The following is a 110,908-nucleotide window of genomic DNA, read 5'->3' on the forward strand; positions in this document are numbered from 1 at the left end:
GCGCGCCGCGGCCAGCCGCCGCGGCTTGTCGAGCGCCGTCGCCACCAGCTCGGCGCCGTCGAAGGCGCTGTGCATGGCGAGATACACGCCCGAGGAGAACATCGGGTCGATGAAGGTGAAGGCATCGCCCAGCATCAGGTAGCGCTCGCCCGTGGCGTGTGTGCTGGAGTACGAGAAATTGCTCGTGGCATGCACCGCGTCGTCGACCAGCGTGGCGTTCTTCAGGCGGTCCACCAGCACCGGGCAGGTGGCGATGGTGTCGTAGAAGAATTCCTTCAGCGGCTTGTCTCGCGTCTTCAGGTAGTACGGCCAGCAGACCGCGCCCACGCTGGTGGTGCCGTCGGCCAGCGGAATGAACCAGAACCAGCCGTGCGGGAACCAGCAGATGCTGATGTTGCCTTCCTTCTTGCCCTCCAGCCGCTCGGCGTTGGTGAAGTGGCCGAAAAGCGCGGTGCTGTTGTGGTCGGGGTTCTTTTCCTTGCAGCGGAATTTGTTGGCCAGCAGCGTGTCGCGGCCGGTGGCGTCGACCACGAAGCGGGCACGCCAGCTTCGGCCTGCGCCATCGTCCATCTCGGCCTTGACCGTGGCGCCTTCCGCGTCGAAGGCCACGTCGCGCACCTTGCAGCCCTCGATGGCCTGCGCGCCGCAGGTGGCGGCGTTGCGGAACAGAAGCTCGTCGAGCTCCGAACGGCGCACCTGCCAGGCCGAGTCGAGCGACTTGTCCAGCCCCTCGCCGAATTCCACATAGCTGCGGTGCTCGTGCTCGGGCGAGACGAACTCGATGCCGAACTTCGGCATGCCGATCTTCTCGACCTGCTCACGCACGCCGAGCTTGTCGAACAGCTCCACGTTCGCTGGCAGCAGCGATTCGCCGATGTGAAAACGCGGATGGTGCGCCTTCTCCAGCAGCACTACCTTGCGGCCCTGCCGTGCCAGCAGCGTGGCGATGGTCGACCCGGCGGGCCCGCCGCCGACCACCAGCACGTCGCAGGACTCGTCGGCCGCCTGGGGCATGGAAGAAGAAGCTTGGGACAAGGACATGCGAAGGCAACCATCATTGTTAACAATCGCAAGCATATCGCGACGGCCCGCGAGGACCGCAAAGTCGGCTAAGCAGCCTGCGCCGGGGCGCCGCACACTGCGGCATGCGCCTCCTTCATCTTCTCCGCCTCCCCCGTCTCCTGTGCCTCGCTGCCGCAAGCCTCTGCGCGGCACTCGCCCAGGCCGCCGGCTTCGGCACCATCGACATCCCCGCCGACCGGGAAGGCCCGGCGATGCACGGCGGCGTTTGGACGCCCTGCGCCGCACCCGCAGGTGAAATCAAGCTGGGGCGTACCACGATCCAGGGCGTACGGGACTGTCCGCTACCGCCGGGCAATGCCCCGCTGCCGCTCATCGTGATCTCCCACGGCTACGGCGGCTCTTTCCTCGGCCATCACGACACGGCACAGGCCCTGGCCGACGCGGGCTATATCGTCGCGGCCATCAGCCATTCGGAGGACAACTTCCAGATACGCGGCGGCCCCAACGACAAGATCTCGGCGCTGGCGACACGCACCACCGACATCAAGCGGCTGATCGACCACATGCTGCAGCAATGGCCCGCGCATGGCAGGGTCGCGGCCGACCGGATCGGCTTCTATGGCTTCTCGCGCGGCGGCTACACGGGCCTGGTGCTCGCAGGCGCGAAGCCGGACTTCGGGCAGTTGCCGCCCTTGCCTTCGTCTCCCTGCACGACGGCGCCGGAAGGCGTGGCATGCGCATGGATGAAGCGAACATTCCAGGAGCTGCTCGCCACGCCGCTGACGCACGACACCCGCATCAAGGCGGCCGTGATCGCCGATCCGCTCAGCATGCTGTTCGACGCACAGAGTCTGAAGAACGTGACGATCCCGATCGAGCTGTGGGCTTCCACCTACGGCGGCGACGGCGTCACGCCCGAGAGCGTGGCCACCGTCCGCGGCAACCTGCCGAAGGCGCCCGAATGGCATGTTGCGGAGAAGGCCGGGCACTTCGGCTTTCTGGCGCCGTGCTCGCAGGGGCAGCTCGACGTCAAGGTCGAAATCTGCCGCGACGCGCCCGGCTTCGACCGCACTGCCTTTCACGAGGCATTCAATGCGGAGGTGGCAGCCTTCTTCGAACGCCGCCTGGCGCCGCGGTACTGATGCGAGCTCGATCCCTGGCCGTCCCTCAACAGGCTATGGTCGCGAGGTCGATCCTTCGCGCGAGGCGCGATCGATCCAGCTGCTCGCAGTGCATGAGCAGGCCGACCATGCTGATGCCCAGCGCCGTGGCCAGCTTCTGCGCGGTGACGATCGACGGAATGACGCGGCCGCGCTCGATCTCTCCCACGTAGGAGCGGTTCAGATCGGATCGCTCGGCCAGTTCCTCCTGCGACCAGCCCTTGTCCTCGCGCAGCTGGCGAATGGTCACGCCGAAGTCTTCGACGAACGCCTTCATACGCCACCTGCCTTCGGTGCGTTCTGCAGACTGGCCTGCGTGACGCTCACGCCCGGCGGCACGTCGTCGGTGATCCACACGTTGCCGCCGATGACGGCGCCCTTGCCGAGCGTCACGCGCCCGAGGATGGTCGCGCCGGCGTAGATGACCACGTCGTCCTCCACCACGGGATGGCGCGGCAGGCCCTTCCGCAGGTTGCCTTCGGTATCGGTGGGGAAGCGCTTGGCGCCGAGCGTGACGGCCTGGTACAGCCGCACGCGTTTGCCGATGACGGCCGTCTCGCCGATCACGACGCCCGTGCCGTGATCGATGAAGAAGCCTGCGTCGATCTTCGCGCCCGGGTGGATGTCGATGCCCGTCTGCGCATGCGCCAGCTCGGCCACGATGCGCGCCAGAAGCGGCAGCCCGAGCCCGTAGAGCTCGTGCGCGAGGCGGTGGTGGATCATCGCGAGCACGCCCGGATAGCACAGCAGCACCTCGTCCACGCTGCGTGCGGCCGGGTCGCCCTGGTAGGCGGCGAGCACGTCGCTGTCGAGCAGTCGGCGCAGGCCCGGCAGCGCATTCGCGAAGCGGCGCACGGCATCGGTGGCGGTGTCGTCGATCTCGCTCGCGGAACGCGGCTCGTGGCGCGCGTTGAAATTCAGCTCCAGCCGTGCCTGCACCAGCAGCGCCTGCAATGCGGCATCGAGCGTATGGCCGACGTAGAAGTCCTCGCTCTCGTGGCGCAGGTCCGGCGGGCCGAGCCGCATCGGAAAGAGCGCGCCCTTGAGCGACTCCACGATCTGCGCGAGCGCATCTCGCGACGGAAATTCGCGAGCGCCGGGCTCGCGCGAGCGCCGCTGCGAATCGCGCCACTCGTCGCGCACGCCATGCAGTGCGCGCACGATGTCGCTCACCTCGAAATGGGCCATCTGTGGTTCCTCCCGGAGAAATGTCGTGTAGGGTGCGCGCTCAGTCCTGCACCCAGGGCAGCTTGCGGAAGCGCCAGCCGTCGGAACCGCCGCGATGCCGCTGCGCATCGATCTCGCCTTCGAAGCCTTCGAGCACGTTGAAGACGTTCGTGAAGCCGGCTTTTACCGCTGCGGCATAGCAGCAGCACGACGGCTTCCTTGCCGCCGTCCTTCGCCAGCTTGGCCTCGATTTCGCGCGCGAAGCGCGGATTGCGCGTGAGCGCCGTGCCCGTGGCCCAGGCCACGTGATGGCTGCCGGGAACGTGGCCGACGAACTTGCGCGCCTCGCCGGAGCGTACGTCGACCAACACGGCCTGGCCGCCCTGGACCAGCTCCCAGGCCTCCTGTGGCGCGACGCCACCCGCATCGGGCAGATTGCCCTCGGCGGCCCTGGCGCGCGCCTGTTCGAGTGCTTCGGGCAAGGCGATGACTTCTTCTTCAACTTCCACTGACATGCTGTGAGGCTCCTGTTGTGCGTTGGATACGCCTTGGTTGCGACAACCACCACTGTAGGAGCAGGGCGCCGAAGCTCAAACAACCCAAAAGTCGATTTCCAACAACCGGCCGTTGCAAAGGATCGATTCGGGCGCGATCAGGCGACAGATCGTGCAAGCTCGGCCGCACGCACGGCCGAGGCCGTGAGGTCCACGCTCTTCGTGCCGTCGACGCCGTACGGCACGTCGCCCGCGATGGCCACCCGGCGCACCACGCGATGCTGGTCGCCGTAGTCGTTGATCGCGTAGTGCTGCGTCGCCCGGTTGTCCCAGATGGCGACATCGCCCTGCGTCCAACGCCAGCGCACCGTGTTCTCCAGCCGGTGCACATGGCTTTGGAGCACGCTCAGCAGATGGCCGGAATCGTGCGTCGAATGACCGGCCAGCCGCTTCACGAAGTGGCCGAGCACGAGGCTGCGCTCCCCGGTCTCGGGGTGCACGCGCACCACAGGATGCTCGGCCTCGAGCAGGCGGCGGGTGAAGACATCGCGGTAGCGCTTCGTGCCCTCCTCGTCCAGATCGGCCGGCGAGCGTGCGGCGGCGTAGTCGTAGTCGTTGCCGTGGATGGCGCGCAGCCGGTCGGCCAGCACCTTGAGATCGTCAGGCAGGCTCTGGTAGGCCGCCACTGTGTTGGCCCAGACCGTGTCGCCGCCATAGGCCGGGATCACCACCGCCCGCAGGATCGAAACCTGCGGATAGGCAACCTCGAAGGTCACGTCGGTATCCGGAAGATTCTGCGAGGCGCCTGGTGGGGGTGGAAGGAAGGTGTTTACAGTTTCTAATGCATGGGGCAACTAAGAGGGTCGTCGGTGGAGAGTTGGCAAAAGAAAACCCGCCGTGCTGCGGGTTTTTGGAACAGACCGATACCTCAGGGCCTGTCTCGCGAGTCTCGTGCCCTCTTCAGCCGGAGCTCCGCTTCGCCGGCGGAGAGTTGCCCTTCTGCGACCAGCCTCTTGAACCTTCGCTTATCTGCGCGGTACAGCGCGTCTTTCAGCAGGGTCATCTTGCGGTCTCGGCAAGGGCTGCACTCGTAGAAGCTCGTCGGACTTCCTGCGACCTTCATTTTTGCGTCGTACTCAAGAGCAAGAATCCGTCCATTGGGTTCGATGCCCATGGCGAGGTTTTTCCAATTTTTGAACGTGACGGTGGCACTTCCTTCGCACCCTGTGCTGTCGGTCTTTTCGGGGTCATAGGCACTACGCGAAACCCGGCGCATGTGCCGCAGGGCAAAAAGAACATCCTCCTGCGTCAAGACGACGTCGTCGCAATCCAGAAAGTCCTTGTTCTCCCATGCCGTTCTGCCCGAAGGCTCTGTGATTTCCACCTTCCGTATATAGCTGACGGGGTACCGGCTGTCCGACGCTTGTACCGGAAGCACCCCAGCTGCAACCAGCAATCCTGCTGGAATCAAGAGAGCGATGCTTCTTTTCATGGCATTGGCGCCTGCATTTTCCAGTTCGCCTCCTGGGCCTCTGTCGGGTTCTTGCGGCTGACCAGAGGATGGCGAAAAACTTCCTCATTCCCTATACGGATCGACTCCTGAAGCACACGGACAAGCCACGAGAGCGACTGATTCTGCGCCGCAGTTGGCTCGTCATAGATTCCACGCCTGCCGCGCAACTCATCGAGAGTCAGCTCTGCTTCTTTCCCGACAGCTTTGAAGCCCACAGGCAATCGGGCCCTCCCGACAATCTCGATCCCGATTGCTTCCATATTGCCCGGATAACGTTCACCCGGCGGTTTTCGCATCTCGATCTGGTGCATTCCCTCTACTCCCACCTTCGCAAAATCGCCTGGTTCGCATTTTCCCGTTGCCAAGCATCGCGCTTTCAACGGCCCCACATGATTCGTCCTCTGATAAATCGCCGCCGTCTGATAGATCGTCCCATCCTTGTCGATGAGAAAGTGCGCCCCGTTCGCCTTCGGCCGCTTGTAGCTGTTCAACGAAGACGCCGAAGTATCAGCGTCCGTCCGGTGCACCACGATGCCGGTAATTGCCCCAACCCTCTTCCCTCGTTCGATCTGCGGACTGCGGGCATGCCTCACTCGTGCGTGGCTGATCATTCCATGTTCGTCAATTTCAACGATCATGCGGTTCCTCCCTGAAGTGTCTGTTTGAATGCAATGACGAAGTCGTGATCGCTGCATCGATGTGCGGATCACGACTTCGCGGCGCATGCTATGGCGACGACTTCAAGGAAGATTCAGGTCTTTGAAAGATTCGAACGATTTCCGGAATTCGGCACGGTCGATGAACTCGCAGCCTGTAAACCGCTGAAAACTCACACCCTACAAACGAAAAAACCCGGCGCAATCACAGCGCCGGGTCGTCGCAGATGCCCGAGGGTCCGTCAGAGCTTCGCGATCGAAACCTCGGTGGACTTAACGAGGGCAACCACGTCGGAGCCCACCTTCAGCTGCAGCTCGTCGACCGAGCGCGTGGTGATGACCGAGGTGACGATGCCCCAGGCGGTTTCGACGTCGACTTCGGAGACGACGTCGCCGCGGATGATTTCGCGGACCTTGCCCTTGAACTGGTTGCGGACGTTGATGGCTTGGATGGACATGATGGGCTCTCTTTCAGGTTGAGGAAGTTCGTTGAGGAAAAGCACGAAGCGGTGGAATGAAAAGAGCAGCGCTCAGGAAGCTGCGGCCAGCGCCGCGTCCAGGTCCGCCAGCAGGTCGTCGATGTGCTCGATGCCGACCGACAGGCGCACCGTGTCCTCGGTCACGCCGGCCCTGGCCAGCTCCTCGGGTGAGAGCTGGCGGTGCGTGGTGGATGCGGGATGCGTGGCCAGCGAGCGCACGTCACCGATGTTGACCAGGCGCGTGAAGAGTTTCAGCGCGTCGAGGAACCTCGCGCCACCTTCGCGTCCCGAGCCGATGCCGAAGGTCAGCACGCCGCTGGCCTTGCCGCCGAGGTACTTCTTCGCGAGCGCATGGTCGGGGTGGTCTTCGAGCGCCGCGTAGTTGACCCATTTCACCGCCTTGTGCGTCTTCAGGTGCTGCGCCACACGCAACGCGTTGTCGCTGATGCGATCCACGCGCAGCGCCAGCGTCTCGATGCCCTGCAGGATCAGGAAGGCGTTGAACGGCGAGATGGCCGCGCCCGTGTTGCGCAGCGGCACCACGCGCGCGCGGCCGATGTAGGCGGCCGGGCCGAGCGCGTCGGTGTAGACCACGCCGTGGTAGCTCACATCGGGCTCGTTCAGGCGCTTGAAGCGCTGCTTGTGCTCCGCCCACGGGAACTTGCCCGAATCGACGATGGCGCCGCCGATGCTGGTGCCGTGGCCGCCCAGGTACTTGGTGAGCGAGTGCACCACGATGTCGGCGCCGTGCTCGATGGGCCGGCTCAGGTAGGGCGACGGCACCGTGTTGTCGACGATCAGCGGCACGCCGTTGCGGTGCGCGATCTCGGCGATGGCCGCGATGTCCGTCACATTGCCCGCCGGGTTGCCGAGCGATTCGACGAACACGGCCTTGGTCCGCTCGTCGAAGAGCTTCTCGAAGCTCGACGGATCGCGGTGGTCCGCGAAGCGCGTGGTGATGCCGAACTGCGGCAGCGTGTGGGCGAACAGGTTGTAGGTGCCGCCGTAGAGCGCGGTGCTGCTGACGATGTTGTCGCCGGCCTCGGCGATGGTCTGGATCGCGTAGGTCACGGCCGCCTGCCCCGAGGCCAGCGCGAGCGCGGCGATGCCGCCTTCGAGCGCCGCCACGCGCTGCTCCAGCACGTCCTGCGTCGGGTTGTTGATGCGGGTGTAGATGTTGCCCGGCACCTTCAGGTCGAACAGGTCGGCGCCGTGCTGGGCGCTGTCGAAGGCGTAGGCCACCGTCTGGTAGATGGGCGGCGCCACGGCGCGGGTGGTCGGATCGGGCGAATAGCCGGCGTGGACCGACAGGGTTTCGAATTTCCAGTTCTGCGACATGCGACTGCCTTTCAGTTTGGCGGTTGGATGAGAAGGCTCGTCAGATCGCCCAGCGCAATGCATGCGCCGGGGTTGCGAGCCAGCTGGCGTCGGTGCTCTCGGTTTCCGTCTCTTCGGACTTCTGCAGCACCCTGTCGAGGATTCGTTTTTCAATTGCCGCGAAGGCCGGGTCACCCTGCGAGCGCGGGCGGGCCAGCGCGATGTTCTCGTCGAGCGCGATGCGGCCGTCCTCGATGAGGATCACGCGGTCGGCCAGCGCCACGGCTTCCTGCACGTCGTGCGTCACCAGCAGCGCGGTGAAGCGGTGGCGCTGCCACAGGTTCTCGATGAGGCGGTGCATCTCGATGCGCGTCAGCGCATCCAGCGCGCCCAGCGGCTCGTCGAGCAGCAGCAGCCGCGGGTGGTGCACCAGCGCGCGCGCCAGGGCCACGCGCTGGCGCTGGCCGCCCGAAAGGCGCGCCGGCCATTCGTTCTCGCGGTCGGCCAGGCCAACCTGCGCCAGAACCTCCTTGCCGCGCGTCTTGGCATCGTTCGGCAGGCCCAGCGTCACGTTGTCGAGCACGCGGCGCCATGGCAGCAGGCGCGCCTCCTGGAACATGATGCGGGTGTCGTCGTGCAGGCCGTTCACCGCCTTGCCGTCGGTGTAGAGCCCGCCGGAACTCGGCTCCTCCAGGCCCGCGATCAGCCGCAGCAGCGTGCTCTTGCCGCAGCCGCTGCGCCCGACGATGGCGATGAACTGGCCCGGCTCGATGGTCAGGCGCGTATTGCGCAGCACTTCGCGCGCGCCATAGCGCTTGTGCAGGCCGCGCGCTTCCAGGCGCACGCCGCCGGCGATGCCTTCGTGCGAACGAGCCAGGGGTTGGATGTCTTTCAGTACGGCACTCATGGTTTCTTCAGGCTCCGGGCTTGAACAGCGCCACGTTCGGCGCATCGATCGTTCGGGGAAGCAGTCTTTCGGCGAGGACGGCGGCACGGCGAGTGATGGAGGCTGATGAATGCGTCATTCCCCGGCCCTCACTTCGCCTTCTTCTGGTAGCCGGGATGCCAGCGCAGCCACCATTGCTCCAGTCCGCGCGCGAACAGGTCGGCCAGCTTGCCGAGCAGCGCGTACAGCAGGATGCCCACCAGCACGATGTCGGTCTGCAGGAACTCGCGGGCGTTCATCGTGAGGTAGCCGATGCCGGCCTGCGCCGAGATGGTCTCGGCCACGATCAGGATCACCCACATCAGGCCCAGCGAGAAGCGCAGCCCCACGAGGATCGACGACAGCGCGCCCGGCAGGATCACCTCGCGGTACAGCTGCCAGCGCGAGAGGCCGTAGGTGCGCCCCATCTCGATGAGCTGCGGATCGACATTGCGGATGCCGTGGAAGGTGTTCAGGTAGATCGGGAAGAACACCGACACCGAGATGAGAAACAGCTTGGCCGACTCGTCGATACCGAACCACAGGATCACCAGCGGAATCAGCGCCAGCGCCGGGATGTTGCGCACCATCTGGATGGTGGAGTCGAGCAGCGTCTCGGCGAACTTCACCGAGCCCGTGAGAAGCCCAAGCGCCAGCCCCGCGCCGCCGCCGACGGCCAGCCCCGCGAGCGCCCGGCCCGCGCTGACCTTCACGTGCGTCCACAGCTCGCCCGACACCGTGAGGTTCCACGCGGCCTTCACCACGTCGACCGGCGCCGGCAGCACGCGGGTGCTGAGCCAGCCCAGCGACGACGCGATCTGCCAGAAGACGATGAGTCCCACCGGCACCAGCCACGGCACCAGCCGCTTCGCGACGTTGACGGCGAAGGCCTTGAATGCGTTGTTGCCCGCGCTCTCGGCGGGCGCCACCGCCGGCAGTTCCTGAACCTGTTCGGTCATGACAGTCCTTCAGCTTTGAGAAACGAGGCGGGAAGGCGCGTCGAGGTTGGCGACGACCTCGCCGAACGGGCCGCTCAACGAGCCGCCCGCAAGCTGCGTCTTCGCCTTGCGCGACAGCAGCGGGAACACCAGTTCGGCGAATCGGTAGGCCTCCTCAAGATGCGGGTAGCCCGACAGGATGAACTTGTCCAGGCCCAGTGCCGCGTATTCCTCGATGCGCGCCGCGACCGTCTTCGGATCGCCCACGAGCGCCGTACCGGCACCGCCGCGCACCAGGCCCACGCCGGCCCACAGGTTGGGCGCGATCTCCAGTTCGGCGCGCGAGCGCTTCGCGCCGCCCGCGTGCAGCGCGGCCATGCGGCGCTGCCCTTCCGAATCCATGCGCGCAAAGGCGGCCTGCGCGCGGATCACCGTCTCGTCGTCCACGCGGCTGATGAGTTCCTCGGCAGCCTTCCAGGCAGCGTCTTCCGTCTCGCGCACGATCACGTGCAGGCGGATGCCGAACTCGACCTTGCGGCCCTTGCGCTCGGCGCGCGCCCGTACGTCGGCGATCTTCTTCGCGACTTCGGCGGGCGGCTCGCCCCAGGTGAGGTAGGCGTCGACCTGCTCCGCCGCCAGCTCATGCGCGGGCGCGGAGGAGCCGCCGAACCACACGGGCGGATAAGGCTTCTGCACCGGCGGGTAGAGCAGCTTCGCGCCCTTCACGCTCAGGTGCCTGCCCTCGTAGTCGAAGGCCTGCCCGCCGTGGCTGCGCGCGATGATCTCGCGCCAGATGCGGATGAACTCCGCCGACTGCTCGTAGCGCGAGGCATGGTCGAGATACACGCCGTCGCCTTCGAGCTCGGCCTGGTCGCCGCCCGTCACGAGGTTGACGAGCAGGCGCCCGCCCGAAAGCCGGTCGAAGGTCGCGGCCATGCGCGCAGCCAGGCTGGGCTGGTGCAGCCCGGGGCGCACCGCCACCAGGAACTTGAGCTTCTTCGTCGCGCCGATCAGGCTGGAGGCGATGACCCACGGGTCTTCGCAGGAGCGGCCCGTCGGAATCAGTACGCCCTCGTAGCCGAGGTTGTCGGCCGCGCCGGCGATCTGCTGCAGGTAGGCCAGGTCGATGGGGCGCGCGCCCTCGCTGGTGCCGAGGTAGCGGGCGTCGCCGTGCGTGGGGAGGAACCAGAAGATATGCATCACGCGACTCCCGCGCCGGCAGCTTCGAGCACGTTGATCCTTTTCGGGATCAGCTTCAGCTCGAAGAAGGTGTCGGCAATCTTCTGCTGCTCGGCCAGGATGGCCTTGGTGATCGGTGCCGTGCCGTAGGCCGAGCGGTTCACCGACAGTTCCGCCACCGGCTTCGGCAGGCCCCAGAGCGCGGCCAGTTCGCCGGCCAGCGCGCCCTTGTTGGCGGCGCCCCATGCGTCGACCTTGTTGAGCTCCTCGATCGCGATGGACAGCACGTCGGCGTTCTTCGCCGCGTAGTCCAGCGACGAGAAGTAGTAGGCGCGGTTGCCGACCACGCCCGTGGCATCGGCCAGCACGCGTGCCTCCAGCGACTTCTCGGCGGCGGCCAGGAATGGGTCCCAGATCACCCAGACGTCGACCGAACCTTTCTCGAAGGCGGCGCGCGCATCGGCCGGCGGCAGGTAGACCAGGTTCAGGTCGGCGAAGGCCAGGCCGTGCTTCTCGAACAGCTTGACGATGAAGTAGTGGACGTTCGAGCCCTTGTTGAGCGCGATCTTCTTGCCCTTGAGCTGCGCGACCGTCTTGATGGCCGAGCCCCTGGGCACCAGCACCGCCTCCGACTGCGGACGCGGCACGGTCGCGCCCACGTAGGCCAGCGGCGCGCCGGCGGCCTGCGCGAAGATGGGCGGTGCCTCGCCCACGTCGCCGAAGTCGATCGAGCCGACGTTCAGCGCCTCGAGCTGCACGGGACCGGCGGTGAACTCGGTCCACTTCACGCTCACGCCCAGCGGCGCCAGGCGCTTCTCGAGCGTGCCGCGGCCCTTGAGCAGCGTGAGGTAGCCCTTCTGGTGGCCGATGCGGAACTGGCGCTCGGGCGCTTGCGCCAGTGCACCAAACGAAGGCAGCGCGATGGCGGCGGCAACGCCCTGGATCAGGCGGCGGCGGGGTGCGGAAATCAGTGTCATGGGATGGGTCTCGATGGGTTGGCCGCGCGCTCAGGCAGCGGCGGTGAAGCTGACGATCAACGCGATGGCGCTGACCACGATGGCGCTCACGGCCAGATCGCCCAGCGCATGCCACAGCGAGCGCGGCGTCGTGTCGAGCACGGAGTCTTCGGTGGCAACGGGGTTCATGCGTGGATTCCTTGGTGTTGCAAAACGTCGGGCAAAAGCTGTCCCGTGCCGCGCACAGGCGGTTTTCAAAAAGCGGGATCAGGGATGAGGTCGAAAGAGCCGGGCTCGCGCGGAGCCCCGTTCTAGACGCTACATCGCACGCGGGAAAACGGCACCGGCTCGAAGCCGTGCGTGGCAGGCAGCTTGAGGCCTTCGGTGGCAAGCAGCTCGACGGCCTCGTTGAGTCGTTCGGCCAGGTCGTTATGCACCTGGTAGGCGTTCTCGGGCGTCAGCGCGATCTGCGATTCGCTGGCGTACACGCCCGGAAGAATGTGGCGCGCCGACAGCGACTGCAGCACGGGCCGAAGCGCGTAGTCGAGCGCAAGCATGTGGTGCGGGCTGCCGCCGGTGGCCAGCGGCAGCACCGTCTTGCCCTTGAGCGCGTTCTGCGAGAGCAGATCGAGAAAGACCTTGAGCAGTCCGCTGTAGGCCGCCTTGTAGACCGGCGTGGCCACCACGATCACGCGCGCCGCCGCCACCTGGGCGATGGCCCGCTCGATGGCCGGATGGTTCCACTCGGCCAGCAGCAGCGCCTGCGCCGGCAGTTCGCGAACGGCGAGCCGCTCGATCCGCGCGTGGCGCTGGGCCAGCCGCTCGCCCACCGCGTCGAGCAAGGCGGTGGAGCGGGACGGGGCCGTGGGACTGCCGGCAATCAGGAGAACGGACACAAGAAACCTTCGTTCGAGAGAAAAGGAGCGCGAATTCGTGGGGGCCGCCGCGCACGGCCGCCCGAAGCGGCCGGCCCGCCCCCGGCAGGGGGGTGGGCGAAGCGACACGAAGTGCGCGCAGCCTGGGGGGTTACCTTTGTTTTGCGGTGTAGATCTGGTCGAAGGAGCCGCCGTCGGCGAAGTGCTCCTTGTCTGCCTTCGCCCAGCCGCCGAAGGCCTGGTCGATGGTCACCAGCGTGAGCTTGGGAAACTGCCTGTCGTACTTGGCCTTGGCCTTCTCGGAGGTCGGGCGGTAGAAGTTGCGGCCCGCGATGTCCTGGCCTTCGTCCGAGTACAGGTACTTCAGATACTCCTCGGCCACGGCGCGCGTGCCTTTCTTGTCGACGACCTTGTCGACCACCGACACGCTGGGCTCGGCCAGGATGGAGATCGACGGCACCACGATCTCGAACTTCTCGGGGCCGAATTCCTTCAGCGCCAGGAAGGCTTCGTTCTCCCAGGCCAGCAGCACATCGCCGACGCCGCGCTGCACGAAGGTGATGGTCGAGCCGCGCGCGCCGGTGTCGAGCACGGGCACGTTCTTGAACAGGTTGCCGATGTATTCCTTGGCCTTTGCATCGCCGCCGTACTTGCGCTTGGCGAATTCCCATGCGGCCAGGTAGTTCCAGCGGGCGCCGCCCGAGGTCTTGGGGTTGGGTGTGATCACCTGCACGCCGGGCTTGACCAGGTCGTCCCAGTCCTTCAGGCCCTTGGGGTTGCCCTTCTTCACCAGGAACACGATGGTCGAGGTGTAGGGCGCGGAGTTGTGCGGCAGACGCTTCTGCCAGTCGGCCTTGACCAGGCCGCCGTGCGTGACGAGCGCGTCGATGTCGCCCCCGAGCGCCAGCGTGGCCACGTCGGCGTCGATGCCGTCGATGATCGAGCGGGCCTGCTTGCCCGAGCCGCCGTGCGACTGCTTGACCGTCACGTCCTGTCCGGTCTTGGCCTTCCAGTACCTGGCAAAGGCCTGGTTGTAGTCCACGTAGAGCTCGCGGGTCGGGTCGTAGGACACGTTCAGCAGCGTCACGGGGCCCTTGGCCGCCGCCGCGCCCTGCGCGAACGCCGGCAACGCCGACAGGGCCATGGCACCGGCCACGCCGGCACCCAGGGAAAGCTTGATAAAGTCGCGGCGAAGGCTCATGGTGTCTTGCTCTGAAAAGGCATATCGATGAAGCTGCGTATTCTCAATACGACATATAGAAACTGGAACGAACGAGTTTTCAGTTCCAAATAGCCAAATCAACTAAGAAGCCAATCAGCGGGTCGCCCGCTTTTTTTCCGTCTCCCCACTTTTCCCGTTCAGAAGGCAATAGAAATGGCACGCATGGTTCAGTGCATCAAGCTCGGCAAAGAGGCCGAAGGTCTCGACTTCCCGCCCTACCCAGGCGAACTGGGCAAGCGGCTGTGGGAAAACGTCAGCAAGGAAGCCTGGGCCGCCTGGCTCAAGCAGCAGACCATGCTGGTCAACGAAAACCGGCTGAACCTGGCCGATCTGCGCGCCCGCCAGTACCTGGCGCGGCAGATGGAAAAGCACTTCTTCGGCGAAGGCGCAGACGTGGCCCAGGGCTACGTTCCTCCCTCGGCCCCCTGACGGTCGCCACCGCGATTGCCGCCCACCTCTTCTTCAGGAAACACCGCGGAACCGGCTTTGCCGGGCTGCAGGTGTCGCCCCCTCGAAGGGGGTGAGCGAAGCGACACGAAGTGCGCACAGCCTGGGGGTGAGCCTGTTGCCTGGCGCGCCGACGGCGTTCCGCGAAGCGAGCGCTTCGACGACATCTATCACACCGAAACCGGCGCACTGGCCCAGTCGCGCCACGTTTTTCTGGGCGGGTGCGGCCTGCCCGAGGCCTGGGGCGGACAGCCCCAATGGCGGATTCTCGAAACCGGCTTCGGCCTGGGCCTCAATTTCCTGACAACCTGGCAGGCGTGGCGCGCCGATCCGGCGCGGCCGCGGCTGCTGCACTTCGTCTCGGTCGAGGCCCATCCGGTCTCGGCCGGCGATCTGGTGCGCGCGGCCGGGACGTATCCCGAACTCGCTCCGCTGGCCGGTGAGCTGGCCGCGCAATGGAACGGCCTGCTGCCCGGCTTCCACCGGCTGGCCTTCGACGAGGGCCGCGTGCTGCTCACGCTGTGCATCGGCGACGTGCAGCCGATGCTGCGCGCCCAGCGCTTCGAGGCCGACGGCATCTTCCTGGACGGCTTCAGCCCGCAGCAGAACCCGGAAATGTGGTCTGCAGACACGCTCAAGGCGGTGTCGCGCTTCGCCCGCCAGGGCACGCGCATCGCCACCTGGACCATCGCGCGGGCGATCCGCGACGCGCTCGCGCAGCAGGGCTTCGTCGTGGAGAAGCGCCCCGGCCTGCCGCCCAAGCGCGACTGCCTGCGCGGCACCTTCGCGCCTGCCTGGACCGTGCGCCGCCGCGAACCCGCGCCGGAGCGCGTCGAGGCGCCGGGCCGCTGTGCCGTCATCGGGGCCGGCCTCGCGGGCGCGGCCGTGGCGGCCAGCCTTGCGCGGCGCGGCTGGCAGGTGACGGTGCTCGACGCGGCCGACTGGCCCGCCTCCGGCGCATCGGGGCTGCCGGTGGGCATGCTGGCGCCGCATGTGTCGCCCGACGATGCACTGCTCTCCCGGCTCACGCGCGCCGGCATCCGGGCGACCTGGACCGAGCTGGCACGGTTGCTCGAGGAAGGCCGGGACTGGCGCGCAAGCGGCGTGCTGGAGCGCCGGCCTGATGGCGATGTCCGCGTGCCCGCCGGCTGGAACAACCTGGGGCCGAACGAATCGTGGCCCGCCAGTGCCGATCAGCTGGCAGCGGCCGGCTTGCCCGCCGATGTTCCCGCGATCTGGCATGCCCGCGCGGCCTGGGTAAAGCCGCAGCAGTTAGTCGCGGCGTGGCTGCGCCAGCCGGGCGTCGAGTTCCGTGGCGGTTGCCGGGTGGCGCGGCTGGAGCGCCATGAAGGCGGCTGGGAGCTGTTCGATCCGTCTGGCGAACTGCTGACAGAAGCAGATCGCGTCGTCATCTGCGCCGGCTTCGAATCGGGTCGCTTCGCTCCCGCACTCCCCCTACAGCCAGTACGCGGACAGGTCGCCTGGGGCCCGGTGCCCGACGACAGCACCCTGCTGCCCGCCACGCCAGTCAACGGCGACGGCCATCTGATCGCCCACGTCCCCGGCGAGCACGGCGAGGCCCCGATTTGGCTCGCTGGCGCCACCTTCGATCGCGACAGCACCAGCCTCGAGCCGACCGAGGCGGACAGCGCCGCGAACCGCGAGCGCCTCGCGCGCCTGCACCCGGCCGCCGCCGGGGCGCTGACCGATGGCGAGAGCCACACATGGGTCGGCGTTCGATGCGCTTCGGGCGACCGGCGTCCCCTTGTGGGCCCTGTCGATGCCGGCGACGCCGGCCTATGGGCCTGCACCGCGCTGGGTTCGCGCGGCCTGAGCTTCGCGGCCCTGTGCGCCGAACTGCTGGCCGCGCAATGGCACGCCGAGCCACTGCCCCTGCCGGTCGCACTGGCCAAGGCGCTCGGTACGCAGAGACTCTGAACAACCTGGCCGAGTGCCCTGGCGATCAGAACTGGCGTGTGGCTCACGCCACGCTTTGCCGCGCGAAGGCACGAGAATGAGTCCATGGCCACCCAATACGACATCAGGCACACCACCGTCTACCGCTACAACCAGCCGGTCAGCTTCGGCCTGCACCGGGTGATGTTCCGCCCGCGCGACAGCCACGACCTGCGCGTGCTGGCCACCGACCTGCAGGTGAGCCCGGAGGCGAACACGCGGCTCATCCAGGACCCGTACTCCAACTCCGTCGCGCTGGTGCAGCCGCTGGGCGAAGCCACCGAGCTGCGCATCGTGTGCTCCTTCACCATCGAGCATGTGCCGCCCTCGCAGCGCGACCTGTTCACGCTCGACCCGTCCGCCGAGTTCCTGCCCTTTGCCTACTCGGTGCAGGAGCGCCTCGACCTGGAGCACTATCTTCGCCCCCACCACAACGACGACGGACAGGGCACGCTGATCCGCTGGGCCCGCCAGTTCCTGCGGACCGACAAGCCCAACAGCACGCGCGACGTGCTCACGCGCATGAACGCGCACATCGGCCAGAGCTTCGAATACAAGGCGCGCGACGAGGAAGGCACGCAGACGCCGCTGGAAACGCTGGCGCTGGGCAGCGGCAGCTGCCGCGACTACGCGCTGCTGATGATGGAAGCCACGCGCCGCCTGGGCATCGCGACGCGCTTCGTTTCGGGCTATCTCTACGACGCGGCGCTCGACGCTGCGGCGCAGACACAAGGAGAACTGGGCTCGATGACCGGCGCCGGCACCACGCACGCCTGGCTGCAGGCCTACCTGCCGGGCGTGGGCTGGCTGGCCTTCGATCCCACCAACAACCTCATGGCCAGCGGCCAGCTGATCCGCGTCGGCGTGGCGCGCGACCCCGCGCTGGCGGCACCGATCTCGGGCAGCTGGTTCGGCGACCCCGAGGCCTACGAGGGCCTCGAGGCCACGGTGATCGTCACGCGCCGCGAAAGCTGACGGCGACGCCGCCAGCCGCGTTATTTCGCGCGCGCCGCGCGGTACGCATTGACCGCCGGCACCGCCGTCGCGGGGCTGTCGGCGAAGAGACCATCGATGCCCGCGTCGAGGAACGCCTTGATCTCACCGGCCGTGTCGCCGTATGCGATCGGATCGGCCTTCGGCTCCTTCTTGAGGCTGTCGGGCAAGAAGTTGTTCTCGGGTCTGACGGTCCAGATGTGGACCTGCAGCTTCTTGTCATGCGCGTCCTTCACGAGCGTGGTCGGCGCGCCGAGCTTGCCGTCGACCACCGGGATCACGCGTGCCTTTGCCGTACCGATGCCCTGCGCATACGTCGCGATCCCGGCCAGGCCCTCGGGCGTCACCAGATCGGCATAGGTGCGCCTGTCGCGCAGCGCCGCGAGGTCATAGGGTGCGCCCTGCCCGTCGATGAGCTGGACGATCTTCACCGGGCTCTTCAGGCGGATGTCCTTGAGGTTGCCGGTCTCGAAGGACTGCACGAACACCGGAGCTTCGGCCTTGTTCAGGTCGTGCTTCTGCAGCGTGTCGATCAGCCTCTGCTCCAGGGGCAGGCCGATGGAGCGGAAGTAGGTCGGGTGCTTGGTCTCGGGGTAGATGCCGATCACGCGGCCCTTGGTTATGGTCTGCGACTTGGCCAGCTGGATAACCTCGTCGAGCGTGGGCACCTGGAACTGGTCGTTGTACGAGACGTTGGCCGGGCGCAGCTTCGGAATGCGCTCGCGGGCCTTCAGCTCCTTGAGTTCGGCCAGCGTGAAATCTTCGGTGAACCAGCCGGTGATCGAGACGCCGTCGACCACCTTGGTGGTCATGCGGCTGGCGTACTTCGGCACGTCGGCCACGTTGGTCGTCGCCTCGACCAGGTTGCCGTCCTTGACGATGGCGATGGCGTTCTCGTGGCGGGCGACGAGTTCGCCGTCCTTGGTGGCCACCAGGTCGGGCTCGATGAAGTCGGCCCCGTCGTCGATGGCCTGCTGGTAGGCCGCCAGCGTGTGCTCGGGACGCGAAGCCGAGGCGCCGCGATGGCCGATGACGAGGATCGGCCCCGCCTGGACAGGCGCCGGAGCAGGCGCGGGAGCCGCTGTCGGAGCGGAAGCCGGCGCCGGAGCCGGTGCGGGCATCGACGCGATCGGCAGCTGCGGCGTGCCACCGCTGCTGCCGCCGCAGGCGGAAATGAACGCGCAGGCGCAAGCCGCCAGCGTCGTCCGGGAAAAGATGAACGATTGCATTGAGATTCCTCCCTGATTTCTGTAGATCGATGCGAATGCACCCGCCCGCCGCTTCTTGGAGTTTTGGTCGGCTGGACGATGGGCGCGCCGGATCATCGAAGGAGGACATGTCGGTCGCATGACATGCGGCCGACATGAAAGCGGCGACTGCGTTCAGCCGCGCGCGGCCAGCTTCGCCTCCAGCTCGGCGATGCGCGCCCTCGCCTCGTCGCCTTCCGGAATCGGCCGGCCGCTGTCGCGCCACTGCACCGCGCTCTTGAAGCCCTCGGCTTCCGCCTGGCGCCTGAACCACATGCCCTCGGGGTTGTGGCGCGTGATGCCGTCGAACACGGTGGCGAAGATCTGGCTCTGCTCCAGCCCCATCGAGTGCCAGACCTGGTTGACGACCAGCTTGTGCATCATGAGGTGCGAACCCGGTACGCCCGCGATGCGCTGCGCGAGCTGCATCGTCGCCTCCTCCAGCCGCTCGGCCGGCACCGAGAAATTGGCCAGACCCCATTCGGCCGCTTGCGTGCCGGCGATGGTGTCGCCGGTGAACATGAGCTGCTTGGCGCGCATGGCGCCGAGGCGGTAGGTCCACATCGCGGTGGTCGGGCAGCCCCACACGCGCGTGGGCATGTAGCCGATGCGTGCATCGTCGGCCATGGTGAGCAGGTCGCAGCACAGCGCGATGTCGCTGCCGCCAGCCACCGCGTAGCCGTGCACCTTGGCGATGGTGGGCTTGCGGCTGCGCCACAGGGCCATGAAGTCGTCGGTGTTGCGCTTCATGGCGGCGTAGTCGAGCATCGGGTCCCAGGGCGTCTTCTCCTGCCGGCAGGGATGGTCGCCCTGTCCGCCGTCGCCGTTGCGGACATGGCCTTCGGCGTAGTCGCCGAGGTCATAGCCGGCGCAGAAGGCGCGGCCCGCGCCTTCGACCACGATCACATGCACCTCGTCGTCGGCCTCTGCCCATTCGACCGCGCGGCGTATCTCGGCGGGCGTGGTCTCGGCGATGGCGTTGAGCTTGTCGGGCCGGTTGAGCACGAGGCGCGCGATGCGCGGGTGCTGCGGGTCCTTGTCGATCAGGACGGTTTCGAAGGCTGGCATGGCGGGCTGTCTCCTTGTGTTGGGGGTCGATCGCGCCGCTTTTTTAGCATCGACCGCCACGCACGCCCAGCCCCGGGAAAAGCCTTCAGCCCGCTGTCGCCCCGCCCAGCTGGAAGCGGAACACCGCGCCCTTGTCGGCCTGCTGCACCAGCCGTATGTCGCTGCCGTGCAGCTGCAGGATGCGCTTGACGATCACCAGCCCCAGCCCGCCGCTGCTCGCCGTACCGTCGGCACGCGAGCCGCTCATGAACACCGGGCGCGTGAAGATCGCCTTCTGCAGCTCGCCCGGAATGCCCGGCCCCGTGTCGCTCACCTGCACCGTCACGCCTGCGTTTTCGGCGCGCAGCTGCACCACGATCTCCCCGCCCTCGGGCGTGTGGCGGATGGCGTTGTCCAGCAGGTTGGTCAGCACGCGCTCGATCATGCCGAGATCGGCCGACACCACCGGCAGGCCCGGCGCGATGTCGGGCTTCAGGCGCTGATGCCTGGCCTCCGCCGCCAGCTCGAACTTCTGGAACACGTCCTGCACCAGGTCGGCCAGCGCGAAGCTTTCCTTCTCGGGCTTGACCACGCCGTATTCGAGCCGCGCCAGTTCGAAGGCCTCCTGCGCCAGCCGGCCGACCTTGCGGCTCTGGCCCAGCGCGATTTCGAGGTAGCGCCGCCGCTCCGCCTCATCGAGCGTGCCGGCCTTGAGCAGCAGCGTTTCGAGGTAGCCGTGCAGCGATGTGAGCGGCGTGCGCAGGTCGTGCGAGATGTTGGCGAAGAGTTCGCGGCGCTGCTGGTCCTGCAGGGTCAGCTCGCGCCATTGCTCGGCGATGCGCCGCGTCATCTGCGCGAAGGCCTGGCCCAGCTGCGCGATCTCGTCGCTGCCGCGCGAAAGCCGCTCCAGCGTGGGCGCCTCGCCTTCGAGCGATGCGATGCCTTCGGTCTCGAAGCGCTTCACCGCCGCCGTGAGTTCGCGCAGCGGCCGCGTGATGAGGCGGAATGCCGCCAGCCCCGCCAGCAGCCCGAGCAGCGCCACCAGCCCCATCGTCCACAGCGTGGTGCGCAGCACGTTGTCGGCCGCCACGTTGGCGACCAGCGCATCGTGATCCTCGCCCTGCAGCACCACGTAGACGTAGCCGGCATCGCGCCCACCCATCTGCAGCGGTGCGGCGCTGAACACCTTGGCGCCGTTCGGGCTGCGCGGGTCGTCCCCCGCTATCGGCAGCGGGGCGCCCGACAGCAGCCTGCGAATGGGCGCCAGGTCGACCCTGTCGCGCTTCAGGTGTCCCGGCGGCGCCGCCTGCGCCTCGATGCGGCCGTCCAGGCCCAGCAGGTAGACCTCCACACTGGGGTTGACGGCCATCAGCTTGTCGAACAGGTCCTTCACCGCCGCCTGGTCGAGTCCACCGGGCTTCATGAGCTCCGAGTTTCCGGCGATGTGCGCCGCCAGCCCTAGCGACAGGCGCTGGACGACCTCCTGTTCGTGCATGCCGTTGGAGCGCACCTGCAGCCACACCGATGCGCCGCAGCACACCAGCAGCAGCACCGCGAACACGGCCGAAAGCCGCCGCGAGAGCGTGGCCCAGGCCATCGTCATGCGGCCTCCTCCGCGCTGCCGGTGGCGGAGAGCTTGTAGCCGCGCCCCCACACGGTGAGGATGCGCCGGGGCTGCGTGGGGTCGGCCTCCACCTTGGTGCGCAGCCGGTTGATGTGGGTGTTGACGGTGTGCTCGTAGCCGTCGTGCTGGTAGCCCCAGACCTGGTTGAGCAGGTCGAGCCGCGAGAACACCTTGCCGGGGTTGCGCGCGAAGAAGTACAGCAGGTCGAACTCGCGCGGCGTGAGCTCCACCGGCTTGCCGTCCACCCGCACCTCGCGCGCCAGCGGCTCGATGTCGAGGTTGCCCAGCGTGAGGCTGCCCGACTCCATGCGGGCGTTGCGCGCCATCGCGTCGGTGCGCCGCAGCAGCGCTTTCACGCGCGCCACCAGCTCCAGCACCGAGAAGGGCTTGGCCAGGTAGTCGTCGGCCCCCAGCTCCAGGCCGAGGATGCGGTGCACCTCGCTGGAACGGGCGCTGATGATGATGATCGGCGTGTAGCGCGCCATCGCGCGGGCGCGGCGGCAGATCTCGAGGCCGTCGACGCCGGGCAGCATCAGGTCGAGCACCAGCGCGTCCCAGTTGCCGCGCTCCAGCTCGCGCAGGCCGGCATGGCCGTCGGCGGCGTGCTCGACGGCATAGCCCTCGTCGCGCAGGTGCATGCGCAGCAGCTCGGCAATGTGGGCGTCGTCCTCGACGATCAGTACGCGCTTGGCAGAGTCCATGGTGGCGCCATTGTCCCGCGATACGGATTCCGGAGTTATCACGATTAATTGAACTTTGCGTGATGAATCGGCCATGGGGTGCGCCCAACAATCCGCCCCATGAACAGCACGACAGCCATCGCCACTCCCGCCGCACCGGCCAAGGCCGGCCCGGTACACCCGCTGTGGATGCGCATCTCGCACTGGCTCAACGCGCTGGCCGTGGTGATCCTGGTGACCAGCGGCTGGCGCATCTACGACGCCTCGCCCTTCTTCCCCTTCACCATTCCCACCGTGGTCACGCTGGGCGGCTGGCTCGGCGGTGCCCTGCAGTGGCACTTCGCCGCGATGTGGCTGCTGGTGGCCAATGGCCTGTTCTACCTGTTCATGAACATCGCCACCGGGCGGCTTGCCGCCAAGTTCTTCCCGCTGACCCCGGCCGGCGTCTTGCACGACGCGCTGGCGGCGCTCAAGGGCCAGCTCTCTCACGCCGACCCGCGCCGCTACAACAGCGTGCAGAAGCTGGCCTACCTGTTCGTGATGCTCGACCTGATCGTGATCGTGCTCTCGGGCCTGGTTCTGTGGAAATCGGTGCAGTTCCCCGTGCTGCGCGAGCTGATGGGCGGCTACGAGTCGGCCCGCCGCGTGCACTTCTTCTGCATGGCCGCGATCGTCGCCTTCGTGGTCGTGCACCTCGTGATGGTGGCCCTGGTGCCCCGCACCCTCCTCACCATGATCAGCGGCGGCAAGCCCGAAGCCCGATGAAAATCTTCAAAGCCCCCACCCTGAGCGGCATCGACGGCGACGCCGTGCTGCGCGAAGCCCGCACGCTGATCTCGAAGAAGCTCGACGAGCCCTCGCGCCGTGTCTTCCTGCGGCGCTCGCTCACGCTCGGCGGCCTGTCGCTGCTCACCGGCTGCAGCATCAGCGACAACGCGCAGGTGGAAGCCGCGCTCACGAAGATCTCGCGCCTCAACGACAAGGTGCAGGGCCTGATCTTCAGCCCCACGCAGCTCGCGCCGACCTACACCGAGGCCGAGATCACGCGCCCCTTCCCCTTCAACGCCTACTACGGCGAGGACGAGGTGCGCGAGGTGGAAGAAGCCAGCTATCGGCTCGAAGTGACCGGCATGGTCGCCGACAGGCACGCCTGGACGCTGGCTGAACTGCGCGCCATGCCGCAGCAGGAGCAGATCACGCGGCATATCTGCGTGGAAGGCTGGAGCGCCATCGGCCGGTGGGGCGGCGTGCGCTTCGCCGACTTCCTGCGCCACATCGGCGCCGACCTGACGGCCAAGTACGTGGGCTTCAAGTGCGCAGACGACTACTACACCAGCATCGACATGCCCACCGCCCTGCATCCGCAGACGCTGCTGGCGCTGAGCTACGACGGACAGCCCTTGCCACCCAAGTACGGCTTCCCGATGAAGCTGCGCATGCCCACCAAGCTTGGCTACAAGAACCCGAAGCACATCAAGGCGATGTTCGTCACCAACACATATTCCGGTGGCTACTGGGAAGACCAGGGCTACAACTGGTTCGGAGGGAGCTGAGGGGCCACACAAGCCGCTCGACTGCCGAAGAAAGCGCGAGGCCACGTCCCACGGGAGCAGGCCGATTTTCAGAAAACTCGATCAACCAACCTCAACTCAGGAAGACACGTCAAATGAACAAGCTCACCGCAACCCTGCTCGCCACCTGCATGGCCTTCGCCGGCGCCTCGGCCTTTGCCGCCGACGAAATGGCGAAGGACGGCATGAAGAAGGACTCGATGGCCAAGGATTCCATGTCCAAGGACGGCATGAAGAAAGACTCGATGGCCAAGGATTCCATGTCCAAGGACAGCATGAAGAAGGACTCGATGGCCAAGGACGGCATGAAGAAGGACGCCATGGGCAAGGACGAGATGAAGAAGTAAGCGCCCTTCGATCCTCCGGCAACTCGCCGCCGACGCCATTGACGCCGCAGCGATTCGGCGTCAATGTCCCGGCGGCGGTTTCGCTGCCGTCGAAACCTTCCCCCAAAGGAACCCGCACCATGAAGAAATCCTTCGCCCTTACCGCCGGCTCGCTTGCTGCCGCAGTCCTCGTCTGGCACGCAGCGCCCTCGTTCGCCGAAACTGCCCGCCGCGTGCCCGCGCCCACCGCGGACCTTGTGGCGCCACCGGCCGCGAAGACCGAAACCGCCGTGTTCGCCGGAGGCTGCTTCTGGGGCGTGCAGGGCGTGTTCCAGCGTGTCAAGGGCGTGAGCAATGCCGTCTCGGGCTATGCCGGCGGCGAGGCGAAGACTGCCCGCTACGACGAAGTCGGCTCGGGCCGCACGGGCCATGCCGAGTCGGTTCGCATCACCTACGACCCGCAGCAGATCAGCTACGGCAAGCTGCTGCAGATCTACTTCTCGGTGGCGCACGACCCCACCGAGCTCAACCGCCAGGGTCCGGACACCGGCACCCAGTACCGCTCCACCGTGTTCGCCGAGAACACCGAGCAGGCCCGCATCGCCAACGCCTACATCGCGCAACTCAACCAGGCAAAGACCTTCGGCAAGCCGCTGGCCACCACCGTCGAGACGGCCAAGCCCTTCTACGCGGCCGAGGACTACCACCAGGACTACCTGACGCTGCACCCGAACCAGCCCTACATCGCGATCAACGACCTGCCGAAGATCGACGACCTGAAGAAGCTCTTCCCCGAGAGCTACAAGGCCACGCCCTCGCTGGTGAAGGCGGCCAGGGCGGGCTGATCTACAGCAGCTTCAGCAGCCTGGCCTGCTGCGTCAGCTGCGCCCTGAAGTCCGGGTGCGCGATGCCGATCAGCTCGCGCGCCCTTTGTTTTGCCGACTTGCCGCGCAGCTGCGCCACGCCGTATTCGGTGACCACGTAGTCGATGTCGTTCTTGCTCGTGCTCACGTGCGTGCCGGGCGAAAGCGAAGGCACGATGCGCGAGATGGTGTCGCCCTTGGCCGTCGAGGGCAGCACGATGAAGGCCTTGCCGCCGCGCGAGCGGTTGGCGGCTCGCACGAAGTCCGACTGCCCGCCCGTGCCCGAGTACGGCGCATGGCCCAGGCTTTCGGAGCCGCACTGGCCCAGCAGGTCGATCTGCATGGTCGCGTTGATGGCGATCAGGTTGTCGTTCAGCCCCGCCAGCGCCGGGTCGTTGGTGAAGTTCACCGGGTGCATCTCGAGCGCCGGGTTGCGGTCCATGAAGCGGTAGAGCTTGCTCGAACCCAGCGCGAAAGTCGCGATCGATTTGCCCGGCAGGTAGTTCTTGCGGCGGTTGGTGACCGCCCCGCACTCCACCAGCTTGAGGATGCCGTCGCCGATCATCTCGGTGTGGATGCCCAGGTCGTGCTTGTGCGTGAGCTGCATCACCACCGCGTCGGGAATGCCGCCGTAGCCGATCTGCAAGGTCGAGCCGTCGTCGATGAGCTCAGCCACCTGCCGGCCGATGGCCTCCTGCACCGGGCCGATCTTCGGCAGGCCGACCTCCATCACCGGCGCGTCGCTCTCCACCAGCGCCGCCACCTGCGAGACGTGCACGTGGCAGGCGCCGTAAGCGAAGGGCACGTTCGGATTCACCTCCAGCACCACCGCGCGCGCCTTGGCGACCGCCGCCATGGTGTAGTCCGCGCCCAGGCTCAGGGCGAAGTAGCCGTGCGCGTCCATCGGCGAGGCCATGCTGAAGACCACCTCGGCCGGAATCTGCCCGCGCCCGATCTGCGCCGGGATCTCCGAGAAATAGTTCGGAATGAAGTCGATCCAGCCCTCCTGCCCGCCCGCGCGGGTGGCCCCGCCGAAGAACAGCGCGACGTGCCGCACATGCTCGACGGTCTCGGGGTCGATGTAGGCGTACTTGCGCATCGCGAGGATCTGCGCAACTTTCACGTCGCGGAAATCGCGCCGCAGCTCCGACAGCGCCGTGAGCAGGGAGGGCGGCTCGCCCACGCCAGTCGGCACGATGATCATGTCGCCGTCGCGCACATGGCGCACCGCATCGGCGGGGGACGCCAGCTTCTGGCGGTACAGGTCCTGTGGATTCGTCATGCCCGGTTCTATGCCTCTTCCTTGTATTCGCCGCGGCGTGCGGCCCGGTTGGCACTGGTGCGCTGCACCAGCGCCTTCTGCGCCACGGCCACGTTGGCCGCGTCGCCCTTCCATGCATCGAGCGCGGGCTGCTGCACCGCGCGCGAGAACGAGAAGGTCAGCGCCCATGGCAGGCGCGACCTGTAGCGAGTGTTCATTTCATTGAGCCGGGCCGAAGCCAGCCGCGCCGGCTGGCCGCCCGAGAGAAAGGCCACGCCGGGCACCACGGCCGGCACGGTGCGCATCAGGCACTGAACCGTCGCTTCGGCCACCGCCTCGACGGAATCCTGCACCGCCGCCTTCAGCCCCGGCAGCACCATGTTCGGCTTCAGCAGCATGCCTTCGAGCAGCACGCCCTGCGCGCGCAGTTCGGCGAAGGTGCGGTGCAGAACCTCCTCGGTGACCTCGGCGCAGCGTGCGAGCGAATGGCCGCCGTCCATCAGCACCTCGGGCTCGACGATGGGCACCAGCCCGGCTTCCTGGCACAGCGCCGCATAGCGCGCCAGTGCGTGTGCGTTGACGCGGATGCAGGCACGGCTCGGCAGGCCGTCGCCGATGGCGATCACGCCGCGCCACTTGGCGAAGCGCGCGCCCATCGTCGCGTATTCGGCCAGGCGCTCGCGCAGGCCGTCGAGTCCTTCGGTGACAGTCTCGCCGGGATGGCCGGCCAGCGGCTTGGCGCCCGTGTCGACCTTGATGCCGGGAATGATGCCGGCGTCGGCCAGTGCCTTCGCGAATGGCTGGCCCGCGTTGGTCTTCTGCCGGATCGTCTCGTCGAACAGGATCGCGCCCGAGATGCTGTCGGCCAGGCTCGGCGCGGTGACGATCAGCTCGCGCCAATCGCGCCGCGCCGCCTCCGTCTGCGGTATGCCGAGCGCGGCGAAGCGCTTGTTGCAGGTGGCGTTGCTCTCGTCCATCGCGAGCAGGCCTTTGTCGCCGGCGACGAGCGCGCGGGCGGTGTCGATCAGTGTTCGTTCAGTCATGGCTGGCACCTCTCTGGCGGGCATCGTACGCCCGTGCCCCCGCCCCGGCTAGATCACGTTCTTCTCGAGCAACGGCCTGTTCTCGAGGATTCGCTCGAAGGACACCGGCGAGAGATCAAGGCTGCGGTACTCGCCGAAGCGGATCAGCTCCGCCACGCCGCGTCCCGCCGCCGGGCACTGCTGCAGGCCATGGCCCGAGAAACCGTTGGCGAAGTAGAGGTTGTCGCAGTCGGGGTGCAGGCCGAGGATGGCGTTGTGGTCGAACACGTTCATCTCGTAGTAGCCGGCCCAGGCACCGGTCATGCGGATGGCCTCGAAGGCGGGCACGCGCTCGGCCAGCGCGGGCCAGATGAAGCTGTCGAAGGCTTCGTATTCGACTTCGAGCGGCGCGTCGTCCAGGTCCTGGTCTTCCGGCGGCGCGAAACCGCAGATGAACTGGCGACCCTCGGGGCGCAGCCAGATGCCGGAGGKGTCGATCACCAGTGGGCAGCCGGGAAGCGTCTCGGGGCAGGAGAAACTGAACACGCTGCGGCGGCGGCCGCGCACCGGCAGGTCGATGCCGGCCCATTGCGCGACCTTGGCGGCCCACGCGCCAGCGGCGTTGACGACGATGTCGGCTTGCAGCGTCTCGCCGCTGTCGAGCTGCACGCCGGTCACGGTGCGGCCGTTGCGGCGCAGCCCCGTCGCATGGGCCTGCACGTAGCTCACGCCCAGCGACACCGCTTTCTTGCGAAAGGCCTGCAGCAGGCTGTAGCCGTCGTACCAGCCCTCGCCCGACAGGCCGAGCGAGGCGAGTTCGACGCCTTCCGTCGACATCCACGGAAAGCGCGCCCTCAGTTCGTCGGGCGTGAGAAGCGCCACGTCCACCGCGTGCGCCTTCTGCATCGCGTGATTCTCGCGCAGCACGTCTACGCCGGCCTGCGAGGCCAGGTACAGGTAGCCGGGCTCGACGAGGCCGATGTCGGGCACGTCGTCGCCCACGCGCAGCGTCTCGCCGAGGTTGCGGAAGAAGTCGATGCCGTAGAGCGACATCCGGATGTTGATGGCGGTGGAGAACTGCTGGCGGATGGAACTGGCCGACAGCGCGGACGATGCCTGCCTGTACGAGAAGTCGCGCTCGACCACCGTGACCTCGAAGCGCTCTCCATCGGGGTCGCGGGTCAGGAAGTAGGCGATGGCGGAGCCGATGGCCCCGCCGCCGATGATCACCACACGGCGCATGACTTGCCTTTCTTTGTTGCCCGGCGCACGCACGCAGAATAGCGCCGATGAGAAAAGACATTCCCAACCTCGGCGCGCTGCAGGCCTTCGAGGCCTCGGCGCGGCTGGGCAGCTTCACCCGCGCGGCGAGCGAACTCGCGCTCACGCAAAGCGCCGTCGGCCGGCAGGTGGCCATGCTGGAGCAGCGCCTGGGCGTGCCGCTGTTCTCGCGCGTGCGGCGCCGCCTCACGCTCACCGACACGGGACGCGAATACGCGGCGCGCATCCGCCGCCACCTCGACCAGATCCGCCGCGATACGCTGGAGATCAGCGCCGGCCACGAGATGGGCTTCGTGCTGGAGCTCGCGGTGGTGCCCACCTTCGCCACGCAGTGGCTCATACCGCGGCTGCCGGAGTTCAGCCGGCTGCATCCGAACATCACGGTGAACCTGTCGGCGCGCTCGCAGCCCTTCTCCTTCCAGGAGAACGCCTACGACGCGGCCATCTACTTCGGCGACCAGTTCTGGCCGAACACGCGCGGCGGGCTGATCTTTTCCGAGGGCGAGATGGTGCCCATCTGCAGCCCCGCCTTCCGCGACGCGCACGGGCCGTGGGACGAAGCCGGCTTCGAGCGCTGCCGCCACGTGCACCTGAGCACCCGTGCCCATGCATGGCGCGACTGGTATGCACAGCAGGGCTGGGAATACACGGTGCATGCCTCGCGCGGGCCGCGCTACGAGCTCTTCACCATGGTGGTGGCGGCAACCGCCGCCGGCATGGGCGTGGGCCTGGCGCCGCGCATCCTGATCGAGCACGAACTGCGCACGGGCGAACTCTTGATTCCGGTGGACCGGCACCTCGACGTGCCCCAGGGCTACTACTTCGCGTATCCCGAAGGCCGGCCGGCCTCCGGGGCGCTGGAAGACTTCAAGCGCTGGGTGCTGGGGCTGACACCCGGCCAGAAAAGACGCTAGACCGGATTCGGGTTGCGCTCCAGGAAGCCCTGCTGGTGCCAGTAGGGATAGGCCCGCGTCGTCGCGCTGGCCGCGTCGAGCTCTGCGACCTGCCCGGGCGTGAGGTTCCAGCCCACCGCGCCGAGGTTCTGCCTCAGTTGCGCCTCGTCGCGAGCGCCGACCACCACACTGGACACCGTCGGTCGCTGCAGCAGCCAGTTGAGCGCCACCTGCGGCACCGTCTTGCCGACTTCGGCGCCGATCTTTTCCAGCGCATCGACCACGCGGTACAGCAACTCGTCGGGCACGGGAGGGCCCATGTCGGCCGTCACGTGCAGCCGGCTGTTGGCGGGCAGCGGCTGGCCGCGGCGGATCTTGCCCGTGAGCCGGCCCCAGCCCAGCGGGCTCCACACCACGGCGCCGATACCCTGGTCGATGCCCAGTGGCATCAGCTCCCACTCGTAGTCGCGGCCGACCAGCGAGTAGTAGGCCTGGTTCGCGACGTAGCGCGCGAGGCCGTGGCGCTCCGACACGGCCAGCGACTTCATCAGGTGCCAGCCCGAGAAGTTCGACACGCCGATATAGCGCAGCTTGCCCGCGCGCACCAGGTCGTCGAGCGTGGAGAGCGTTTCTTCCACCGGCGTGCTCGCATCGAAGCCGTGGAGCTGGAACAGGTCGATGTAGTCGGTGCCCAGGCGCTTGAGCGAACCATCGACGGCCTGCACGAGATGGTGGCGTGACGAGCCAACATCGTTCGGGCCCTCGCCACTGCGGAAAGTGGCCTTGGTGGAAATCAAGAGACTGTCGCGCGGCCGCCCCTTGATCGCCTCGCCGAGCACAGACTCGGCCGCGCCGGACGAATAGATGTCGGCGCTGTCGAACATGTTCACGCCGGCTTCGAGACAGATGTCGATGAGCTTGCGCGCTTCGGCCACGTCGGTGCTGCCCCACGCGCTGAAGAACTCGCCCTTGCCCCCGAAGGTGCCGGTGCCAAAACTCAACACGGGAACCTTGAGGCCGGATTTGCCCAGATGACGGTATTCCAAAGTGATGCTCCTTGGTGCTTGAGGAATTCGGGATGAAGAAGGTCCGGCAGGCCAGTCGGCCTGCCGCGCGGCCATTGTTGGATGTCGCGCTCAACCTTGCGCCCGGATGGGGTTTGCGCAACGAGCCACAAATGGTTGACGAAGACATCACCCAGTTCACTTTTTAAGCCTTTAGCATGCGCCGCGAGGCCGTGGCCCCGCGCTCATCCGACGCGCGAGAACCGGCTTCAGCAGAACCGATAAACAACGAATCTTCAGGGAGGAAAACCCATGCTTGTCGAAATCGACAAACACGGAATGGTCAGTCACGCGCGCGTGAGGCATGCGCGCAGTCCGCAGATCGAACGAGGGAAACGCACCGCCGCCATCACCGGCATCGTCGTGCACCAGACCGACGCCGATACGCTGGAGTCATCGCTGAACAGCTACAGGAACCCCAAGGCCAATGGAGCGCACTTTCTCATCGACAAGGATGGGACGATCTATCAGACGGCGGCGATTTATCAGAGGACGAATCATGTGGGGCCGTTGAGGGCGAGGTGCTTGGTGATGAAGACGTGCAAGCCGGACGATTTCCCGAAGAAGGGAGGAGCAGCGGCGATGCATCGGATCGAGATGCAGAAAGCGCCCGGTGATCGTTATCCGGGCAACATGGAGGCCATTGGGATCGAGATGGTTGGCAGGGCCAGGCTGCCGGAAGGGTTCAAACCTACCCTCCAACAAAAGAAAAGGAACCTGACTCCCGAGGAGATACGGGGGGAATCCGCAATTTTCCCAACACCGACTGCCGCCCAGAATCAGTCTCTATCATGGCTTGTCGGCGTGCTCCGGGATTCAATACAGGTTGAATCAAGCGAGGTCTTTCATCATCCTGAGGTCAGCAGGAAGAACCCAACCGAGGCACAAGGCGCGAATTGGAATCTGGCGGTGCCAACACCATGATCAGAATCAGCACCCTCTTCATGGCACTGGTCGCAGTAGTCACCACAGTCCCGGTTCAAGCCGCCGACAAACGATATCCAGTCAGTTCCGTAACCAGGATCGAGATCGTCGAACCCTCCAGCGCAACCGCCTGGGAAAACAAGGACTTCCTGGATTGCTCGGACGTCATCCTGACCGAGGAGGACGTGCGCTACGCGCTGCAGCACATCCGCAGAGTCTCCCGGAAGTCCTACTTCAGCGAGTACACAGAAAGAACCGGCTGCTCGGGCGGTGCATCGGTCACCTTCAAGAATGGAAAGATCATCGTCATCGGCATCGAACCGACGGGACGAATCAACCTCTTCGAGGTGGACGAGAAGCTTGAGCCCACCAAAGCGCCGGAACGCTTCTACGAATGCCAGCCATGCAAGGACCGCAAGATGGCGCTTCTGAAAGACGCGCTGGACCGAGCAGACGAGCGACGGCTCAGGAAGCTGGAAGCACAGGGAAAGATCCCTCCTGGCGAAGCCGAGCGCCGGCTGAAAAACCTGCGCGCCAGCCGCTGACCGCCCTCGTCCAACCCGCTGCGGCGGGTTTTCTCTCGACCCGCCCATCGATCCACTGCCCTATCGGCTGGATAACATCCGCCGATGCGAATCTCCCTCGAAAGCCCCGCCCAGCCCGACGTCATCCAGCTCATCGACGACCTCGACGCCTACCAGAAGCCGCTCTACCCGCCCGAGTGCCACTACGGCATCGACATCGCGGCCCTGTCGGCGCCGAACGTGCTGTTCGCGGTCGCCCGCGATGGCGAGGGCACGGCCGTCGGCTGCGGAGCCATCGTGATGGAACCCGACTTCGGTGAGCTCAAGCGCATGTACGTGCGGCCGGAGAACCGGGGGCAAGGCGTCGCGGCGAAGGTGCTCGGTTTTCTCGAAGGCGAAGCGGCGGCACGCGGCTGCGTGGTCTTCAGGCTGGAGACGGGCGTGAGCCAGCCGGAGGCGCTATCGTTCTATGCGCGTTCGGGGTACAAGCGGCGGGGGCCGTTCGGGGACTATCCGGACGATCCGTTGAGCGTGTTCATGCAGAAGGATGCGGCCCGGCTCAAAAATGCCTAGTTGGCTCGCCAAGCCCGACAGCGGCAAGCAGGAGGTTGACGATGAGCCGGGCGGCGTAGGCCGTTAGTTGGCGGCTGCCATAAACGCGGCACGCACTGCATGTGCTGCCTTGTCGATGACTTCGACGCGGCGCTCCATTTCCTCATTCACCAAGCGAAGGAGCGCGCTCAGTTCGGTCCGCGTCGGGTCAATCTGCTCCGTATCGCTCGCTTCGAGCGGCGCGAGGAGCTTTTCAAGGCACACATAGGCGCACAGCACCTCACGAAGACTGTCCGCATCGTCGCAAGCCTGGAGTGTCAAGGACTCGACGATGCTGGACTTCAATTCGCTCGGCTCGCCGTCGGCGACGGGATCAGGTTTGGAGTGAACGGGATGTCGCGCGGACGCGTGGGTAGACACAGCCATGAATGGCCTCCAAGAGGTGCGATTTGCAAAAACCGCCGCACCCAACGCCAATTGGAGGCGGCGACTCGAACGGGTTGGCGTACCGGGCACCTCTTGCGAGAACCGGCGAGCCTCGCGGCTCCCCGCCCGAGCCGCCAAAAAGGAGGCACGAACGACAAAGCCGCAGAGTCTCTGCGGAAATCTGCGGCTTAGATCGCAGAGGTGCTTTTGGGACGCCAATCCCAAGCACGTCTTTTTTTGACGTGCGGCGGGCAGTGTATCGCTTGAGCCGAGACCCCACCGCGGCGTGGCGGCTTGGAAAATGAAGCTATCGAGTCGGTGCAACAAGCTTGAGCAACGCGTTCGCAGATGCGCAGTGTTCCCAATCTCGGCATGTGGCATCGCCCGACAACAGTCGCCTGGCAACAGCCGTCCGAAGATGCTCAAAAGGCATGCTGCGCAAGCCCTCTGCAGCGGTCATCGCAACATCTGGAGGGCCGGCTGCATACATATCGACAAGCAGTTCCGACTCCCTGAGTTCCAAGCTGTCTCCAAGGATGTATGCGAGACGGTCCTGCCATTCGAGCGACTGCGACCTCCACCCTCTCGCAAGCCCCCCATTCGGATCCCGTAAGGCGCCTTAGCGCTCGCTGGGACTGAACGTAGCCTTCGTCGTACCAGTAATCCACGCTGGTCACATCGATAAAGCTGAAGTCGATCATGGCTTGCAGCTTATCGCCGGCTCCAGCAGACGGCTCCCGGATCGCATCTGCGCTCAAACAGACAGACCCTAGGGAAACCCCTAGTCAGGTGCCGCAAACGCCTGCCCAAGCCGACTTCAGAGGGAAAGAACTCTCGCAGGAGCCATCTCAATCCCCTTTACCCCTGGCCCGCTACTTGCGGTATTGATCAAAAATGACAGAAAATTTTCTTTCCTGACTTATATTTGTAAACCGGTTTTCAAAAAACGCACACTTTCGGGCGCATTGCACCCTCCATGAGCACCACTTTCGACTCCCCAGGCACCACCGTGGCACAGCGCATCGCGCAGGCTTTGCCGCGGCTGTCGCGCTCGCACCGGCAGGTGGCCGACTACGTGCTGGAGCATCCGCTGCAGGTCGCCACGCTGCCCATCGACGAGCTCGCTGCGGTGGTGGGTGTGTCGGTGGCCACGGCCAACCGCTTTGCGCGGGCGCTGGATTTCGATGGCTACGCGACCTTCCGCGCCGAGCTCGTGCGCGGCTTCGAGCCGCTGGTGGCGCCGGTGGAGCGCCTGCGGGGCAACCTGGAGCGGCCGACCACGGTGGCCGAGGTGTTCGCCACCGCGCTCGACGAGAGCCGCCGCAACATCGACGCGACGCGCCAGACGCTGGACTACGCCGCCTGCGAAGCCGCGGTGGAGCGCATCGGCAAGGCGCGCTCGGTCTACATCGGCGGCTTCGGCGCTAGCGCATGGCTCGCGGGCCTGCTGCAGCACGGGCTGGACGGCAGCTGCAGCGACGTGCGCATGCTCTCCAGCGTGAGCGGCGTCACGCATGCGGCGCGCACGCTGATGCACGCGGGGCCGCAGGACGTGTTCATCGGCCTGACCTTTCCGCGCTACCTGACGGACACCATTTCGCTCGCGCAGATCGCGCGCGGCCAGGGCTGCGCCGTCATCGCCCTGACCGACCGCCCCAGCTCGCCGCTGGCGCCGCTGGCCGACGTGGCGCTGTTCTGCCAGACCGAAACCAGCTACCGCCCGAACTGCGAGACCAGCGTGCTCGCGCTGATCGAGGCGCTGACCAGCGCGGTGTCGCTGCGCGCGCCCGACCCGGTGCAGTCGGCCGGCCGCATCCTGCACGCGGTGCGGCCGTGGCTGCATGGCGCCAACGGGCTGCCCCGCATCAACGGAAACGCCGCCGCTCCCGCCCATACACCCGATGCCCCCGCCCCCGGCGGCGCGGGCAGCAAGAAGAAGAAAGCTTCCCGATGACCCAGACCCATGTGCCCGTGATCGCCATTCATGGCGGCGCCGGCACCATCAGCGCCGCGACGACGAGCGCGGAACAGGCGCAGGCCTATCACGATGCTCTGAAGAACATCGTGGCCGCCGCGCAGGCGATGCTGCTCAAGGGCGCATCCGCGCTCGACGCCGCCTGCCTCGCGGTGGAGATGCTCGAGGAATGCCCGCTCTTCAACGCCGGCCACGGCGCGGTGTTCACGCATGACGAAACCCATGAGCTCGACGCCGCCGTGATGGACGGCGCCACGCTCGCCGCCGGAGCGATCGCGGGCGTGTGCCGCATCCGCCGCCCGGTGCGCGCCGCGCGCGCCGTGCTCGAAGACGGCGCCCACGTGCTGCTGGCCGGCGCGGGTGCCGAGACCTTCGCACGCGAACGTGGGCTGGAAATGGTCGAGCCTTCGTTCTTCTCCACCGAGGCGCGCCGCCAGCAGCTCTACCGCGTGCGCGGCACCGGCCGCGTGGTGACGGACCATGAAGGCGCCTCGATGACCGCAGCTTCGCCGCTCGACGAGGACAAGAAGTTCGGCACCGTCGGCGCGGTCGCGCTCGACATGCACGGTCACCTGGCCGCCGCCACCTCCACCGGCGGCATGACCAACAAGCGCGTCGGCCGCATCGGCGATTCGCCGCTCATCGGCGCCGGCACCTACGCTGACGACCGCACGGCCGCCGTGTCTTGCACCGGCAGCGGCGAGATGTTCATCCGCGTCGCCGCCGCCTACGACGTGTGCGCGCGCATGGCCTACGGCGGCGCGACGCTCGAAGCCGCCACGCACGCCGTGGTGCAGCAGTCGCTGCCGGCCATCGGCGGCTCCGGCGGCCTGATCGGCGTGGACCGCCACGGCAACCTGAGCCTGGCCTTCAACAGCGAAGGCATGTACCGCGGCCACGCGCGCGGCAACGAAGCGGCAAACACGGCCATCTTCGCAGCATGAAGCAAACCCCCAGTCTCCGCGCACTTCGTGTCGCTGCGCCAACCCCCTTGCAGGGGGCGACACCTGTGGCCCGGCAAAGCCGGTTCCACGGTGTCCCGCGAAAAAACGCGACCCACGGTCGATAAGCCGTACGCCAACGCATTCCTCACTCGCCTCCCATGTCCACCCCTGCCCTCGCCCTGCCGGACGGCCGCGTTCTCGCCGTCGACGACCTCACCGTTCGCTTCTCGACTTCCGAGCGCACGGTCGATGCCGTGAAGAAGCTGTCATTCCACGTCGACCATGGCGAAACGCTCGCGGTGGTGGGCGAATCGGGTTCGGGCAAGTCGGTGACCTCGCTGGCGCTGATGCGCCTGGTGGAGCACGGCGGCGGCCGCATCCTGAACGGCGGCATGATGTTCCGCCGCCGCAACGGCGAGGTGCTCGACCTGGCCCAGGCGCGCGACACCGCCATGCGCAACATCCGCGGCGCGGACATCGCGATGATCTTCCAGGAGCCGATGACGTCGCTGAACCCGGTGTTCACCGCCGGCGACCAGATCGCCGAGGCGATCCGCATCCACCAGGGCAAGAGCGACTCCGCCGCGCGCGCCGAAGCGCTGCGCATGCTGGAGCTGGTGCGCATTCCGGAGGCGCGCAACGTGCTCGACCGCTTCCCGCACCAGCTCTCGGGCGGCATGCGCCAGCGCGTGATGATCGCGATGGCCCTGTCGTGCAGGCCGCAGCTGCTGATCGCCGACGAGCCCACCACCGCGCTGGACGTGACGATCCAGGCCCAGATCCTCCAGCTCATCCGCGAGCTGCAGAAGGAGATGCACATGGGCGTGCTCTTCATCACGCACGACATGGGCGTGGTAGCCGAGATCGCCGACCGCGTGCTGGTGATGTACCGCGGCGACAAGGTGGAGGAAGGCGTCTCCGACGACGTGTTCGCGGCGCCGCAGCACCCCTACACCCGCGCGCTGCTGTCGGCCGTGCCGAAGCTCGGTGCGATGCAGGGCACCGACCTGCCGGCCAAGTTCGAATTGCTGCGCACCGAAAGCCCGGCCGACGCAGCCCCGCCGGAGCCCGCGACGCCGCAGGACACCGTACGCGCCGACGGCGGCCCGATCCTGCGCGTGCGCGACCTCGTCACCCGCTTCGACGTGCGCAGCGGCCTCTTCGGCCGCGTCAAGCGCCGCGTGCACGCGGTGGAGAAGATCAGTTTCGACCTGTACCCCGGCGAGACGCTGGCGCTGGTCGGCGAATCGGGCTGCGGCAAGTCGACCACCGGCCGCTCGCTGCTGCGCCTGGTCGAGAGCCAGAGCGGCGCCATCGAGTTCGGCGGCCAGAACATCCGCGAGTTGCCCACGCGCGAGCTGCAGGCGCTGCGCCGCAACATCCAGTTCATCTTCCAGGACCCGTTCGCCTCGCTCGATCCGCGCGTGACGGTGGGTTTCTCGATCATGGAGCCGCTGCTCATCCACAACATCGCCAAGGGCGCAGAGGCACAGCAGCGCGTCGACTGGCTGCTGCAGAAGGTGGGCCTGCCGCCCGAGGCGGCGCAGCGCTATCCGCACGAGTTCTCCGGCGGCCAGCGGCAGCGCATCGCCATCGCGCGGGCGCTGGCGCTCAACCCCAAGGTGGTGGTGGCCGACGAATCGGTGTCGGCGCTGGACGTTTCCATCCAGGCGCAGATCGTCAACCTGATGCTCGACCTGCAGCGCGAGCTGGGCGTGGCTTTTCTCTTCATCTCGCACGACATGGCGGTGGTGGAGCGCATCAGCCACCGCGTGGCCGTGATGTACCTGGGCCAGATCGTCGAGATCGGCCCGCGCCGCGCGGTGTTCGAGGCGCCGCGGCATCCCTACACCCGCAAGCTGATGGCCGCGGTGCCGGTGGCCGACCCGTCGCGCCGCCACAAGCCGCGCGCGCTGCTCGAAGGCGAGATTCCCAGCCCGATCCGCGCCGTGGGCGACGAGCCCGTGGTGCCGCCGCTGGTGCAGGTCGCGCCGGGGCACTTCGTCGCTCAGCACGCCATCGGCGGCGCGTTCTGAACGGTCAATCAATTTTCTCAACCCGCAGGCCCTCCTGCTTTTTTCCACGAACCGACTGGAGTTCTTCCATGACGCAACAAGCTTCCTCCTCCCTGCGATGGGCATCCGCACTGCTGGGCCTGGCCGCGCTGGCCGCCTCGGGCACGGCACTGGCCGCGAAAGACGTGGTGCTGTCGATCGGCTACCAGCCGGAAACGCTGGACCCGTACAACACCAACACCACCATCACCACGGCAGTGACCAAGACCTTCTATGAAGGCCTGTTCCAGTTCGACAAGGACCTGAAGGTGCAGAACGTGCTCGCCGAGAGCTACGACGTGTCGAAGGACGGCCTGGTCTACACGATCAAGCTGCGCACCGGCGTGAAGTTCCATGACGGCACCGACTTCAACGCCGACGCGGTGAAGTTCACGCTCGACCGCGTGCTGAACCAGGACAACAAGCTGCTGCGCTACAACCAGTTCAACCGCGTGAGCAAGGTCGAGGTGCTGAACCCCAGCACCGTGCGCATCACGCTGAAGGAGCCCTTCGGCCCCTTCATCAACTCGCTGGCCCACGCATCGGCCGCCATGATCTCGCCCACCGCGCTGAAGAAGTGGGGCAACAAGGACATCGCCTTCCACCCCGTGGGCACCGGCCCCTTCGAGTTCGTCGAGTGGAAGCAGACCGAAGCCGTCAAGGCCAAGAAGTTCGACGGCTACTGGAAGAAGGGCTACCCGAAGGTCGACACCGTGTCGTGGAAACCCGTGCTCGAGAACAACACGCGCGCCGCGATGCTGCAGACCGGCGAGGCAGACTTCGCCTACCCCATTCCCTATGAGCAGGCCGAGCTGCTGAAGAAGAGCGACAAGCTCGAAGTGGTGGCATCGCCGTCGATCATCACGCGCTTCCTGGCGTTCAACATGCTGCAGAAGCCCTACGACAACCCGAAGGTGCGCGAGGCCATCGGCTACGCCATCAACAAGGAGGCGCTGGCCAAGGTCGCGTTCGGCGGCTATGCCTTCCCGGCACAGGGTGTGCTGCCCCAGGGCGTGAAGTACGCCGAGAAGATGGCGCCCATTCCCTACGACGTGAAGAAGGCCAAGGAGCTGATGAAGGAAGCCGGTTACCCCGACGGCTTCGAGTCTGTGCTGTGGAGCGCCTACAACAACACGACCTCGCAGAAGACGATCCAGTTCGTGCAGCAGCAACTCGCACAGATCGGCATCAAGCTGCAGGTGCAGGCGCTCGAAGTGGGCCAGCGCGCCGAGCAGGTGGATGCATGGCCCGATCCGAAGACGGCCAAGGTCCGCATGTACTACACCGGCTGGTCGTCGTCGACCGGCGAGGCCGACTGGGGCCTGCGCCCGCTGTTCGCCTCGGAAGCCTGGGCTCCGAAGCTCAACAACATGTCGTTCTACAAGAGCGAAGTGGTGGACAACGCCCTGGCCAAGGCGCTGGTGACCACGGACGAGAAGGAACGTACCGCGCTGTACAAGACCGCGCAGGAACAGATCCGCAAGGACCTGCCGCGCGTGCCGATGATCACCGAGCAGAACCTGTCGGCGCACGCCAAGCGCCTCTCGGGCGTATTCGTGATGCCTGACGGCAACATCAACATCGACGCCATCGCCACGTCGAACTAAGCCCTCCCCCAGGCTACGCGCACTTCGTGTCGCTACGCCAACCCCCTCGCCGGGGGCAACACCAGCGGCCCGGCAAAGCCGGTTCCGCGGTGTTCCCCGGATGAGGGGTTGACTGTTTGTATGCCATGCTGAATTACTTCCTCAAACGACTGTTGGGCCTGATCCCCACGCTGCTCATCGTGGCGGTGCTGGTGTTCCTGTTCGTCCACATGCTGCCCGGCGACCCGGCGAGACTCGCCGCCGGTCAGGACGCCGACGAGCAGACCGTGGCGATGGTTCGCGCGGAGCTCGGGCTCGACAAGCCGCTGCCGCAGCAGTTCGTGAACTTCTTCACCCACATGCTGCAGGGCGACTTCGGCACCTCCATCCGCACGCGGCGGCCGGTGGCGACCGAGATCGGCGAGCGTTTCTTCCCGACGGTGATGCTGACCATCACCAGCATGGTGTGGGCCGTGATCTTCGGCATGGGCATCGGCATCGTCTCGGCGGTGTACCGCAACAAATGGCCGGACCGGCTGGGCATGACGCTCGCCGTGTCGGGCATCTCCTTTCCCGCATTTGCACTCGGCATGCTGCTGATGCAGATCTTCTCGGTCCAGCTCGGCTGGCTTCCCACCGTGGGCGCCAGCACCTGGAAACACTACATCCTGCCCTCGATCACCCTGGGCGCGGCCGTGGCGGCCGTGATGGCGCGCTTCACGCGGGCTTCCTTCGTCGAGGTGATCCAGGAAGACTTCGTGCGCACCGCGCGCGCCAAGGGCGTGCACGAATCGAGCGTGGTGTTCAAACACACGCTGCGTAACGCGCTCATCCCGGTCGTGACGATGATGGGCCTGCAGTTCGGCTTCCTGCTGGGCGGCTCCATTCTTGTGGAGGCGGTGTTCAACTGGCCCGGCCTCGGCCGCCTGCTGGTCGACGCGGTGCAGATGCGCGACTACCCCGTGATCCAGACGCTGGTGCTGCTGTTCTCGCTCGAATTCATCCTGATCAACCTGGTGGTGGATGTGCTCTATGGCTACATCAACCCCACCATCCGGTACAAATGACCTCCCCCAGGCTGCGCGCACTTCGTGTCGCTTCTCCTTCCCCCTCACCGGGGGCAACACCAGCGGCCCGGCGAAGCCGGTTCCGCGGTGTTCCACGAAATTGCGCCGCAACGAACGACTGACATGACTCAAGCTCCAGGCGTTTCCGCCGAAACCATTCTTCCGACCTCTCCGGTCGCCACGCTCCAGTCCGCCGGCAAGGTCCGCACCCCCTGGGGCGAGTGCTGGCGCCGCTTCAAGAAGCAGCCCGTGGGCATCGCCGCGGCGCTTTTCGTGCTGCTGCTGGTGTTCGTCGCGGTGTTCGCGCCGTGGATCGTGCCCTTCGATCCGGAGAACTTCTTCGACTACGACATGCTGAACACCGGCCCCTCGGCCGCGCACTGGTTCGGCGTCGACCCGCTGGGCCGCGACATCTTCAGCCGCATCCTGGCCGGCGCGCGCATCTCGCTGATGGCGGGCTTCCTGTCGGTGGTGCTGGGCGGCATCATCGGCACCGCCTTCGGCCTGCTGGCGGGCTATTACGAAGGCTGGTGGGACCGCGTCGTGATGCGTGTGTCGGACGTGCTCTTCGCCTTCCCCGGCATCCTGCTGGCGCTGGGCGTGGTGGCCATCCTGGGCAGCAGCATGACCAACGTGGTGGTGGCGGTGTCGGTGTTCAGCGTGCCGGCCTTCGCGCGACTCGTGCGCGGCAACACGCTGGTGCTGAAGCAGCAGACCTACATCGAGGCCGAGCGCAGCATCGGCGCCTCGGACTGGACCATCATCGTGCGGCACATCCTGCCGGGCACCATCTCGTCGATCGTGGTGTATTTCTCGATGCGCGTGGGTACCTCGATCATCACGGCCGCCAGCCTCTCGTTTCTGGGCATGGGCGCGCAGCCGCCGACGCCCGAGTGGGGCGCGATGCTCAGCGAGGCCCGCGCCGACATGGTGACCTCGCCGCACGTGGCGCTCTTCCCCAGCCTGGCCATCTTCTTCACCGTGCTCGCCTTCAACCTGCTGGGCGACGCACTGCGCGACGCGCTCGATCCGAAGATCGACCGCCAGTAAGTTTCTTTTTTCCTCAATGTCCTCCAGCAAGCAGCGGGTCTTCCTCCCCTTCATCGGCAATCTGCTCCAGGGCGAACGCAACGCCATCACCGACGTCGCGGGCGTCACCGTGGGCCACCGCACGCTGGCCGACGGCCCCGTGCAGACGGGCGTGACCGTCATCCGCCCCCATGCGGGCGACCTCTTCCGCGACAAGGTGCCCGCCGCCGTGGCGGTGCTCAACGGCTTCGGCAAGAGCGTCGGCCTGATGCAGGTCGAGGAACTGGGCGTGCTCGAAACGCCCATCGCGCTGACCAACACCTTCTCGGTCGGCACGGTGGCGGCGGCGCAGATCCACCGCTGCGTGGCCGACAACCCGGAATGCGGACGCACGCTGCCCACGGTCAACCCGCTGGTGTTCGAGTGCAACGACGGATTTCTCAACGACATCCAGCGCATGGCCGTGAGCGAGGCCGACTACCTGCACGCGCTGGCCGATGCCGGCTGCGACTTCGAACAGGGGTCGGTCGGCGCGGGGCGCGGCATGTCGAGCTTCCAGCTCAAGGGCGGCATCGGCAGCGCCTCGCGGCGGGTGTCGGCGCGCAACGACGGCACCAGCGGCGGCCTGGGTGGCGAAAAGAGCGTCGGCACCGGCGGCCTGCACACGGTGGGTGCGCTGGTGCTGGCGAACTACGGCCGCCAGCCGCAACTGCTGCTGGCCGGACATGCGGTGGGCGAAAGGCTCGCCGCGCTGCAGGCCGGGCGCAGCCTGCCGGCGGTGAACGAGGCCGAGAAGGGCTCGATCATCATCGTGCTGGCCACCGACGCACCGCTCGACGCGCGCCAGCTGCGCCGCCTCGCGCTGCGCGCCGGCGCCGGGCTGGCCCGCACGGGTTCGGTCTTCGGGCACGGCAGCGGCGACATCGTGCTGGCCTTCTCCACCGCCTACACCGTGCCCGGCAACGTCGAGCGGCCGATGCCCGCGGTGGCGATGCTGCACGACGGCCTGCTCGACGGCCTCTTCCAGGCCGCGGCCGACAGCACGGAACAGGCGATCATCCACGCCCTGTGGCGCGCCACGCCAGTGACCGGGCGCGACGGCAACCATCGCGCCGCGCTGGGCGATGTGCTGCCCGCCTCCGCCCTCTTCTCAACCCACGCCTGAACGCGAGCCGCTGCACTCATGAAAGTCCTGATCTCCACCGACATCGAAGGCGTCGCCGGCGTCTACCACTCCGAGCAGGTGCGCGCGGGCAACCCCGAGTACGAGCGCGCGCGGCTGCTGATGACGCACGAAGCCAACGCCGCCATCGCCGGCGCCTTCGACGCGGGCGCCACCGAAGTGCTGGTGAACGACTCGCACGGGGGCTTTCGCAACATGCCGCCCGACCTGCTCGACGCGCGCGCCCGCGTGATCCAGGGCAAGCCGCGCTACCTGAGCATGGTGGCGGGCGTGGAAGAAGGCGGCGTGGACGCCGTCTGCATGGTCGGCTACCACTCGCGCGCGCAGGGGCGCGGCATCCTCGCGCACACCATCAACAGCTTCGCCTTCGCGGGCATATCGCTCGGGGGCGAGGAACTGGGCGAGGCCGGGCTCTACGGCGCATTGGCGGGCGAATACGGCGTGCCGGTGGTGATGGCCAGCGGCGACGACGTGTTCATCGCCGAGAACCGCCCGCTCTTTCCGCACGCGACCTTCGTCGAGACCAAGAAAGCCACGGGCTGCCTGAGCGGCGTGTCGCTGTCGCCCGAGCAGTCGCGCCGGGCGATCCGCGCGGGTGTGGAAGAAGCGCTGGCCGCCCGCTCGAAGGCCAGGCCGCTGGTCTTCGAAGGCCCGCAGACCGTGACGCTGCGCGCCCAAACCTCCGCGCTGGCCGACCTGTTCTGCCAGTGGCCGAGTTTCGAGCGCGTCGACGGCATCACCCTGCGCTTCACCGCACCGACCGTGGAGGCGGCCGTGCGCATGCTGAACTGCTGCTCGGCGATGTCGACGATGCTGCGTTAGACAACCTTGTAGACACGGATGACCACGGCCTCGCGCTGGGGCCGCAGCGGATCGAGCGTACCCACGTAGACGAAGTCTTTGAGCCAGCCGTACTTGCCCTCGGGCGCAACGATCTGCAGTGTGGAGAACACATAGCGCGGCGCATTCTTCGGATTGCGCGACAGCACGGTGTTGCGCACCGAGATCACCACGCCGTCATCCGTCTTCAGCTCGTACACCGCATCGAGGTTCTTCGCGCCGTCGCGGCGCAACAGCTGGCGGTCGGCGCCGCCGGCCAGCACCGTGCCGCGAAGGCCCGGCCCCTCGAACGAACCGCCCGTGATCGGCACCATGAAGCGCTCTCCGAAGGGCGAAGCGCCAAGCGCCATCGGCGGCGCGATGTCTACGATGGCTTCATAGACGAACTCGGTGCGTGGCAGCAGGACCGGGAAGCGTTCGCTGGTCGGCGTGGCGATGGCGGCCGGCGGCGCGTCGGCCGCCTTGGCGTCGGCGAGCGCGGCCATGGTTGCGAGCCCGGCAAGTAGCGCGCCGCGGCGCGAGGTCGAAGCAGTCATTGCATCTTCAGCCAATTTGGTTATTCAGGATAACCATTTCACTGCGGCGGGACGGCAGCCGCGTCGGGACTTACCCGGACTGCTTCATCGCTTCGGCGGCGCGAAGCCGGCATCGCGGCCTTATCCGGAATAAGCATCAAACCGTCCGGAAACCCGCATGGATGCTGGCGAATAAGCTTATCCGCATAAAGCACGAACCAAAAAATAGTTTGGTTCCATAAGGAGCACTTGGACAATCGCGCCTTCTTGTTGGGTACCCCGCCACGCGCGCGGCACCGCACTTCCTCAAGACACACGCACGATGTACCAATACACAGAATTCGATCGCCAGTTCGTCCATCAACGAGCCGCCCAGTTCCGAGACCAGCTCGAGCGATGGCAGAAGGGCCGCCTCCACGAAGACGAGTTCCGCCCGCTGCGGCTGCAAAACGGCTGGTATGTCCAGCGCTACGCGCCGATGCTGCGCGTGGCCGTGCCTTACGGCGAGCTCTCCAGCCGCCAGATCCGCGTGCTGGCCCGCATCGCCCGCGAATACGACGAGCCCGAGGCGGAGGTCTACAAGAAGGCCATCGAGACCCAGGGCCTGCTCGGCAGCCACAAGCTGCCCACCCACTACGCGCACTTCTCGACCCGCCAGAACGTCCAGTACAACTGGATTCCGCTGGCCAAGTCGGCCGACGTGATGGACCTGCTGGCTTCGGTCGACATGCACGGCATCCAGACCAGCGGCAACTGCATCCGCAACATCACGAGCGACGAGCGCGCCGGTATCGCGGTCGACGAGATCGCCGATCCGCGTCCCTTCGCGGAAATCATGCGCCAGTGGAGCACGCTGCACCCCGAGTTCGCGTTTTTGCCGCGAAAGTTCAAGATCGCCATCACCGGCGCCACCGAAGACCGCGCCGCCACCGGCTGGCACGACGTGGGCCTGCACGTGGTGAAGAACGAGGCCGGCGAGATCGGCTTCCGTGTGCAGGTGGGCGGCGGCATGGGCCGCACGCCCATCGTGGGCACGGTGCTGCGCGAGTTCCTGCCGTGGCAGCAGATCATGAACTACCTCGAGGCCGTGATCCGCGTCTACAACCGCTATGGCCGCCGCGACAACATCTACAAGGCGCGCATCAAGATCCTGGTGAAGGCCGAGGGCCAGCGCTACATCGACGACGTCGAGGCCGAGTACAAGCAGATCCTCGAGCACGACGGCGGGCCGCACACCATCACGCAGGAAGAGTACGACCGCGTGGCCGCCTCCTTCGTGCCGCCGACGCTCGCCACCCGCGTGCTGCAGAGCGCCGAGAAGACCGACGCCGAGCTGCGCAACCACGCCGCCGACGACGTGCAGTTCGCCCGCTGGCTCGCGCGCAACGTGGCGCCGCACAAGAACCCCGCATTGCGCGCCGTGACGCTGTCATTCAAGCGCCTGAAGCAGGCGCCCGGCGACGCATCGGCCGACCAGCTCGACACGCTCGCCGAGCTGGCCGACCGCTTCTCGGCCGGCGAAGCCCGCGTGACGCACGACCAGAACGTGGTGCTGCCCTGGGTGCACGCCGAAGACCTGCACGCACTGTGGCTCGCCGCCCGCGCCGCCGGCTTCGCCAGCGCCAACGTGCACCTGCTGACGGACATGATCGCCTGCCCCGGCGGCGACTTCTGCGCGCTGGCCAACGCGCGCTCCATTCCCATCGCCGAAGCCATCACCGAGCGTTATCAAGACCTCGACGAACTCGACGACCTGGGCGAGATCGACCTGCACATCAGCGGCTGCATCAACTCCTGCGGCCACCACCACAGCGGCCACATCGGCATCCTCGGCGTCGACAAGGACGGCAAGGAGTGGTACCAGGTCACCCTCGGCGGCTCCGACGGCTCCGCGCTCAGCGGCACGCCGCAGGCAGGCAAGGTGGTAGGCCCCTCGTTCTCGGCGGCAGAAGTGCCCGGCGTGATCGAGGCCGTGCTCAACACCTACCGCGACACCCGCGAAAGCGGCGAGAACTTCATCGACACGCTGCGCCGCGTCGGCCATGACCCGTTCAAGGCCGCCGCCAACGGTGCGCGTTTCAAGGTGGAGGAAGCAGCATGAAAAAAACCTTGAACATTCTCTCGGCGGAAGAACACATCGACGACGGCGATCCGAAGGTGCTGCAGCTCGCCAATGACGCCGACCCTCTCGCCATCGAGGAATGCCTGGCGGACATCGAGCGCATCGACCTGAACTTTCCGAAGTTCACCGACGGCCGCGCCTACAGCCAGGCCTTCCTGCTGCGCCGCCGCCTGGGCTTCAAGGGCGACATCCGCGCGACCGGCGACGTGCTGATCGACCAGCTCGTGCAGATGGAGCGCACCGGCTTTTCCAGCGCCGTGCTCAAGGAAGGCGTGGACGCCTCCGACGCGCAGCGCCAGTTCGACCGCTTCGCCGCCTTCTACCAGGGCGACGCGGTGAAGACCGCGCCGCACTTCGCGGCCGGCAACTGAACCGGAAACGCAGGGAAACACAGGACATGAGCATCGACATCGAACGCATCAACGCCGAACTCGGCCGCAACGCGCAGGGCCTGGTGGACTGGGCGCTCGGCCTGGGCCAGAGCGCCATCGTCACCACCAACTTCCGCCCCTTCGAGGCGGTGATCCTGCACATGGTCACGCAGGTGAAGCGCGACGTGCCGGTGGTGTGGATGGACAACGGCTACAACACCGAGGCCACCTACCGCTTCGCCGACGAGGTGACCAGGCAGCTGGGCCTGGACCTGCACATCTACCTGCCGCGCCGCTCGCGCGCCCACCGCGAGGCGGTGGACGGCCCGACGCCGGCGCTGGACGACCCGCGCCACGCCGCTTTCACCGAAGAAGTGAAGCTGGAGCCTTTCGCCCGCGCCCTGCGCGAGACGGCGCCGAAGGTCTGGTTCACAGCGCTGCGCGCCACCGACACGGCCGTGCGTGCGCAGATGGACCCGGTCAGCATCAACCCCGACGGCCTGATCAAGGTCGCGCCGCTGCTGCACTGGTCGTCCAAGGACCTGCACGAGTACTGCGTGAAACACGGCCTGCCCAACAACTTCGACTACGTGGACCCGACCAAGGGCGAAGACAACCGCGAGTGCGGATTGCATCTCGCGCACTGAGCTCCCGCACCGCACCGACTTACCGCATCCAGCCACATCTCCGATGAACGCACGTACCGAAACCGAACTGCTGCTGCCGCCGGCGCACCTGTCCAACACGCACCTCGACGCGCTGGAGGAAGAAACCATCTTCATCCTGCGTGAAGTGGCGGCCGCCTTCGAGCGCCCCACCCTGCTGTTCTCGGGCGGCAAGGACTCGCTGGTGCTGCTGAAGTGCGCGGAGAAGGCTTTCGGCGTCGGCCGTATTCCCTACCCGCTGCTGATGATCGACACGGGCCACAACTTCCCTGAAGTGACGGCTTATCGCGACCAGCGCGCGAAGGAACTGGGCGCCGAACTCATCGTGCGCAGCGTGGAGGACTCGATGAAACGCGGCACCGTGCGCCTGGCCCATCCGGGCGAGTCGCGCAACGCGCACCAGTCGGTGACCCTGCTCGAAGCGATCGAAGAATTCCGCTTCGACGCGCTGATCGGCGGTGCCCGCCGCGACGAGGAAAAGGCGCGCGCCAAGGAGCGCATCTTTTCGCACCGCGACAGCTTCGGCCAGTGGCAGCCCAAGGACCAGCGCCCCGAGCTGTGGACGCTGTTCAACACGCGCCTGGCCCCGGGCGAGCACTTTCGCGTGTTCCCGATCTCGAACTGGACCGAACTCGACGTGTGGCAGTACATCGCCCGCGAGGAAGTCGGCCTGCCCTCGATCTACTACACGCACAAGCGCGAAGTGGTGGAGCGCCGCGGCCTGCTGGTGCCGGTGACCGGGCTGACCCCGGCGCGCGACGGCGAAACGGTGCAGGTGCGCGACGTGCGCTTCCGCACCGTGGGCGACATCACCACCACCTGCCCGGTGGAAAGCCTGGCAGCCGATGCGAGCGACGTGGTACTCGAAACCCTGTCGGTCGACGTGAGCGAGCGCGGTGCCACCCGCATGGACGACATGACTTCGGAAGCTTCCATGGAGAAGCGCAAGAAAGACGGGTACTTCTGACCCACCCCCAGGCTTCGCGCACTTCGTGTCGCTACGCCCACCCCCTCGAAGGGGGCAACACCAGCGGCCCGGCAGAGCCGGTTCCGCGGTGTTCCACGAATTGGAGAATCACTCAATGAACGCTGCTGTCATTTCAAACGCCTCGCCCGCCGAAGTCCACGGCGACACCGGCACCGCCCTGCGCTTCATCACCTGCGGCTCGGTCGACGACGGCAAGAGCACGCTCATCGGCCGCCTGCTGGTCGACAGCAAGACGGTGCTGCAAGACCAGCTGGCCGGCGTGCAGCGCGGCGGCGAGACCGACCTGGCCCTGCTGACCGACGGCCTCTCGGCCGAGCGCGAGCAAGGCATCACCATCGACGTGGCGTACCGCTACTTCTCGACCGCCAGGCGCAAGTTCATCATCGGCGACGCGCCGGGCCATGAGCAGTACACGCGCAACATGGTCACGGCCGCCTCGGCCGCCGACGCGGCGGTGGTGCTGGTCGATGCGACCAAGCTGGCCTGGGCCGCGGAGGTGGAAGACGGCACCGTCGTCAGGCGCGAACTGCTGCCGCAGACGCGCCGCCACACGCTGCTTTGCAACCTGCTGCGCGTGCAGTCGATCGTGTTCGCCATCAACAAGCTGGACGCCATTGCCGACGCGGGCCTGGCCTTCGAGCGCATCTCGACCGCGCTGAACGCCTTTGCCGAAGCGGCCGGCGTGAAGGTGGCGGCCATCGTGCCGATCTCCGCGCTCAAGGGCTGGAACGTGGCCACGCGCCATGCCGACTGGGTCGGCTACGAAGGCCCGAGCCTGCTCGAGCTGCTGGAAGACCTGCCCGTCACGGCACAGGACGAAGCCGTGCCCTTCGCCTTCCCGGTGCAGTGGGTCGAGAAGTTCTCGTCGTCGGCCGACACCTCGCAGGGCCGCCGCGTGTTCTGGGGCCGCGTCGCCTCGGGCCACGTGGAGCCGGGCCAACGCGTGACCGTGCTGCCGAGCAACCAGACCGCCACCGTCGCGCAGGTGCTGAGCCACACGCGCCAGCCGAAGACGGTGCATGCGGGCCACAGCGCCGGCATCGTGCTGGATCGCGAGGTCGACGTGTCCCGCGGCGACTGGCTGCTGGCGCCGGGCGCCTTCGAGCCGGTGCGCGAGATCACCGCCACCGTGGCCTGGCTCGACGACGAGCCGCTGGTCGCGGGCCGCGTCTACTGGGCGCTGCAGGGCCACCGCTGGGTCAAGGCCAAGGTGGCGCGCATCGTCGATCGCGTGAACATCACGACGCTCGAATCGGAGCCGGCGACGCAGATCGAGGCCAATGCCATCGGCGACGTGGTACTGGCACTGCAGCAGCCGCTGGCGGTGCTGCCTTTCACGCAATCGCGCGCCCTGGGCTCACTGGTGCTGGTCGATACGGCCTCCCACAAGACCGCCGCCGCAGTGCTCGTGCAGCCCTGCGCCGCAAGGGCCTAAAATCTAGGGTTTTTCCCGACCACTTCTGACGCAAAAAGACAAATGACCCACGTCGTCTCCGAAGCCTGCATCCGTTGCAAATACACCGACTGCGTGGACGTTTGCCCCGTCGACTGCTTCCGCGAAGGTCCCAACATGCTGGTGATCGACCCGGACGAATGCATCGACTGCGCGGTCTGTATTCCCGAGTGCCCGGTCAACGCGATCTACGCCGAGGAAGACCTGCCGGCCAACCAGATCGCCTTCATCAAGATCAACGCCGAGTTGGCCCAGGCCGACGGCTGGAAGAGCATCACAAAGCGCAAGCCCGCCCTGCCCGACGCCGAGGAGTGGAAGGACAAGACGGACAAGATCGGGGAGCTGGTGCGCTGAACCAGCCCGCCGCCCCTGCCGTTTCCCCGATCGAGACCGATGCGCTGATCGTCGGTGCCGGCCCCGTGGGGCTGTTCCAGGCCTTCCAGCTGGGCCTGCTCGAAATCTCCTGCCACATCGTCGATGCACTGCCCGCCGCCGGCGGCCAGTGCGTGGCGCTGTATGGCGACAAGCCCATCTACGACATTCCCGGCACGCCCATGACCAGCGGGCGCGACCTGGCGCAGTCGCTGCTCAAGCAGGTGGCGCCGTTCAAGCCGCAATTCCATTGCGGCGAGCAGGTTTCCACCCTGGCGCGCGAGGCCGATGGTCGGCTGCTGCTGACCACGTCGGCGGGCAAGGCATTCCTGGCGAAGACGGTGTTCATCGCTGCCGGCGTCGGAGCCTTCGTGCCCAAGCGCATCTCGGTCGAAGGCATCGCGCAGTTCGAGGGCTCCTCGCTCTTCTATCACCCCGATTCGCTGGACCGCTTCGCGGGGCAGGCGGTGGTGGTCAACGGCGGCGACGACATCGCGCTCGAAACCGCCATCGCACTCACCGCCATCGCGAAGCAGGTCACGCTGGTGCACCGGCGCGACGGCTTCCAGGCCGAGGAAGCCACCGTTTCGGCCATGCGCGCCCTCGTGGCCGAGGGCAAGCTGGCCTTCAAGGTCGGCCAGCCCACAGCCTTCGACGGCAAGCACCTGCAGATCACCACGCCCGACGCGACCACGCTCGACCTGCCGCTGGACGCGCTGGTCGCCTGCCTGGGCATCTCGCCGCGCCTCGGCCCCATCGCCGACTGGGGGCTGGAGCTGGAGCGCAAGCAGGTGCCGGTGGACACCGAGAAGTACGAAACCCGCGAACGCGGCGTGTTCGCGGTGGGCGACATCAACACCTACCCGGGCAAGAAGAAGCTCATCGTCTGCGGTTTCCACGAGGCCACGCTGGCCGCCTGGGGCGCCACGGCCATCGTGTTCCCAGGCAAGGCCGTTCCGCTGCAATACACCACCACCAGCACCCGCCTGCATGAGCTGCTGGGCGTGGCCGGCTCCCGCTAGTTCCTGATACTGGGCAGCAGCGCCCGGTATTCGCCGATGAAGCTGCCGATGGCGGACACGTAGCGGTCGATGTCCGCATCCGTCAGCGGCAGCGACAGCACGACGAAGCCGCGCGGCGAGGTGTAGATGCCCTCGCTCAACAGATGGAAGAAAAGCAGCTGGCGCAGGCGGGCATCGACCGCCGCCAGGTCATCGGTGCTGCGCACTTCGCCGCCCACGAAATGCGCGTTCATCAGCGAACCGATGCCGGTGAACTGCATCGCGACGCCCTCGCCCTCGCCCTCGCCCTCGCCCGCGCACAGCGCGTTGAGCCGCGTGCGCATCGCGTCGCCCCTGTCGGCCAGAGCGCCAGCCGCCTCGGGCGTGAACAGCTTCGTGAGCCCCGCATGGCCCGCCGCCATCGTCAGCACGTTGTTGTTGAAGGTGCCCGAGTGGGCCAGCGGCCCGGTGCGCGGATCGAAGAGCGCCATCACGTCGGCGCGGCCGCCGAAGGCGCCGAAGGACATGCCGCCGCCGATGTACTTGCCCAGCGTGGTCAGGTCGCAGCGGATGCCCAGCTTGTTCGCCAGCCCGTGCGGCGCGAGGCGCGAAGTCATCACCTCGTCGAAGATCAGCAGCGCGCCCACGCGCGTGGCCGAGTCGCGCAGCGCCTGCAGGAACTCCAGCCGCCCCGGAATGCAGCCGCTCGCGCCCTGCATCGGCTCCAGGAGGATGGCGGCGATCTCTGGGCCATGCTTGTCGATCTGCTCGCGTGCCGTCCGCTCGTCGTTGTAGGGCAGCACCAGGAAATCGAAGGGCACGGTCGTCGGCAGCGGCTTGGCGCCGAAGCCCAGCACGCCGCCGTGATAGCCGCCCGAGAACACGACGAGCTTGCGGCGGCCGGTGAAGTGCAGCGCCGCCGTCAGCGCCATCAGGTTCGCCTCGGTGCCGGAATTGGTGAAGCGCAGCTGCTCGATCTGCGGAAAGCGTTCGCAGATGAGCCTGGCGAGCCGGCCTTCGAGGAGGTTGTGGCCGGTGAGGTTGATGCCGCCCTTCATCGCCTCGGCGACGGCCTCGCGGATCTCGGGCGCCGAATGGCCGTAGACGCCGGCCGTGTACTCGGCGATGAAATCGGCATAGCGATGGCCGTCGGCGTCCCAGAGCGCGGCGCCCTCTCCCTTGGCGATGGTCAGCGGAAACGGCGCGTAGAACAGCACCGAGCGGCTGTTGGCGCCGGGCATGTAGCGCGCCTGTTCCTCGAACCGGCGCAGGCTGGCGGGGTTGCTTTCGGTGAAGCGGCGGTGTGCGGCCGCGAGGGCCTGGTCGATGTCCGCATGGGGCATGGCGATGTCCTTCCGGGGTGGCGCGCCGATCGTGTGCAGCGCGGTTTATTGATCGATGCTCAATTTATTTTGTTTATACAGTCAACCCGACTGCCGCACAATGCCCGCAACCATGACGAAGAAATCGCCCCCCAAGGCCCAGAAACCTCGCACGGCCGGCCGCCCCGCCGGTGGCGGCGGCCTGACGAAGCGGCGCATCGCCGAAGAGGCGCTCGCGCAGATCGACGAATTCGGCCTCGGCGCCTTCAGCATGCGCGAGGTGGCGGCCCGGCTCGACGTCTATCCGGCAACGGTGCACTGGCACGTGAGCACGCGCGAGGCGCTGCTGGCCGAGGTGGCCGCCCTTGTCATGGCCGAGGTCGCGCCACCGTCCGGCAAGCTCGTCTGGAAGGACTGGATCGCCGAACTCTTCCGCCGCTGCCGTGCCGCCGTGCGGCGCCATCCGAACGTGGCGCAGCTGCTGGGGGCGCAGCTGGTGTCCAACGGCAGCCTGCCTATGGAACTGGTCGAGGGCATCCTGGCCACGCTGACCGATGCCGGCTTCGAAGGCGAGCCCCTGCTGGAGGCCTACAACTGCGTGGTCGCCGCGATGCTGGGCTTCCTGACGATGGAGTTCTCGCCCCTGCCCGCCGACAACACCCAGGCCTGGGCCGAGGAACTGCGCGAACGCGTGCACACGATCCGCCCGCTCGACCACCCGGTGCTCACACGCAACCTCTCGCAGCTGGCAAACAAGGCCTTCATCCTGCGCTGGGACAACGGCACGACGGTGCCGCTGGACAGCAGCTTCGAGCGCCACATCCAGATCACCATCGACGGACTCGAAGCCTTCGCGCGCCGGGTCAAGCAGGCTTAGGTCCCAGCACCTCGTAGAGCACCATGCGCGTCTGCCGGCCGCGCAGCTCCGCGAGCTCCTCGATGCGGCGCGTGGCGAGCCGGCCGCCCAGCCCCTCGAAGGTGGCCTCGGAGATCAGCGTGCGCGTGCCCAGCTCCTTGTTGGCGCCCTCGATGCGGCTCGCCGCGTTGATCGCATCGCCGATGGCGGTGTACGACAGGCGGTCGCTCGAGCCGAGCACGCCCGCGATCACGTAGCCGGTGTGGATGCCCACGCGCGTGCGGAACTCGTGCAGCCCCTCGGCGCGCCACTTCTCGTTGAGCGCGTTCATCTCGGCATGCAGTTCGATCGCCGCCACGCAGGCGCGGTACTCCGCATCTTCGAGTTCGGTGGGTGCGCCCCACAGCACCATGATGCCGTCGCCCATGAACTTGTCGATCACGCCGCCGTGGCGCGCGAAGATGCCTGCGGCGAGGTTGAAGTACTCGGTCAGCTGGCGCACCAGCACGTCGGCCGGCATCGACTCCGAGATGCCGGTGAAGCCTTCCACGTCGGTGAACATCGCGGTGATGCGCCGCGGCGATCCGCTCGGCCCCAGCGCATGCCCTTCGGCGACGAGCTGCCGGATGATGTCGACCGGCACGAACTTGCTGAAGGCCTTGAGGCTGCGCGCCGACTCGTCCAGCGCCTGGTTGAGATGCTGCACTTCGAGCACCCGGCTCGGCTCGATCGGCAGGTCGTCGAGCTCCAGCCGACCGATGCGGCGCGCGACGCGCGAGAGGTTTTCGATGGGTCCGGTCACCAGCTTCGACAGCCGCAGCGAGATGAAGAGCGCGAGCGCGAGGAAGCTGCCTGTCAGCAGCAGAGACCACAGTACCGAGCGCTGCAGGCCGCCGAGCAGCAGATCCTCGGGCTCCCAGCTCACGAGCTGCCAGCGGGTGTGCGGCAGGTGCGAGGTCTGCACGAGGTAGCGGCGCCCTTCGTGCTCGATGGAGAAGGCGACATCGTCGGCGCCACCTGCCGTGCTGGCCGCGAGCATGTGCGCGTGGATGGCACCGAGCACGCCGCTGTCGGGCGACTCGAGCTTGCGCACCGGCTCGGGGTGGTCGCTGCGCGCGATCACATGATGGTCGGAGCTGAGCAGTGCGCTCTCGCCGCTGCCCAGCGCACCGGAGACACGCACGAGCTTCGACAGGTGCCCCAACGAGACGTTGGCATCGACCACCAACCCTCGCCCGTGACCCTCGTCGTCTACGCGCCCTGCAGGCCGCGCATGCCCGACAGCCAGCTCCCGCGCGTCGCTCATCAGGAAGGGCTGGGTCCACACAGGGCCCTTCGCCTTCATGGCCTCCAGGTACCAGGTGCGCTTCTCGGGATCGAAATCGCTGCGGTAGGCCGAGATCGAGGTCGTCGCGAAGCGCTGCTTCGCATCGCCACCGTCCAGGTCCGGCGAGTCCTTGTAGTGCCAGGTCTCGGTGCTGAACTCGGGCCCGCGCAGCACCTGCCGGATGGCCGGCACAGGGTAGCGCACCGCCATCAGCACGTGACCGTGATCGGTGGCCACGTTGATGCTGTCGAGCTCGGGGGTCTGCTCCAGCATGGTCCAGAGCATCTCGGCGGTCTGCTCGCCGTCCTCGCCGCAGACATGGACGCTGGGCGAATCCGCTATGGAGCGAATGACGCCTTCCGTCTTGGCGAGGAAGGCGAGCACGTTGTCCTCCACCCGGTCATGGTTGATCTTGTGCGCGGTGGTGCCCACCTTGGACACCAGCTTCTCGGCAGCCCAGTAGCCGAAGGCCACCAGCAGCAGCGACTGCACCATCGCGACGGCGCAGATGATGGTGCCTACGTCGACCCTGAATCGTCGCAGGCGGGGGGCCTTGAAATCGTCATCGGCCATGCAAGTTCCTCTCCATTTCTTGTTGCTGCATGCTTATCGGCATGCGCTCCCGTTTCTTCTGTTGTCGTTGTTTCGCTGGCAGCGATTCTCGCGCGGCGCGCTGGCGCTCCAAGGGTTTTCCCTGCCCGCAAAGGCACGCCTGCCGTTGCGGCTTCCCGGCAGCGGATAAACTTCGGCCCGCGCCGCGGGTTCTCCCGGGGCGTACTTGCTAGGGGTGTTGGGCGGCTTGCCGTCCGGCTGAGAAAGTCCCTTTGAACCTGATTGAGGTAATCCTCGCGCAGGGAAGCTGGTCCGGTGGCCTCTCACGCCTTCTCGCGTGAAAGCCGCGCCACTGGAGCCTCGCCCACCTGCCAAACCTTTTGCACTGGAGCAAACGGATGGCACACGACGAAAAGAACAACGACAGCACGGCCGTCTCGAACGAGGCGCTGACGCCCCTGCCCGCCTCGCAGCGCGTGTTCGGCTGGCACGACCATGCCTCGCTCTGGTTCAGCCTCGGCGTGGGCCTGCTGGTGATGCAGATCGGCGCCTACCTGGTGCCGGCGGTGGGCACGCGCGATGCGGCTATCGCCATCGTGCTCGGCTCGTGCATCGGTGCGGGCCTGCTGGCCTGGACCGCGCGGCTGGGCTGCCAGAGCGGCCTGGCGAGCGCCGGACTGATGCACGCGACCTATGGCAGCGCCTTCGCGCGGCTGCCGGTGCTGCTCAACATCGTGCAGCTGGTGGGCTGGACCACCTTCGAGCTCGTGGTGATGCGCGAAGGCACTCAGGCCATCGGCCAGACGGTGGTGGGTCCGGCGCTGGGCTCCTTCTGGGGCGGCGTGCTGACGACGCTGCTGTGGGGCGCGGTGCTGCTGGCGCTGCTCGCCGGCTCGATGGTGAAGCTGGTGCGGCGCTTCGTGAGCCGATTCGGGCTGCCGCTGGTGGTGCTGTCGCTGCTCTGGCTCACCTGGCAGTTCGCGACGCGGCTGCAGGCCAAAGGCCTGGATGCCTTCTGGGCGCGCCCCGGCGACGGCACGATGGGCATGTTCAGTGCGCTCGACCTGGTGATCGCGATGCCTGTGTCGTGGCTGCCGCTGGTGGCCGACTATGCGCGGCACGGCAAGCGCAGCTCAGGTGGACTCGGCGGCGCATTCGGTGGCACCTGGATCGGCTATGCGGTCGCGAACGTCTGGTGCTACGCGCTGGGCGTGATGGTGGTGAGCGTGGCCGAGCCGGGCACAGGCCTCGTCACCGCGCTGCTGCTGGCCCAGGGTGGCCTGGTGGCGCTGGGGCTGATCCTGATCGACGAGCTCGACAACGCGTACGGCGACGTGTACTCGGGCTCGGTCTCCACGCACAGCCTGCTGCCGCGCTGGAGCGTGAAGCGCTGGGGCCTGCTGCTGGCGGCCCTGTGCATCGCGCTGGCGCTGGTGCTGCCGATGCACACGCTGGGCCTTTCCTGCTGCTGCTGAGTTCGGTGTTCGTGCCGCTGTACGGCGTGATCATCGGCCGGCTGGGCAGCGGCGAGACGGTTTCGCCGCATGGCGCGCGGCGCAAGGTCGACTTCGGTGCGGCGCTGATCTGGATCGCGGGCATCGCCGCGTATCACGCGCTTGCCAAGTGGGCGCCGCAGTTCGGCTCCGCGCTGCCGACGCTGGCCGCGACCTTCGCGCTGGCCTGGCTCAGCCGGCCTCCAACGGCAGCCGGTGCGTCGGCACTGGCGCAAAGCCGTGGTTGAGGGGGCCATGACCCGCGCCGATCTTCACGTTCGCTGCGGCGGCCATCGCGCCGAGGATGTAGGCGCGCGCCCTTTCGACCGCCTCGGTCAGCGTCGCGCCCAGTGCAAGGTGCGCTGCGATGGCGGACGACAGCGTGCATCCGGTGCCGTGCAGGTTGCGGCTCTCGATGCGGCCGGAGGTAAGTCGCCTGCGTTCGCCGCCGGCCTGCAGCAGCACGTCGACCACTTCGTTGCCCGGCAGATGGCCGCCCTTGAGCAGCACGGCCTTTGCTCCGAGCGCCAGCAGTTCGTCGGCCGCGCCGTCGAGCGCGTCCACGCCTTCGATGGCATGGCCGATCAGCAAGGCGGCCTCGTCGAGATTGGGCGTGACGACCACGGCGCGCGGGAACAACTCGCGCACCAGCACCTGCACCGTCTCGGCGGCGATCAGGCGATCGCCGCTGGTGGCGACCATCACCGGGTCGAGCACCACGTTCTTCAGCTGGTAGCGGTCGATGGCCCAGGCCACCACGTCGACCACCTCGGGCGCATGCAGCATGCCGAGCTTGACGGCATCGACGCCGATGTCTTCGACCACGGCCTGGATCTGCGCCTTGAGGAAGTCGGGCGGCACGCCATGGATGCCCGAGACGCCGAGCGTGTTCTGCGCGGTGAGCGCGGTGATGGCCGTCATGCCGTAGCAGCCCAGGGCGGCGAAGGTCTTGAGATCGGCCTGGATGCCGGCGCCGCCGCCGCTGTCGGAACCAGCGATGGAAAGCACGCGCGCGTAGCGCCGAGTGGGCTCTTGGATGGTGCCTTGGGTCATGCCGAAAATTATCGGCGACGCGAAGGAGCCCTGGCATGAGCCTTCCTTTCGACTCGGTAGCCATCCTCGGCGCGGGCCTCATGGGCCGGCTGATGGCGGTAACGCTCGCGCAGGCCGGATGCAAGGTCGATGTGTTCGAGGCTGGCAGCGCCGAGGCCGAAGGCGCTGCCGCGCGCGTGGCCGCCGCCATGCTGGCGCCGCTGGCCGAATCGGCGGTGGCGCCGGTGTCTGTCGTGCGCATGGGGCAGCACGCGCTGTCGCGCTGGCCGGAGCTTCTCGCGCCGCTGGCACAGCCCGTGTTCTTCCAGCGCGAAGGCACGCTGGTGCTCTGGCACCGGCAGGATGCCGCCGAGGCCACGCGGCTCGCGCGTGTGCTCGCGAACACCGGCGCGCAGGTGCCCGAGCTGGCGCCGATGCAGTCCGTCGACGCCCGCGCGATCGCCACGCTGGAACCTTCGCTGGGCCAGCACTTCGCGCAGGGCCTGTTCCTTCCGGGCGAAGGCCAGCTCGACAATCGCGCGTTGCTGGCCTCGCTGCTCGCCACGCTCGAGAGCAGCTCTCGCGTAGCGCTGCACTGGCAATCGCCACATGCGCCTTCGGACTTCTCGCCAGGCGCGGCCGGCCAGCCCGACTGGGTGATCGACTGCCGCGGCCTTGGTGCCCGCCCGCAGTGGAACGCCCTGCGCGGCGTGCGCGGCGAGGTGATCCGCGTGCATGCGCCCGAGGTGAGCCTGCAGCGCCCGACGCGGCTCGTGCACCCGCGCTATCCGCTCTACATCGCGCCCAAGCCGGGCAACCTGTTCGTGATCGGCGCGACGGAGATCGAGTCGGACGACATGTCGCCCGCCAGCGTGCGCTCCACGCTGGAACTGCTGAGCGCCGCCTATGCCGTGCACAGCGGCTTCGCCGAGGCGCGCATCGTCGAGATCGCGACGCAGTGCCGCCCCACGCTGCCCGACAACCTCCCCGCCCTGCGCCTGCCGCAGCCGCGCGTGCTGCAGATCAACGGCCTGTACCGCCACGGCTTCATGATCGCGCCCGCGATGCTCGACGCGGCGATGGAGATGCTGACGCAGGGCCGCTCGTCCCTCGCGAAAGGCTTCGGCATGGAGGCCCACGACACATGACGATGAACATCCTGATCAACGACAAGCCCTTCACCCTGCCCGACCAGGCGACGTTGACCGACGCGCTGACGGCGCTGGAGGCCACGCCTCCCTTCGCGGTAGCCGTGAACCGCGAATTCGTGCCGCGCTCGGCCTACGCGTCGCGTGCGCTGCAGCCCGATGACCGAGTCGAAGTGATCCGCCCCGTGACGGGCGGCTGATAGATGGAGACAACAGAAATGACGACCACGAACGACCCCTTGGTGCTCTACGGCGAGACCTTCCAGAGCCGCCTGCTGCTGGGCACCGCGCGCTATCCCTCACCTGATCTGCTCGAAGCCGCCGTGAAGCGCGCGAAGCCGGCGATGCTGACCGCCTCGCTGCGCCGGCAGACGGCCAACCAGGGCTCGGGCAACAGCGAGCTCGGCAACGGCTTCTGGGAACTGCTGCGCAAGCTCGCGGTGCCGGTGCTGCCCAACACCGCCGGCTGCCACAGCATTCAGGAGGTGGTCGCCACCGCGCAGATGGCGCGCGAGCTGTTCGACACGCCGTGGATCAAGCTGGAGCTGATCGGCGACGACTACACGCTGCAGCCCGACACGCTGAACCTCGTCGAAGCGGCTTCGCAGCTGATACGAGAGGGCTTCAAGGTGCTGCCCTACTGCACCGAGGACCTGGTGCTGTGCCAGCGGCTGGTCGACGTCGGCTGCCAGGCGGTGATGCCATGGGCCGCGCCCATCGGCACCGGCCGCGGGCCCGTCAACCCGTATGCGCTGCAGGTGCTGCGCGACCGGCTCAAGGTGCCGATGCTGGTGGATGCGGGCCTGGGCCTGCCATCGCATGCCTGCCAGGTCATGGAATGGGGATACGACGGCGTGCTGCTGAACACCGCTGTCGCGCTGGCGCAGGACCCGGTCGCGATGGCCGGCGCCTTTGCCGACGCGGTGCAGGCCGGGCGCGATGCGCATCGAGCCGGCGCCATGGCCGCGCAGGACGCCGCGCAGCCGAGCACTCCGGTGCTGGGCACGCCTTTCTGGCATCACGAATCATGAGCAGCGCACTCGATTCGGGCGCTGTCGCTCAGGCCATCGTCGCGGCGCACGGGTTGCGCTTCGGAGCCATCACGTCGGCGCCGGTGAGCGCGCCGAGCTTTTCCTCGGACGATCCCGTCTACCGCGGCGCCAAGCGGGCGTGTTCCGCGCTCGGTTTCATCGAGATCGACGCCGAATGCCTGGCCCTCGCATGGACCGCGCAGACACAGCGCCTAAGCAGCTTCGATGCTGCGTTGTGGCCCGACGCGCCGGAGGACTTCGGCATGCGCCCCTTTCCGCCCACCGCGCGCGACGACGCATTTCCGCCCTGCCCAGAACGGCTCGGCCTCTATGCCGTGCTGCCCGATGCGCAGTGGGTCGGTCGCATGGCGCGCGCGGGTGTGCCGACGGTGCAGCTGCGATTCAAGTCGGACGACAGCGCGGCCATCGAGCGCGAAGTTCAAGCGGCCGTCGAGGAGGTGCGAGGTACCGGCGCGCTGCTCTTCATCAATGACCACTGGCGGGTCGCCATCGCGGCCGGTGCCTACGGCATCCACCTCGGCCAGGAGGATCTCGACGCGCTCTCGCCAGACGAACTGACGCAACTTCGCGCCTCCGGCCTGCGTCTTGGCGTCAGCACGCACGGCTATGCGGAGATGGTGCGCGCCGACAAGGTGAGCCCGAGCTACATCGCCATGGGTGCCGTGTACCCCACCACGCTCAAGAAGATGGCGACCGCGCCGCAGGGCGTGGCGCGGCTGGGCGCCTATGCGCGGCTGCTGCGCGGCTATCCGCAGGTCGGCATCGGCGGCATCGACGCGGTGCGGCTGCCACAAGTACTGGCGACCGGCGTGGGCTCCGTCGCCGTGGTGCGGGCGCTTGTCGCGGCCGACGACCCGGAGGCCACGGCCGCGCAATGGATCGCGGCCGTCGATGCCGCCACCGGCAAATGAACAGAATGAAAAAGACCGAGCTCCCTTCCACTTTCTCCCGCCGACATCGGCTCTCGCCTGTTTTGCGTGCGCTGGCCGTGGCTCTCTTCACCGCGGCATGCTCATCGCATGCGCAGCAGCAGTCCGCGCTGCCCGAGATCACAGTCAGCGAGGGCACGGCCGCGCCACAGGCCGACGTGAGCGGCTTCGGCGACGTGCCGCTGCGCGAGCTGCCGATCTCGGCCACGGTGATCGACAGCAAGCAACTGCAGGCCAGCGGCGCGCGCCGGCTCGCCGATCTGACGCGGTTCGACGCCTCGGTGACCGACGCCTATAACTCCGCGGGCTACTGGGACTACCTCACGGTGCGCGGCTTCGTGCTCGACAACCGCTTCAACTACCGGCGCGAGGGCCTGCCGATCAGCGCCGAGACATCGATTCCGCTCGACAACAAGGAACGCGTCGAGATCCTGCGCGGCACCAGCGGCATACAGGCCGGCACCAGCGCGCCGGGCGGGCTGGTCAACTACGTGGTGAAGCGGCCCACCGAGCAGGACCTGCGCACGGTGCGCATCGAGACCACGAGCCGCGGCAGCATGCTCGGTGCCGTCGACCTCGGCGGGCGCTTCGGCGAGAACCGGCAGTTCGGCTACCGCATCAACGTTGCGAGCGAAAACCTCAAGCCGCTGACGCACAACCTCGACGGCAACCGCAACCTGTTCTCGCTTGCTGCCGACTGGCGCATCACGCGCGACTCGGTGCTGGAGTTCGAGATCGAGCAAAGCCGCAAGACGCAGCCCAGCCAGAACGGCTACAGCCTGCTGGGCAGCGTGCTGCCGCCACCGGTCGATCCGCGCATCAACCTCAACAACCAGCCGTGGTCGCAGCCCTCGGTGTTCAAGGCGCTGACGGGCACGCTGCGCTTCAGCCAGGCGCTGAACGCCGACTGGCGCTGGAGCGCGCAGATCGGCCAGCAGCGGCTGAAGAGCGACGACCGCCTGGCTTACGCCTTCGGCTGCGGCGCCGAGGGCAACTACGACCGCTACTGCTCCGACGGCACCTTCGATGTCTACGATTTCCGCAGCGACAACGAGCGCCGCACGTTGACGGCCGGCAGCCTGAATCTCAAGGGCAACGTGATGACGGGCAGCGTTCGGCACGAACTCGGCTTCGGGCTGCTGCAAAGCCGCGTGCGCAACCGTTTCGACAACCAGGCCTACAACTACGCGGGCACCGGCAACATCTGGGGCACGGCCATCGTGCCGCCGGCTCCGGATGCCACCACGCCGCAGACCAATCGCGACGAGCGATCGACCGAGTTCTCGGTGCAGGACGCGATCCGCTGGAACGACCGCTTCACCACCTGGCTCGGCGCGCGCCACACGCGGCTCGACCGCAGCAGCATCGGCAACGACGGCTCGAACCCGACCGGCTACAAGCAGGACGTGACCACGCCGTGGATCGCGGCGAGCTACGCCATCCAGCCGGGGCTGCTGGCTTATGCGAGCTGGGGACGCGGTGTCGAATCACAGGTTGTGCCGAACAGGGTCTCGCAGTACAGCAACGCGGGGCAGGCACTGCCCGCGCTGCGCTCGCGGCAGTGGGAGCTGGGTATCAAGGGCGGCAGCGACGCCTTCAACTGGCAGCTTGCATGGTTCGACATCTCGCGGCCGCTGACCAACATGGACCTGTGCAGCGGCTTGTGCGAGGTGCGCAACGACGGCAAGGCGGTGCATCGCGGCCTCGAAGCTGGGGCACAGTGGAACCAGGGACCATGGCGCATCGGCGGTGGCGTGACGCTGATCGATGCCAAGCGGCGCGGGAGCACGGCCAATCCGGCGCTCAACGGGCAGTCGCCGACCAATGTGCCCAAGCAGGTGCTGCGCGCGCAGACGGCGTATCGCTTCGCGTCGGTGCCGGGACTCGAGGTGGCGGGACAGCTGTCGTACGAAGGCCGCCGCAACGTGCTGCCCGATGGCTCGATCACCCTGCCCTCGTGGACGCGCGTGGACGCCGTGCTGCGCTACGACACGAAGTTGCGCGGCGCGAACGCGAGCTGGACGCTGTCGGTCGACAACCTGTTCGACCGCCGCTACTGGAAGGAATCGCCCTACCAGTTCGGCCATGTCTACCTGTTCCCCGGCGCGCCGCGCACGCTGCGTCTTGGGCTGAGCGTCGCGCTTTGAGAGCGTTGTCGGGAAGCCGCAAAAAATAACGCTATAATCTAAGGCTTGTTCCTCGATAGCTCAGTCGGTAGAGCGCCGGACTGTTAATCCGTAGGTCCCTGGTTCGAGCCCAGGTCGAGGAGCCACTACAAAGCCGCAAGGCCTCTGGATGCCCCGCTACTCACAAGGTAGCGGGGCATTTCATTTGTGGTGTTGCACGGTGTTTGTTGCAGCCAATCGTCGCATCGATGCAAAAAATGCAGCCGCGCGGCCAGGATCGGCAAATCCATTGCATATAATTTAAGGCTTGTTCCTCGATAGCTCAGTCGGTAGAGCGCCGGACTGTTAATCCGTAGGTCCCTGGTTCGAGCCCAGGTCGAGGAGCCACCATCAAGCCGCAAGGCCTCTGAAGAGCCCGCTGTCTTTCCGGACAGCGGGCTTTTTCTTTTGGCCGGTCTGCTGCGCCGCGATCTGCGCAAAGTCGGCTAAGTGGCACTCGCACGAAAGGCGCACACTCGCGCGCATGGAAAGCAGCCGCCGCATCGAGCAGGACTACCGCGCCCGCGTGGCGCGCGCCGTCGCGGCCATCGTTGCCGATCCGATGGCGGAGCACCGGCTCGAAGATCTCGCGCGGCTCGCGCACTTCTCGCCCTTCCACTTCCACCGCGTCTACGCAAGCGTGGCCGGGGAAACGGTGGCGGCCACGGTCCGCCGCGTACGACTGGCGCTTGCTACCCGGCTGCTGGAAGCCGGCGACCAGAGCATCACCCAGGTCGCGCTGGCCGTGGGCTACGAGAGCCCGCAGGCCTTCACCCGCGCCTTCGGCCAGTTCACCGGACAGTCGCCGCGCGCCTTCCAGCAGAAGATGGTGCGGGCGATCCTCGACGTCGATGCGTTGCCGCAGCCTGGTGAAAGCATCGCCGCGCCGGCCGTGCGCATCGTCGAGCACCCGACGCGACGGCTTCGCGCACTGCGGCACCAGGGGCCGTTCTCCACGATTCCCCATACGCATCGGCGGCTGCGCCAGCATGCAGGCTCCGCGCGCATCTCGCAGCGCTGGGGCGCCTCGTTCGGCGACCCCGAGAGCGGCGCAGGCTACAGCTATTACGCAGCGGTGGACTCCCCCGATCCCTGGCCGGACATCGCCGACGTGGAGATGCTCGACATTCCCGGCGGCTGCTACGCGGCGCATCGCCTCGCAGGCCCGTACTCGCAGATCAATGCCGCCGTGCGCGCGCTCTACATCCGGTGGCTGCCCTCCAGCGGATACGAGCCCGACGACCGGCCCACCCTGGAGCACTACCTGAACTCGCCCCGGCAGGTCGCGCAGCCGGAGCTGCGCACCGATCTGCTGATCCCGATCCGCCGCGCGATTGCGGTATGAAGCGCGCTACCGCGGCTGGAAGGCGATGAGCCCCATGCCTGCGAGACACACCGCCACGCCGGCCATGTCCCATGTCGTCGGCCTGATGCCATCCACCGCCCAGAGCCACGCGATCGCCACGCCGATGTACACCCCGCCATACGCTGCATAGACACGCCCCGCCGCCGTCCCGTGCAGCGTGAGCAGCCAAGCGAACAGGGCCAGGCCGATCGCCGCGGGCACCAGCAGCCATGCGGAGCGGTCCTGCTTGAGCCAGAGGTACGGCAGATAGCAGCCGACGATTTCCGCGAGCGCCGTCGCGACATAGAGAAAAAAGGTCCGCATCCGTCGATTGTGCGGCGCAGTCCGCGCCGCGCTTACCGGCAGGACACGCGGGGCCATTGCTTGATGGGCCCGTGGTGCATCCCTACACTCGCGCGCATGGCCCGTTCGTTCCACTCCCGCAAACACGCTGCGCTCGAAGCAGCGCGTGCCGGTGTCGTGGCGACCATGGCCGCCTACCGACGCACCTGCGCACTTTCCTGAGCCCGGCGGTCCGCTACCCTTCCTACTGATGCGCGAACCATTGACCGCCGGGCGCCCGCCGCGCGGTCGCGTCGCCGTTCATTCCCATCGTTCCTGACGGCGCCGCACTCAATTGGAGTGCCTCATGCTTGCCACCATTCACGGGGAGCGCACGCTCACCGAACTCGACTTCGTCCGCCTCGGCAAACTGGCGGACCACCAGCTTCCTCCCGCGCTCGCCGAACTGCTCGACGCGGCGGACGTGCTGCCCTCGCGCGAAGTCCCGCCGGACCTCGTGACGATGAATTCCCGGGTCGAGATCGAAGACCTGGCCACGGGCCAGCGCCAGCAGATCACCCTCTGCTACCCCGGCGACTCGCAGCCGGGCGCGGGTTTCGTCTCGGTGCTGTCGCCCGTCGGCGTCGGCCTGCTGGGCGTGAAGGCAGGAACACTCGCCTGCTGGCGGATGCCCAACGGCGTCGAGCGCTCGGCACGTGTGGTTGCAGTGCTCTTCCAGCCGGAGGCCAGCGGCGACTACACACGCTGACGTCGATGCCTCGGCTCATCGGTGCCTGATCACCGCATTGGCGCGGTCCTTGACGCGGTCGATGCGTCGCGCTCACGGAGCTCGTGTCGACTGCCATGACTTTCGGCACTGGCGCGCCGGATTCCCGGGTCGTATCGTCGCGCGGTCGCCGGCGGCGCGTCGAATCGGGAGGTCATACAGGCCGGGGCAACTCCATCTTCGATCTCGACAAGTGACGTCCGCAGCGGGCGCCGCATTCTTTTTCACTTGACTGATCCGGACATGGCTTTTTCCAAACTCTCTCTCGCAAGCGCACTCGCCGGCCTGCTGGCCCTTTCGGGCTGCCAGACCATGGACATGCAAATGGGCAGCCAGTCGGCCAAGACCGTGGCCACCGGCAGCGCGGCCGGCAGTGCCACCGCCGGCGAAAGCAGCCAGCTCGAGCGCTGCGACTCGCCTCTGGGCACCGTCTCGCTGATCGAGAACGTGAACGCAGGCTGGTACACCATCCTCACAGGCGAATACAAGCTGCCTCCCACCGCCAACCTGCTGCGCCTGCTGGTGCAGCAGTCGAACTGCTTCGTGGTGGTCGAGCGCAGCGCCGCCGGCATGAACGCGATGACGCGCGAGCGCGCGCTGATGCAGTCGGGCGAGATGCGCGGCGGCAGCAACTTCGGCCGCGGCCAGATGGTGGCCTCCGACTACGGCCTGTCGCCCGAGATCGTGTTCAGCAACAGCGATGCCGGCGGCCTGGGCGGCGCGCTCGGAGGCCTGGTGGGCGGCGGCCGTGGCCGCGCCATCGCCAGCCTCGGCGCGAGCCTGCAGACCAAGGAAGCCAGCGCACTCCTGACGTTGATCGACAACCGTTCGGGCGTGCAGGTCGCCGCCTCGGAAGGCAGCGCGTCGAAGACCGACTTCGCGGGCTTCGCCGGCCTGGGCGGCCTCTCCGCCGCCGGTGGCATTGGCGGCTACACCCGCACGCCGCAGGGCAAGGTGATCGCGGCGGCCTTCATGGACGCCTTCAACCAGATGGTCCGCTCGCTGCGCAACTACAAGGCGCAGACGGTTCGCGGCCAAGGCCTTGGCGGCGGCGGTCGCCTGGGCGTGGATGGCGGCGCGGCACCGTCGCAGACCTACGTGCCGTCGGAGAAGGCTCCGGCCCGCCGCCGCAGGTAAGAAGGCAGCCCTCGACGGCCGACCCGCCTCGCTCAGAGGTAGCGCGTCTCGGCCGGTACCTCGAACCAGTTGTTGTTGCGCCCGTCCATGTACCGGACGGGCGCCGTCGACAGTTCCTCCAGCGTCACGTCGTCCAGGCAGTTCACCGCGACGCTCACGTAGGCGCCACCGATCTCGGGCACGTTGCCGCGCCCGAACGAGCGCACACCGCAGCCGCTGCAGAAAAGCCATTCGGTGCTGTGCGAGTTGAACTGGTACAGCGACAGCGCCTCCTCCCCCGACAGCAGCGTGAAGGCATCCGGCTTCACGATCGCGCCCCATGCTCGGGTCTTGGTGCAGATCGAGCAATTGCACTTGCCCGTGCCCTCGGCAAGATCGATCAGGGCCTGGAAGCGGACCTTGCCGCAATGGCAGCTGCCGTTGTACGTCTTCTTCATGGGTCTTCGTCCTGTGTTCCGCTGTGCGGAGGTGGTTGAGGGAAGACCCGAGGCTACGGCCCATTGCGGACAGATCCTGTCCGCGATCGCGTGCATGATGCACGCATGCTGTCTGCCACCGCACGCCTGATCCGGCTTCTTTCCCTGTTCCAGGCGCAACGCTCCTGGACAGGCGCCGACCTCGCCGCCCGGCTCGAGATCACCGAGCGCACATTGCGCCGCGACGTCGATCGCCTGCGCAGCCTTGGCTACACGGTCGATTCCACCTCCGGCGTGGCCGGCGGCTACCGGCTGGGCGCGGGCACCGCGATGCCGCCGCTGCTGCTGGAAGACGAAGAGGCCATCGCCGTCGCGCTCGGCCTGGGCAACCCCGTAGGCGCCTCGGGCGACATCGAGAACGCCTCGATGCGCGCGCTGGCCAAGCTCGAGCAGCTGATGCCGCCGCGCCTGCGCCGCCGGCTCGACAGCGTCCGTTCGTCGGTGGTGCCGGTGATGCACGACAAGTCGCCGGTGCGCCTGAAGGCCGTGACCTTCCTCGCCGAAGCCTGCACCGACCGGCTCGAACTGCGCTTCGGCTACCGCGACCACCACGACGCACTTACCGAGCGCATCGCGCAGCCGCATCGCGTGGTGCAGACAGGACGGCGCTGGTACCTGCTGGCCTGGGACGTGGCGCGCGAGGACTGGCGCACCTTCCGCCTCGACCGCATCGTCGAGCCCGCGCCCACCGGCGAGCGCTTCACGCCGCACCGGCTGCCCCACGGTGATGTGGCGGCCTACATGGAGCATGCGCTGAAGGTGTCGCCCTACCTGCACCATGCGCAGGTCGTGGTGCACGCGCCCGTCAAGGCGCTGGAGCCCTACCTCGGCTGGGTCGGCGGCACGCCGCAGGCCATCGGAGACAGGGCCACGCGCATCGCCACCGCCGCCAACTCGCTCGACGCGCTGGCCGTCTGGCTGGGCTGCCTGCCGCACGATTTCGAGGTCGAATCGCCGCAGGAACTGGTCGAGCACATCGCGCTCGTGGCCGGGCGGCTCGACAAGGCCGCATCCCATAAGCCACCGAAAGCGGTGGGCCGCCTCCCCCGTATATAGGATGGGCAGCAAGCGGGCAGCCCCCTACCCTTTGCGTCATCAGAAACCCAGGCCTTTCTCCCCATGCGCCTCATCACAACGTCATGCATGAGCGCATGCAGCTTCTCCACAGGCCCGGTCCACGCATGATGGCGGAAACACAGGTCGCCCTCGTCGAAGACGACACCGGCATGCGCGAGCGCATCTCGCGCGTGGTCGATGCTGACCCCTCCCTGAGCCTGGCCTACAGCGCCACCAACGCCAGCGACATCCTGCACTGGCTGGTCGACAACCCGGTCGACGTGCTGCTGGTGGACCTCGGCCTGCCCGACCGGCCCGGGCTGCAGGTGATCAGCCAGTGCCGCAACATGCAGCCGGCCTGCGCGGTGATGGTGCTTTCGATCTTCGGCGACGAGGCCAACATGGTCCAGGCCTTCGAGGCCGGCGCCAGCGGCTACCTGCTGAAGGATGGCACCGAGGCCGATCTCGCCACCCACATCCGCCACCTGCGCGCCGGCGGCTCGCCGATGTCGCCGGTCATCGCGCGCAAGCTGCTGCGCCGCTGGCAGGCGCACTCGGGCGGCGCGCCCAGGGAACAGGCCGCGGCCAAGGCGGCCGGCACCCCGACGGTCGCGCCCGAGCGCCTGTCGCCGCGCGAGTTCGAGGTGCTCGATCTGGTCTCTCGTGGTTTCACCTATGTCGAAGTCGGGGTGCAGATGGGAGTCTCGGCCTCGACCGTCCAAACCCATATACGCAATATCTACGGCAAGCTGGATGTGCACAACAAGTCGGAAGCTGTGTTCGAGGCCCGCAACCTCGGCTGGCTTCCCTAGCGTGACCGCTGGCGGCTTCGGCCGCCTGCTGCTCGCCGCCCTGTGCCTGTGGCTCGCAGCGGCCCTGGCGGGCACTCGCGCCGACGCGGCCGAAACGCCCGACGCCTTCGACGTGGCCACGGCCGAAGCGGTGCTCGAACCCGACGGCCTGCCGGCGCAGCGACGCCGCGTGGAACTGCCCTTCCGCTGGGACCACGAGTTCCCCGGCCGCGGCGGCAAGGCCACCTACCGCATCGAACTGCCCGCTTCCGCGGTGCCGGCCGGCAAGCCTGCGGCCCTGCTGCTCTCGGGCGTGGGCAACCAGGTCGCAATCTCGTTCAACGACGCACTGGTGGCCAGCTACGGCACGCTGGGCGTGCCGAACTACGACGCGTCCAAGAGCAACCTGCTGGTGCCGGTGCCGGCCGTGCTGCACCAGGCAGGCCAGCCGCAGTCGCTGGTGGTGCGCGCCACCATCCAGCGCCAGCGCGGCGCGGGGCTGGCCAGCATCGACTACGGCCCCGAGGCGTCGCTGGCGGCGGTCTACCGCGCACGGCAGAACTGGCGCAACACCTCGGCCATCGTCTACGCCGTCAGCCTGCTGCTGATGGGCGGCATCGCGGGCGGGCTGTGGCTGCGCCAGCGCGACGCGCTCTATGGCTGCTTCGCGCTGGCCGCGCTCTCCGGGGTGGCGCGCAACCTCGACCGAGTTTGGCCCGACGTGGCCGTTCCCTGGCCGCTGTGGGGCGCGATCGTGGCGGTCTGCTACGCCTGCCACATCGGGCTGATCGCGCGCTTCGTGCTGCTGGTGCTGGAGCGCAACCCGCCGTGGCTGGTGCGCTCGATCTACACCGCGCTCGCGCTGTCGGTCACGCTGGCCTGTGCCTCCTTCGCGTTCGCACTGCCACTGCTGTGGACCGCCGGACTGGTCATCCTGCAATGCATCAGCATCATCTGCCTGCCCTACGTGGTGTACGGGGCGCTGGTGGACCGGCGGCGCATCGCGGGCGTGCTGATGGCGGCGGGCACGCTGGCCATCCTGGCCGGCGCGCACGATCTGCTGCTGGTGCGCATGGGCCTCTTCGGCGGCGCCTACTACACGCTGACGGCGCACGCGATGTTCTTCTTCGTGATGATCCTGGCGGGCCTGGTGGTGGAGCGCTACAGCCGCACCGTGGCCGACTACCGCGCGCTCAACGCCAATCTCGCGGCCCGCGTGGCCGAGCGCGAAGACCAGTTGCGCAGCGCATTCGACACCATGCGCCAGCAGCAGCAGGAACAGGCCGTGCTGCTGGAGCGCCAGCGCATCATGCGGGAGATCCACGATGGCGTGGGGTCGCAGCTGGTGGGTCTGCTCAACGTGGTGACGCAGGCCCGGCCCGACCGCGCCGTGATCGAGGAGCACGTGAAGCTCGCGCTCGACGAGATGCGCATGGCCGTCGACTCGCTGCAGCCCACGCACGACGACCTGGCCACCGTGCTCGCCACGCTGCGCTACCGCCTGCAACCCCGGCTCGACGCGGCCGGCATCGAGCTGGTGTGGGACGTGGAAGTGATCCCGCAGCTGGAACCCTTCGCCGCGCAGGCGGCTCTGCAGTTGCAGCGCATCCTGCTCGAGGCTTTCACCAACGTGCTCAAGCACGCCGGTGCCACGCGCATCGTGATGCACGCGAGCTGGCACGGGAATGAATCGCCCGCCCTGGTGCGCATCATGCTCACCGACAACGGGCGCGGCCTGCCTTCGGCGCCGGACAACGGCGGAAGAACGGGTCACGGCATCGCCAACATGCGGGCGCGCGCGCAGTCCATCGGCGCACGGCTGCAGATCGAGAAGATGGACCCGGAAGCCGGCGGCACGCGCATGCAGCTCGACTGGCCCTGCTCCCCGGCCTGAAGCGCTGCCCGGTCGGTCAGCGCAAGGCAAAGGCCAGCGTCACGGCGCCCAACGCCAGCAGTGCGAGGCCGGCGATGAAGATCATCTCGCCCCACGCCTCCAGCTTCGCGCCCGAACTGTGCGAGCGCATCGAGATGAAAGACAGCAACGCGCTGGCCAGGAAGACCAGCGCGTCGAGCGCGAGCAGGCGGTCGATCAGCAGCCGCATGTCGTCGCGCGGCCCGAGGTGCCCAATGGACATCACCGTCATGCACACGCCGATCATGGTGGCCGACGTGGGCAGAATGTGCGCCGAGAGGCTCTGTGCAGATGACGTCATGAAGGCGGCGGTTCTGAAGTCCCGGATTGTTCGTGGAACACCGAGGAACCGGCTTTGCCGGGCCTCAGGTGCTGCACCCGGTAGGGGGTTGGCGAAGCGGCACGAAGTGCCGCGCAGCCTGGGGGGCGAGTTCAACCGATACGCACCGGCACGAAGATCTTGTCTTCGCCGCGCTGGATCAGCAGCGCCACCGACTTGTTGCTGGCCTTCGCCACCACCTCGCGCACCTGCTCCACGCTCTGCGCGGGCGTGCCGTTGATGGCCAGCAGCACGTCGCCCGCCTGCACCCCGGCCTGGGCCGAGGGACCGGCCGCATCCTCGATCAGCAAGCCGTTGTCGACGGAGGCTTCGCGCTTTTCCTGCGGCTGCAGCGGACGCAGCGCCAGGCCCAGCTTGCCCTTGCCCACGTCGGTATCGGCTTTCGCGACCTTGGCGGGCTTGTCGCTCGCATCGCCGAGCTTGGCCTGCAGTTCCTGGCGCTCGCCCTGGCGCCACACTTCCAGCGTGACCTTCTTGCCAGGAGCCTGCTGGCCGATCACCGCGGGCAGGTCGCCCGAGGACACGATGGGCTGGCCGTCGACCTTGCGGATCACGTCGCCCGCCTTCAGGCCGGCCTTGTCGCCGGGGCCGCCCTTCTCGATGTTCGAGACCAGCGCGCCTTCGGGCTTGTCGAGCTTGAACGAATCGGCGAAGGCCTGGTTCACTTCCTGCACCGCGATGCCCAGGCGCGCATGCTGCGCCTTGCCGGTGGCGACGATCTGGTCCTTCACCTGGATCGCCACGTCGATCGGGATCGCGAACGACACCCCCTGGTAGCCGCCGCTGCGGCTGTAGATCTGCGAATTGATGCCGACCACCTCGCCGCGCGTGTTCAGCAGCGGGCCGCCGGAGTTGCCGGGGTTCACCGCCACGTCGGTCTGGATGAAGGGCACGTAGCTGTCGTCGGGCAGCGAGCGGCCCTTGGCGCTCACCACGCCGGCCGTGACGGTGTTCTCGAAGCCGAAGGGCGAGCCGATGGCCAGCACCCATTCACCGACCTTCAGGTCCTTGGTGTTGCCCAGCGCGAGCACCGGCAGGTTCTTCGCGTCGATCTTCAGCACCGCGATGTCGGTCTTGGCGTCGGCGCCCAGCACCTTCGCGCGGTATTCCCGGCGGTCGGTGAGCTTGACGGTGACTTCCTTCGCGTCCTTCACCACGTGGGCGTTGGTGATGATGATGCCGCTGGGATCGACGATGAAGCCCGAGCCCTGCGCGCGCACCGGCACCTCGCGCTGCTGTTGCTGGCCGCGCGGATTCATCTGGCCCTGGAAGCGGCGGAAGAACTGGAACATCGGATCGTCGGGATCGATGCCCTGGATCTCTGCGGCCGCCTCGTCGTCGGAGGCCTTCATGGTGCCGGTCACGCTGATGTTGACCACGGCCGGGCCGTCGCGCGAGGTGATGGTGGAGAAGTCGGGCAGCGTGACCATGGCCGCGGGCGCGGTGGCGACGGCGTTGGTGGTCGGGGCACCCACGGCGCGGGCGCTGGTGTAGGCGCCGGCACCGACGGCACCGATCAAACCCGCGCTCGCCAGGGCGATGGCCAGGGCACGGGGAGAAGTCAGACGTGAGTTCATTTGTCGGTTCCTTTCAAGGCGTATGGACGCAAAACGATGAAAGGAATGTCGCGGGTCTGACTTAAGCGCCGCTTAAACGAAGGCGAGCGCCGGTTTCCGGCTTTTGGCTTCTCACCCTCTCCCAGAGGGAGAGGGAGCAAAGACCACACGCACCCGCAGCCCACCGAGATCCGGTGACTGCTCCAGCACCACCGTGGCCCCGTGCAGGTCAGCGATCGACTTGACGATGGCCAGCCCCAGGCCGCTGCCGGGCGCCTGGGATTCCCCCGAGCGGTAGAACCTGTCGAGCACCCGCTCCCGCTCCTCGGGTGGCAGGCCCGGGCCACTGTCGTCCACGGTGAGTTCGGCCCTGTTGCCTTTGCGTGCGATGCCGATGTCGACCCGGCCCTCGACCGGCGTGTACTTGATCGCGTTCTCCAGCAGGTTGCGCAGCAGCATGCGCAGGGCTTCCGACTGGCCGTTCACCACCGCCGCCTCGTCGGCATGCGCGATGCCGATGTCGATGCCGCGCGCCTGCGCGGCCGCCACCGCGTCGGACACCGCGAGCCGCGCGACCTCGGACAGGTCCACCGGCTCAGGCTTCGCGCCTGCCGCCATGCTGGCTTCGTGACGGGCCAGCGCGAGCATCTGCTCGACCAGCCGCGTGGCGCGATCAATGCCCGCCACCAGCCGGCTCACGGCCAGTTCGCGCGAGGCATCGTCGGGCGCGCGCTGCAGGCCTTGCACCTGCAGCTTCAACGCGGCCAGCGGCGAACGCAGTTCGTGCGCGGCATCGGCGACAAAGTGCTTCTGCGCATCGAAGGCATGGCGCACGCGGCCGAAGAGCAGGTTCAGCTCCTGTACCAGCGGGCGAACCTCGTCCGGCAGGTTCTCGTCGCTGACCGGGGAGAGATCGTCCGCCTGCCTCAAGGCCACCTGCCTGCGCACCCGCGCCACCGGCGCGAGCGACCGGCTCACCACCCACCACACGACCAGCATCAAGAGCGGCGCCATGAGCGCCACCGGCGCGATGGTGCGCAGCGCCAGCGTGCCGGCCATGTGGCGGCGCGCCGCCATGTCCTGAGCCACCTGGATCACCAGGCCGCGCGTCTGCATCGAGAACACGCGGTAGGTGGTGCCCCGCGCGTTCACGTCGGCGAAACCCAGCACCGCGAGCTGGGGCAGCGCGGCCTGCTCGGCCGATTCGAAGATGCGCACGCCATCGGCCGTCCATACCTGCACGACGAATTCGAAGTTCTGCTCGGCCGCACCGAGCCCGCCCACCGCGGCGCTCGGCGGCAGGCCGGCGCGCAGCGACAACGCCATCTGCTGCATGTGGTAGTCGAAGATGTCGTCCGCCTCCGCGAGCACCGTGCGGTAGGCCACCAGCGCCTGCGCCCCCGCGGCCAGCACGATGGCTGCGAGCAGGAACCACAACAGCCGCGCGCGCAGGGAGCCGGTCAGCGACCCGATGCCCCTGCTCATGCAAGCCCCCTTCGCGGGACGGCACGGAACCGGCTTTGCCGGGCCGTGGACGTCGCCTCCGGCAGGGGGCAGGAGAAGCGACAAGAAGTGCGCGAAGCCTGGGGTCGAGTCATAGTTTCGGCACCATGTAGCCGACGCCGCGCACATTGCGAATCAGCTCTGCGCCGAGCTTCTTGCGCAATCCGTGCACGTAGACCTCGACGGCGTTGCTGCTGATCTCGTCCTTCCAGCTGTAGAGCTTCTCCTCGAGCTGCGCGCGCGACAGCACCATGCCGGGCCGGGCCAGCAGCGGCTCCAGCACGGCCCACTCACGGGCCGACAGCACCACAGGCTGGCCGGCCACCGTGACCTCGCGCGTGGCCGGGTTGATGCTCACGCCCATGTGCTCGTACACCGGTTCCGCACGCCCCGCCGCGCGGCGCAGCAGGGCCCGGATGCGCGCCAGCAGTTCGTCGAGGTCGTAGGGCTTGAGCACGTAGTCGTCGGCGCCGGCGTCCAGGCCTTCGATGCGCTGCTGCACCGAGTCGCGCGCCGTGGCGATCAGCACCGGCATGCGCTGCTTGCGCGCGCGCAGGTTGCGCAGCACCTCCAGGCCGTCGCGCCTGGGCACGCCGAGGTCGAGCATCACGAGGTCGTATTGCTGGGTGCGCAGGGCCGATTCGGCGGCCTCGCCGTCTTTCACCCAGTCCACTGCGTATTGCTCGGCGCGCAGCAGGTCGAGCACCGCTTCGCCGATCATCACGTCGTCTTCGAGGAGTAGGAGTCGCATGGTTGTGTCCGTTTCGGGGATTCGAGGCGCGGGCCGCTGCCAAAGTTCAGATCAGAGAAGCGAACGGACTTCCCGCGCAGCCTCGAAAAGCAGCGGCAGCATCTCGCGCTGCAGCGCGTCTTCCTGGTAGCGCGAACCCGAGAGCACCACGTTGAGCGCGGCCACCGTGCGGCCCTGCATGTCGCGCAGCGGCACCGCCAGTGCCTGCACGCCAAGCTCGTGCTCCTCGCTGGCAAAGCAGTAGTCGTCCTTGCGCGCGCGGGCGATCAGCTGACGAAGGCCGCGCGCCTGCGTCACCGTGCGGGGCGTGAGCCGTGCGAGATGCCGGCCCTTGAGCCACTGCGTGAACTGCGTCGGCGCCATCGCGGCCAGCAGCACGCGGCCGGTGGAGGTGGCATGCGCGGGCAGCCGCGCGCCCAGGTGCAAGCCGTAGGCCAGCACGCGCGTCGGCGTGCCATAGCTGCCGCTGCGTGCGACGATGACCACCTCTTCCCCATCGAGCACCACGGCCGAGAACGACTCGCCCGTCTGCGCCGCGAGCCGGTTCAGCGTGGGCTGCAGCGCGCGCGGCAGGCGGGAAGACGCGAGATAGCTGCCCGAGAAGCGCAGCACCTTCGGAGCCATCCAGAAATAGCTGCCGTCGGTTTCCAGGTAGCCCAGGTGGGCCAGCGTCAGCAGGTGACGGCGGGCGGCCGCGCGCGTGARGCCGGCGCGCTCGGCGGCCAGCGTGGCGTTCAGGCGCTGGCGCTCGGTGTCGAAGCTTTCGAGCACGGCCATGCCCTTGGCGATGCCCTCGATGAAGTCGGCCTTGGCGATGCTCATTCTTCGGTGCGGTTCGTCGTCTGTGGAAGTGTTGCGCGATGATCGCGCACGCATTCGCATGATCGCACACAGCCGCACGGGCGGCCGCCACGGAAAGCCCCGTGCGCCCTACGCTCCGTGAAACCCTCTCGGAGACACGAACATGCGCACCCAGGTCGCCATCATCGGAGCCGGCCCAGCCGGCCTGCTGCTCGGGCAGCTTCTGTACAAGGCCGGCATCGACAACGTCATCGTCGAACGCCAGAGCGGCGACTACGTGCTGGGCCGCATCCGCGCCGGCGTGCTGGAACAGGTCACGATGGACCTGCTGGCGCGTGCCGGCGTCGACACCCGCGCCAAGGCCGAGGGGCTGCCGCACGAAGGCATCGAACTGCTCTTCAAGGGCGCGCGCCACCGCATCGACATGCACGGCCTCACGGGCGGCAAGCAGGTGACGGTGTACGGCCAGACCGAAGTGACGCGCGACCTGATGGAAGCGCGCGCGGCCGAAGGGCTCGCCACCATCTACAGCGCGGCGAACGTGAGCCTGCACGACTTCCAGTCCGGCAAGCCGCGCGTGCGCTACGAGAAGGACGGCCAGACGCACGAGATCGAATGCGACTTCATCGCCGGCTGCGACGGCTACCACGGCGTGAGCCGCGCCAGCGTGCCGGCCGACGCGATCCAGACCTACGAGAAGATCTACCCCTTCGGCTGGCTCGGCGTGCTGGCCGACGTGCCGCCGGTGTCGCACGAACTCATCTACGCCAACACCGGGCGCGGTTTCGCGCTGTGCAGCATGCGCAGCGCCACGCGCAGCCGCTACTACGTGCAGGTGCCCACCGAGGAGCGCGTGGAGAACTGGAGCGACGAGGCCTTCTGGAACGAGCTTCGCGAGCGCCTCGACCCCGAGGCGCGCGAGCGGCTGGTGACCGGCCCTTCGCTGGAAAAGAGCATCGCGCCGCTGCGCAGCTTCGTCGCCGAGCCGATGCGCTTCGGCTCCCTGTTCCTGGCGGGCGACGCGGCCCACATCGTGCCGCCGACGGGCGCCAAGGGGCTGAACCTCGCCACGGCCGACGTGGGGTATCTCTCGCGCGCCTTCGAAATCTTCTACGGAGAGAAGTCGGCCTCGGCACTCGAGCGCTACTCCGACCTGTGCCTGCGCCGAGTCTGGAAGGCCGAGCGCTTCTCGTGGTGGTTCACCTCGCTGATGCACCGCTTTCCGGAAACGGGTGCCTTCGGTCAGAAGATCCAGGAAGCCGAGCTCGACTACCTGGTGCACTCGACCGCCGCCTCCACCGCGCTGGCGGAAAACTACGTCGGGCTGCCGCTCGAAGACTTCTAGGCGGCACCAACCAGCGCGGGAGCCGGCCGGCCTTCCAGCGCGGCCTTCATGGCCGCCCCGCCCTGCTCCATCATCGGCGCGATGTAGGCCGCCATGGCATCGGGCAGCACGTCGGTGATCCAGACGAAGCGCGAGCGGCCTTCGCCCTCGGCGAACACCTGCGCCGTCGCATGGTGATGCCTGGCCTGCCCGCCGGTGACGGTGTAGGCCAGCCGGCGATGGGCTTCGTCGATGCCCACCAACGCCTCGCGCGCGACAAGGCCGTTGGCGAAGGTCAGGATGCGCGCGCCTTCCGCGTCGATCGTGCAGGCCGTGAGAAAGCCGGGCGCCAGTCGCGTGTGCACTGCTTTGAAGTCGCGCAGCGCGTCCCAGACCTGCGCCGCATCGGCCTCGACGATGAATTCCTTGTAGACCGTGGCCATGGCGATGAACCTCGCTTCAGGGGCAGACCGCCTCGACGTTGTTGCCGTCGGGGTCGATCAGGAAGGCTGCGTAGTAGGTTGGGCTGTAGTCCGGCCTCGGGCCCGCGCCGCCGTTGTCGGTGCCGCCGGCTTTCAGGCCGGCCTCGTGGAACGCGGCCACGGCCTCGTGGTTCGGCGCGCGAAAGGCAATGTGCGTGCCCGGGCCCTTCGCGCCCTTGGCGGCGTAGAGCCATAGCGCGGGCTCGTCGGCGGGCCCGATGCCGGCGTAGCTGTCGTCGTGCGGGCCTGGCACGTGCCCGAGCGGTGCGAGCGCGGCTTCGTAGAAGCGGCGGCTCGCGGCGAGGTCTTTGACTTTCAGTCCGATGTGGTCGTACATGATGGCTTCCTGCTCGATGGGTTGATCAGGAGTCCATCATCGAAGAGCGCCGCGATGCGATCTTGGAGAATCTTGCGGTCGCCTTTCGCCGCCTTGCGGAAGCCGCCCGGCGACACGCCCGCTGCCCGATGGAAGGTGCGCACGAAGTTGCTGAGATCGGCAAAGCCCACGTCCAGCGCCACCTCGGTCACAGGCCGGGTGTCGTCGTCGGCCAGCAGGCGCGCGGCATGCCGCAGGCGCGAGCGCACGAGGTACTGGTGCGGGGTGACGCCAAGCACCTGCGAGAACAGCCGCAGGAAATGGAAGGAACTCAGGCCGGCTTCGGCCGCGGCGCCGTCCAGGCCGATGTCGTGCCACGAATTGGCGTCGATCCACATCGCCGCATCGACCGCGCGGCGGCGGTCGCGTGAGATCGCCAACGAAGGTGCAGTGGGCTTCGCCCGGCCGGACACGACGTCCACGAAGCGGCTCGCGAACCACATGCCCAGCTCGTCCAGCCCCACGTCGCTCCGCCCGTCGGCCGCAGCCTGGGCCAGCTCGCCGATGACCACCAGCTCGGCCAGTGGCGGCACGCCGCCGGTGCGCCAGGTCTTGCGGTCACCGCCGATCAGGTCGACGAAGCCCGGCGAGAGATGGAAGGCCAGGCACTCGTCGCCGCAGACATGGTGGTCGTGCGTGCAGACGTACTCGTCACCCGGGCAGCCGACCAGCACGGAGCCGGCGACCAGTTCATAGGCGTTGCCGCGCGTGCGGTAGCCGAAACTGCCCTTGCGCACGTACGAGACCGAATAGCCTTCGTGCAGCTCGGTGAAGGGCTGCGCGTCGGGGCCCGCGTCACAGCGATAGCTGGCGATGCGGATCGCATCGGTCTGGACCTCGGTGGTGACAAGCATGGCCGGTGCCCTTCTGCCCCACGAAAACGATTGCTCAATCGACCGTTTGCATCGCCTGCCAGACACGTGCAGGGCTCAGCGGCATGTGCAGGCGCGGCGCGCGCGTGGCGAGGCCGTTGCGCGCGAAGGCGTCAGCCACCGCATTAACGATCGCCGGCGTGGCGCCGATGGTGCCGAGTTCGCCCACGCCCTTCACGCCCAGCGGGTTGTTCTTGCACGGCGTCGACTCGTCCATCTCCATGTTGAACATGGTGTCGACGATGTCGGCGCGCGGGGCCGCGTAGTCCATCAGGCTGCCGGTGACGGGCTGGCCGGTCTCGTGGTCGTACACCACCTGCTCATACAGCGCCTGGCCGATGCCCTGCACCGCGCCGCCTTCGAGTTGCCCTCGCACGATCATCGGATTGATGACGCGGCCGACGTCGTTGACCGAGCTGTAGGCCACCACGCTGATCTCGCCGGTCGGCGGATCGATCTCGATCTCGCAGATGTGGCAGCCGTTGGGCCAGGTCGGGCCCGCCACGGTGCTGGTGGAGTCGACGAAGATCTCGCGCCCCGGCTGTTTCGCCGCGAGCGTGAAGAGGTCGAGTTCGAGGTCGGTGCCGGCCACGTTGAAGACGCCGCGGCTGTAGACAATGTCGTCGATGGAGGCTTCGAATTCCTGCGCGGCCAGTTCGCGCGCCTTGTCGATGGTGCGCTCGGCGCCGATGCGAACGGCCGAGCCGCCGGTGAAGAGCGAACGCGAGCCGGCGCTGCCGAAGCCGTCGCCGCGGTCGGTGTCGCCGAGCACCACGCGCACCTTCTCGATGGGCACGCCGAAGGCATCCACCGCCAGTTGGGCGAGCGAGGTGGCGATGCCCTGCCCCATGGCGTTGACGGCCGAGAAAACCTCGATCACGCCATCGGCCTGCACCGAGACGGTGACGCGCTCCTCGAACACGTTGCCGCCGGTCCATTCGAGGAAGGTGGCGATGCCCAGGCCGCGGTGCTTGCCCCGGCCCGCCGACTCGGCGGCGCGGCTCTCGAAGCCCTGCCAGTCAGCGAGCGTGAGCGCCTGGTCCATCACCGACTCGAAGTTGCCGGTGTCGTAGGTCTGCGCCATCGGGTTCTTGTACGGCATCTGCTCGGGGCGGATGAAGTTGCGGCGGCGCAGCGCGACGCGGTCGATGCCGGTCTGGCGCGCGGCCTCGTCCATGAGCCGCTCGATGGTGAAGATGGCCTCGGGGCGGCCCGCGCCACGGTAGGCGCCGGTGGGAGCGGTATTGGTGAGCACCGCCTTGAAATGGAAGTCGATGGTCTGGATGTCGTAGACGCTGGTCTGAACCCAGGGGCCGATGAGCAACTGGATCGCGACGCCGGTGCCGGTGGCGTAGGCGCCGACGTTGGCCAGCGTCTTGATGCGCAGCGCGAGGATCTTGCCGTCGGCGTCGAGCGCCATCTCGGCGCGCGCCTCGATGTCGCGGCCGTGCGCGCTCGAGAGGAATTCTTCGCTGCGGTCGGCAACCCACTTCACCGGCCGGTTCACCTGCAGCGCCGCGAAGGCGACGGCGATGTCCTCGGGGTAGGCGCCGGTCTTCATGCCGAAGCCGCCGCCGACGTCGCCCACCACCACGCGCACCTTCTCCTTCGGCAGGCCGATGGCGGCGCAGATGGAATCGCGCACGCCGGAGGGCATCTGGGTGCTCATGCGGATCGTGAGGCGGCCGGTTTCGGTGTCGCGCGCCGCGAGCACCGAGCGCGGCTCGATCGTGAGGGCGACAACACGCTGGTTGTTCACGTCGAGCGCGACCACGTGGCTGGCCTTGGCGAAGGCGGCGGTAGCTGCCTCGCTGCTGCCATGACGCATCTCGGCGCAGATGTTTCCCGTGGCTTCCTCGCACAGCAGCGGCGCGCCCTCGGCGGTGGCGCTGGCGAGGTCGACCACCATGGGCAGGTCTTCGTAGTCGACCATGATGGCTTCGGCCGCGTCGCGCGCCTGCTGCACGGTGTCGGCCACCACTGCCGCAACCACTTCGCCGACGAAGCGGGTGCGCTCGTGGGCGATGGCACGGCGCGGCGGGCTGGCGCTGTCGCTGCCGTCGGCACGCTTGAAGCCGGCGGCGCCCGGCAGCGGCTTGACGCCGGCCTCGGCCATTTCAGCACCGGTGATCACGCGCAGCACGCCGGGCATGGCGGCGGCGGCGCTGGTGTCGATGGCGAGGATGCGCGCATGCGGATAGGAGGATCGAAGGAAAACGAGGTGCGCCTGATCGGGCAGCGTGACGTCGTCCGTGTAGCGGCCGGCGCCCGACAGAAGGCTTTCGTCCTCCAGGCGGCGCACTGCCTGGCCGCTGCCGAAGCGGGTGGGGTTGGGTTCAGTGGTCAACGTTGTCCTCTTGTACTTATCCCCGGCGCACGCTCGGGCCTGCCTGATCTGTTCGTGTGTGCTGCGGATGCAAGCTGTGCACTATAGGGTTTCCAGCGAGTCTTGTGGTGCCGCGGCGTGTGGGCCGAATGCTGGTCGCGATGTCGGCTGGAAGCGATTTTCACCCACTGGATTGGTGTTTGCGAAGCCGTGTATACCTATGGACATGCAACAACTGCCCTGGCTCGAACCCGGAGATGCCCTGCCCGACCCCGCCTCGGCCTGGGGCACGGCCGACCCCGTGCCCGGCCTGCTGGCCGCCGGCGGTGCGCTCGACGTCGATACTCTGATGCAGGCTTACGGCAACTGCGTCTTCCCGTGGTTCAGCGAAGACCAGCCGATCCTGTGGTGGAGCCCCGACCCGCGCATGGTGCTGCAGGTGGACGAGTTCAGGCTGCACCGATCGCTGCGCAAGACGCTCGCGCGCTTCGTGGAAGCGCCCGGCTGCGAGGTGCGCATCGACCACGATTTCGCGGCGGTCATCAGGGCCTGCTCGAGCTCGCCGCGGGTCGGACAGTCGGGCACCTGGATCGTGCCGGACATGGTCAAGGCCTATACGGAATTGCACCGCGCCGGCCACGCCCACAGCGTCGAGACCTGGATCGGCGGCAAACTGGCGGGTGGGCTGTACTGCGTTTCGCTGGGCCGCGCCGTCTTCGGCGAGTCGATGTTCACCCGCCGTCCGGACGCATCGAAGATCGCCCTGGCGGCTCTGGTGTCGCTATGCCGCCACTTCGGCGTGCGGATGATCGACTGCCAGCAGAACACGGCCCACCTCGCGAGCCTCGGCGCCCGCGAAATGCCGCGCAAGCGCTTCGTCGCGCACGTGGCAGGGGCACGGGGGGAAGAGGGCCCACGGTGGCGATTCGAGCCCGTATACTGGTCCGAACTCCTTTCAGCGCGACCTCCTTCCCTGACGTGACGCACCTCAAGGACCTCCCGCTTCACACGCTGCAGTTCTACGCGACTGCGCCCTACCCCTGCAGCTACCTGCCCGACCGGCAGGCCCGCTCGCAGGTGGCCACGCCCAGCCACCTGATCCACAACGACGCGTACTCCGATCTGGTGCTCAGCGGCTTCCGGCGCAGCGGCATGTTCACCTACCGGCCCTACTGCGACGGCTGCCGGGCCTGCATTCCGCTGCGCGTGCTGGCGAATGCCTTCCGCCCCACCCGCAGCCAGCGCCGTGCGCTCAAGCAGCATGCGGAGTTGCAGGCGCGCGTGCTCAAGCTGTGCTTCATGCCGGAGCACTACCAGCTCTACCTGCGCTACCAGAATGGCCGCCACGCCGGTGGCGGCATGGACCACGACAGTATCGACCAGTACACCCAGTTCCTCTTGCAGAGCCGGGTCAATTCGCGGCTGGTGGAATTTCGCGAGACCCTGCCGGACGGCAGCGCGGGCGCTCTCCGAATGGTGTCGATCCTCGACGTGCTGAACGATGGCATCTCGGCCGTCTACACCTTCTACGAGCCTGACTCGAGCGCCGGCTACGGCACCTACAGCGTGCTCTGGCAGATCGAGCAGGCCCGCAAGCTGGGGCTGCCGCATGTCTACCTCGGCTACTGGATCGAGCACAGTCCGAAGATGAACTACAAGGCGCGCTTTTCCCCGCATGAAGTGTTGTTGGATGGCCGCTGGCAGGCACCAGGCGATTTCACAAGGTAAAATGGCGCCCGGTCTTCACCGCAGAGCGCCATGAGAAAAAACCAATCCGACATTCCCGCCGTTCCCGTGATCCAGGTGATTGAGCGCATGTTTGCGCTGATCGACGTCCTGGCATCGCGCGAGGACGCAATTTCGCTGAAGGAGATCAGCGAAAAGACGGGGCTCCATCCGTCAACCACGCACCGTATCCTCAACGACCTGGCAGTCGGCCGGTTCGTCGATCGCCCCGAGGCCGGCAGCTACCGGCTCGGCATGCGCCTGTTGGAGCTCGGCAACCTGGTCAAGGGCCGGCTCAACGTGCGCGACGCCGCCCTCGGCCCGATGCGCGAGCTGCACAAGCTGACGCAGCAGCCCGTCAACCTCAGCATGCGCCAGGGCGACGAGATCGTCTACATCGAACGCTCCTACAGTGAGCGCTCCGGCATGCAGGTGGTGCGCGCCATCGGCGGCCGCGCCGCGCTGCACCTGACCTCGACCGGCAAGCTGTTTCTGGCGGCGGACGATCCGCAGCGCGTGCGCAGCTACGCTACCCGCACGGGTCTGGCCGGCCACACGCGCAACAGCATCACCCAACTGCCTGCGCTTGAGCGCGAGTTGTCGAAGGCGCGCCAATACGGCATCGCCCGCGACAACGAAGAGCTGGAACTGGGTGTGCGCTGCATGGCCGCCGGCATCTATGACGACCAGGGCAAGCTGGTGGCGGGTTTGTCGATCTCCGCCCCAGCCGATCGCCTGGACGAGGGCTGGCTGCCCAAGCTTCAGGCTACGGCCAACGAGATCTCGGGCGCGCTGGGGTTCAAGGAAGGCATGTCGGCCACGCCGTCGCCTTCCGGTGGTTCCTCACCATCGGCTGGCGGCTGACAAAGCCCCAGCCAGCCGCCCTCAAAAAAACAGGCCCTCGCGGGGCCTGTTTTTCTATTGGAAGGCAGGATCAGCCTGCCACCTGGTACGCAGCGTTGCGCGACGAAGCCGCCGGCGAACCGACCGCATGCGTGGCTTCGACCCAGCGGCGCACGCGCTCCGCATCGGCAATACGGCTGAACTTGCCTGCCGAATCCAGGAACACCATGATCAGCTTGCGGCCAGCCACCCTGGCCTGCATCACGAGGCATTGGCCGGCCTCGGAGATGTAGCCGGTCTTCTGCACGCCGATCTCCCAATCGGGGCTCTTCACGAGGCGGTTGGTGGTGTTGAACTGCAGCACGCGGTTGCCGACTTCGACCTGGTATTCAGGCGAGGTGGAAAGCGAACGCACGGTCGCATCGGCATAGGCGGCGTTGACCAGCAGCGCCAAGTCTTGCGCGCTCGACTGGTTGCGGCTCGACAGGCCGGTGGGCTCCACGTAACGCGTGTCCTTCATGCCGAGCATCTTGGCCTTGGCGTTCATGATGCTCACGAAGGTCGACAGGCCACCCGGATAGGTGCGGCCGAGCGCATGCGCTGCGCGGTTCTCGCTCGACATCAGCGCCAGGTGCAGCAGTTCGCCACGCGAAAGCGTCGTGCCGACCGTCAGGCGCGAGCTGCTGCGCTTCTCGGTGTCAACGTCGTCCTGGGTGATGGTGATGAGTTCATCGTTCGGCAGATGAGCCTCGCTGATGAGCAGGCCGGTCATGAGCTTGGTGAGCGACGCGATCGGCAGCACGGCGTGGTCGTTCTTGCTGAGCAGAACTTCGTGGGTGTCCTGGTCGATGACCAGCGCGACACTCGACTTCAGGTCGAGGGCGTCTTCGGTTCCATGCAGGCCGGCCATCTGGCCGAAGGATTGGCGCGGCGCTTCCACGACGCGAACCACCGAGCGGCGCTGCACCGCCACCACGGTCTTGCCGTTCTTCTTGTGGATCGTTGCGACGACGTTGCGTCCGCCGCGAACCACCTTCTCGGCACGTTCGGCCTTGGCCTTTTCGGCGCGGCCGCCGCGCTTGGTGGCGACGGCGGTCTTCGAGGACGCTGCGCCGCGCTTGACTTCGACCGGCACAGGCCCCTTCGCCTTCTTGGCGGCGACGGCGGTCTTGGCGGCGGGTTTTTCCTTCTTCGCGGCCTGGGCGCCAGGCAGCAAAAACGCCGTGGCGCAGAGCGCGACGGCGATGGCTTTGAAAGCGGGCAGGAACCGCTGGCTGGAAACTCGGCTTAGGCGGGCTTCAGGCATTAAAAAATCTCCAGCGGCGACAAACGAGGACCGCAGTGTATCGAAATCAAAAAAGACACGCAATATCAGTTACTTGCATCCTCTTCTTCATTCGAATAACAAGGATCGCCCGACAACCTAACCTTGTGCCGCAACTCTCTCAGCTTGGCTCTGTAACTTGTTGAGCGCACTCAAATAAGCCTTAGCCGAAGCGACAACGATGTCCGGATCCGCACCCACACCGTTGACCACCCGCCCTGCGTTTTGTAACCGGACTGTAACTTCTCCCTGGCTTTCCGTCGAGCCGCTGATGGCATTCACAGAGTAAAGAACCATCTCTGCACCGCTCTTGACATGCGACTCGATGGCCTTCAAGGACGCATCAACCGGGCCATTTCCGTCTGACTCGCCGGTGACTTCCTTGCCCTGGACGGTGAATACGATTTTCGCCTGAGGGCGCTCGCCGGTTTCGCTGTGCTGGGAGAGAGAGACGAAAGCAAACTGCTCACCAACGTTCGACACCTCTTCCGCGCTGACCAGCGCAAGGATGTCCTCGTCGAAAATCTCCGACTTCCGGTCGGCCAGCTCCTTGAATCGCAGGAAGGCGGCATTGATCTCGCCTTCGCTCTCCATGGTCACGCCCAGCTCCTGCAGGCGCTGCTTGAAGGCATTGCGGCCGCTGAGCTTGCCCAGCACGATCTTGTTGGCCGTCCAGCCGACGTCCTCGGCACGCATGATTTCGTAAGTGTCGCGGGCCTTGAGCACGCCGTCCTGGTGAATGCCCGAGGCGTGCGCGAAGGCATTGGCGCCCACCACCGCCTTGTTGGGCTGCACCACGAAGCCCGTGGTCTGGCTGACCATGCGGCTGGCGGCCACGATGTGCTGGGTGTCGATGCGCAGGTCGAGGCCGAAATAGTCCTTGCGGGTCTTGACTGCCATGACCACTTCCTCGAGCGAGCAGTTGCCAGCGCGCTCGCCCAGGCCGTTGATGGTGCACTCCACCTGGCGCGCGCCGCCGATCTTCACGCCGGCCAGCGAGTTCGCCACGGCCATGCCCAGGTCGTTGTGGCAATGCACCGACCAGATCGCCTTGTCGCTGTTGGGGATGCGCTCGCGCAGCATCTTGATGAAGTTGCCGTAGAGCTCGGGAATGGCGTAGCCGACGGTGTCGGGCACGTTGATGGTGGTGGCGCCCTCGTTGATCACGGTTTCGAGCACGCGGCACAGGAAGTCGGGGTCGCTGCGGTAGCCGTCTTCGGGACTGAACTCCACGTCGCCGATCTGGTTGCGCGCGAAGCGCACGGCCAGCCTGGCCTGCTCATGCACCTCGTCGGGCGACATGCGCAGCTTCTTTTCCATGTGAAGCGGCGAGGTGGCGATGAAGGTGTGGATCCGCCCGCGGGCCGCGCCTTTCAGGGCCTCGGCCGCGCGCCCGATGTCGCGGTCGTTGGCGCGCGAGAGGCCGCACACCGTCGAATCCTTGATCGCGTTGGCAATCGCCTTCACCGCCTCGAAATCGCCGTTCGAACTGGCCGGAAAACCGGCCTCGATGACATCGACCTTCAGCCGCTCCAGCAGCTTGGCGATACGCAGCTTCTCGTCGCGCGTCATCGAGGCGCCCGGCGATTGCTCGCCGTCGCGCAGGGTTGTATCGAAAATGATCAGCTGGTCGGTCATCGTGGTTCTCCTTCGTACGCGCCCTTCCTGCGCGTCCGGACCGGACCAGCGCTTCAGCGTCAGGCGACTTCAACCACCGATTGTGCGCTGTGCGCGCCCCGGGTACGCGCACGCTGCACGCCCGAAACGATCGCCTTCAGCGAGGCCGTGACCACGTTCGCGTCCATGCCCACGCCGAAAAGCGTCTGGCTCTCGTCCACGCGCAGCTCCAGGTAGGCCACGGCCTTCGCATCGGCGCCCGCCCCAATGGCGTGCTGGTGGTAGTCCATCACGCGAACGGTGTGGCCGGTGGCCTTGCTCAGCGCCTGGGTAAAGGCGTCGATGGGGCCGTTGCCGCGGCCCTCGATGGCGCGAACTTCACCGTCCCAGACCAGGTCGCCGCGCAGAACCACGGAAGCGTCGGCGCCCTCGCCCTCTTCCTCGATCACGCGCTGCTGGAGGGCTTGCGCCGTTTCGATGCCGTATTCGCGCACGAACAGCTGCCAGAGGTCAGCGGCCGTGAGTTCCTTGCCGGCCACGTCCATCACGCGCTGCACCGACTGCATGAACTCCATCTGCAGGCGACGCGGCATCTCGATGCCGTATTCGCTCTCGAGCAGGTAGGCCATGCCGCCCTTGCCCGACTGGCTGTTCACGCGGATCACGGCTTCATAGCTGCGACCCACGTCCTTCGGGTCGATGGGGAGGTACGGAATTTCCCAGATGTCGCCGTCCTTGCGCGCGGCGAAAGCCTTCTTGATCGCGTCCTGGTGCGAGCCCGAGAACGAGGTGTAGACCAGGTCGCCCACGTACGGATGGCGCGGGTGCACCGGGATCTGGTTGCAATGCTCGACCGTGGCGCGGATCTCGTCGATGTTCGAGAAATCGAGCTCCGGCGAGACGCCCTGGGTGTAGAGGTTGAGCGCGACGTTCACGAGGTCGAGGTTGCCGGTACGCTCGCCGTTGCCGAAGAGGCAGCCTTCGATGCGCTCGGCACCGGCCATCAGGGCCAGCTCGCCCGCCGCCGTACCGGTGCCGCGGTCATTGTGCGGATGCACGCACAGCACGATGGAGTCGCGGCGCGCGAGGTTGCGGTGCATCCACTCGATCATGTCGGCGAAGATGTTCGGCGTGGAGTGCTCGACCGTGGTGGGCAGGTTGACGATGCACTTGCGCTCGGGCGTCGGCGCCCAGACTTCGGTCACCGCATCGACCACGCGCTTCGAGAAGTGGACGTCGGTGCCCGAGAACATCTCGGGCGAGTACTGGAAGGTCCACTGCGTGTTCGGCTGCTTGGCGGCGAACGCGTTGAACATGCGGGCGTGGCTGCTGGCGAGCTCGACGATCTGGTCCTCGTCCATGCCGAGCACCACGCGGCGCATCACGGGGGCCACAGCGTTGTAGAGGTGCACGATGGCGCGCGGGGCGCCCTGCAGCGATTCGAAGGTGCGGGCGATGAGATGGTCGCGCGCCTGCGTCAGCACCTGGATCGTCACGTCGTCGGGGATGCGGTCCTCCTCGATGAGCTTGCGGACGAAGTCGAATTCGATCTGCGAGGCCGAGGGGAAGCCGACTTCGATTTCCTTGAAGCCGATGGCCACGAGGGTTTCGAACATGCGCATCTTGCGCGCGATGTCCATGGGCTCGACCAGGGCCTGGTTGCCATCGCGCAGATCGGTCGACAGCCAGATCGGCGCCTTGGTCAGCACGGCATCGGGCCAGGTACGGTCCTTGAGGCCGATCGGGGCGAACGCGCGATATTTGCTTTGAGGTTGCTTGAGCATGTCGATTTCTCTTGGATGGTTGGTAATCGACCAGCAACCCCAAAAAACAAACGGCCCGTTGCTGGTGCGAACGGGCCGTGGTGAGGGATTTGCGCGTGCGCTACCGTCTCCGCCCGTGAGGGAGGGCTAGTAGGGCCAGCAGCGAAATCTTGGTCATGAGGCTGACGAATGTAGCACAAGCCGCGCTCAGTTATGCAAGCCCCGTTCGTCGGGCTCTTCCGTCGAGGTGCTGATCACACTGGCCGGCTGGCCCTTGGCCTTGCGCCACGCATAGACCACGTAGCCGCTCAGGCCATAGACGACGAAGAGCCCGAAAAGGACGGTCGGCGGATGGATGTTGATGACGGCGATGCCCAGCGCGATCAGCACGATCACCGCGAAAGGCACGCTCTTCTTCATCTGGATGTCCTTGAAGCTGTAGAACGGCGCGTTGGTGACCATCGTGAGGCCCGCATACAGCGTGAAGGCGAAGGTGACCCAGGTGATCTGTGTCCACGAGAGATAGAGCACCTCGCCGCCGCGCTTGCCCCACTCGTTCACGAGCCAGATGAAGCCCGCCACGAGCGCCGCGGCCGCGGGCGACGGCAGGCCCTGGAACCAGCGCTTGTCGACCACGCCGGTGTTGACGTTGAAGCGCGCGAGCCGCAGCGCCGCGCAGGCGCAGTACACGAAGGCCGCGATCCAGCCCCAGCGGCCCAGCCCCTTGAGCGACCATTCGTAGGCGATGAGCGCCGGCGCCGCGCCGAACGACACCATGTCGGACAGCGAATCCATCTGCTCGCCGAACGCGCTCTGCGTGTTGGTCATGCGCGCGACGCGGCCGTCGAGGCTGTCGAGGATCATCGCGGCGAACACGCCGAGCGCCGCAAGATCGAATCGCGCGTTCATGGCCATCACGACCGAATAGAAGCCGCCGAACAGCGCCGCCAGCGTGAACAGGTTCGGCAGGATGTAGATGCCCTTGCGGCGCTTGCGCGGCTGCACATCGTCGGGGAGCGTGTCGTCATGCATTGAAATTGCCTCCGTCCCTCATGGGCACTGCGCTGGCAGCTATCCATTCGATAGCATCTTGATCTTTGAATCGCATGGTTCGCAGTGTAGTTCAGGGGCCGTGGCGCCCCTCGTCAAACAAAAGGGCCACCGCAACGGGTGGCCCTCGGGAAACGGGCGCCGAAGCGCCCTTTCGGCTCGCAGATCAGTTGCGGGTCTGGTCGACCAGCTTGTTCTTCTTGATCCAGGGCATCATCGCGCGCAGCTTTTCGCCGACGACTTCGATCTGGTGCTCTGCATTCAGGCGACGGCGGCTGATCAGCGTGGGAGCGCCGGCAGCGTTTTCCAGCACGAAGCTCTTGGCGTATTCGCCGGTCTGGATGTCCTTCAGCACTTGCTTCATGACCTTCTTGGTCTCTTCCGTCACGACGCGCGGGCCGGTGACGTACTCGCCGTACTCGGCGTTGTTCGAGATCGAGTAGTTCATGTTGGCGATGCCGCCCTCGTAGATCAGGTCGACGATCAGCTTCAGCTCGTGCAGGCATTCGAAGTACGCCATTTCGGGCGCGTAGCCGGCTTCCACCAGCGTTTCGAAGCCGGCCTTGATCAGCTCGACCGTGCCGCCGCACAGAACCGCTTGTTCGCCGAACAGGTCGGTCTCGGTTTCTTCGCGGAAGTTGGTCTCGATGATGCCGGCCTTGCCGCCGCCGTTGGCGGTGGCGTAGCTCAGCGCGAGGTCGCGCGCCTTGCCGGTCTTGTCCTGGTGCACGGCCACGAGGTGGGGCACGCCGCCACCCTGGGTGTACGTGCTGCGCACGGTGTGGCCCGGCGCCTTGGGAGCGACCATCCACACGTCGAGGTCGGCGCGCGGCTGCACGAAGCCGTAGTGCACGTTGAAGCCGTGCGCGAACACCAGCGAAGCGCCTTCCTTGATGTTGGGGGCGACGTCGTTCTTGTAGACGTTGGCGATCTGCTCGTCGGGCAGCAGGATCATCACGACGTCGGCGGCCTTCACGGCGTCGGCGACTTCTGCGACCTTCAGGCCGGCCTTCTCGACCTTGGGCCACGAAGCGCCGCCCTTGCGCAGGCCGACCACGACCTTGACGCCGCTGTCGTTCAGGTTCTGCGCGTGCGCATGGCCTTGCGAGCCGTAACCGATGATTGCAACCGTCTTGCCCTTGATGAGGCTCAGGTCAGCGTCCTTGTCGTAATAAACCTTCATGTGTATCTCTCCTAAAAAATCTCGAGCATCCGCGCGGGGATGCACTTCACTCAAAGGCCGGAGGAATTCCGGTCCTTCATTTGCTGGTTGATGGACACGAGGCTGTCGTGGATACGAAACAGCACGATGAGCAGCTCGCTGTAGATGCGAACGCCGATGGCGCCGAAGATCAGGACCGTGAAGGCCGGCAGGTACTGCCGCTGGTACAGCGCGGCCACCGCCAGCACGAGCACGCCCAGCAGGCCGAGAAAGTAGAGCACCCGGACGATCGCCGGGGTCACCATCCTGTCGAAACCAAGCAGACCTCGCATCACTCTTGCCTCATGTGTGGATGAACGTATGAACTGAGGGCGCCTTCACCCTCCTACACGCGCAGGATGCGCTCGCCGCGCCCAATGCCGCTGGCACCGGTGCGGACAGTCTCGAGGATAGCGCTACGCTCGATCGCTTCCAGGAAAGCGTCGTTCTTGCCATGGTCGCCGGTGAGTTCGATGGTGTAGCTCTTGTCCGTCACGTCGATGATGCGGCCGCGGAAGATTTCCGCCATGCGCATCATCTCCTCGCGCTCCTTGCCGACCGCGCGCACCTTCACCATCATGAGCTCGCGCTCGGTGTAGGCGCCTTCGGTCAGGTCGACGACCTTCACCACTTCGATCAAGCGGTTCAGGTGCTTGGTGATCTGCTCGATCACGTCGTCCGAGCCGGTGGTGACGATGGTCATGCGCGAGAGACTCGCGTCCTCCGTGGGCGCCACCGTGAGCGATTCGATGTTGTAGCCGCGGGCCGAGAACAGGCCCACCACGCGGGAAAGAGCACCCGGCTCGTTCTCCAGCAGCACTGCGATGATGTGTTTCATTTTTGCGTGACTCCTCTTTTCGCCGCCCTCCCCCGTGCACGGTAATGCGCGGGCTTGGCGGGCAATAGATTCGTCAGTAGTTAAGAGTTGAGCGAATGTCCGTTCCGTCGATCGGTCAGAGATCTTCGGAACCCAGCAGCATCTCGGTGATGCCCATGCCGGCCTTCACCATCGGAAACACGTTTTCGGTCGGGTCGGTGCGGAAGTCCATGAACACCGTGCGGTCCTTGAGCTTGCGCGCCTCGCGAAGCGCCGGCTCCACGTCTTGTGGACGCTCGATCAGCATGCCGACGTGGCCATAGGCCTCGGCGAGCTTCACGAAGTTGGGCAGCGCATCCATGTAGCTGTGGCTGTAGCGGCCGGAGTATTCGATCTCCTGCCACTGGCGCACCATGCCCAGGTAGCGGTTGTTGAGCGAGCAGATCTTGATCGGCGTGTTGTATTGCAGGCAGGTGGAGAGTTCCTGGATGCACATCTGCACCGAGCCTTCGCCGGTGATGGTGAACACTTCCGAATCGGGCTTCGCGAGCTTGATGCCCATGGCGTAGGGAATGCCCACGCCCATGGTGCCCAGGCCGCCCGAATTGATCCAGCGGCGCGGCTCGTCGAAGCGGTAGTACTGGGCTGCCCACATCTGGTGCTGGCCGACGTCCGACGTGATGTACGTGTCGGCGTCCTTGGTCATGTTCCAGAGGGTCTCGACCACGTACTGCGGCTTGATCACGTCCTTGTTGCCGCGGTCGTACTTCAGGCAGTCGCGCGAACGCCATGCCTCGATGGTCTTCCACCAGTCGGCCAGAGCACCTGCGTCCGGCTTGGCGGTGCTCTCGCGGATCATCGAGATCAGCTCGGTGAGCACGTCCTTCACGTCGCCGACGATCGGGATGTCGACCTTCACGCGCTTGGAGATGCTCGACGGGTCGATGTCGACGTGGATGATCTTGCGTTCGTTCTGCGCGAAGTGCTTGGGGTTGCCGATCACGCGGTCGTCGAAGCGCGCGCCCACGGCCAGCAGCACGTCGCAGTTCTGCATCGCGTTGTTGGCCTCGATGGTGCCGTGCATGCCCAGCATGCCCAGGAACTTGCGATCGCTCGCCGGATAAGCACCCAGGCCCATCAGCGTGTTGGTGACCGGGTAGCCCAGCATGTCGACCAGCGTGCGCAGCTCGTTGCAGGCGTTGCCCAGCAGCACACCGCCACCGGTGTAGATGTAGGGGCGCTTGGCGGCCAGCAGGAGCTGCAGCGCCTTGCGGATCTGCCCGCCGTGACCCTTGCGCACCGGGTTGTACGAGCGCATCTCGACCTTGTCGGGATAGCCTGCGTACGGGATCTTCTTGAACGAGACGTCCTTGGGCACGTCCACCACCACGGGGCCCGGACGGCCGCTGCGAGCGATGTGGAAGGCCTTCTTCATCGTCATGGCCAGATCCTTGGGATCCTTGACGAGGAAGTTGTGCTTGACGATGGGGCGGGTGATGCCGACCGTGTCGCATTCCTGGAAGGCGTCGAGACCGATGGCCGCCGTCGGCACCTGGCCCGAGATGATCACCATCGGGATCGAGTCCATGTACGCCGTCGCGATGCCGGTGACCGCATTGGTCAGGCCGGGACCGGAGGTGACCAGTGCCACGCCGACTTCACCGGTTGCGCGGGCATAGCCGTCGGCCGCATGGACGGCGGCCTGCTCATGGCGCACCAGCACATGCTGGATGGTGTCCTGCTTGTAGAACGCGTCGTAGATGTAGAGAACCGCGCCGCCCGGATAGCCCCAGACGTACTGGACGCCTTCGGCCTGCAGTGCCTTGACCAGCACTTCGGCGCCCATGAGTTCTTGAGTCGAGTTGCCGGCGCCAGCGGACGCAGCGGCTGCGGAGACGATTTCCGCCTTGGAGATTTCCATGATCAACCTTTGTTTATTTCGGGAACGAAATACCTTGGGTGCCCCTTGCCAACCCTTGTGAGGTCGCGCCAGGACTTGAGGCCAAAGCCATGGACGGACTGATGTTCCGCCGGACCGTGACCCGTTTGCCTTTTGACTTGCAGCCCGGATTATGACATTTCCGGGCGTTCATATTCGCTTCAGCTGCCCTGTAAAGCCACAAAGGCATAATCCGCGGCGATAAACGTAGCGATCGCTAGACCCCATTCCCACGCGGCGCGCCCTGCGCGCCCCCTCTCGCTTGGCCACTGAACAAGAACTCTCCGACTTCCTGAAAAGCGTCGAACGACGCGCTTTCAAGCGCTCGGTCTATCACGTGCGGGATGAAGAAGCGGCCCTCGATATCGTGCAGGACAGCATGATGAAGCTGGCCCAGCACTACGGCGACAAGCCCGCGGCCGAGCTGCCGATGCTGTTCCAGCGCATCCTGTCGAACTGCACGCTCGACTGGTTCCGCCGCCAGAAAACCAGGCGCGCCCTCTTCTCCAACCTCAGCGATTTCGAGTCGGTCGATGACGACGGAGATTTCGACCTGCTGGAGAACTTCGTCTCGCCGGCCGACTCCAGGGAGTCGGAGAGCGCTGAGGACACGACCCGCCGCGCCCAGATCTTCCAGGAAATCGAGGAACAGATCGCAGCACTGCCAGGCCGTCAACGCGAGGCTTTCCTGATGCGTTACTGGGAGGAAATGGACGTCGCAGAGACGGCCGCTGCGATGGGCTGCTCCGAGGGCAGCGTCAAAACCCATTGTTCGCGAGCCGTTCACGCTCTGAGCAAGGCGCTCAAGGCCAAGGGAATATCGCCATGAACACTAAGGTTCCAACCTCAATCAACACCGTCGCCGAAGACCAGTTTGGCCAGCGCCTGGCCGCCCGCCTTTCGGCCGGCAACCGGGAGCTGCCGCACGACATCGGCGAACGGCTGCGCGTGGCGCGCGCGCAGGCCGTGGCGGCGCGCAAGCAGGCCCCGCAACTGAGGGCCGCCCCCGTGGTGGCGCAGTCGGGCCATACGCTCACGATGGGCGGCGGCTGGTGGACTCGCATCGGCTCCGTGGTGCCATTGATCGCCCTCGTTGCCGGCCTGATCACCATCAGCGTGATGCAAGACGACGATCGCGCCAGCGAGTTGGCCGAGGTAGATTCCGCACTGCTGACCGGCGACCTGCCGCCCGCAGCCTATACCGACCCTGGCTTCGCCCAATTCCTCAAGGCCGATAACGCCTCCGACTGAACCTTCATCGATCGAATGCGACGCCGCTCCACCTCCAGCGCGAACAGCCCCCGCCCGTTGCGCCCGCTTCCGGCGGGCGCAGTCGTTTGGGCAGGTGCGTTTGCTGTCGCGGCCTTCGGCCTGACGGTTGCCTGCGCCCAGCCCCACTCCGAAGCTGCATCCAAGGCCACCGGCAGCCCCACCACGGCCAGCAGCTCCGCGCCGGCCACCAGTCCGAAGGCAGTCTCTCCGACCAAGCCCCTCTGGAGCGAGCTCACGGCGGAGCAACAGCAGGCGCTGAAACCGCTCGGGTCGCACTGGAACACTCTGAACATTGGGCAAAAGAAGAAGTGGCTGGCGCTTTCGCGCAACTTCGCGCGCATGTCCGCGCACGATCAGACCACCCTCCACAGCCGCATGATCGAATGGGCGGCCCTGAGCAATCAGCAGCGCGCCCAGGCCCGCCTGAACTTCGCAGAGGTCAAACGCATTCCGCCCGACGAGCGCAAGGTGAAGTGGGAGCAATATCAAGCCTTGAGTGAAGAAGAAAAGCGCAAGCTCGCCGAACGCGCTCCACCGAAACCACGCGGCGCCGCAATTCCTGTGCGACCGGTTTCCTCCCAGAAACTCGTGCCGGTACCCGCCGCGACCCCCGGTGGACAACACCCCCCCCGCATCCTGCTGGCGCCCCCACCCGCGCCAGCCGCGACTGTCCTGGTGGCCTCGCCGCCGGATCGTGCCCCTGCTACTGCTGCGGCCGCAACAACGCCGGCTGTTTCCGTCATCCCGGCGGCCCCTGCCCCATCGAGCGCCGTGGCTCCCCCGGTCCCTGCTGAAGCCCAGGTGCCGGCACCATCGTCGGCAACCGAGCAGCCGACCTCCTCTGCCCCCTGACCGCAAGGCTTCGATGGTTTCCATTTCTCCCGAAGCTTCGGGCTCCGACCAGCCCGCCTCGCCCTCCCCTTCCGCAACCAGCGCTCCTGTTTCGATAGTGCCCGGCCTCTGGCGCCGCATGGCCTGCTGGCTCTACGAAGGCATGCTCCTGTTCGCGGTGGTGTTCGTCTCGGGCTGGCTCTTCAGTACGCTGGGCCAGATGCGCGACGCCATGGATTCGCGGCGCCATCTGTTCCAGGCTTTTCTTTTCGTTGTATTCGGCGTGTACTTCGTCTGGTTCTGGACCAAGGGCCAGACCCTCGCCATGAAAACCTGGAACATCCGCATCGTCGACGTGCACGGCCGGTCCATCAGCCAGCGCCGGGCACTCGCGCGCTATCTGCTGAGCTGGGTCTGGTTCCTGCCGCCGCTGGCAGCCATTGCGCCCTTCAAGCTGTCGGGCGGCGAATCGACCGTGCTGATCTTCGGCTGGGTGGCCATCTGGGCCCTGCTGGCACGCTTTCACCCCGACCGCCAGTTCTGGCACGACGCCTGGGCCGGTACACGGCTCATCACCTCCAAACCGATGAGCCGCCGATGAGTGCCGTGCCGAAACCAAAGCTTCCCGATCCCGCCGTCAACCCGCAGAAGGCCCGCAAGGGCTTCGAGCGCGTCTGGCATGCCACGCTGATCTCCCTGCACGGTCTGCGCGCCGGCTGGAGCGAGCCCGCGTTCCGGCAGGAAGCCATCCTGTCGATCGTGATGATTCCAGCCTCCTTCTGGCTGGGGCGCAGCTGGGTCGAAGTGGCACTGCTCGCGGGCAGCGCCATCCTCGTGATGATCGTGGAGCTGCTCAACACCGCCGTGGAAGCCGCCATCGACCGCATCGGACCGGAATGGCACGACCTCTCCAAGCGCGCCAAGGACATGGGCAGCGCCGCCGTGCTGCTGTCGCTCACACTGTGCGGTGGCATCTGGGTGGCTGCGCTATGGCAGCGCTTCATGTCATGAGACGGCCCACCGCCTGCGGCATGATGGCGGGATGACTCCTGAATTTTCGATCTGTGTGTACTGCGGCTCGCGTCCTGGCGAGCGCCCTGAATTCACTCAAGCCGCGCAGGCGGTCGGCCAATGGATCGGCCAGCGTCGCGGCCAATTGGTCTACGGCGGCGGCCGCACCGGGCTGATGGGCACGGTGGCCGAAGCCACCCGCCAGGCCGGCGGCCGCGTCGTCGGCATCATTCCCAAGGCGCTGGTCGACAAGGAACTGGCCAACCCCCTGTGCGACGAGCTGCACGTGGTCGACACCATGCACGAGCGCAAGGCCATGATGGGCGAACGCGCCGACGCCTTCGTCGCCCTGGCGGGCGGCATCGGCACCTTCGAGGAACTGTTCGAGATCTGGACCTGGCGCCAGCTCGGCTACCACGACAAGCCCACCGGCATCCTCAACACCGCCGGCTACTACGACGGACTGCTGAGCTTCCTGGCGCACAGCGTGCGCGAGGGCTTCATGGGCGAGTGGCAGATGAGCCTGATCCGCACCGGCACCGACGTGCCCGAACTGCTCACCGCGCTGCGCGCCGAGGTGCCGCTGCACCCGCGCGAGGACAGGCTCTCGGAAAACCTCTGATCATCGGGCAGAGTCCGGAAGTCATTCCAGAAACACCGAGGAACCGGCTTTGCCGGGCTCAGGTGTTGCCCCCGGCAGGGGATAGGCGAAGCGACACGAAGTGCACGCAGCCTGGGGGCAAGCCAGTTACACGGCGTTTTCGTTTTCCTCGCCGGTACGGATGCGTACGATGCGCTCCACGCCGGTCACGAAGATCTTCCCGTCGCCGATCTTCCCGGTGCGCGCGGAATTGACGATGGCCTCGATGCAGCGCTCCACGTCAGCCTCGTTGACGACCACTTCGACCTTCATCTTGGGCAGGAAGTCGACCACGTACTCGGCACCACGGTAGAGCTCGGTATGCCCCTTCTGGCGGCCGAAGCCCTTGACTTCGGTCACGGTCAGGCCGGTGACGCCCACTTCGGCCAAGGCCTCGCGCACGTCCTCGAGCTTGAAGGGTTTGACGATGGCGGTGATCTGCTTCATGGTTTTTGCGCTCCGGCGGTTTCGTTGAATTTGCTGGTGATAGGGTAACGCCAATCCTTGCCGAAGCTTCGATGGGTGACCCGGATGCCTACCGGCGCCTGGCGCCGCTTGTATTCGTTGATCTTGATCAGCCGCGCCACCCGCTCGACCACCGCGCGCTCGTAGCCGGCTGAAATGATCTCGTCGATGCCCTCGTCGTCCTGCATGTAGCGTGCCAGGATTCCGTCGAGGATGTCATAGGGCGGGAGGCTGTCCTGATCGGTCTGGTCGGGCCGAAGCTCGGCGCTCGGGGGCCGCGTGATGATCCGCTCGGGAATCGGCTCGCTGCCCGTGCCGTACGGATCGTGGGCGTTGCGCCAGCGCGCCAGCGCGAACACCGTGGTCTTGAGCAGGTCCTTGATGACCGCGAAGCCGCCCGCCATGTCGCCGTACAGCGTGCAGTAGCCGGTGGCCATCTCGCTCTTGTTGCCGGTGGTGAGCACGATGGAGCCGAACTTGTTCGACAGCCCCATCAGCAGCGTGCCGCGGATGCGGGCCTGGATGTTCTCCTCGGCCGTGTCCTCGGGCCGGCCCTTGAATTCCTCGGCCAGCGCACCCTTGAAGGACTCGAAGGTATGCCTGATGGAAATCTCGTCGTAGCGCACGCCCAGCCGGCCAGCCATGTCACGCGCGTCGATCCAGCTGATGTCGGCGGTGTAAGGCGAAGGCATCATCACCGCGCGGACCTTGTCCTTGCCCAGCGCATCGACCGCGATGGCGAGCACCAAGGCGGAATCGATGCCGCCCGAAAGCCCCAGGATGGCGCCCGGAAAGCCGTTCTTGCCGATGTAGTCGCGCACCCCGAGCACCAGCGCGTCCCAGAGCTGGGCTTTGGCGTCGCGCGGCGGCGCCACGGCAGCCGGATCGGCCACGAAGCTCACGCCGCCCTGCGGCTTGCGTTCAAGCTGCGCGAAAACCAGCTTCTCCCGGAAGCTCTCGGCCTGCATCGCGGTGGATCCGTCGGCCTGCAGCGCGAAGGAGGCACCGTCGAACACCACTTCGTCCTGCCCGCCGACCAGATGCGCATAGACCAGCGGCAGTCCCACCGCCCGCGCCCGGTCGGCCATGCGCGCGACGCGCTCGCCTTCCTTGCCCACGTGATAGGGCGAGGCATTGATCACCGCCACCACCTCCGCACCACTTTCGCGCGCCAGTTCGGCCGGCTGGTCGAACCAGGCGTCCTCGCAGATCAGCAGGCCGATCGAGACGCCCTCCACCTCGAACACGCAGGTGCCCTGCCCCGGCTTGAAGTAGCGGCGCTCGTCGAACACCTGGTAGTTGGGCAGCTCGCGCTTGGCGTAGGTTTCGAGAATGCGACCTTCCTTGATGACGCTGGCCGCGTTGTGCCGCATCTGCACCGCCACCGAACGGCTGCGCAGGCTGCCTCCGGTCGGATGCCCCACCACCACGACCATGTCTTTGAGGTCGGCCAGAGCGGCGGCGATGCCTTTCACGGCATCATCACACGCTTCGGTGAAGGCGGGGCGCAGGAACAGGTCCTCGGCCGCGTAGCCGGCAATCGAGAGTTCGGGCGTCAGCAAGAGGCGCGCACCCTGGGCATGGGCATCGCGTGCGGCATCGACGATCTTTTTCGCGTTGCCGGCGAGGTCGCCCACCACAAAATTGAGTTGCGCGATGGCGAGCTTGAGCGTCATACAGAAGGAAGAAAAAGGCTTGAACGATTATGTCATTCGGGTTCTGCCGTCTCCGTCGGACGTGAGCCCGGAAGCATGGAATGCGCTGCTGGCCGCCGAGGCCGAGCCGTCGCCCTTCATGCGCCACGAATACCTCTCGGCCCTGAACGACAGCCGCAGCGCCACGCCCGAGAGCGGCTGGATGCCGCAGTTCGTCACGCTGTGGCAAGGCGAGCAGTTGCAGGCAGCATGCCCGCTCTACGTCAAGGACCACTCCTACGGCGAATACGTCTTCGACTGGGCCTGGGCCAACGCCTACGAGCAGCATGGGCTCGCGTACTACCCGAAGGCGGTGGTGGCGGTGCCCTTCACGCCGGTGCCCGGCGCACGGCTGCTGGCGCGCGACGCGGAAAGCCGCACTCTGCTGGTGCAGGGCCTCGTCGCGCTGTGCAAGCAGCTGGAGCTGTCGTCGCTGCACCTTCTTTTCGGGGCGGATGCGGACATCGCCGCATGCACCGATTCAGGCCTCATGCTGCGCAACACAGTCCAGTTCCATTGGACCAACGCCCAGTACCCCGACTTCGACGCCTTCCTCGCCAGCCTCTCCCACGACAAGCGCAAGAAGATCCGCCAGGAGCGCCGCAAGGTGGCCGATGCCGGCGTGAGCTTCCGCTGGTCGCGCGGCGCGGACATCGGCAAGGCCGACTGGGATTTCTTCTACCGCTGCTACGAGCGCACCTACCGCGAACACGGCAACCCGCCCTACCTCACGCGCGACTTCTTCCGGCGCATGGCCGACACGATGCCCGAGGCCTGGCTGCTCTTCATCGCCGAGCGCGACGGCAAGCCCATGGCGAGCAGCCTGATCGCGCTCTCGACGCAGCCCGACAGGCCACTGGTGGCCTACGGCCGCTACTGGGGCGCGATGGAGCGCGTCGACTGCCTGCACTTCGAGGCCTGCTACTACCAGCCGCTGGCCTGGTGCATCGAGCATGGCGCGMAGCGCTTCGAGGGCGGCGCACAGGGCGAGCACAAGATGGCACGCGCGCTGATGCCGGTGAAGACCACCAGCGCCCACTGGCTGGCACATCCGTCCTTCGCCGACGCGGTGGAGCGCTTTCTCGAACGCGAGGGCGCGGGCATCGAGAACTACATGGACCACCTGGGCGAGCGCAGCCCCTTCAAGTCAGTCTGAGTGCCATTCGGGACTGCTATAAAAGCGCCCGACATCCACAACAACTCAGAGAGAAATCGATGCCATTCCTCGGACTGGGCCTGCACATCCTCATTGCGCTGTTCTTCGCCGTGCATGCGATGCGCCACGGCAAGCAGATGTATTGGCTGCTTATCCTCTTCAGCTTTCCGCTTCTGGGCAGCATCGTGTACTTCGTGGTCGAGTACCTGCCCGCCTCGCGCATGCAACGCACCGCCGGCAAGGTGGCGACTGCGGCCATCGGCTTCATCGACCCCGAGCGCGAGTACCGCGCCGCTTCCGAAGCCTACGACCTCGCTCCCACCGCCCAGAACAAGCTGCGCCTCGCCAAGGCCGCGCTCGACAAGGGCCAGGCCGCCGATGCCGTCGGCCACTACCGCGATGCACTGAAGGGCCCGCTGGCCTCCGACCCCGAGTTGCAGTTCGGCCTGGCCAGCGCCCTGCTCGCCGCAGGCGGAGCCACGGCCGGGAGCGACGCCCTGCAGGCGSTGCAGACGCTGCGCTCCACGCGCGATGACTATCGCAAGGACGAAGTGGCAGTGCTCACCGCACGCGCCCTCGCCGCCAACGGCCAGCAGGCCGAAGCACGCGCAGCCTTCGAAGACGCGCTCAGCCGCTACAACACCGTCGAGGCCCGCGCCCGTTACATCGCATGGCTCGCCCAGCAAGGCGATGCCGCCGGCGCGCAGCGCCAGTGGGACGAGCTCCAGCAGGCCGCGCGCCACTGGAACTCGCACGCACGCTCGGTCAATCGCGAATGGATGCGGCTGGCCGGCGACGCGGTTCGCGGCTGACACGCCTGCCTCTCTGTCCAAGGGCATAGCGCCCTTGTCCTTTTGGCACATCGACGGCGCTCCGGGTCTCTTCTAGCATCGGCTTCGAGGAGAGACCCCAGCATGCAGACATTCACACGCCGGGCCGTCGCGGCACTGTGCTTCATGACGGCCGGCTCGTGGGCCATGGCCGCCAGCTTCGACTGCGCCAAGGCCGGCAACGCCACCGAGAAGGCCATCTGCGCCGACCCCGGCCTGTCGCGGCAGGACGAAGCAATGGCGGCGCTCTACAAGCGGCAGGTCGAGATGCCCGGCACCGGCCAGTGGCCCACCCTCCTGAAACGCGACCAGCGCGACTGGATCGCGGTTCGCAACCGCGAATGCAAGGGCAACGCGGATTGCCTGAAGGAAGACTACGAGCGGCGCATCAACTACCTGAGCCACCCTCTGCTGCAATGGATGGGCCGCTATGTGGAGGGCCGGTGCCCGAAGGACGGCCGCTTCCTCGATGTGACGCCCGAGGTGGGCGGCACGCTGAGCATCGATCTCTACGTCTGCCCCGATCCGCGCGGCAACATGCTGCTGCAGGGCAAGAACGTGCTCGACGGGCAGCGGCGCCTCGTGGTACGGGAGGCCGGGGGCTGCACCCGCACGCTCCAGTTCGACACCGACCGCGTCAGCGTCTCGGACGGGCCGGGCTGCGCGCCGTCGCTGGCTGGCAGCCTCGTGCGCGACCCGCGCCGCTCGCCCTTCGAGAACGAATAAGTTACTTCTTGTAGTTGGCGACGCCGTCCAGGATTTCCTTCTTCGCCGAATCGATGCCTTCCCAGCCCAGCACCTTGACCCACTTGCCGGCTTCCAGGTCCTTGTAGTGCTCGAAGAAGTGGCTGATGGCCTTCAGGCGCATCGGGTTCACGTCGTCCACCGACTTCCAGTGGCTGTAGATGGGCAGCACCTTGTCGGTGGGCACGGCGAGCACCTTGCCGTCGACGCCGGCTTCGTCTTCCATCATCAGGATGCCCAGGGGGCGGCACGGCACCACCACGCCCGGCAGCAGGGGGTACGGCGCGATCACCAGCACGTCGACCGGGTCGCCGTCGCCCGACAGGGTCTGCGGCACGTAGCCGTAGTTGGCGGGGTAGTACATGGCCGTCGTCATGAAGCGGTCGACGAAGATCGCGCCCGATTCCTTGTCCACTTCGTACTTGATCGGATCGGCGTTCATCGGGATTTCGATCACGACGTTGAAGGCATCGGGCAGGTTCTTGCCGGGGGAAACTTTGTCGAAGGACATGACGTTTTTCGAGTAGTTGAAAAGTATGGGAGAGACGGGGACAAACCCTGAGTTTACTTTCCGTGTCACCGGCCGGTCGCACACGCATCTGTTTTTGCCTGTAAATTGCGACCGTTGGCCAATCGGCTCCGCACCCCCGGTGCAGTGAGCTTCGAGGAAGCAACGCGGCGGAAATCACGGTCCCGTACGCGTTGCACGCAAAGGGCCCGTGCTGTCCGTCTCCACTAGTCACAACGAACGAATGGAGAAGCAAAGCATGATCGGCAACACCCCCCTGATACTGGCCATCGTCTGCGGTCTCGTGGCCGTGGCCTACGGTTTCTGGGCCCGAAGTTGGATTCTCTCGAAGGACGCGGGCAACGCCCGCATGCAGGAGATCGCGGCGGCCATCCAGGCCGGCGCCTCGGCCTACCTCGCCAAGCAATACAGCACGATCGCCGTCGTCGGCATCGTGCTCGCGATCCTGATCGCCGTGTTCCTCGACCTCACCACCGCCGCCGGCTTCATCGTGGGCGCGGTGCTCTCCGGCGCCTGCGGCTTCATCGGCATGAACGTCTCGGTGCGCGCCAACGTGCGCACCGCGCAGGCGGCCACGCACGGCATCGGCCCGGCGCTGGACGTCGCGTTCCGCGGCGGCGCCATCACCGGCATGCTGGTGGTGGGCCTGGGCCTGCTGGGCGTGTCGGCCTTCTACTGGGTCTTGATCGGCAGCAGCACGCCGGCAGCGGGCCACAGCCTCGCTGCCACCCTCAATCCGCTGATCGGCTTCGCCTTCGGCTCCTCGCTGATCTCGATCTTCGCGCGGCTGGGCGGCGGCATCTTCACCAAGGGCGCCGACGTCGGCGCCGACCTGGTGGGCAAGGTGGAAGCCGGCATCCCCGAGGACGATCCGCGCAACCCCGCCGTGATCGCCGACAACGTGGGCGACAACGTCGGCGACTGCGCCGGCATGGCGGCCGACCTGTTCGAAACCTATGCCGTGACGCTCATCGCCACCATGGTGCTGGGCGCGCTGATGGTCGCGGCGGCGCCCACCAACGCGGTGCTGTATCCGCTCGCGCTGGGCGGCGTGTCGATCATCGCGTCGATCATCGGCTGCTTCTTCGTGAAGGCCTCGCCGGGCATGGTCAACGTGATGCCGGCGCTCTACAAGGGGCTGGCGGTGTCGGGCATTCTGTCGCTGATCGCCTTCTGGTTCGTCACCAGCTGGCTGATTCCCGACAACGCCATCGCCGCCAGCGGCAGCCAGTTGAAGCTGTTCGGCGCCTGCTTCGTGGGCCTCGCGCTGACGGCCGCACTGGTGTGGATCACCGAGTACTACACCGGCACGCAGTACAAGCCCGTGCAGCACATCGCGCAGGCCTCGACCACCGGCCACGGCACCAACATCATCGCGGGCCTGGGCGTGTCGATGCGCTCCACCGCCTGGCCGGTGATCTTCGTCTGTATCGCGATCCTGGCCGCCTACTCGCTGGCTGGCCTCTACGGTATTGCCGTGGCCGCCACGTCGATGCTGAGCATGGCCGGCATCGTGGTGGCGCTGGACGCTTACGGCCCCATCACCGACAACGCCGGCGGCATCGCCGAGATGAGCGAGCTGCCCGACAGCGTGCGCGCCGTGACCGACCCGCTCGACGCTGTGGGCAACACCACCAAGGCGGTGACCAAGGGCTACGCCATCGGCTCGGCGGGCCTGGCCTCGCTGGTGCTCTTCGCCGACTACACGCACAAGCTGGAGAGCTTCGGCCAGGCGATCAGCTTCAACCTGAGCGATCCGATGGTGATCGTCGGCCTCTTCATCGGGGGGCTGATTCCCTACCTGTTCGGCGCGATGGCGATGGAGGCCGTGGGCCGCGCGGCCGGCGCGGTGGTGGAGGAAGTGCGGCGCCAGTTCCGCGACATCCCCGGCATCATGGAAGGCACCGGCAAGCCCGAGTACGGCAAGGCCGTTGGCATGCTGACCGGCGCGGCCATCAAGGAAATGATGATCCCCTCGCTGCTGCCGGTGCTGGTGCCGATCGTCGTCGGCCTGGTGCTGGGGCCGAAGGCGCTGGGCGGGCTGCTGATGGGCACCATCGTCACCGGCCTGTTCGTCGCCATCAGCATGTGCACGGGGGGCGGCGCCTGGGACAACGCCAAGAAGTACATCGAGGACGGCCACTTCGGCGGCAAGGGCAGCGAGACGCACAAGGCCGCCGTCACCGGCGACACCGTGGGCGACCCCTACAAGGACACGGCCGGCCCGGCGGTGAACCCGCTGATCAAGATCATCAACATCGTGGCGCTGCTCATCGTGCCGCTGGTGGTGAAGTTCCATGCGGGCGATGCGGCTGCCGCGGCTCCGGCGAAGGTCGAGACACCGCCCGCCGCGATGGCGCCGGCGGCCATGGCTCCGACGACGCCTGCCGCAGTGGTTGCATCGGGCGCCGTATCGGCCGCCGAAGCCGCCGCGGTCAAGGTGGAGAACGGCGTCGTGAAGTTCTACTTCGCGAGCGCCAGTTCCGAAGTGGCGCCGAACGCCAAGGAGGCGCTGGCCGACGTCATCAAGGCCGTGCAGAGCGGCAGCACCGTGCTCGTGAGCGGCTACCACGACGCCAGCGGCGATCCGGCGAAGAACGCCGAACTCGCCAAGCAGCGTGCGATGGCCGTGAGCGATGCGCTCAAGGCAGCCGGCGCTCCCGCCGACAAGATCGAGCTGGCCAAGCCCGAGCAGTCGCAGGCCGATGGCCCGGCTTCGGAGGCACGCCGCGTCGAAGTCAAAGTAAAGTCCTGAGAATGCCCACGCCCGAACGACTCGAATCATTCATCGCCGCCGTCGAAGGCGGCGCGCATGCCAAGGCCATCGAGGACTACTACACCGAAGATGCCACCATGCGCGAGAACCAGGCCGAGCCCCGGCGCGGCCGCAGCACGCTGGTGGCGCAGGAAACCGCCGTGCTCGACCGCACCGAAACGGTGGTCTCCACCTGCGTGCGGCCGGTGCTGGTGAACGGCGACCACGTGGCGATCCACTGGATATTCGAGTTCACGTTCAAGGGCGGCGGCAGGATGCGCATGGAAGAAATCGCCTGGCAGCGCTGGGAAGGCGACCGCATCGCCGAAGAGCAGTTCTTCTACGACCCCGCGCAGCGAAAGCCGGGCTGACCAGCGCTTTCTTCGCGCGACCCACCGCCATGGCGCTGCAGGCAGCCTCCTAGCCCCATGCGATACCTCCAGGCACTGTTCGTCGGCACCTGGGCCATCGCCCGGGCCGAGCTGGCGATCGTGCGGCGCTTTCCGCGCATCCTGCTGGCCGTGGTGGCGGTCGGCGTGGTGCCTGCGATCTATGCGCTGATCTATCTCTCAAGCGTGTGGGATCCGGCCGGCCACACGGCCGACCTGCCCGCCGCCATCGTCAACCAGGACCAGGGCGTGACCTACATGTCGCGCACGGTCAATGTGGGCGACGAGCTCACGCACACCCTGCTCGACAAGCGCGCCTTCGGCTTCCGCACGATGACCGACGCCGAGGCCGCGCGCGCCGAGGTGCGGCGCGGCACGCTGGCCTTCGCACTGCTGATCCCGCCCGACTTCAGCGCCAACGCGGTGCCCGGCACGCAGCGCGGTGCGGGACAGATCGTGGTCTACACCTCCGAGGGCAACAACTACAGCTCGGCCGGCCTGGCGCGGCGCTTCGCGGGCGAGCTGGGGCACCAGGTCAACGAGATGCTCAACGAGCAGCGCTGGGGGCTGGTGCTTAGCGCAGCGTCCGGCTCGCAGGCACGGCTCGACAAGCTCAAGCAAGCGCTGATGGAGCTGCGCGACGGCAGCCAGGCGCTGGCCAGCGGCGCCGCCCAGTACGGCGCGGCGGCCCAGCAGGTGGGCAGCGGATTCAAGCAGCTCAACGGCGGCATCCGCACCATCGAGTCGAAGCTACCGGCCGATGCCGACCTGCGAGCGCTCAAGGCCGGCTCGCAGCAGCTCGCGTCGGGCCAGCGCGAACTTGGCAGCGGGCTCGCGCAGATCGGCGACGGGCTCGAGCAGCTCGAAGGCGGCGCCGGCCAGCTAGGCGACGGCGCGCGCAGGATGCAGAAGGAGACCGCCGACATCCCCTTCGTGGGCGATCGCATCGCCAAGGGCGCGGGCGAGCTCGCGGCCGGCGCCGACAAGCTGCGCGGCGGCATCGAGCAGGCGCAGGCCGCCATGACGAAGGCGCAGGACGGCAGCCACAAGCTCGCGGCGGGCGCGACGGCCCTCGACGGCGGCGTGGTCAAGCTCACCGACGGCATGACGGCGCTCGCCGCCGGCATCCACACCATGTCCGGCAAGCTGCCGCCCGACCGCAAGCTCGACGAATTCGTGCAGGGCGGCGCGCAGCTCGCCCAGGGCGCGGAGCGCCTGTCGACCGGCGTGCGCACCATCGAGGCCGCCCTGCCCGCTTCGATCACCCGCATCCAGGGCAGCGCCTCGGGGCTGGCCGACTCGGTCGAGCCCAAGGTCGAAGTGGTGGCGCCGGTGGCCAACAACGGCAGCGCCTTCGTGCCCAACATGGTGTCGGTGGCGCTGTGGATCGGCGCGGTGATGGCGGGCTACCTGTTCAACATCCGCATCGTGCTGTCGGAGCACAGCCACTATCCGAAGCTCGCGAAGACGCTGGGCAAGATCACCATGCCGGCGCTCATCGTGCTGCTGCAGGTGGCGCTGGTGCTGGCGACGCTGGTCGGCGTGCTGCGGGTGCAGGCGCCGAACGTGCCGGCGCTGGCGTTGACGATGGCGCTGGCCTCGCTGGTGTTCCTGGTGGTGCTTTTCGCGATCCTGCATGTGTTCGGCGATTTCGGCCGCATCCTCACCKTGCTGCTGCTCACGCTGCAGCTGTCGGCCGGCGGCGGGGTGCTGCCGGTGGAGCTTTCGGCCGGCTTTTTCCGTGACGTGCACGGCTGGCTGCCCTTCAGCTGGGTGGTGCAGGCCTTCCGCGCCGTGATGTTCGGCGCCTTCGACAACGGCTGGGCGCATGCCTGCGGGGCTGTGCTGCTGTCGGGTGCGGTGGCCGTCGGGCTGATGGCGCTCTTCGGCAAGTGGAACGAAGTGCTGCCGGCGGACTACAAGCCGACGATCCAGGTCTAGGCACGTCTATGTGACATCGATGATGTAACATTCGGCCAGTCACATGAACACGCCAGCCGTCACCGATGCCGCCCAGGAACTCTCCGTCGAGGAGCTGGCGGCGCGCACCAGCGTGACGGTGCGCAACATCCGCGCCTACACCACCGCCGGCCTGCTGCCGCCGCCCAGGCTGCGCGGCCGGCTCGGCCTGTACGGCGAAGAGCATGCGCAGCGCCTCGCGCTGATCCGCGAACTGCGCGACCAGGGTTTCGGCATCGAGGCCATCCGCCGCATCTTCGGCCGCGCGCCGGCCTCCGCCTGGCGCGACCTGGTGGCCGTGGCCCGCTCCGTTTCGGGCAGCCTCTTCGCCGAAGAAACACCGGTGTTGGTCTCGGCCGACGCGCTGGCCGCCAAGTGGAAGGGCCAGATGACGCCCGCCCTGCTCTCCCGCGCCACCAAGGCCGGCCTGATGCGCGAACTACCCGACGGCCAGGTGCAGATGCTCAGCCCCGCGCTCGGCCAGATCGCCGAACAGCTCGCCGCGCTCGGCCTGCCGCTGGAGGAAGCGATCAGCATGCAGGAAACCATGGCCCGCACGCTGCGCACCGTGGCGCGCCACTGGCTGCGCACGCTGGCCGACAACCTGCTGAGCGGCGACGCCATCGAGGCCGGGCGGACAGCCCAGCTGCTCGAACAGGCACGAGGGCTCGCCACCGGCGCGGTGCAGGCCGCGTTCCCCGTGATCCTGCAGCAGGAGCTCGACGCCCTGCTGCGCCGCAAGGCCAGCTGAAACGATGACGACACGAACCCGCCACGCCACTCGCCCCTTCCTGCCGAGCCTGCTGCCGGCGCTGCTCGTGCTGTGCAGCCCGGCCTTCGCACAGACCCAGCCGCAAGCCGGCCGCGACGACGCCCTCTCCCTCAGCTTCGACGCCGCGCGCGCCCGCATGATCGACCGCTCCGACAAGCTGGCCGCCGCCCGCGCGGCCGTCGACGCGAAGGAACTGCAGGGCCAGGGCCTCAAAGGCCTGGGCGGCCCGTCGATCAGCGTCTCGGGGCTGGCCTATGCCTACAACGCGAACCTGAATCTCGACCTCGACCCGCTCAACCAGAAGCTCGGGCAACTCGGTTCCTCGCTGCCGACCTCCATCCAGAGCGTGATCGCCCGGGTGCCGATTCCGCAGCTGCCCAACAGCTACACGCTCAACCGCCACGACACCGGCGCCAACGCGTCGATCTCGGCCGTTTGGCCGCTCTACGTGGGCGGCGCGACGGACGCGGTGCGCGGCTTCGTGTCGGCCCAGACGCGCGAAGCGCAGGCCGATGCCGAACAGGCCGGCCACGAGGTCGACACCCTGCTCGTGCAGCGCTACTTCGGCGCGCAGCTCGCACGCCGCGCTGCCGCCCTGCGCTTGCAGGCCGAGCGCACCATCGCCCAGCACGACTCGGCGGCGCAGAAGATGCTGGCGGCCGGCGTGATCTCGCGCGTCGAGCGGCTGCAGGCGAGCGCCGCGTATGAAGAAGCGCGCCGCAACGCGCGCAAGGCCGAGAACGACGCAGCGCTCGCGTCCGTCGCGCTGGCCCGCACGGTGCGCGCCGACGGCAGCGTGGCGCCGCAGACGCCGCTCTTTCTCATCAGCACGCCGATCGAGCCGCTGAACTACTTCATCGACTCGGCGCTCACGCGGCACCCGGGTCTTGACAAGGTCGCGGCCAAGAAATCGCAGGCCGAGCAGTTGCACGAAGGCGAAGAGGCGCTGCGCCGGCCGCAGGTGATCGCCTTCGGCACGCGCGAGCTCAAGAGCGGCAATGCCGACTGGGTTGCCGGCGTCGGCGTGCGCTGGACGCTGTACGACTCGGTCGACCGCGACAAGCTCGCGGCCGCCTCGCTCAAGCAGGTAGAACAGGCCGAACGCACCGACGCGCAGGCGCGCAGCGACATCTCGCTGCTGGTCGAACGCAACTGGCGCGCGCTGGAGAACGCGCGGCGCCAGTACCTGGAGATGAAGGCTTCGGTCGAGCTGGCGCAGGAGGTCGTGAAGCTGCGCACCGCCGGCCTGCGCGAGGGCACGAGCACCACGCTCGACCTGATCGACGCCGAGACCAACCAGGCCAAGGTGCTGACCGAACGCGCGCAGGCCGCCAACGACTACGTCCAGGCGCTCGCGCAGCTGCTCGAGAGCGCGGGGCTTTCCGAGAAGTTTTCCGACTACATCGCGCGTGCCGACGTGAAGGTGAATTGATGATGAGTGCCAAGACCCGAAAACTGATCGCGATCTTTGCCGCCCTGCTCGTGCTGGCGCTGCTCGTCTGGGGTTTCTGGCGCGCCTCGCGGCCGGCGCCGGAAGTGTTCCAGGGCCAGATGGAGGCGCGCGAAACCGACGTCGCCGGCAAGGTGACGGCGCGCATCGCCGAGGTGCCGGTGAAGGAAGGCGACCGCATCCAGGCCGGCACGGTGCTGGTGCGCATGGACAGCCCCGAGGTGCGTGCCAAGCTCGCGCAGGCCACAGCCGCCGAACAGGCCGCGCAGGCCGTCGCCGAAAAGGCGCAGAACGGCGCCCGCCCGCAGGAAGTGGAGATGGCACGCATGCAGTGGCAGCGCGCAGAAACCGCGGCGCAGCTCGCGCAGACCTCGTTCCGCCGCGTCGACGGACTTGCGCGCGACGGCCTGGTGGCCGACCAGAAGCGCGACGAGGCCGAGGCCAACTGGAAGGCTTCGCGCGACGCAGCCATCGCGGCCAAGGCGCAGTACGACATGGCGCGCACCGGCGCCCGCCCCGAGGACAAGGCCGCAGCCAGCGCGCAGGCCCGCCAGGTTGCCGGCGTGGTGGCCGAGGCCGAAGCCGCCAAGGCCGAGACCGAGTTGCGCAGCCCCGTGGCCGGCGAAGTGGCCAAGGTGCTGGCGAAGGTCGGCGAGCTTTCGCCGCAGGGCGTGGCGGTGGTCACGGTGGTCGACCTGAGCGACCAATGGGTGGTGCTGAACGTGCGCGAAGACCGGCTCTCCCGCTTCGCGCCGGGCAACGAGTTCGACGCGCACCTGCCCGCGCTGCCCGAGGGCAAGCGCACGGCCCGCTTCAAGGTCTACTACAGCGCCGTGCTGCCCGATTTCGCGACGTGGCGCGCCACGCGCGGCGGCACCGGCTTCGACGTGCGCACTTTCGAGGTCCGCGCGCGGCCGCTCAAGCCGATCGACGGCGCGCGGCCCGGCATGAGCGTGCTGGTGGACTGACGCGGTTGCACGGATTTCCGCGATGAGCCTCCGCGGCTTCTCCACCGCCAGCGCCAGGCGCGAGTTCGCGCTGCTGCGCGCGCGCCCCTGGGACCTCGCGATGATCTCGTGGGTGCCGCTGCTCGGGGTGTTCCTGATCTGGTGGATCTTCTCGGCCGGCCTGCCCGAGCGGCTGCCGATCGGCGTGCTCGACCAGGACCACTCCTCGCTCTCGCGGCAGGTGGTGCGTTTTCTCGACGCCACGCCCGGCCTGCGCGTGGCGCAGCGCTACAGCGACGAAGGCGAGATGGCGCGCGCGCTGACCAGCGGCGCCGTCGACGCGGCAGTGCAGCTGCCGCGCGAGCTGAGCCGCGACGTGAAGCAAGGCCGTGCCGGGCAGGTCGTGCTGCTGCACAACGCGC

110 protein-coding genes, 2 tRNA genes, 2 pseudogenes and 1 riboswitch (2 of these 115 running past the window's edge) are annotated in these 110,908 nt (G+C 67.2%); of the genes and pseudogenes, 63 read left to right on the forward strand and 51 right to left on the reverse strand.

Features of this window, described 5'->3' with window-relative positions; genetic code table 11:
- Positions 1-1,041: the 5' portion of an NAD(P)/FAD-dependent oxidoreductase gene (locus QMO14_RS07020; RefSeq protein WP_301505657.1), read on the reverse strand. 318 nt of this gene lie to the left of the window's left edge; only the first 1,041 of its 1,359 coding nucleotides appear in the window; the start codon lies at positions 1,039-1,041; the stop codon falls past the left edge of the window.
- A 104-nt stretch (positions 1,042-1,145) separates the two neighbouring features.
- Between QMO14_RS07020 and QMO14_RS07025 the strand changes: the two genes are divergently transcribed.
- Positions 1,146-2,165, forward strand: coding sequence for a dienelactone hydrolase (locus QMO14_RS07025; protein ID WP_301505658.1), 1,020 nt, complete (start codon positions 1,146-1,148; stop codon positions 2,163-2,165).
- A 25-nt stretch (positions 2,166-2,190) separates the two neighbouring features.
- Here QMO14_RS07025 and QMO14_RS07030 read toward each other — a convergent pair whose 3' ends face one another.
- From QMO14_RS07030 to QMO14_RS07100, 15 genes and pseudogenes are all read right to left on the reverse strand, one after another.
- Positions 2,191-2,460, reverse strand: coding sequence for a helix-turn-helix transcriptional regulator (locus QMO14_RS07030; protein ID WP_301505659.1), 270 nt, complete (start codon positions 2,458-2,460; stop codon positions 2,191-2,193).
- Positions 2,457-3,371, reverse strand: a complete 915-nt coding sequence (gene epsC, locus QMO14_RS07035; protein WP_301505660.1) for a serine O-acetyltransferase EpsC — start codon at positions 3,369-3,371, stop codon at positions 2,457-2,459. Before epsC ends, QMO14_RS07030 begins: the two co-directional genes overlap by 4 nt.
- A 40-nt stretch (positions 3,372-3,411) precedes the next feature.
- A pseudogene (locus QMO14_RS07040) lies at positions 3,412-3,865 on the reverse strand (rhodanese-like domain-containing protein).
- A 137-nt stretch (positions 3,866-4,002) separates the two neighbouring features.
- The gene (locus QMO14_RS07045) at positions 4,003-4,698 is read right to left on the reverse strand and encodes a TauD/TfdA family dioxygenase (RefSeq protein ID WP_301505661.1); all 696 of its coding nucleotides are present in this window, start codon (positions 4,696-4,698) and stop codon (positions 4,003-4,005) included.
- Between the two features lie 74 nt (positions 4,699-4,772).
- Complete coding sequence (locus tag QMO14_RS07050; protein ID WP_301505662.1) at positions 4,773-5,336, reverse strand: hypothetical protein; 564 nt, start codon at positions 5,334-5,336, stop codon at positions 4,773-4,775.
- Entirely contained in the window at positions 5,333-5,995 is a 663-nt protein-coding gene (locus QMO14_RS07055) for an N-acetylmuramoyl-L-alanine amidase (RefSeq protein WP_301505663.1), read from the reverse strand. Before QMO14_RS07055 ends, QMO14_RS07050 begins: the two co-directional genes overlap by 4 nt.
- Before the next feature lie 260 nt (positions 5,996-6,255).
- Positions 6,256-6,471 (reverse strand): molybdopterin-binding protein, encoded by a 216-nt coding sequence (locus tag QMO14_RS07060; RefSeq protein ID WP_007829250.1) that lies wholly within the window; start codon positions 6,469-6,471, stop codon positions 6,256-6,258.
- Between the two features lie 72 nt (positions 6,472-6,543).
- Positions 6,544-7,830, reverse strand: coding sequence for an O-acetylhomoserine aminocarboxypropyltransferase/cysteine synthase family protein (locus tag QMO14_RS07065; RefSeq protein ID WP_301505664.1), 1,287 nt, complete (start codon positions 7,828-7,830; stop codon positions 6,544-6,546).
- 40 nt (positions 7,831-7,870) lie between these two features.
- Positions 7,871-8,716: an ATP-binding cassette domain-containing protein gene (locus QMO14_RS07070; RefSeq protein ID WP_301505665.1), complete on the reverse strand. Its 846-nt coding sequence runs from the start codon at positions 8,714-8,716 to the stop codon at positions 7,871-7,873.
- A gap of 128 nt (positions 8,717-8,844) precedes the next feature.
- Positions 8,845-9,693, reverse strand: coding sequence for an aliphatic sulfonate ABC transporter permease SsuC (gene ssuC, locus QMO14_RS07075; RefSeq protein ID WP_301505666.1), 849 nt, complete (start codon positions 9,691-9,693; stop codon positions 8,845-8,847).
- Positions 9,694-9,702: 9 nt separating this feature from the next.
- Positions 9,703-10,872 carry an FMNH2-dependent alkanesulfonate monooxygenase gene (ssuD, locus tag QMO14_RS07080; RefSeq protein ID WP_301505667.1) on the reverse strand — a complete coding sequence of 390 codons (1,170 nt, stop codon included), beginning with the start codon at positions 10,870-10,872 and terminating at the stop codon, positions 9,703-9,705.
- On the reverse strand, positions 10,872-11,828 hold the full coding sequence (locus QMO14_RS07085) for a sulfonate ABC transporter substrate-binding protein (protein ID WP_301505668.1): 957 nt from the start codon (positions 11,826-11,828) through the stop codon (positions 10,872-10,874). The genes ssuD and QMO14_RS07085 overlap by 1 nt, the downstream gene beginning before the upstream one ends.
- 30 nt (positions 11,829-11,858) lie before the next feature.
- Positions 11,859-11,996, reverse strand: coding sequence for a hypothetical protein (locus QMO14_RS07090; protein ID WP_301505669.1), 138 nt, complete (start codon positions 11,994-11,996; stop codon positions 11,859-11,861).
- A 122-nt stretch (positions 11,997-12,118) separates the two neighbouring features.
- Positions 12,119-12,703 carry an NADPH-dependent FMN reductase gene (gene ssuE / locus QMO14_RS07095; protein ID WP_301505670.1) on the reverse strand — a complete coding sequence of 195 codons (585 nt, stop codon included), beginning with the start codon at positions 12,701-12,703 and terminating at the stop codon, positions 12,119-12,121.
- 130 nt (positions 12,704-12,833) lie between these two features.
- Positions 12,834-13,883: a sulfate ABC transporter substrate-binding protein gene (locus QMO14_RS07100; protein ID WP_301505671.1), complete on the reverse strand. Its 1,050-nt coding sequence runs from the start codon at positions 13,881-13,883 to the stop codon at positions 12,834-12,836.
- 174 nt (positions 13,884-14,057) lie between these two features.
- Between QMO14_RS07100 and QMO14_RS07105 the strand changes: the two genes are divergently transcribed.
- From QMO14_RS07105 to QMO14_RS07115, 3 genes are all read left to right on the forward strand, one after another.
- Complete coding sequence (locus tag QMO14_RS07105) at positions 14,058-14,333, forward strand: oxidative damage protection protein (protein ID WP_301505672.1); 276 nt, start codon at positions 14,058-14,060, stop codon at positions 14,331-14,333.
- Positions 14,334-14,390: 57 nt separating this feature from the next.
- The gene (gene mnmC, locus QMO14_RS07110; RefSeq protein ID WP_301505673.1) at positions 14,391-16,289 is read left to right on the forward strand and encodes an FAD-dependent 5-carboxymethylaminomethyl-2-thiouridine(34) oxidoreductase MnmC; all 1,899 of its coding nucleotides are present in this window, start codon (positions 14,391-14,393) and stop codon (positions 16,287-16,289) included.
- A gap of 84 nt (positions 16,290-16,373) precedes the next feature.
- Positions 16,374-17,282, forward strand: coding sequence for a transglutaminase family protein (locus QMO14_RS07115; RefSeq protein ID WP_301505674.1), 909 nt, complete (start codon positions 16,374-16,376; stop codon positions 17,280-17,282).
- A gap of 20 nt (positions 17,283-17,302) precedes the next feature.
- Here the strand turns inward: QMO14_RS07115 and QMO14_RS07120 are convergent, their stop codons facing one another.
- From QMO14_RS07120 to QMO14_RS07135, 4 genes are all read right to left on the reverse strand, one after another.
- Positions 17,303-18,529: a glycerophosphodiester phosphodiesterase gene (locus QMO14_RS07120; protein ID WP_301505675.1), complete on the reverse strand. Its 1,227-nt coding sequence runs from the start codon at positions 18,527-18,529 to the stop codon at positions 17,303-17,305.
- Between the two features lie 153 nt (positions 18,530-18,682).
- Positions 18,683-19,615, reverse strand: a complete 933-nt coding sequence (locus tag QMO14_RS07125) for a crotonase/enoyl-CoA hydratase family protein (RefSeq protein ID WP_301505676.1) — start codon at positions 19,613-19,615, stop codon at positions 18,683-18,685.
- Between the two features lie 85 nt (positions 19,616-19,700).
- The gene (locus QMO14_RS07130; protein WP_301505777.1) at positions 19,701-21,191 is read right to left on the reverse strand and encodes a HAMP domain-containing sensor histidine kinase; all 1,491 of its coding nucleotides are present in this window, start codon (positions 21,189-21,191) and stop codon (positions 19,701-19,703) included.
- Between the two features lie 2 nt (positions 21,192-21,193).
- On the reverse strand, positions 21,194-21,919 hold the full coding sequence (locus QMO14_RS07135) for a response regulator transcription factor (protein WP_301505677.1): 726 nt from the start codon (positions 21,917-21,919) through the stop codon (positions 21,194-21,196).
- A 99-nt stretch (positions 21,920-22,018) separates the two neighbouring features.
- Between QMO14_RS07135 and QMO14_RS07140 the strand changes: the two genes are divergently transcribed.
- From QMO14_RS07140 to msrA, 4 genes are all read left to right on the forward strand, one after another.
- Entirely contained in the window at positions 22,019-22,663 is a 645-nt protein-coding gene (locus QMO14_RS07140) for a cytochrome b/b6 domain-containing protein (protein WP_301505678.1), read from the forward strand.
- The gene (locus QMO14_RS07145) at positions 22,660-23,451 is read left to right on the forward strand and encodes a molybdopterin-dependent oxidoreductase (protein ID WP_301505679.1); all 792 of its coding nucleotides are present in this window, start codon (positions 22,660-22,662) and stop codon (positions 23,449-23,451) included. Before QMO14_RS07140 ends, QMO14_RS07145 begins: the two co-directional genes overlap by 4 nt.
- 113 nt (positions 23,452-23,564) lie before the next feature.
- Positions 23,565-23,816, forward strand: a complete 252-nt coding sequence (locus QMO14_RS07150; RefSeq protein WP_301505680.1) for a pentapeptide MXKDX repeat protein — start codon at positions 23,565-23,567, stop codon at positions 23,814-23,816.
- 119 nt (positions 23,817-23,935) lie between these two features.
- On the forward strand, positions 23,936-24,640 hold the full coding sequence (gene msrA, locus QMO14_RS07155) for a peptide-methionine (S)-S-oxide reductase MsrA (RefSeq protein ID WP_301505681.1): 705 nt from the start codon (positions 23,936-23,938) through the stop codon (positions 24,638-24,640).
- A 1-nt stretch (position 24,641) separates the two neighbouring features.
- Here msrA and QMO14_RS07160 read toward each other — a convergent pair whose 3' ends face one another.
- Genes QMO14_RS07160 through QMO14_RS07170 form a run of 3 tightly spaced genes read right to left on the reverse strand, consistent with a single transcriptional unit; the run spans position 24,642 to position 28,183 of the window.
- Positions 24,642-25,940 carry an acetyl-CoA hydrolase/transferase family protein gene (locus QMO14_RS07160; protein ID WP_301505682.1) on the reverse strand — a complete coding sequence of 433 codons (1,299 nt, stop codon included), beginning with the start codon at positions 25,938-25,940 and terminating at the stop codon, positions 24,642-24,644.
- Between the two features lie 8 nt (positions 25,941-25,948).
- A complete protein-coding gene (locus QMO14_RS07165; protein WP_301505683.1) occupies positions 25,949-26,962 on the reverse strand; it encodes a class I fructose-bisphosphate aldolase in 1,014 nt (337 codons plus the stop codon).
- 48 nt (positions 26,963-27,010) lie between these two features.
- The gene (locus QMO14_RS07170) at positions 27,011-28,183 is read right to left on the reverse strand and encodes an FAD-binding oxidoreductase (protein WP_301505684.1); all 1,173 of its coding nucleotides are present in this window, start codon (positions 28,181-28,183) and stop codon (positions 27,011-27,013) included.
- Between the two features lie 47 nt (positions 28,184-28,230).
- Between QMO14_RS07170 and QMO14_RS07175 the strand changes: the two genes are divergently transcribed.
- Positions 28,231-29,136: a LysR substrate-binding domain-containing protein gene (locus QMO14_RS07175; protein WP_301505685.1), complete on the forward strand. Its 906-nt coding sequence runs from the start codon at positions 28,231-28,233 to the stop codon at positions 29,134-29,136.
- Here QMO14_RS07175 and QMO14_RS07180 read toward each other — a convergent pair.
- Positions 29,133-30,161 carry an aldo/keto reductase gene (locus QMO14_RS07180; protein ID WP_301505686.1) on the reverse strand — a complete coding sequence of 343 codons (1,029 nt, stop codon included), beginning with the start codon at positions 30,159-30,161 and terminating at the stop codon, positions 29,133-29,135. The two genes, QMO14_RS07175 and QMO14_RS07180, sit on opposite strands and share 4 nt — an antisense overlap.
- A 32-nt stretch (positions 30,162-30,193) precedes the next feature.
- Between QMO14_RS07180 and QMO14_RS07185 the strand changes: the two genes are divergently transcribed.
- From QMO14_RS07185 to QMO14_RS07200, 4 genes are all read left to right on the forward strand, one after another.
- Complete coding sequence (locus QMO14_RS07185; RefSeq protein WP_301505687.1) at positions 30,194-30,328, forward strand: hypothetical protein; 135 nt, start codon at positions 30,194-30,196, stop codon at positions 30,326-30,328.
- 103 nt (positions 30,329-30,431) lie between these two features.
- Positions 30,432-31,103: an N-acetylmuramoyl-L-alanine amidase gene (locus QMO14_RS07190; protein ID WP_301505688.1), complete on the forward strand. Its 672-nt coding sequence runs from the start codon at positions 30,432-30,434 to the stop codon at positions 31,101-31,103.
- A complete protein-coding gene (locus tag QMO14_RS07195; RefSeq protein WP_301505689.1) occupies positions 31,100-31,648 on the forward strand; it encodes a hypothetical protein in 549 nt (182 codons plus the stop codon). The genes QMO14_RS07190 and QMO14_RS07195 overlap by 4 nt, the downstream gene beginning before the upstream one ends.
- An 84-nt stretch (positions 31,649-31,732) precedes the next feature.
- On the forward strand, positions 31,733-32,200 hold the full coding sequence (locus QMO14_RS07200) for a GNAT family N-acetyltransferase (RefSeq protein WP_301505690.1): 468 nt from the start codon (positions 31,733-31,735) through the stop codon (positions 32,198-32,200).
- A gap of 63 nt (positions 32,201-32,263) precedes the next feature.
- Here the strand turns inward: QMO14_RS07200 and QMO14_RS07205 are convergent, their stop codons facing one another.
- Positions 32,264-32,605 (reverse strand): hypothetical protein, encoded by a 342-nt coding sequence (locus tag QMO14_RS07205; RefSeq protein ID WP_301505691.1) that lies wholly within the window; start codon positions 32,603-32,605, stop codon positions 32,264-32,266.
- Between the two features lie 976 nt (positions 32,606-33,581).
- Here QMO14_RS07205 and QMO14_RS07210 point away from each other — a divergent pair.
- From QMO14_RS07210 to QMO14_RS07245, 8 genes are all read left to right on the forward strand, one after another.
- The gene (locus QMO14_RS07210) at positions 33,582-34,559 is read left to right on the forward strand and encodes a MurR/RpiR family transcriptional regulator (RefSeq protein ID WP_301505692.1); all 978 of its coding nucleotides are present in this window, start codon (positions 33,582-33,584) and stop codon (positions 34,557-34,559) included.
- Positions 34,556-35,524, forward strand: a complete 969-nt coding sequence (locus tag QMO14_RS07215) for an isoaspartyl peptidase/L-asparaginase family protein (RefSeq protein ID WP_301505693.1) — start codon at positions 34,556-34,558, stop codon at positions 35,522-35,524. The genes QMO14_RS07210 and QMO14_RS07215 overlap by 4 nt, the downstream gene beginning before the upstream one ends.
- 158 nt (positions 35,525-35,682) lie before the next feature.
- Complete coding sequence (locus tag QMO14_RS07220; RefSeq protein WP_301505694.1) at positions 35,683-37,560, forward strand: dipeptide ABC transporter ATP-binding protein; 1,878 nt, start codon at positions 35,683-35,685, stop codon at positions 37,558-37,560.
- A 68-nt stretch (positions 37,561-37,628) separates the two neighbouring features.
- Positions 37,629-39,185 carry a glutathione ABC transporter substrate-binding protein GsiB gene (gene gsiB / locus QMO14_RS07225; protein WP_301505695.1) on the forward strand — a complete coding sequence of 519 codons (1,557 nt, stop codon included), beginning with the start codon at positions 37,629-37,631 and terminating at the stop codon, positions 39,183-39,185.
- Between the two features lie 125 nt (positions 39,186-39,310).
- Complete coding sequence (gsiC, locus tag QMO14_RS07230; RefSeq protein ID WP_301505696.1) at positions 39,311-40,231, forward strand: glutathione ABC transporter permease GsiC; 921 nt, start codon at positions 39,311-39,313, stop codon at positions 40,229-40,231.
- Positions 40,232-40,354: 123 nt separating this feature from the next.
- Positions 40,355-41,281, forward strand: coding sequence for a glutathione ABC transporter permease GsiD (gsiD, locus tag QMO14_RS07235; protein WP_301505697.1), 927 nt, complete (start codon positions 40,355-40,357; stop codon positions 41,279-41,281).
- A 16-nt stretch (positions 41,282-41,297) separates the two neighbouring features.
- The gene (locus QMO14_RS07240) at positions 41,298-42,425 is read left to right on the forward strand and encodes a P1 family peptidase (protein WP_301505698.1); all 1,128 of its coding nucleotides are present in this window, start codon (positions 41,298-41,300) and stop codon (positions 42,423-42,425) included.
- Positions 42,426-42,443: 18 nt separating this feature from the next.
- Complete coding sequence (locus QMO14_RS07245; RefSeq protein ID WP_301505699.1) at positions 42,444-43,265, forward strand: M55 family metallopeptidase; 822 nt, start codon at positions 42,444-42,446, stop codon at positions 43,263-43,265.
- Here QMO14_RS07245 and QMO14_RS07250 read toward each other — a convergent pair.
- Positions 43,262-43,819 carry a DUF3237 domain-containing protein gene (locus QMO14_RS07250; protein ID WP_301505700.1) on the reverse strand — a complete coding sequence of 186 codons (558 nt, stop codon included), beginning with the start codon at positions 43,817-43,819 and terminating at the stop codon, positions 43,262-43,264. The genes QMO14_RS07245 and QMO14_RS07250 overlap by 4 nt on opposite strands.
- Positions 43,820-44,120: 301 nt before the next feature.
- Between QMO14_RS07250 and QMO14_RS07255 the strand changes: the two genes are divergently transcribed.
- From QMO14_RS07255 to QMO14_RS07285, 7 genes are all read left to right on the forward strand, one after another.
- Positions 44,121-45,899, forward strand: a complete 1,779-nt coding sequence (locus tag QMO14_RS07255) for a nitrite/sulfite reductase (protein ID WP_301505701.1) — start codon at positions 44,121-44,123, stop codon at positions 45,897-45,899.
- A complete protein-coding gene (locus QMO14_RS07260; RefSeq protein WP_301505702.1) occupies positions 45,896-46,291 on the forward strand; it encodes a DUF934 domain-containing protein in 396 nt (131 codons plus the stop codon). Before QMO14_RS07255 ends, QMO14_RS07260 begins: the two co-directional genes overlap by 4 nt.
- Before the next feature lie 26 nt (positions 46,292-46,317).
- A complete protein-coding gene (locus QMO14_RS07265) occupies positions 46,318-46,938 on the forward strand; it encodes a phosphoadenosine phosphosulfate reductase family protein (RefSeq protein ID WP_301505703.1) in 621 nt (206 codons plus the stop codon).
- A 43-nt stretch (positions 46,939-46,981) separates the two neighbouring features.
- A complete protein-coding gene (gene cysD / locus QMO14_RS07270) occupies positions 46,982-47,923 on the forward strand; it encodes a sulfate adenylyltransferase subunit CysD (RefSeq protein WP_301505704.1) in 942 nt (313 codons plus the stop codon).
- 115 nt (positions 47,924-48,038) lie between these two features.
- Complete coding sequence (locus tag QMO14_RS07275; RefSeq protein WP_301505705.1) at positions 48,039-49,379, forward strand: sulfate adenylyltransferase subunit 1; 1,341 nt, start codon at positions 48,039-48,041, stop codon at positions 49,377-49,379.
- Between the two features lie 42 nt (positions 49,380-49,421).
- Positions 49,422-49,751, forward strand: coding sequence for a ferredoxin FdxA (fdxA, locus tag QMO14_RS07280; protein WP_126019243.1), 330 nt, complete (start codon positions 49,422-49,424; stop codon positions 49,749-49,751).
- Positions 49,709-50,791 (forward strand): NAD(P)/FAD-dependent oxidoreductase, encoded by a 1,083-nt coding sequence (locus QMO14_RS07285; protein ID WP_301505706.1) that lies wholly within the window; start codon positions 49,709-49,711, stop codon positions 50,789-50,791. Before fdxA ends, QMO14_RS07285 begins: the two co-directional genes overlap by 43 nt.
- On the opposite strand, the gene QMO14_RS07290 is transcribed toward QMO14_RS07285, so the two are convergent.
- The gene (locus QMO14_RS07290; RefSeq protein ID WP_301505707.1) at positions 50,788-52,113 is read right to left on the reverse strand and encodes an aspartate aminotransferase family protein; all 1,326 of its coding nucleotides are present in this window, start codon (positions 52,111-52,113) and stop codon (positions 50,788-50,790) included. The genes QMO14_RS07285 and QMO14_RS07290 overlap by 4 nt on opposite strands.
- A 112-nt stretch (positions 52,114-52,225) precedes the next feature.
- Here QMO14_RS07290 and QMO14_RS07295 point away from each other — a divergent pair, with 112 nt between their 5' ends.
- Positions 52,226-52,969 carry a TetR/AcrR family transcriptional regulator gene (locus QMO14_RS07295; protein WP_301505708.1) on the forward strand — a complete coding sequence of 248 codons (744 nt, stop codon included), beginning with the start codon at positions 52,226-52,228 and terminating at the stop codon, positions 52,967-52,969.
- On the opposite strand, the gene QMO14_RS07300 is transcribed toward QMO14_RS07295, so the two are convergent.
- Positions 52,956-54,848 (reverse strand): adenylate/guanylate cyclase domain-containing protein, encoded by a 1,893-nt coding sequence (locus QMO14_RS07300; RefSeq protein ID WP_301505709.1) that lies wholly within the window; start codon positions 54,846-54,848, stop codon positions 52,956-52,958. The genes QMO14_RS07295 and QMO14_RS07300 overlap by 14 nt on opposite strands.
- A 200-nt stretch (positions 54,849-55,048) precedes the next feature.
- Positions 55,049-55,149: riboswitch (TPP riboswitch) on the forward strand.
- A gap of 76 nt (positions 55,150-55,225) precedes the next feature.
- Between QMO14_RS07300 and QMO14_RS07305 the strand changes: the two are divergent.
- A pseudogene (locus QMO14_RS07305) lies at positions 55,226-56,568 on the forward strand (cytosine permease).
- Here QMO14_RS07305 and thiD read toward each other — a convergent pair.
- The gene (gene thiD, locus QMO14_RS07310) at positions 56,513-57,373 is read right to left on the reverse strand and encodes a bifunctional hydroxymethylpyrimidine kinase/phosphomethylpyrimidine kinase (protein WP_301505710.1); all 861 of its coding nucleotides are present in this window, start codon (positions 57,371-57,373) and stop codon (positions 56,513-56,515) included. The pseudogene QMO14_RS07305 and the gene thiD sit on opposite strands and share 56 nt — an antisense overlap.
- Positions 57,374-57,408: 35 nt before the next feature.
- Between thiD and QMO14_RS07315 the strand changes: the two genes are divergently transcribed.
- The 8 genes from QMO14_RS07315 to QMO14_RS07350 all read left to right on the forward strand — a co-directional run bounded on the left by QMO14_RS07315 (position 57,409) and on the right by QMO14_RS07350 (position 63,991).
- A complete protein-coding gene (locus QMO14_RS07315; protein WP_301505711.1) occupies positions 57,409-58,500 on the forward strand; it encodes an FAD-dependent oxidoreductase in 1,092 nt (363 codons plus the stop codon).
- Positions 58,497-58,700, forward strand: coding sequence for a sulfur carrier protein ThiS (thiS, locus tag QMO14_RS07320; RefSeq protein ID WP_301505712.1), 204 nt, complete (start codon positions 58,497-58,499; stop codon positions 58,698-58,700). Before QMO14_RS07315 ends, thiS begins: the two co-directional genes overlap by 4 nt.
- Positions 58,701-58,718: 18 nt before the next feature.
- Complete coding sequence (locus QMO14_RS07325; RefSeq protein ID WP_301505713.1) at positions 58,719-59,531, forward strand: thiazole synthase; 813 nt, start codon at positions 58,719-58,721, stop codon at positions 59,529-59,531.
- Positions 59,528-60,463 carry a thiamine phosphate synthase gene (locus QMO14_RS07330; protein ID WP_301505714.1) on the forward strand — a complete coding sequence of 312 codons (936 nt, stop codon included), beginning with the start codon at positions 59,528-59,530 and terminating at the stop codon, positions 60,461-60,463. The genes QMO14_RS07325 and QMO14_RS07330 overlap by 4 nt, the downstream gene beginning before the upstream one ends.
- A 5-nt stretch (positions 60,464-60,468) precedes the next feature.
- Positions 60,469-62,628, forward strand: a complete 2,160-nt coding sequence (locus tag QMO14_RS07335; protein ID WP_301505715.1) for a TonB-dependent siderophore receptor — start codon at positions 60,469-60,471, stop codon at positions 62,626-62,628.
- 49 nt (positions 62,629-62,677) lie between these two features.
- A tRNA-Asn gene (locus tag QMO14_RS07340) sits at positions 62,678-62,753 on the forward strand.
- A 165-nt stretch (positions 62,754-62,918) separates the two neighbouring features.
- Positions 62,919-62,994: transfer RNA gene (locus QMO14_RS07345), tRNA-Asn, on the forward strand.
- A gap of 136 nt (positions 62,995-63,130) precedes the next feature.
- Positions 63,131-63,991 (forward strand): GyrI-like domain-containing protein, encoded by an 861-nt coding sequence (locus QMO14_RS07350; protein ID WP_301505716.1) that lies wholly within the window; start codon positions 63,131-63,133, stop codon positions 63,989-63,991.
- Between the two features lie 6 nt (positions 63,992-63,997).
- Here QMO14_RS07350 and QMO14_RS07355 read toward each other — a convergent pair whose 3' ends face one another.
- Positions 63,998-64,315 carry a YnfA family protein gene (locus QMO14_RS07355; RefSeq protein WP_301505717.1) on the reverse strand — a complete coding sequence of 106 codons (318 nt, stop codon included), beginning with the start codon at positions 64,313-64,315 and terminating at the stop codon, positions 63,998-64,000.
- Positions 64,316-64,640: 325 nt separating this feature from the next.
- Here QMO14_RS07355 and QMO14_RS07360 point away from each other — a divergent pair, with 325 nt between their 5' ends.
- Positions 64,641-65,042 (forward strand): GreA/GreB family elongation factor, encoded by a 402-nt coding sequence (locus tag QMO14_RS07360; RefSeq protein WP_301505718.1) that lies wholly within the window; start codon positions 64,641-64,643, stop codon positions 65,040-65,042.
- A gap of 261 nt (positions 65,043-65,303) precedes the next feature.
- Positions 65,304-66,197: a CsgG/HfaB family protein gene (locus tag QMO14_RS07365; RefSeq protein WP_301505719.1), complete on the forward strand. Its 894-nt coding sequence runs from the start codon at positions 65,304-65,306 to the stop codon at positions 66,195-66,197.
- A 32-nt stretch (positions 66,198-66,229) separates the two neighbouring features.
- Here QMO14_RS07365 and QMO14_RS07370 read toward each other — a convergent pair whose 3' ends face one another.
- Positions 66,230-66,634: a GFA family protein gene (locus QMO14_RS07370; protein ID WP_301505720.1), complete on the reverse strand. Its 405-nt coding sequence runs from the start codon at positions 66,632-66,634 to the stop codon at positions 66,230-66,232.
- A gap of 105 nt (positions 66,635-66,739) precedes the next feature.
- Between QMO14_RS07370 and QMO14_RS07375 the strand changes: the two genes are divergently transcribed.
- The 3 genes from QMO14_RS07375 to QMO14_RS07385 all read left to right on the forward strand — a co-directional run bounded on the left by QMO14_RS07375 (position 66,740) and on the right by QMO14_RS07385 (position 70,414).
- Positions 66,740-67,729 (forward strand): YafY family protein, encoded by a 990-nt coding sequence (locus tag QMO14_RS07375; RefSeq protein ID WP_301505721.1) that lies wholly within the window; start codon positions 66,740-66,742, stop codon positions 67,727-67,729.
- A 125-nt stretch (positions 67,730-67,854) separates the two neighbouring features.
- Positions 67,855-68,541, forward strand: coding sequence for a response regulator transcription factor (locus QMO14_RS07380; RefSeq protein ID WP_301505722.1), 687 nt, complete (start codon positions 67,855-67,857; stop codon positions 68,539-68,541).
- A gap of 1 nt (position 68,542) precedes the next feature.
- Positions 68,543-70,414 (forward strand): ATP-binding protein, encoded by a 1,872-nt coding sequence (locus QMO14_RS07385; RefSeq protein ID WP_301505723.1) that lies wholly within the window; start codon positions 68,543-68,545, stop codon positions 70,412-70,414.
- A 16-nt stretch (positions 70,415-70,430) separates the two neighbouring features.
- Here QMO14_RS07385 and QMO14_RS07390 read toward each other — a convergent pair whose 3' ends face one another.
- The 5 genes from QMO14_RS07390 to QMO14_RS07410 form a co-directional block, all read right to left on the reverse strand.
- Positions 70,431-70,733, reverse strand: coding sequence for a hypothetical protein (locus QMO14_RS07390; protein ID WP_301505724.1), 303 nt, complete (start codon positions 70,731-70,733; stop codon positions 70,431-70,433).
- Positions 70,734-70,864: 131 nt separating this feature from the next.
- Positions 70,865-72,349: a DegQ family serine endoprotease gene (locus tag QMO14_RS07395; RefSeq protein WP_301505725.1), complete on the reverse strand. Its 1,485-nt coding sequence runs from the start codon at positions 72,347-72,349 to the stop codon at positions 70,865-70,867.
- Between the two features lie 111 nt (positions 72,350-72,460).
- Positions 72,461-73,813: an ATP-binding protein gene (locus tag QMO14_RS07400; protein WP_301505726.1), complete on the reverse strand. Its 1,353-nt coding sequence runs from the start codon at positions 73,811-73,813 to the stop codon at positions 72,461-72,463.
- Positions 73,814-73,922: 109 nt separating this feature from the next.
- Positions 73,923-74,582 (reverse strand): response regulator, encoded by a 660-nt coding sequence (locus QMO14_RS07405; protein WP_056518096.1) that lies wholly within the window; start codon positions 74,580-74,582, stop codon positions 73,923-73,925.
- A 51-nt stretch (positions 74,583-74,633) separates the two neighbouring features.
- Positions 74,634-75,404: an IclR family transcriptional regulator C-terminal domain-containing protein gene (locus QMO14_RS07410; RefSeq protein WP_301505727.1), complete on the reverse strand. Its 771-nt coding sequence runs from the start codon at positions 75,402-75,404 to the stop codon at positions 74,634-74,636.
- A gap of 142 nt (positions 75,405-75,546) precedes the next feature.
- On the opposite strand from QMO14_RS07410, the gene pobA reads away from it, so the two are divergent.
- Positions 75,547-76,728, forward strand: coding sequence for a 4-hydroxybenzoate 3-monooxygenase (gene pobA, locus QMO14_RS07415; RefSeq protein ID WP_301505728.1), 1,182 nt, complete (start codon positions 75,547-75,549; stop codon positions 76,726-76,728).
- Here pobA and QMO14_RS07420 read toward each other — a convergent pair.
- Genes QMO14_RS07420 through QMO14_RS07435 form a run of 4 tightly spaced genes read right to left on the reverse strand, consistent with a single transcriptional unit; the run spans position 76,725 to position 80,784 of the window.
- Positions 76,725-77,150 (reverse strand): SRPBCC family protein, encoded by a 426-nt coding sequence (locus QMO14_RS07420; RefSeq protein WP_301505729.1) that lies wholly within the window; start codon positions 77,148-77,150, stop codon positions 76,725-76,727. The genes pobA and QMO14_RS07420 overlap by 4 nt on opposite strands.
- Positions 77,151-77,166: 16 nt before the next feature.
- Positions 77,167-77,526, reverse strand: a complete 360-nt coding sequence (locus tag QMO14_RS07425) for a VOC family protein (RefSeq protein WP_301505730.1) — start codon at positions 77,524-77,526, stop codon at positions 77,167-77,169.
- Entirely contained in the window at positions 77,505-78,419 is a 915-nt protein-coding gene (locus tag QMO14_RS07430; RefSeq protein WP_301505731.1) for a helix-turn-helix domain-containing protein, read from the reverse strand. The genes QMO14_RS07425 and QMO14_RS07430 overlap by 22 nt, the downstream gene beginning before the upstream one ends.
- Before the next feature lie 34 nt (positions 78,420-78,453).
- Positions 78,454-80,784: a xanthine dehydrogenase family protein molybdopterin-binding subunit gene (locus QMO14_RS07435; protein ID WP_301505732.1), complete on the reverse strand. Its 2,331-nt coding sequence runs from the start codon at positions 80,782-80,784 to the stop codon at positions 78,454-78,456.
- Positions 80,785-80,989: 205 nt separating this feature from the next.
- Between QMO14_RS07435 and aat the strand changes: the two genes are divergently transcribed.
- The 3 genes from aat to QMO14_RS07450 are packed head-to-tail and all read left to right on the forward strand — an operon-like array spanning position 80,990 to position 83,352.
- A complete protein-coding gene (gene aat, locus QMO14_RS07440) occupies positions 80,990-81,745 on the forward strand; it encodes a leucyl/phenylalanyl-tRNA--protein transferase (protein WP_301505778.1) in 756 nt (251 codons plus the stop codon).
- Positions 81,742-82,491, forward strand: a complete 750-nt coding sequence (locus tag QMO14_RS07445; protein WP_301505733.1) for an arginyltransferase — start codon at positions 81,742-81,744, stop codon at positions 82,489-82,491. The genes aat and QMO14_RS07445 overlap by 4 nt, the downstream gene beginning before the upstream one ends.
- A 30-nt stretch (positions 82,492-82,521) precedes the next feature.
- Positions 82,522-83,352: an IclR family transcriptional regulator gene (locus QMO14_RS07450; RefSeq protein WP_301505734.1), complete on the forward strand. Its 831-nt coding sequence runs from the start codon at positions 82,522-82,524 to the stop codon at positions 83,350-83,352.
- Between the two features lie 70 nt (positions 83,353-83,422).
- Here the strand turns inward: QMO14_RS07450 and QMO14_RS07455 are convergent, their stop codons facing one another.
- The 8 genes from QMO14_RS07455 to QMO14_RS07490 all read right to left on the reverse strand — a co-directional run bounded on the left by QMO14_RS07455 (position 83,423) and on the right by QMO14_RS07490 (position 93,024).
- Positions 83,423-84,637 carry a serine hydrolase gene (locus QMO14_RS07455; RefSeq protein WP_301505735.1) on the reverse strand — a complete coding sequence of 405 codons (1,215 nt, stop codon included), beginning with the start codon at positions 84,635-84,637 and terminating at the stop codon, positions 83,423-83,425.
- 117 nt (positions 84,638-84,754) lie between these two features.
- Complete coding sequence (locus QMO14_RS07460) at positions 84,755-86,293, reverse strand: 2-isopropylmalate synthase (RefSeq protein WP_301505736.1); 1,539 nt, start codon at positions 86,291-86,293, stop codon at positions 84,755-84,757.
- A 59-nt stretch (positions 86,294-86,352) separates the two neighbouring features.
- Positions 86,353-88,056 carry a 2-isopropylmalate synthase gene (gene leuA, locus QMO14_RS07465; protein WP_301505737.1) on the reverse strand — a complete coding sequence of 568 codons (1,704 nt, stop codon included), beginning with the start codon at positions 88,054-88,056 and terminating at the stop codon, positions 86,353-86,355.
- A gap of 186 nt (positions 88,057-88,242) precedes the next feature.
- A complete protein-coding gene (pssA, locus tag QMO14_RS07470; protein ID WP_301505738.1) occupies positions 88,243-89,067 on the reverse strand; it encodes a CDP-diacylglycerol--serine O-phosphatidyltransferase in 825 nt (274 codons plus the stop codon).
- Positions 89,068-89,251: 184 nt separating this feature from the next.
- The gene (gene ilvC / locus QMO14_RS07475) at positions 89,252-90,268 is read right to left on the reverse strand and encodes a ketol-acid reductoisomerase (RefSeq protein WP_081266312.1); all 1,017 of its coding nucleotides are present in this window, start codon (positions 90,266-90,268) and stop codon (positions 89,252-89,254) included.
- Positions 90,269-90,318: 50 nt separating this feature from the next.
- Positions 90,319-90,579, reverse strand: coding sequence for a DUF4282 domain-containing protein (locus QMO14_RS07480; protein ID WP_301505739.1), 261 nt, complete (start codon positions 90,577-90,579; stop codon positions 90,319-90,321).
- Between the two features lie 53 nt (positions 90,580-90,632).
- Positions 90,633-91,124 carry an acetolactate synthase small subunit gene (gene ilvN / locus QMO14_RS07485; RefSeq protein WP_007834236.1) on the reverse strand — a complete coding sequence of 164 codons (492 nt, stop codon included), beginning with the start codon at positions 91,122-91,124 and terminating at the stop codon, positions 90,633-90,635.
- 115 nt (positions 91,125-91,239) lie between these two features.
- On the reverse strand, positions 91,240-93,024 hold the full coding sequence (locus QMO14_RS07490; RefSeq protein WP_301505740.1) for an acetolactate synthase 3 catalytic subunit: 1,785 nt from the start codon (positions 93,022-93,024) through the stop codon (positions 91,240-91,242).
- Positions 93,025-93,304: 280 nt separating this feature from the next.
- On the opposite strand from QMO14_RS07490, the gene QMO14_RS07495 reads away from it, so the two are divergent.
- From QMO14_RS07495 to QMO14_RS07520, 6 genes are read left to right on the forward strand one after another with little or no spacing between them, the layout of a single operon-like run.
- On the forward strand, positions 93,305-93,871 hold the full coding sequence (locus tag QMO14_RS07495) for an RNA polymerase sigma factor (RefSeq protein ID WP_301505741.1): 567 nt from the start codon (positions 93,305-93,307) through the stop codon (positions 93,869-93,871).
- Complete coding sequence (locus tag QMO14_RS07500; RefSeq protein ID WP_301505742.1) at positions 93,868-94,293, forward strand: DUF3619 family protein; 426 nt, start codon at positions 93,868-93,870, stop codon at positions 94,291-94,293. The genes QMO14_RS07495 and QMO14_RS07500 overlap by 4 nt, the downstream gene beginning before the upstream one ends.
- Positions 94,294-94,308: 15 nt before the next feature.
- A complete protein-coding gene (locus QMO14_RS07505) occupies positions 94,309-95,166 on the forward strand; it encodes a DUF3106 domain-containing protein (protein ID WP_301505743.1) in 858 nt (285 codons plus the stop codon).
- 13 nt (positions 95,167-95,179) lie between these two features.
- Complete coding sequence (locus QMO14_RS07510; RefSeq protein WP_301505744.1) at positions 95,180-95,746, forward strand: RDD family protein; 567 nt, start codon at positions 95,180-95,182, stop codon at positions 95,744-95,746.
- Positions 95,743-96,156, forward strand: coding sequence for a diacylglycerol kinase (locus tag QMO14_RS07515; protein ID WP_301505745.1), 414 nt, complete (start codon positions 95,743-95,745; stop codon positions 96,154-96,156). The genes QMO14_RS07510 and QMO14_RS07515 overlap by 4 nt, the downstream gene beginning before the upstream one ends.
- Before the next feature lie 31 nt (positions 96,157-96,187).
- Positions 96,188-96,778 (forward strand): TIGR00730 family Rossman fold protein, encoded by a 591-nt coding sequence (locus QMO14_RS07520; protein ID WP_301505746.1) that lies wholly within the window; start codon positions 96,188-96,190, stop codon positions 96,776-96,778.
- A 126-nt stretch (positions 96,779-96,904) separates the two neighbouring features.
- Here QMO14_RS07520 and QMO14_RS07525 read toward each other — a convergent pair whose 3' ends face one another.
- The gene (locus tag QMO14_RS07525) at positions 96,905-97,243 is read right to left on the reverse strand and encodes a P-II family nitrogen regulator (RefSeq protein ID WP_056518066.1); all 339 of its coding nucleotides are present in this window, start codon (positions 97,241-97,243) and stop codon (positions 96,905-96,907) included.
- Positions 97,240-98,937 (reverse strand): NAD+ synthase, encoded by a 1,698-nt coding sequence (locus QMO14_RS07530; RefSeq protein WP_301505747.1) that lies wholly within the window; start codon positions 98,935-98,937, stop codon positions 97,240-97,242. Before QMO14_RS07530 ends, QMO14_RS07525 begins: the two co-directional genes overlap by 4 nt.
- A gap of 19 nt (positions 98,938-98,956) precedes the next feature.
- Here QMO14_RS07530 and QMO14_RS07535 point away from each other — a divergent pair, with 19 nt between their 5' ends.
- From QMO14_RS07535 to QMO14_RS07545, 3 genes are all read left to right on the forward strand, one after another.
- Positions 98,957-100,111, forward strand: a complete 1,155-nt coding sequence (locus QMO14_RS07535) for a GNAT family N-acetyltransferase (protein ID WP_301505748.1) — start codon at positions 98,957-98,959, stop codon at positions 100,109-100,111.
- 59 nt (positions 100,112-100,170) lie between these two features.
- Positions 100,171-100,923 (forward strand): hypothetical protein, encoded by a 753-nt coding sequence (locus QMO14_RS07540; RefSeq protein ID WP_301505749.1) that lies wholly within the window; start codon positions 100,171-100,173, stop codon positions 100,921-100,923.
- A 102-nt stretch (positions 100,924-101,025) separates the two neighbouring features.
- Entirely contained in the window at positions 101,026-101,667 is a 642-nt protein-coding gene (locus tag QMO14_RS07545) for a lysozyme inhibitor LprI family protein (protein ID WP_301505750.1), read from the forward strand.
- Between the two features lies 1 nt (position 101,668).
- Here QMO14_RS07545 and ppa read toward each other — a convergent pair whose 3' ends face one another.
- On the reverse strand, positions 101,669-102,196 hold the full coding sequence (gene ppa, locus QMO14_RS07550; protein ID WP_093195507.1) for an inorganic diphosphatase: 528 nt from the start codon (positions 102,194-102,196) through the stop codon (positions 101,669-101,671).
- A gap of 256 nt (positions 102,197-102,452) precedes the next feature.
- On the opposite strand from ppa, the gene QMO14_RS07555 reads away from it, so the two are divergent.
- The 7 genes in view from QMO14_RS07555 to QMO14_RS07585 are tightly spaced (at most 57 nt apart) and all read left to right on the forward strand, a layout consistent with a single transcriptional unit that may run on beyond the window.
- A complete protein-coding gene (locus QMO14_RS07555) occupies positions 102,453-104,969 on the forward strand; it encodes a sodium-translocating pyrophosphatase (RefSeq protein WP_301505751.1) in 2,517 nt (838 codons plus the stop codon).
- A gap of 2 nt (positions 104,970-104,971) precedes the next feature.
- A complete protein-coding gene (locus QMO14_RS07560; RefSeq protein WP_301505752.1) occupies positions 104,972-105,340 on the forward strand; it encodes a nuclear transport factor 2 family protein in 369 nt (122 codons plus the stop codon).
- A 57-nt stretch (positions 105,341-105,397) separates the two neighbouring features.
- Positions 105,398-107,299 (forward strand): YhgE/Pip domain-containing protein, encoded by a 1,902-nt coding sequence (locus tag QMO14_RS07565; protein ID WP_301505753.1) that lies wholly within the window; start codon positions 105,398-105,400, stop codon positions 107,297-107,299.
- Between the two features lie 43 nt (positions 107,300-107,342).
- Positions 107,343-108,068, forward strand: a complete 726-nt coding sequence (locus QMO14_RS07570; protein ID WP_301505754.1) for a MerR family transcriptional regulator — start codon at positions 107,343-107,345, stop codon at positions 108,066-108,068.
- Between the two features lie 4 nt (positions 108,069-108,072).
- On the forward strand, positions 108,073-109,521 hold the full coding sequence (locus QMO14_RS07575) for a TolC family protein (RefSeq protein ID WP_301505755.1): 1,449 nt from the start codon (positions 108,073-108,075) through the stop codon (positions 109,519-109,521).
- 2 nt (positions 109,522-109,523) lie between these two features.
- Positions 109,524-110,507, forward strand: coding sequence for an HlyD family secretion protein (locus QMO14_RS07580; RefSeq protein WP_301505756.1), 984 nt, complete (start codon positions 109,524-109,526; stop codon positions 110,505-110,507).
- A gap of 22 nt (positions 110,508-110,529) precedes the next feature.
- On the forward strand, positions 110,530-110,908 hold the 5' end (the start) of the coding sequence (locus QMO14_RS07585) for an ABC transporter permease (RefSeq protein WP_301505757.1). It continues 806 nt past the right edge of the window; only the first 379 of its 1,185 coding nucleotides appear in the window; the start codon lies at positions 110,530-110,532; its stop codon lies off the right edge, out of view.

The sequence above is a fragment of the Variovorax sp. CAN15 genome (assembly GCF_030462475.1).
Classification (GTDB): Bacteria; Pseudomonadota; Gammaproteobacteria; order Burkholderiales; family Burkholderiaceae_C; genus Variovorax.

Coding starts and splice junctions, on each gene's coding strand:
- QMO14_RS07025 (WP_301505658.1), top strand. CDS start 1,146: ATGCGCCTCCTTCATCTTCTCCGCCTCCCCCGTCTCCTGTGCCTCGCT.
- QMO14_RS07030 (WP_301505659.1), bottom strand. CDS start 2,460: ATGAAGGCGTTCGTCGAAGACTTCGGCGTGACCATTCGCCAGCTGCGC.
- epsC (WP_301505660.1), bottom strand. CDS start 3,371: ATGGCCCATTTCGAGGTGAGCGACATCGTGCGCGCACTGCATGGCGTG.
- QMO14_RS07050 (WP_301505662.1), bottom strand. CDS start 5,336: ATGAAAAGAAGCATCGCTCTCTTGATTCCAGCAGGATTGCTGGTTGCA.
- QMO14_RS07055 (WP_301505663.1), bottom strand. CDS start 5,995: ATGATCGTTGAAATTGACGAACATGGAATGATCAGCCACGCACGAGTG.
- QMO14_RS07060 (WP_007829250.1), bottom strand. CDS start 6,471: ATGTCCATCCAAGCCATCAACGTCCGCAACCAGTTCAAGGGCAAGGTC.
- QMO14_RS07065 (WP_301505664.1), bottom strand. CDS start 7,830: ATGTCGCAGAACTGGAAATTCGAAACCCTGTCGGTCCACGCCGGCTAT.
- QMO14_RS07070 (WP_301505665.1), bottom strand. CDS start 8,716: ATGAGTGCCGTACTGAAAGACATCCAACCCCTGGCTCGTTCGCACGAA.
- ssuC (WP_301505666.1), bottom strand. CDS start 9,693: ATGACCGAACAGGTTCAGGAACTGCCGGCGGTGGCGCCCGCCGAGAGC.
- ssuD (WP_301505667.1), bottom strand. CDS start 10,872: ATGCATATCTTCTGGTTCCTCCCCACGCACGGCGACGCCCGCTACCTC.
- QMO14_RS07085 (WP_301505668.1), bottom strand. CDS start 11,828: ATGACACTGATTTCCGCACCCCGCCGCCGCCTGATCCAGGGCGTTGCC.
- QMO14_RS07090 (WP_301505669.1), bottom strand. CDS start 11,996: ATGAACCCCGTTGCCACCGAAGACTCCGTGCTCGACACGACGCCGCGC.
- QMO14_RS07100 (WP_301505671.1), bottom strand. CDS start 13,883: ATGAGCCTTCGCCGCGACTTTATCAAGCTTTCCCTGGGTGCCGGCGTG.
- QMO14_RS07105 (WP_301505672.1), top strand. CDS start 14,058: ATGGCACGCATGGTTCAGTGCATCAAGCTCGGCAAAGAGGCCGAAGGT.
- QMO14_RS07115 (WP_301505674.1), top strand. CDS start 16,374: ATGGCCACCCAATACGACATCAGGCACACCACCGTCTACCGCTACAAC.
- QMO14_RS07120 (WP_301505675.1), bottom strand. CDS start 18,529: ATGCAATCGTTCATCTTTTCCCGGACGACGCTGGCGGCTTGCGCCTGC.
- QMO14_RS07125 (WP_301505676.1), bottom strand. CDS start 19,615: ATGCCAGCCTTCGAAACCGTCCTGATCGACAAGGACCCGCAGCACCCG.
- QMO14_RS07130 (WP_301505777.1), bottom strand. CDS start 21,191: ATGGCCTGGGCCACGCTCTCGCGGCGGCTTTCGGCCGTGTTCGCGGTG.
- QMO14_RS07135 (WP_301505677.1), bottom strand. CDS start 21,919: ATGGACTCTGCCAAGCGCGTACTGATCGTCGAGGACGACGCCCACATT.
- QMO14_RS07140 (WP_301505678.1), top strand. CDS start 22,019: ATGAACAGCACGACAGCCATCGCCACTCCCGCCGCACCGGCCAAGGCC.
- QMO14_RS07145 (WP_301505679.1), top strand. CDS start 22,660: ATGAAAATCTTCAAAGCCCCCACCCTGAGCGGCATCGACGGCGACGCC.
- QMO14_RS07150 (WP_301505680.1), top strand. CDS start 23,565: ATGAACAAGCTCACCGCAACCCTGCTCGCCACCTGCATGGCCTTCGCC.
- msrA (WP_301505681.1), top strand. CDS start 23,936: ATGAAGAAATCCTTCGCCCTTACCGCCGGCTCGCTTGCTGCCGCAGTC.
- QMO14_RS07160 (WP_301505682.1), bottom strand. CDS start 25,940: ATGACGAATCCACAGGACCTGTACCGCCAGAAGCTGGCGTCCCCCGCC.
- QMO14_RS07165 (WP_301505683.1), bottom strand. CDS start 26,962: ATGACTGAACGAACACTGATCGACACCGCCCGCGCGCTCGTCGCCGGC.
- QMO14_RS07175 (WP_301505685.1), top strand. CDS start 28,231: ATGAGAAAAGACATTCCCAACCTCGGCGCGCTGCAGGCCTTCGAGGCC.
- QMO14_RS07185 (WP_301505687.1), top strand. CDS start 30,194: ATGAAGAAGGTCCGGCAGGCCAGTCGGCCTGCCGCGCGGCCATTGTTG.
- QMO14_RS07190 (WP_301505688.1), top strand. CDS start 30,432: ATGCTTGTCGAAATCGACAAACACGGAATGGTCAGTCACGCGCGCGTG.
- QMO14_RS07195 (WP_301505689.1), top strand. CDS start 31,100: ATGATCAGAATCAGCACCCTCTTCATGGCACTGGTCGCAGTAGTCACC.
- QMO14_RS07200 (WP_301505690.1), top strand. CDS start 31,733: ATGCGAATCTCCCTCGAAAGCCCCGCCCAGCCCGACGTCATCCAGCTC.
- QMO14_RS07205 (WP_301505691.1), bottom strand. CDS start 32,605: ATGGCTGTGTCTACCCACGCGTCCGCGCGACATCCCGTTCACTCCAAA.
- QMO14_RS07210 (WP_301505692.1), top strand. CDS start 33,582: ATGAGCACCACTTTCGACTCCCCAGGCACCACCGTGGCACAGCGCATC.
- QMO14_RS07215 (WP_301505693.1), top strand. CDS start 34,556: ATGACCCAGACCCATGTGCCCGTGATCGCCATTCATGGCGGCGCCGGC.
- QMO14_RS07220 (WP_301505694.1), top strand. CDS start 35,683: ATGTCCACCCCTGCCCTCGCCCTGCCGGACGGCCGCGTTCTCGCCGTC.
- gsiB (WP_301505695.1), top strand. CDS start 37,629: ATGACGCAACAAGCTTCCTCCTCCCTGCGATGGGCATCCGCACTGCTG.
- gsiC (WP_301505696.1), top strand. CDS start 39,311: ATGCTGAATTACTTCCTCAAACGACTGTTGGGCCTGATCCCCACGCTG.
- gsiD (WP_301505697.1), top strand. CDS start 40,355: ATGACTCAAGCTCCAGGCGTTTCCGCCGAAACCATTCTTCCGACCTCT.
- QMO14_RS07240 (WP_301505698.1), top strand. CDS start 41,298: ATGTCCTCCAGCAAGCAGCGGGTCTTCCTCCCCTTCATCGGCAATCTG.
- QMO14_RS07245 (WP_301505699.1), top strand. CDS start 42,444: ATGAAAGTCCTGATCTCCACCGACATCGAAGGCGTCGCCGGCGTCTAC.
- QMO14_RS07250 (WP_301505700.1), bottom strand. CDS start 43,819: ATGACTGCTTCGACCTCGCGCCGCGGCGCGCTACTTGCCGGGCTCGCA.
- QMO14_RS07255 (WP_301505701.1), top strand. CDS start 44,121: ATGTACCAATACACAGAATTCGATCGCCAGTTCGTCCATCAACGAGCC.
- QMO14_RS07260 (WP_301505702.1), top strand. CDS start 45,896: ATGAAAAAAACCTTGAACATTCTCTCGGCGGAAGAACACATCGACGAC.
- QMO14_RS07265 (WP_301505703.1), top strand. CDS start 46,318: ATGAGCATCGACATCGAACGCATCAACGCCGAACTCGGCCGCAACGCG.
- cysD (WP_301505704.1), top strand. CDS start 46,982: ATGAACGCACGTACCGAAACCGAACTGCTGCTGCCGCCGGCGCACCTG.
- QMO14_RS07275 (WP_301505705.1), top strand. CDS start 48,039: ATGAACGCTGCTGTCATTTCAAACGCCTCGCCCGCCGAAGTCCACGGC.
- fdxA (WP_126019243.1), top strand. CDS start 49,422: ATGACCCACGTCGTCTCCGAAGCCTGCATCCGTTGCAAATACACCGAC.
- QMO14_RS07290 (WP_301505707.1), bottom strand. CDS start 52,113: ATGCCCCATGCGGACATCGACCAGGCCCTCGCGGCCGCACACCGCCGC.
- QMO14_RS07295 (WP_301505708.1), top strand. CDS start 52,226: ATGACGAAGAAATCGCCCCCCAAGGCCCAGAAACCTCGCACGGCCGGC.
- QMO14_RS07300 (WP_301505709.1), bottom strand. CDS start 54,848: ATGGCCGATGACGATTTCAAGGCCCCCCGCCTGCGACGATTCAGGGTC.
- thiD (WP_301505710.1), bottom strand. CDS start 57,373: ATGACCCAAGGCACCATCCAAGAGCCCACTCGGCGCTACGCGCGCGTG.
- QMO14_RS07315 (WP_301505711.1), top strand. CDS start 57,409: ATGAGCCTTCCTTTCGACTCGGTAGCCATCCTCGGCGCGGGCCTCATG.
- thiS (WP_301505712.1), top strand. CDS start 58,497: ATGACGATGAACATCCTGATCAACGACAAGCCCTTCACCCTGCCCGAC.
- QMO14_RS07325 (WP_301505713.1), top strand. CDS start 58,719: ATGACGACCACGAACGACCCCTTGGTGCTCTACGGCGAGACCTTCCAG.
- QMO14_RS07330 (WP_301505714.1), top strand. CDS start 59,528: ATGAGCAGCGCACTCGATTCGGGCGCTGTCGCTCAGGCCATCGTCGCG.
- QMO14_RS07335 (WP_301505715.1), top strand. CDS start 60,469: ATGAAAAAGACCGAGCTCCCTTCCACTTTCTCCCGCCGACATCGGCTC.
- QMO14_RS07350 (WP_301505716.1), top strand. CDS start 63,131: ATGGAAAGCAGCCGCCGCATCGAGCAGGACTACCGCGCCCGCGTGGCG.
- QMO14_RS07355 (WP_301505717.1), bottom strand. CDS start 64,315: ATGCGGACCTTTTTTCTCTATGTCGCGACGGCGCTCGCGGAAATCGTC.
- QMO14_RS07360 (WP_301505718.1), top strand. CDS start 64,641: ATGCTTGCCACCATTCACGGGGAGCGCACGCTCACCGAACTCGACTTC.
- QMO14_RS07365 (WP_301505719.1), top strand. CDS start 65,304: ATGGCTTTTTCCAAACTCTCTCTCGCAAGCGCACTCGCCGGCCTGCTG.
- QMO14_RS07370 (WP_301505720.1), bottom strand. CDS start 66,634: ATGAAGAAGACGTACAACGGCAGCTGCCATTGCGGCAAGGTCCGCTTC.
- QMO14_RS07375 (WP_301505721.1), top strand. CDS start 66,740: ATGCTGTCTGCCACCGCACGCCTGATCCGGCTTCTTTCCCTGTTCCAG.
- QMO14_RS07380 (WP_301505722.1), top strand. CDS start 67,855: ATGATGGCGGAAACACAGGTCGCCCTCGTCGAAGACGACACCGGCATG.
- QMO14_RS07390 (WP_301505724.1), bottom strand. CDS start 70,733: ATGACGTCATCTGCACAGAGCCTCTCGGCGCACATTCTGCCCACGTCG.
- QMO14_RS07395 (WP_301505725.1), bottom strand. CDS start 72,349: ATGAACTCACGTCTGACTTCTCCCCGTGCCCTGGCCATCGCCCTGGCG.
- QMO14_RS07400 (WP_301505726.1), bottom strand. CDS start 73,813: ATGAGCAGGGGCATCGGGTCGCTGACCGGCTCCCTGCGCGCGCGGCTG.
- QMO14_RS07405 (WP_056518096.1), bottom strand. CDS start 74,582: ATGCGACTCCTACTCCTCGAAGACGACGTGATGATCGGCGAAGCGGTG.
- pobA (WP_301505728.1), top strand. CDS start 75,547: ATGCGCACCCAGGTCGCCATCATCGGAGCCGGCCCAGCCGGCCTGCTG.
- QMO14_RS07420 (WP_301505729.1), bottom strand. CDS start 77,150: ATGGCCACGGTCTACAAGGAATTCATCGTCGAGGCCGATGCGGCGCAG.
- QMO14_RS07425 (WP_301505730.1), bottom strand. CDS start 77,526: ATGTACGACCACATCGGACTGAAAGTCAAAGACCTCGCCGCGAGCCGC.
- QMO14_RS07430 (WP_301505731.1), bottom strand. CDS start 78,419: ATGCTTGTCACCACCGAGGTCCAGACCGATGCGATCCGCATCGCCAGC.
- aat (WP_301505778.1), top strand. CDS start 80,990: ATGCAACAACTGCCCTGGCTCGAACCCGGAGATGCCCTGCCCGACCCC.
- QMO14_RS07450 (WP_301505734.1), top strand. CDS start 82,522: ATGAGAAAAAACCAATCCGACATTCCCGCCGTTCCCGTGATCCAGGTG.
- QMO14_RS07455 (WP_301505735.1), bottom strand. CDS start 84,637: ATGCCTGAAGCCCGCCTAAGCCGAGTTTCCAGCCAGCGGTTCCTGCCC.
- QMO14_RS07460 (WP_301505736.1), bottom strand. CDS start 86,293: ATGACCGACCAGCTGATCATTTTCGATACAACCCTGCGCGACGGCGAG.
- leuA (WP_301505737.1), bottom strand. CDS start 88,056: ATGCTCAAGCAACCTCAAAGCAAATATCGCGCGTTCGCCCCGATCGGC.
- pssA (WP_301505738.1), bottom strand. CDS start 89,067: ATGCATGACGACACGCTCCCCGACGATGTGCAGCCGCGCAAGCGCCGC.
- ilvC (WP_081266312.1), bottom strand. CDS start 90,268: ATGAAGGTTTATTACGACAAGGACGCTGACCTGAGCCTCATCAAGGGC.
- QMO14_RS07480 (WP_301505739.1), bottom strand. CDS start 90,579: ATGCGAGGTCTGCTTGGTTTCGACAGGATGGTGACCCCGGCGATCGTC.
- ilvN (WP_007834236.1), bottom strand. CDS start 91,124: ATGAAACACATCATCGCAGTGCTGCTGGAGAACGAGCCGGGTGCTCTT.
- QMO14_RS07490 (WP_301505740.1), bottom strand. CDS start 93,024: ATGGAAATCTCCAAGGCGGAAATCGTCTCCGCAGCCGCTGCGTCCGCT.
- QMO14_RS07500 (WP_301505742.1), top strand. CDS start 93,868: ATGAACACTAAGGTTCCAACCTCAATCAACACCGTCGCCGAAGACCAG.
- QMO14_RS07505 (WP_301505743.1), top strand. CDS start 94,309: ATGCGACGCCGCTCCACCTCCAGCGCGAACAGCCCCCGCCCGTTGCGC.
- QMO14_RS07510 (WP_301505744.1), top strand. CDS start 95,180: ATGGTTTCCATTTCTCCCGAAGCTTCGGGCTCCGACCAGCCCGCCTCG.
- QMO14_RS07515 (WP_301505745.1), top strand. CDS start 95,743: ATGAGTGCCGTGCCGAAACCAAAGCTTCCCGATCCCGCCGTCAACCCG.
- QMO14_RS07520 (WP_301505746.1), top strand. CDS start 96,188: ATGACTCCTGAATTTTCGATCTGTGTGTACTGCGGCTCGCGTCCTGGC.
- QMO14_RS07525 (WP_056518066.1), bottom strand. CDS start 97,243: ATGAAGCAGATCACCGCCATCGTCAAACCCTTCAAGCTCGAGGACGTG.
- QMO14_RS07530 (WP_301505747.1), bottom strand. CDS start 98,937: ATGACGCTCAAGCTCGCCATCGCGCAACTCAATTTTGTGGTGGGCGAC.
- QMO14_RS07545 (WP_301505750.1), top strand. CDS start 101,026: ATGCAGACATTCACACGCCGGGCCGTCGCGGCACTGTGCTTCATGACG.
- ppa (WP_093195507.1), bottom strand. CDS start 102,196: ATGTCCTTCGACAAAGTTTCCCCCGGCAAGAACCTGCCCGATGCCTTC.
- QMO14_RS07555 (WP_301505751.1), top strand. CDS start 102,453: ATGATCGGCAACACCCCCCTGATACTGGCCATCGTCTGCGGTCTCGTG.
- QMO14_RS07560 (WP_301505752.1), top strand. CDS start 104,972: ATGCCCACGCCCGAACGACTCGAATCATTCATCGCCGCCGTCGAAGGC.
- QMO14_RS07570 (WP_301505754.1), top strand. CDS start 107,343: ATGAACACGCCAGCCGTCACCGATGCCGCCCAGGAACTCTCCGTCGAG.
- QMO14_RS07575 (WP_301505755.1), top strand. CDS start 108,073: ATGACGACACGAACCCGCCACGCCACTCGCCCCTTCCTGCCGAGCCTG.
- QMO14_RS07580 (WP_301505756.1), top strand. CDS start 109,524: ATGAGTGCCAAGACCCGAAAACTGATCGCGATCTTTGCCGCCCTGCTC.